This window comes from Rhodococcus olei, from assembly GCF_039540555.1.
Lineage (GTDB): Bacteria > Actinomycetota > Actinomycetes > Mycobacteriales > Mycobacteriaceae > Rhodococcus_G > Rhodococcus_G olei.
Genome location: NZ_BAABFB010000038.1, coordinates 1 through 97,143 on the forward strand (window position 1 = coordinate 1; position 97,143 = coordinate 97,143).

Sequence of the window (97,143 nt, forward strand, 5' to 3'; positions counted from 1 at the left end):
CGGCACAGGTTTTCGCCGAGAGTCTGGCACCATAAACCGACGGTGTTGCGACGACCACTCGAATCCACCATGTACCTGAGTGTCCACCTGTGGAAGTCGAGCGCACTCGACGACCACTCTCCGAGTTCGTCGCCCGAATCGGTGTCGAAGGTGTGGCCGCTGAGGTGGTACCTGCCCCTCCGGTAGGAGATGGTCACGATGCTGGCCTTCGCGTCGCGGCGGGCGGAGACGTACTTGCCGAGGAACCGTGCGCGATCCAGGTCGTAGACCCTTCGGATTGCGGGTACTCGTGCGAGGTATCCCGTCACGGGCAGCAGGAGGATGAAGACCCCGAAATACAGGACGACAACTGTGACAGGGGTGACGACCTCCTTGTTCAGGCTGGGGACGACCCAGAACGCGAACGCGGATGCAGCGGCGGTGAGGACCACCTGGACAAGGCCTCTCCAGGTTGACTCCGAGATCATGACGACGCCTCGATTCGAGCGGCGATTCCGGTACAACCAGATCGTCAACCTCGTGGTCGAATGTTGTCACGGGTAGGCGGGTACCTGTGTCGAAGCACTCGCAGCGCGGCCGGGCGAGTGCACGACCCCTTTCACGGTCGGCGCCTGTAGCGGTCGTCAGAGTGTGTCGGCGAGGACGTCCAGAGTGGTGATCTCCGGCGACGAGGAGAACAGTTCGTCGGCGCGCTCGCCGAGGGCCTTCGCGACAGCGCCACCGAGATGCGCCGCCCGGGCCGCCTCGTCGGGAAAGGCGTCGAAGATGCCGAACGACGACGGTCCGAAACGCACCGCGAACCACGCGGTGGTGCCGGGCTCCGCCTCCACGAGTGGCAACGCCGTGCGCAGGAACTCCTCGACCTCGTCCTCCTTGCCGCCTCTGACTTCGAGCCGGACCAGCAATGCCTTGGTGACCATCGGAACCTCCTCGGTTCAGTCGACCAAGACCAGCATCACACCGTGGGGTGTCGAGCGAAAGGTGCCAGACCGCTCCACCACCTCGACGATCACGCGGTGTCCGACCGCGGTCGCTTTCCGCAGCGTCACTTCCATTCACCGCAGAAGGTCGACGACGTCGTTGTCGGAGAATCCGGTCAACGGGGCGCCGAGCAGGCTTCCGATGGCGGCGTCGAACATCTAGAAGTGGTGTTTCACCTGATCGACTTCGCCATTGTTCGAACAATGGTCGCCCGAAGTGCCCGTGTCAGGGCTTTTGCTCGATCAATCGATCTCGTCCGGCCGATGTCGCGGACGCCCTGGCCGCCCAGCGTGCGCAATCGCTCGCTACGGATGTGGCGTGAAACACCGCCGAACGACAGCGTCCTACACCACGCCCGTGGAGTTGATTCTCGGCCGCCCGGGGTAGTTGAGGGCCGCGAGGAACTGGCGTGGGCGATCGGTCGCCCGGTGCCCTGCGCGGCCCTCGGCGGCTGAGCGGCCTCCGCATCGGCGAGCGCCGGCGGCGAGGTCGCGCCTGCGGGTCGGCGAGTCACGAGCCGCCGAGCAGTCGCAGGATCGCGGCGGAGACGTCCTGCGGGATGCCGGTCGCGACGCGGCGTAGCTGCAGGCCGGCGACCGTTGCGACCAGGGTCGGTGCGACCACGCGCGCGTCGGCCACGCCGAGGGCCTCGAGGATCGTGACGGTCAGGGTGTCGTAGGCGGCGAAGCACTCGTCGGCCGCGTCCTGCAGCGACGGGTCGCGGCCGGCCTGGATGTACAGCTCGAACGGTGCGAGTCGCTCCGCCGACCAGCCGAGGTCGCGGACGACCTGCTCGGTCAGGGAGGCGGCGTCGGCGACACTCAGCCCGGTGTCCCGGTAGCTCTCGGCGAGTTCGGTGAGTCGGGTCGTCTCGTCGCTGACGAACCCGAGCAGTGCCTCGCGCAGCATGTCGGTCTGGCTGGGGAAGTGGTAGGTGATCGACCCCAGCGACACCCCCGCTTGCGCCGCGATCCGCCGGTTCGTCACGGCCGCGATGCCGTCCGTGCCGATCACGTGCAGCACCGCCTGGAGGATCCGCTCGCGTGCCGGTGCCTGGGTCTCTGCCATGTCACCACCATCGCACGGGACGTGCGTCGTCCCATCGCACCTCGCGTTCGAGTTGCGCGGCGAGCGACACCAGCAGTGGTTCGGTCGACTCGTCGCCCATCAACTGCACGCCACGTGGCAGTCCGCTCGCGGTGAACCCGGCCGGCACGTTCACCGCCGGCCAGCCGAGCACGTTCCACGGCCAGGTGTACGGGCATGCGGCGGTGATCACCTTGTCGGTCGCGACGTGCCCGGTGCCGTCGATCGCGTCGACCGGGGGTGGCGGGGTCGCGGTGGTCGGCGCGAGGATCACGTCGAACTCGTTGAAGATCGCCCCGATCCGCCGGCGGATCCGTGGCTCCGCGGCGCGGGCCGCGCGCAGCGGCAGACCGCCGAGCAGGCGTCCGGTGCGGGCGTTGGACAGCGTGCGCGGATCGAGAGCCTCCGGGTTGGGGACCCGACGGCGCCACAGTTCGAGTCCGGCCATCGACCGGGGAAGGAAATTGGCGCCCAACAGGATTCCGTACTCCGGGTCGGCGAGCGTCACGTCGTGTCCGAGCCGGCGCAGGGTGTGCGCGACACCGCCGACGGCGTCGAGCATCTCGGGGTGCAGCGCCGTCGGGGTCGCGGTGAACGGCAGCTTCAGCGACAGCGCGATCCGCAGTGGGCCCGGGGTGCGGTCGACCGCGTCGCGCACCGTGACCGGCCGTGGCGTGTGCAGGTCTCCGTCGTGCGGTCCGGCGACGAGGTCGAACAGGAGCGCCGCGTCGGAGACCGTCCGTGCGAGCGGTCCGATCACCGTGATGCCGTGGAACGCTTCGGGATCCGGCCACGTCGAGATCCGGCCGCGCTGAGGCTTGATGCCGACCAGGTTGGTCCACGAGGCCGGGATGCGGACCGAGCCGGCGCCGTCGGAGCCGAGCGCGGCGGGCACCAGTCCGGCGGCGACCGCGGCGGCGCTGCCGCCGGACGAGCCGCCGGGGGTGCGGCCGCGAGCCCACGGATTGCGGGTGTGGCCGAAGCTGCCGCCGGTCAGCGGCCACTGCCCCAACTCGGGGCTGTTGGTCTTGCCGACGATCACCGCACCCGCTGCCCGCAGGCGGCGCACCACCTCCGAATCGGCGGTCTTGGCGGGGAAGTCGCCGGGGCAGCCGAACGCGGTCGGTTCGCCGGTGACGTCGACGTCGTCCTTGACGGCGATCGGCACACCGAGCAGCGGCAGTCGCTCGCCGGCGGCGATCCGGCGGTCCGCGTCGGCGGCCTCGGCGAGTGCGGCGGCGCGGCGGACGACCCTGAACGCGTTGAGTGTCGGCTGGCTGGCATCGATCAGATCGAGGCTGCGGCCGACCATCGCGACCGAGGTGGTCTCGCCGGCGGCGATCGACCTCGCGCACTCCTCGAGCGACGGCCACGCGCATTCCGACCCCACGTTCTCGAATGCACCGTTCCGGGTTGCGTCGCCTGCCCGCACCGGCTGTTGTCCGGTGTCAACACTCATCGTGAACCGCCCTCCCTGTTCGTTCGAACGAACGAACGGTAGCAGTGGCGGCGCCTCGCCATCGACGTTTCGGCTCGGATGGTTCCCGGAGTGTGCGGGCGGCCCGATCGCGTCCGCGTGGGAGAATCCTCTCGTGAGGTTGTACCGGGATCATGCGGTGGTGCTGCGCCAGCACAAGCTCGGCGAAGCGGACCGCATCGTCACCCTGCTCACCCGTCAGCACGGCCTGGTGCGCGCGGTGGCGAAGGGGGTGCGCCGGACCCGGTCGAAGTTCGGGGCCCGGCTCGAACCGTTCGCGCACGTCGACGTCCAGCTGTATCCGGGGCGCACCCTCGACGTGATCACCCAGGTGCAGACGCTCGACGCGTTCGCCACCGACATCGTCGACGACTACGGCCGCTACACCACTGCGTGCGCGATCCTCGAAACCGCCGAGCGGCTCTCCGGGGAGGAGCGGGCGCCGGCGCCTCGGCTGCACCGGCTCACCGTCGGCGCCCTGCGAGCGGTCAGCGACCAGGTGCGGGAGCCGGAGCTGATCCTCGACGCCTACCTGCTGCGCGCGATGGGGTTCGCCGGCTGGGCTCCGGCCCTCGACGAGTGCGCCCGCTGCGCCGCTCCCGGGCCGCACCGCGCGTTTCACGTCGCCGCCGGGGGAGCGGTGTGCGTGCACTGCCGACCACCCGGCGCTGCCACTCCGTCGCCCGGCGTGCTGGATCTCATGGGCGCCCTCGAACGCGGCGATTGGGCGGGCATCGACGCGGTCGCGCCGGCCGTCCGGTCGCAGGCGTCCGGACTCGTCGCCGCACATCTGCAGTGGCACCTCGAACGCCAGCTGCGGACGCTGCCGCTGATCGAGCGCTCCCGGCCGCATGCCGCCGTCGACTCGGTCGTCGGGCAGGATGAACAGCGTGATCCGACGACGCGCACCGCAAGTCTCGCCTGACCGGGAGATCCGGCCCCCGAACCCGCACCCGTCCGGGGCCCGGCCGCCGATCATCCAGCCGGAACTGATCCCGCGGCACGTCGCGTTGGTCATGGACGGCAACGGACGCTGGGCCCAGGAACGCGGCCTGCCCCGCACCGCCGGACACGAGCGTGGCGAGGCGGTGCTGATGGACACCGTCGAGGGCTGCATCGAGATGGGCGTGAAGTGGCTCTCGGCGTACGCGTTCTCCACCGAGAACTGGAAGCGCAGCCCCGACGAGGTCCGGTTCCTGATGGGCTTCAACCGGGACGTGATCCGGCGGCGCCGCGACGAGATGCACGAGATGGGGGTGCGGGTGCGCTGGGCCGGCCGCCGGCCCCGGCTGTGGGCGTCGGTGGTCAAGGAACTCGAGATCGCCGAGGAGCTCACCAGGAACAACGACGTCCTGACGCTGACGATGTGCGTCAACTACGGCGGACGCGCCGAGATCGCCGACGCCGCACGGGAGATCGCCCGCCGGGTCGCGGCGGGCGAGATCAATCCTGAGAAGGTCACCGAGGCGACCGTCGCGAAGTACCTCGACGAGCCCGACATGCCGGACGTGGACCTGTTCCTCCGGCCGTCCGGCGAGCTGCGGACCTCGAACTTCCTGATCTGGCAGTCCGCGTACGCGGAGATGGTGTTCCAGGAGAAGCTGTTCCCCGACTTCGACCGCCGTGACCTGTGGGCGGCGTGCGTCGAGTACGCCTCCCGTGACCGGAGGTTCGGCGGGGTGAAGGAGCAGTGAGCACGGAAACCGCGCAGGCTCTGCAGGACCGGGCCCGCGACGCGCTCGCGCATTTCGTGACCGTCACCGAAACCGACGACGGCTCGCTGGGATTCGAGTACGCCGGTGCCCTGTGCTCGTTGCGCGCGGTGAACCTGGCCCCGGGCCTGGACGTGCTGTCGCTCACCGCGGTCCTCGCGTGGGACCGGCCCGCCAAACCCGCCCTGCACAAGAAGGTCGCGGAGAAGAACGCCGACCTGCAGTTCGGCTCGATCACGGTGATCACCCGGGGCCGGTTCGCCGACGTGATCCTGCGCTACACGTGCCCGGCGGCCGGACTGGGCGACGAGGCACTCACCACCATGCTGCTGCTTGTCCTGTCGGGCGCCGACCAGGGGCGGCAGGGACTGCTGCCCTGACGCCGGCCGCCGCCGAACTCACGGGGAGGTCGACACGCACCGGAAGCCGATGTGGCTCATCCCGGTGTCGATCATGTGCGGGCGGCGGGCGGCCGGCCGGTAACGCCGGCAGTAGCTGTCGGCGCAGAGGAACGACCCGCCCTTGATGACCTTGCGAGGAATCCGGAACTGCGGCTGCCGGGCGTCGTAGCTGCCCTCGGGTTCCGGGCCGCGCGGGTTCTTCGGTGCACAGCACGAGTGCTCGTCCGCGGCGTGCCGCTCGCCGTACCAGTCCGTCGTCCACTCCCACACGTTGCCGGCCATGTCGTGCAGGCCGTATGCGTTGGGAGGAAACGACCCGACCGCGGTCGTGGTCCCGTATCCGGTGTCCGCGCGCCACGGGAAGTCCCCGTGCCAGTAGTTGGCCAGCCGCCCGCCCGCCGGTTCGGGGTGGTCCCCCCACGTGAACTCGGCATGGTCGAGACCCCCGCGCGCCGCCGCCTCCCACTGCGCCTCGGTCGGAAGGGTTCGGCCGGCCCACCGGGCATACGCCTCGGCGTCCTCGTAGGCGACGTGCACAACGGGATGTCGCTCCCTGCCCGCGACCGAGGACCCGGGCCCATCCGGGTGCCGCCACGACGCGCCGGGGGTCCAGCGCCACCACTGGTTCAGGTGACGCAGATCCACCGGCCCCGGCGTTCCGGTGAACACCATCGAGCCCGGTTGCAGGTTCTCCGCAGGCGCCCCGGGGAAATCGGCCGGGTCGAGTGGGCGTTCGGCCACCGTGACATGGCCGGTGTCGTTCACGAAGTCGGCGTACTGCGCGTTGGTCACCGGAACCGTCTCGATGCCGAACTCGTCGACCTCGACCCGGTGCGCCGGTCCCTCCTCGGCGTAGTGACGGTCGGAGCCCATCGTGTAGGACTGGGCCGGGATGCGCCGGAGGGCGGTGCCGGTGAGCGTGTCCACGTGCGTGTGGTCCCCTCTGCGTCAGGCGGTGTCGGTGGCGAAGATCGTATGCCAGTCGTTCTTCATGCTGACGACGGTCCAGTCGTTCTTGCGTGCCCGGTCGAGAACGTCCTCGGCGCCGGCGACGTAGTCGAACTCCCGGTCGCCGTCGTCGTGGAGGATCAGCAGCCGCAGTGCCGGCGCGCCGGGCAACTCGGAGAACGCCATCATCGGGAGGTCGCCGTTCGAGTTCCCGACCGACAGGATCGGGCGCCGGCCGATCCTGCTCCAGATTCTCACCGGCTTCTCCGGACCGTCGTCGAAGAAATCCAACGCCGCCTTGTACAACAGGTCCGTGTGGCCCGCGTCGTCGCGGTAGGAGAGCCCCAACGCACTGCCGATGATCCGTTCGGGCGGGACCCCGTACAGGTTCCCGGCGACCGGGCGCATGAAGTCCCGGTCGCCGCCGGAGGCGATGTAGTTGGTGAACCCGTGCGACTCCAGGTAGCCGAGCAGTTCGACCATCGGCGCGAACCCGCAGCCGCGGTACGGCCGGCCGATCGTCGGATGGTCGGCGGCGCCGAAGAACTCCGTCACCCGCCGGTCGTAGTCCTCCACCGTGAGCTCGCCGAACGCCTGGGTGATGGCGCCCATCAGCAGCTTCAGATCGGCGTCGTCACCGTGGTAGTGCTTGACCATCGCCGCGCCCAGCCAGTGCAGGTCGTTCTCGTAGGAGGCCTTCCACGGCTGTTGCGACCGCAGCGACGGGTCGCCTTCGGCCATCTCGGCCAGCCGGCGGATCGTGAAGTCCAGCTGGATGGGCATCGGCTTTTCGCACCACAGGGTGCCGTCGTTGTCGAACACCGCGATTCGCGCCGCGGGTTCGACGTGGTCGGGCCCGCTCTCGTCGGTGACCCTGTCGACGAAATCAACGATGGCGGATCTGGTTTCGCCGTCCGTCCACGACGCGAGCGAGCCCGTCATCGTCGTCAGTCCCTGGCCAGGAAGGCGTGCAGCTTGTCCACGGCGTGGTCGATGGTGAAGCTCGCCGGCTCCTGCCGCGGCGGGAACTCCTTGAACGTCTCCAGGAACGCGGTGGCGATCGCCGTTCCGTAGGCGGCGATGTAGTCGTGGTCGATGAACCAGTCCCAGTACGTGTTGGAGGTGACGTCGGCGCGCTCGTACGGGTCGGTACGCAGGTTGAACAGCTTGGGCACCCGCAGCTGCGTGAACGGCTCGGCCCAGATGCCCAGCGTGCCGGTGACCCGCTGCTCCATGAAGACGATCTTCCAGTTCTCGAACCGGATGCCCAGCACGTCGCAGTCGTCGGAGAAGTAGACCATGCCGCGCCGCGGTGACGTGTCCGTCTCCCCGGTGAGGTAGGGGAGCAGGTTGTAGCCGTCGATGTGAACCTGGAAAGTCTTGTCCTCGACGGTGTGTCCCGCCTTCAGCTTCTCGACGATGTCCGCGTCGCCCGCGGCCGCGAGGAACGTGGGCAACCAGTCGTGATGCTGGACGATCTCGTTGGAGACCGAGCCGGCGGGAATCCTGCCCGGCCATCGGATCACCTGGGGGACCCGGAACGCGCCCTCCCAGTTGGTGTCCTTCTCGCTACGGAACGGTGTGGTCGCCCCGTCCGGCCAGGTGTTGGCGTGCGGCCCGTTGTCGGTGCTGTAGATGACGATCGTGTCCTCGGCCAGGCCGAGTTCGTCCAACACGTCGAGCACGGAGCCCACGTTCTTGTCGTGGTCGATCATCGTGTCGTGGTACGGCGACTGCCAGATACCGGACTGCCCCACGCTCTCCGGCTTGGTGTGGGTGCGCAGGTGCATGTGCGTGAAGTTCAGCCACACGAAGAACGGGTTGTCCGCCTCGTGCTGCCGCCGGATGAAATCTATGCACGCGTCCGCGATCTCGTCGTCGATCGTTTCCATCCGCTTCTTGGTCAGCGGACCGGTGTCCTCGATCTTCTGCTTCCCGACCCGGCCGAAGCGGGGGTCCTCGGTGGCGTCGTCCTCCTCGGTGGCCCAGCTGCGCAGGACGCCGCGCGGACGCTGGAGGTTGTACAGCCGCGGGAACTGCGCCTCGTGCGGGTAGTCCGGGAGCTCGGGTTCCTCCTCGGCGTTCAGGTGGTAGAGGTTGCCGAAGAACTCGTCGAATCCGCGCGCGGTCGGCAGGTACTTGTTCAGGTCGCCGAGGTGGTTCTTCCCGAACTGGCCGGTCGCGTAGCCCAGCGGCTTGATCAGCTCCGCGATCGTCGGGTCCTCGGGCGCCAGCCCGATGTCGACGCCCGGAACGCCGACCTTGCTCATCCCGGTCCGGTAGACGCTCTGACCCGAGATGAACGACGCCCTGCCTGCGGTGCAGCTCTGTTCACCGTAGGAGTCGGTGAACTTCATTCCCTCGTCCGCGAGCCGGTCGATGTTCGGAGTCCGGTAGCCCATCAGCCCGTCGCTGTAGCAGCTGAGGTTGGTGATCCCGATGTCGTCTCCCCAGATCACCAGGATGTTCGGCTTCGATTCCGGCATGTGCACTCCTCGTCCGACGTTGGTACCGGCATGAAAGGCTCCGCAGCCGCCAGGGTTCCCGCTCCCGGTCCGCGCCGCCTCACCCGCGGCGGATGAGGCGACGTGAACGCGGTGGCCCCGTCACCCGTTTCCTTCGGTCACGATCCTGTCGGACCGGACCGAACAGTCGTATCGTCGTCCGCAGATCCCACGCCCGATGCGAGGTGGCAGTCATGGGAATCGAACAGGACGCCCTGACCACGACGGTGGACGCCGGGCGGGTGGTGACCGACCTGCGCAGGGTGTTCGCGGAGGGGCGCACCAGACCCGTGCAGTGGCGCATCGCGCAGCTCGAGGGCATCGAGCGGCTCGTCGTCGAGCGGGAGAACGAGATCGTGCGGGCGCTCGCCGAGGATCTCGGGCGCACCGCACTGGAGACGTGGTTGATCGACGTCGCCCCCGCGCGGGCCGAGGCGGCGCACGTGCGGAAGCGGCTGCGCCGGTGGATGCGTCGCAGCCTTCGCCGCCTGCCGGCGAACCAGATGCCCGGGCTCGCGTGGGTTCAGTACGAGCCGCTCGGGGTGGTGCTGATCGTCGGTCCGTGGAACTACCCGGTGACGCTCGTGCTGAAGCCGCTGATCGCCGCCGTCTCGGCCGGCAACTGTGCGGTGATCAAGCCGTCCGAGATCACGCCCGCCACGTCCCGGCTCCTGGCGCGACTTGTTCCGGAGTACCTCGATCCCGAGGCCGTCGTCGTCGTCGAGGGCGACGGGGCGGTCACCCAGAACCTGCTCGTGCAGCGGGTGGATCACTGCTTCTTCACCGGCGGGACCGAGATCGGACGGAAGGTCATGGCCGGCGCCGCGCCCCACCTCACACCGGTGACACTCGAGCTGGGCGGGAAGAGCCCGGTGATCGTCACCGCGGACGCGGACCTCGATGTCACGGCCCGTCGGATCGTGTGGGCGAAACTGCTCAACTCGGGGCAGACGTGCATCGCGCCGGACTATCTGCTGGTCGACCGATCCGTCCGCGACGACCTCGTGACCAAGCTCGTCGACACGGTTGCGGCGTTCCGTGCCGACGCGGGCACTCCCGGCATGAGGATCGTCAATGAGCGCCAATTCGACAGGCTGGCAGAGTATCTCGCACAGACGCGCGCCACCGTCGCACTCGGGGGTGGCGTGGACCGGGGGGATCTGACGATCGAGCCCACCGTGCTGGTGGATCCCGAGATCGACGAGCCGGTGATGACCGAGGAGATCTTCGGCCCGATCCTGCCGGTGCTGGCTGTCGACTCGCTGGACGACGCGGTCGCGTTCGTCACGACACGGCCGAAGCCGCTGGCCGCCTACCTGTTCTCCCGCTCGGCCGACGCCCGCAGACGGGTTCTGGCCGAGGTCAGCGCCGGGAGCGTCGTGGTGAACCAGCTGGTCTACCAGTACATCGCCTCCGGGCTACCGTTCGGCGGGGTCGGTGCCAGCGGGATGGGCCAGTACAACGGGCGGTGGGGGTTCGAGCAACTCAGCCACCGGAAAGCGGTGCTGGTCAAACCCTTCAAGCCCGATCCGCGATTCGCCTACCCGCCGTACACCGACCGCGCCGCCGCGATTCTGCGCAGACTCTTCTAGTCCTTCGTCTCCGTGCTCGGCGTGAGTGCGGCGAGGGCGGCGGTGAGGTCGGACTCGAACCGGTCCCGGTCGACGCCGAGGCTCGACAGCGGGCCGGTGCCGTCCTCGATCTCGAGCAGGGCGAGGAGGAGATGCTCGGTCCCGATGTAGTTGTGGCCCAGCCGAAGTGCGTGCCGGAACGTCAGTTCGAGCGTCTTGCGGGCGGCCGCGTCGTAGGGGATCAGCTCGGGTACCTCGGTGGCCGGGGCGGGCAGCGTCGCGGTGACGGCCCGCCGGATCGCGTCCGTGTCGACACCCTGCCTGCCGAGCAGGACCAGTGCGAGCGACTCGGGTTCGGCGAGCAGGCCCAGCGTCAGGTGCGCGGGGGTGACCTCGGTGGCGCCGGCGGCCTGCGCTTCGTTGTGCGCGGCCGCGACGACGTTGCGGGCACGTGGGGTGAACCGGTTGAAGCCCTGGTTCGGGTCCAGGGCGTCGGCCTTGCCGGGGTCCTTCGGCGTGAACCGTTTCTGGGCCGCCTGCTTGCTGACACCCATGCTGCGGCCGATGTCGGTCCAGGACGCACCGGTGCGGCGGGCCTGGTCGACGAAGTGGCCGATCAGGTGGTCGGCGACGTCGTCGAGGTGGTCGGCGGCGAGCACCGCGTCGGAGAGCTGGTCGAGGGGGTCGGTGTGGACCTTCTTGATCGCGTCGATCAGGTCGTCGAGTCGGATGCGGGGCGAGAACTGTGTGGGTTCGGACATGCGTCAACCCTAGGTTGACGTGAACAGCTCGTCAACCGTCGGTTGACGAAGTGTCACCGTTCGCTACAGGTCCGGCAGGTGCCGAAGATCTCCACCGTATGGCTGACCTCGCTGAATCCGTTGGCCTCGGCGATCGCGTGCGACCACCGCTCGACCTCCGGACCGTCGACCTCGACCGTGAACCCGCACGACCGGCACACCAGATGGTGGTGGTGTCCGGATGAGCAGCGTCGGTACATCGACTCGCCGGTGTCGGTCCGCAGCGTGTCCACGGTGCCTGCGTCGGCGAGGGTCTGCAGCGTCCGGTACACCGTGGTCAGGCCGATCCCCTCACCGCGCTTGCGCAGTTCGTCGTGCAGTTCCTGGGCGGACCGGAACTCGTCGATCTCGTCGAGGAGGGCCGAGATCGCACTGCGTTGCTTGGTCGCGCGCACCCCCACGACCACGGGCGCGCGGCGGGCCGGCTTCTCGGTCACGTCAGGGGTCCTTCCTCGGCGTGGGCGACGGCGTCGACCACGATGTGGGCGAGATGGTCGTCGGCCAGGCGGTAGACCACCTCGCGGCCGGAGCGTTCGCCGCGGACGACGCCCGCGGACTTGAGCACCCTCAGGTGCTGGCTGATCAGGGGCTGCGTCACGCCGAGCGCGTCGACCAGTTCGTGCACGCACCGCTGTGCCTCGCGCAACTGCAGCACGATCGCGATCCGGACCGGGGCGGCCAGCGCGCGGAGCAGGTCGCCCGCGGCGGCGAGCGTCTCGCGGTCGGGCAGGATGGCCGGGGGAGCGGTGGTGGACGTCTCGTGGTCGTGCGCGTGCAGATGGTCGGCATCGGTGATGCTCACTCGCGCTCCTTCGGGTCCTTATTGCAAATCATATCCATTTTGATATGCACGAGTGTGCATGTCAAACGAGGAATTGGGGCCCGCTCGCCGCGCCGGATAGGCTGGTGAGCGCACGTACCCACCCACAGGCATCTATTACCCAGATGGAGAGCTTCCCCCGTGGCACCGAAGTCCAAGGTCGAAACCGTCGCCAACCTCGCCAAGCGTCGAGGACTCGTCTTCCCCTGTGGTGAGATCTACGGCGGCACCCGCTCCGCCTGGGATTACGGGCCGCTCGGTGTCGAGCTCAAGGAGAACATCAAGAAGCAGTGGTGGCGGTCGATGGTCACCAGCCGGGACGACGTCGTCGGCCTCGACTCCTCGGTCATCCTGCCGCGCCAGGTGTGGGTCGCGTCCGGCCACGTCGGCGTCTTCAACGACCCGCTCGTCGAGTGCCTGAACTGCCACAAGCGCCACCGTCAGGACCACCTGCAGGAGGCGTACGCGGAGAAGAAGGGTCTCGACAACCCCGACGACGTCGCGATGGACGTCCTCGTGTGCCCCGACTGCGGCACCGTCGGCCAGTGGACCGAGCCCCGCGACTTCAACATGATGCTCAAGACCTACCTCGGTCCGGTCGAGTCGGAGGAGGGCCTGCACTACCTGCGTCCCGAGACCGCGCAGGGCATCTTCGTCAACTTCGCGAACGTGCTCACCACCTCGCGCAAGAAGCCGCCGTTCGGCATCGGCCAGATCGGCAAGAGCTTCCGCAACGAGATCACGCCGGGCAACTTCATCTTCCGGACCCGCGAGTTCGAGCAGATGGAGATGGAGTTCTTCGTCAAGCCCGGCGAGGACGAGCAGTGGCACCAGTACTGGATCGACACCCGCCTCGCCTGGTACACCGACCTGGGCATCAACCCGGACAACCTGCGGCTCTACGAGCACCCCGAGGCCAAGCTGTCGCACTACTCGAAGCGCACCGTCGACATCGAGTACCGGTTCGAGTTCCAGGGCAGCGAGTGGGGCGAGCTCGAGGGCGTCGCCAACCGCACCGACTACGACCTGCGGGTCCACGAGGAGTCCTCGGGCCAGGACCTGAAGTACTTCGACCAGGCCACCGGTGAGCGCTACACCCCGTACGTGATCGAGCCGGCGGCCGGCCTGACCCGCTCGCTGATGGCGTTCCTCGTCGACGCCTACCAGGAGGACGAGGCGCCGAACGCGAAGGGCGGTGTCGACAAGCGCACCGTGCTGCGACTCGACCGCAGGCTCGCCCCGGTCAAGGCCGCGGTGCTGCCGCTGAGCCGCAACGAGGCCCTGAGCCCGAAGGCGCGGGACCTGGCGGCCACGCTGCGCAAGAACTGGAACGTCGAGTTCGACGACGCCGGCGCGATCGGTCGCCGCTACCGTCGCCAGGACGAGATCGGCACCCCGTTCTGCATCACCGTCGACTTCGACACCCTCGAGGACCACGCCGTCACCGTCCGCGAGCGCGACACGATGGAGCAGGAGCGGGTCTCGCTCGACAAGGTCGAGGGTTACCTCGCACAGCGTCTGATCGGCTCGTAGGCCTCCGGCGCCTGTGAGTGGGTTCCAACCCGGTGCGGGTGGAACCCACTCGCAGGCGTGTCAGCGCTCGACGACGCCCCGCGCGACGAGCTCCATCGTCACCGCGACCGCGCAGGTCTGCGCCAGCAACACGCCGACGAGCACGAGGATCTGCACGGCCCCGGCCTGCACCGCGGAGCCGCTGGCCAGCAACACGCCGACGAACGCGCCGGGCAGCGTCACCAGCCCGACCGTGCGGGTCTGGTCGAGACCCGGCAACAGTGCGTCCGCGGCGCTGTCGTGGACCACCAGCATGCGTGAATCCCGTTCGCTCAGGCCGAGACTCAACGCCGCCTCCACCTCGCCACGACGGTGGCCGATGGCGTCGAGTGCGCGTTTGGCGGCCAGCGACGTCGAGGTCATCGCGTTGCCGAGGACGATGCCGCCGATCGGGATCAACGCGACCCCCTGAAGGGGTACGACGCCGCTGAGGAGCATCGGCGGCAGCACCGCCGCCATGCCCGCCGCGAGCGCGGTCGTCAGCCATGTGCCGGAACGGCCTGCCCGTGCGCGGCGCGCCGCGGTCACCGACGCGGCCGCGAACATCACCGCCAGCACCACCACCGCGGACCACAGGTGCTGCAGGGCCGCCGCCAGCACGAGTGACACGACCGCGAGTTGTGCGGCTCCCCGAGCCGCGGCCGCCGGCACCGACCGAGCCCGGTCGAAGCCCGCGACGCGGTACACCAGCGCCGCCGCGGCCGCCATCACCGCGCACAGCACCGCGAGCGCGAGCCCGGGATGAGCCAGTGCGGTGCTCATAGCGGTGGTCCGGTCGCGGATCGCGGCGCCGCCCTGTCCGAGCCGCCGCGGCGAAGCCGCATCAGAACCGGCCGCCGCATCAGAACCGGCCGCCGCGGCTGATCCGGCCCGCGCTGCTGGGCCCGCCGAACGAGCCGGGCGCCCGGCCCCCACCGCCGTGCCCGCCGCCGCGGTTGCCCCAACCGCCGCTCATGCCGCCGTGGATCATCGAGTCGATCAGGATCCCGCCGAGCACGGCGCCGGTGTTCACCTCCGACCGGGGCCGTCGGCTCTCCTCCCACCGCTGCACGTCCGCCTGGGCCGACTGCAGCGCCCGGCCGCTGAGATCGCCGGCCGCCTTCGCGTGCTGCAGGGCCCGGGACGGGTCGGACTCGGCGACCTGCCGGGCCGCGTCGAGGTGCCGCTGAGCCTCGGACAGCCGGGTCCGGGCCTCCGCGCCCACGGCGCCGCGGCGGGTGGTGACGAAGTCGGCGGCGGCGGTGATCTGGGCCTGTGCGGCGGTGATGTCCTGGGTCAGGCGCTGGGCGGCGCGCTCGGCCTGCGCCTTCGCCTCGTTCGCGGTGGCCAGCACCTCGTCGAGCGCGCCGTCGGCCTTCGTGAGTTCGGTGAACGCACCGAGTGGGTCGCCGGCGCGCGTCGCCTCCGCCTTGGCCAGCGCGGCCTCGGCGGCGGCCTTCGCCGCGGCGAGATCGGCGCCGCCGTGCGCGGCGAGGGCGTCGGCGGCCGCGATGTCCTTGCGTGCGTCGTCGAGTGCGGCCGGCAGCGTGGCCGTGGCGACCCGAATGTTCTCGGCGGCGTGATCGATCGCGTCGAGCAGGTCGCGGACCTGGTCGAGGGCGGCCTCGGCGCCGCGGATCGCCGCGACCGCCGGACCCTGCTGACCGGCGGGCAGTGCGACGGTCTCCCGCCCCGCGGTGACGTTGCGGTCGGCGTACGCCAGCTGCTCGCGGGCCAATGCGATGTTGCCGTCAACGGAAGCGAGTGCGGGAGTGGGGAATTCGCCGTGCAGCGCGGCCAGGGTCGCCTCGGACTGCGGGATCCGCACGGTCGTCTCGACCAGCCGCTGGGTGAGCGTGTCCAGCCGGGCCGGCGCGTCGATCAGCAGATCGCGCATGCCGTCGAACTCGGCGACCCGGTTGTTGAGTTCGTGGTCGGCGCGGCTGCACGTGACGATCAGCTCGACGAGCATGTCCCGCTGCTGTTCCGGGGTCTCCGGGACGTCGTCGTCGAGGCGCTGGCGGATTGTGAACGCGGACGCGAGTGTCGCGCGGGCGGTGTCGTAGGCAGCGGTGAACGGGGCCGTCGCGGCGTCCCCGAACTCGCCGCGCGCCAGGTTCAGTTCCTCCGCGCTGGTGCGGATCGCGTTGTCGGTCTCGACGAGCACCTCCTTGGCGCGGGCGTCGAGGGTCGGGACCGGCAGCGTCGCGATCGCGGCGGCGTCGCTCCAGTCGACGTCGGCGCCGGGCGGTCCGATCGGCCGGTGCACGCGGCGACGCCGCGTGTACAGCACCGCACCGCCGGCGACGACGACCACGATGCCGCCCACGACGAGGTACTTCACCCCCGACCCGGACGTGCTCGGGGACATCGCGTCGGCGAGTCCGCCTGCCGCCGCCACCGCGGCCCCTGCCCAGTCGTCCTGCCGCAGCGCCGGCACGACCGCGTCGCGTTCGACGTCGGCGACCTCCTCGGCGGTGACACCCGGCAGCGCGGCCGGGACGTTGAACGCGTAGGCCCGGTCGCCGGTCGCCACGGCCAGCAGTGCGGACGTCTCGCCGAGCCCACTGAGCTGCACGGTCCGGCTCGCCCAGGCGTCCGCGTCCATCCCGTCGAAGCTGTCGACGTACACCACCCACAGTTGCACGTGGTGGTCGTCGAACAGGCTGTCCAGGGCGGCCTGCACGTCCGCGCGCTGGTTGTCGTCGAGAACCCCCACCGCGTCGGTGATCTGCGTCGGCAGCCGCAGCGGGGCCTCGGCGGCGGCGACCGCGGGCAGCGCGACCAGGGCGAGCAGGGTCAACAGGGTGCCGACCGCCGCGCCGAGCGCGGACAGGGGGCGGGCGACACGACGATGTGCGGCGGGCATGCCGACGAATCTATCGGTCGCCGCCCGGTTCTCGCCGCCCCGCGCGGGTGTGCCGTCCCGTCACCGAGGTCACCGACGTCACCGGCGCCGCGGTGCGCGCGGCCGAGCGCCGCGGCCGGTCGTCGGGACACCAGGCGCGGCGTTCGCCGGTACCGCGCCGCGCGGCTGGCAGACTTGGGGAGTGAGTTACGCAGCGGCACGCCCCCACGACGACGAGCGACTCGGGTTCGCGGGCACCCTGGCCCGGTGGACGCGGCGCACGCTCGTCGGGGCGCTCCTGATCGGGCTGCTGCTCGTCGGCGGTACCGCGGTGCGGGTGTGGCAGGTGGCGCGGATCAACGACACCCGGACCGCCGACGCGATCGTCGTCCTCGGCGCCGCCCAGTACTCGGGAACCCCGTCGTCGGTCTTCGAGGCGCGGCTCGAGCAGGCCGCGAAGCTGTACCAACGGGGCGTCGCCCCGACGGTGGTGACGGTCGGCGGCAAGCAGGTCGGCGACCTGTACACCGAGGCCGCGTCCGGGAAGAACTACCTGATCAAACGCGGGGTGCCCGCGGACCGGATCATCGCGGTCGAGGAGGGCGCGGACACCCTGCGCAGCATCGAGGGTGTCAGCCGCGTGATGGGGGAGAACCGGATGAACTCCGCGGTTCTCGTCAGTGACCCGTGGCATTCGCTGCGCACCCGCACGATGGCCCGCGACGCCGGAATCGACTCGTGGACCGCCCCGACCCGGCAGGGACCGGCGGTGTTCACCCGCGAGTCGCAGCTGCACGGAATCGCCCGGGAGACAGGCGCATTGCTGTGGTACCAGCTCACCCACTTTCCCGCCGACTTCCCGTACACGGCGGGGCAGTGACCGTGACCGCGTACTCCGACCACGACCTCGAACGGCGAGTCGTCGAGGCACCGAAGACGGCCGGCCTGCCCGGCACCTCGTCGGCGCGCAGCGACTTCTCCCGCGACCGGGCCCGCGTGCTGCACTGCGCCGCGCTGCGCCGGCTGGCCGACAAGACGCAGGTGGTCGGCCCCCGGGACGGCGACACCCCCCGCACCCGCCTGACCCATTCGATCGAGGTCGCGCAGATCGGTCGCGGCATCGCCGACGGGCTCGGCTGCGACCCGGACCTGGTCGACCTCGCCGGGCTCGCCCACGACATCGGGCACCCGCCGTACGGGCACAACGGGGAGACCGCGCTCGACGAGGTCGCCGCGGAGTGCGGCGGGTTCGAGGGCAACGCCCAGAACCTGCGTATCCTGACCAGCCTCGAACCGAAGGTCCTCGGCCCGGACGACCGCAGCGTCGGGCTGAACCTGACGCGCGCCGCCCTCGACGCCGCGATCAAGTACCCGTGGACGCGGCCCGCGCCGGGCGCGAAGTTCGGCGCGTACGACGACGACGCCGACATCCTCGCCTGGGTTCGGGACGGCGCCCCCGGGACCGGCCGGTGCCTCGAGGCGCAGGTGATGGACTGGGCCGACGACGTCGCCTACTCGGTGCACGACGTCGAGGACGGGGTGATCGCCGGCCGCATCGACCTGCGCGCGCTCGCGGACCCGGCGGAGTGCCGGGCGCTCGCCGAGTTGGGTGCCGCCGAGTTCCGGGGCCTGGTCGTCGACGAGCTCGTCGAGGCCGCGGGCCGGCTGTCGCGGCTGCCGGTGGTGGTCGCGGTCGGCAGCTACGACGGCACCCTCTCGTCGTCGGTGGCGCTGAAGAACCTGACCAGCGAGCTCGTCGGCCGGTTCGCGACGGCCGCGGTGTCCGCGACGCGCGAGGTCGCAGGCACCGGCCCGTTGTCGCGCTACGCCGCGGACCTCGAGATCCCGCCGGTGGTCGCCGCGGAGGTGGCGTTGCTCAAGACCGTCGCGCTGCGGTACGTGATGTCCGATCCCGGTCACCGGACCCGGCAGGACCGGCAGCGCGACCGGATCCACCGGGTCGCGCAGTGGCTGACACAGACGGCGCCGAGCTGCCTGGACCCGATCCTGCTGCCCGCGTGGGACCGGGCGGCCGACGACGCGGCCCGGACCCGGGTGATCGTCGACCAGATCGCGTCCTACACCGAGAGCCGGCTCGAACGCGTCGACAAGCAGAGTCTCGGCGCGCAGGCCGCCTGGGGGTGAGGCGGCGACGCGTCCACCGGCTCGGGCAGGCCCTAGACTGTCGTCGTGGCCGGCCGAATTTCTGAACGTGACATAGCGGCCATTCGGGAACGCACCCGCATCGAGGACGTCGTCGGGGAGTACGTCGCGTTGCGGAACAGCGGCGGCGACTCCATGAAGGGCCTGTGCCCGTTCCACGACGAGAAGACGCCGTCGTTCCACGCCCGCCCCAACCACGGCACGTTCCACTGCTTCGGCTGCGGCGAGGGCGGGGACGTCTACTCGTTCCTGCAGAAGATCGAACACATCTCGTTCGTCGAGGCCGTCGAGCAGCTCGCCGACCGGATCGGCTACTCCATCTCGTACGAGGGCGGCGGCACGTCCGTCCAACGCGACCGCGGCACCCGAGCCCGCCTCGTCGCGGCGAACGCCGCCGCGCAGGAGTTCTACGCGGCCCGCCTGCGCGAGCCCGACGCCCAGACCGCCCGCGACTACCTCACCGAACGCAACTTCGACGGACAGGCGGCGCTCACGTTCGGCTGCGGCTACGCGCCCGACGGCTGGGACACGCTGACCAAGCACCTGATGACGAAGGGCTTCGAGGCGAAGGAGATCGTCGACGCGGGTCTGGCGACACCCGGCAAGCGGGGTACCCCGATCGACCGGTTCCGGCGACGACTCGTCTGGCCGATCCGCAACCTCGGCGGCGACGTCATCGGGTTCGGTGCGCGCAAGCTGTTCGAGGACGACACCATGCCGGGCAAGTACATCAACACCCCGGAAACCATGCTGTACAAGAAGTCCCAGGTGCTGTTCGGTCTCGACCTCGCGAAGCGGGACATCGCGAAGGGACACCAGGCCGTCGTCGTCGAGGGCTACACCGACGTGATGGCGATGCACCTGGCCGGCGTCAAGACCGCCGTCGCCGCGTGCGGCACCGCGTTCGGCGACGACCACCTGGCGATGCTGCGCCGGCTCCTGATGGACGACAGCTACTTCCGCGGCGAGGTGATCTACACCTTCGACGGCGACGAGGCCGGCCAGGCGGCCGCGATGAAGGCGTTCGAGGGCGACCAGAAGATGGCCGGGCAGACGTACGTCGCGGTCGCGCCCGACGGCATGGACCCGTGCGAGCTGCGGCAGGCGTCCGGGGACGCGGCGGTCCGCGACCTCGTGGCCCGCCGGGTGCCGCTGTTCCGGTTCGTCGTCAAATCGCTGCTGGCGGAACACGACCTGGAGACGGCCGAGGGGCGCGTCGAGGCGCTGCGCCGCACCGTGCCGGTGGTCGCGCGCATCAAGGACACCGCCCTGCGCGAGGACTACGCGCGTCAACTCGCCGGCTGGGTCGGCTGGGACGACATTCCCGCTGTCGTCCGGCGGGTCCGTGACGAGGCTCGCAGGTCGGCGTCCCGGCGCGGGAAACCGCAGTCGACGAGCCGGTTCCGCGAGGACCCCGCACCGGTGTCGAGCGCGCCGGCGGGTCCGCCGCGACCCAATCCGCGCGACCCGACGCTGTGGCCGCAGCGCGACGCGCTCAAGGCCGCGCTGCAGTACCCGGCGGTCGCCGGGTCGGTGTTCGACTCGCTGCCACCGGAGACCTTCACCCATCCCGCGTACGCACTGGTGCGCCAGGCGATGGCCGACGCGGGTGGCACCGCGGCCGGGCTCGGCGGCGCCGAGTGGATGGACGCGGTCGCGAAACTCGCCGACCCGCTGCAGTCGCTCGTCACCGAACTCGCCGTCGAACCGATCCGCGCCGCCGACGTCCCCGACTACATCCCGCGGGTCCTGGCGCGGCTGCAGGAGGTCTGGGTGGGCCAGCAGGTCGCCGACCTCAAGTCGCGGCTGCAGCGGATGTCGCAGGCCGACCGGCCCGACGAGTACATGTCGCTCTTCGGTGACCTCGTCGCGCTCGAGCAGTACCGGCGCAGCCTCCTCGAACAGGCTGTCGGAGACAACGCCGAGGAGTACTGAGCTCGCTACCGGCCGCGTGGGACGTAGATCGTGGTGTCCTCGTCGATCGGCGCGAGCGGCTCGAGCCGCGGCTGGGTGTTGAGGCTGTCGGACAGTCTCTGCCGGCCCACCTCGATCACCTTCTTGGTCGCGGGGCTCCCGACGATCGCCTTGGTGGTGCGGGTGATCTGTTCGTAGCGGGCCCGACCGGCCTTCGTGCCGAGCACGTATCCCGCCGCGACCCCGATCAACAAGCGCATCATGAACTGCTTTCCCTCCTGTCGAACGGCCTGACACAGTGTGCCTGACGGGCCCACGGGCAGGCGATTTGGTACCAGGGTGGGTCTATGGGTTAAAGTCTGTTCCGCAGCCAAGCGAGAGCGGCAGCTGCCGAAGGTCAATCCCCTGTAGCTCAATTGGCAGAGCTTCCGACTGTTAATCGGACGGTTGCTGGTTCGAGTCCAGCCGGGGGAGCCGCAAGCCCCCACCCGGTATATCCGGGTGGGGGTTTTTTCGTTCCTGGCCCGTGAGGATCTCGTCGAGATCGAGACCGAGGGCGTCGCAGACGAGCTCCAGCTCGTCGATACGCCACGGGAAGTCGCCGGCCATACGGCGAGACACGCTGGCCTTGTTCATGTGGATGACGCGCGCCAACTCGGACTGGCTGATCCTCATCTCGCCGAGCTTGCCGCGCAGCCGGCGCGCGATGGCCTCGGTCCGAGACTCACGGTCTGCTGCTGCCTTAAGTGTCGTCATGGCGAATACCTTAACCGCTCAGCGGGCAATTGGAAGGTCAGAGCATCCAATGTTTCTCTATGAGTAACAACGGCTGATCGTCACCGACTGCAAGACCGCGACCACCGCGGACCTGCGCAAGTTCGAGAAGTCCGCGCTCGACTACGGCTACCACCAGCAACACGCCTGGTACGTCGACGGGATCCCCGAGCTCGGCGTCGCCGAGGATCCGGCGTTCCTGTTCGTGTCCAGGAGAAGGAACCGCCGTACCTCGTGTCGGTGTGCCAGCTCGACGAGGACGCGGTCGAGCTCGGCCGGCGCCGCAACCGCGAGGCGATCGACCTCTGTGCGCACTGCCTCGAGATCTACCGGGCATGCCGCGGATCCAGATCACCGACTCGCTGTCGATGGCGTACGAGGAGATCTGCGGAAGCAGCCAGCCGTGCGTGCCTCTGTCACGTTCCTCGCACGGAACATGGCCCAGCTTGGCCTGCATACGTTCCGGCGCCTCGGCGACACGGACCGGCAGCGGCTGATCGACCATGCGCTGCCGCTGCTGATCGGCAAGCCGAATCCGTGGACGACGAGGTACCGGCTCATGGACAGCCTGGTGCACGACCTCGGGATCTACGACCGCGCCCACTGGCAGAAGGTGAAGACGTCCGATGGACTCGGTCTGGTCCGTCTCCCGCCGTCGATGGTCACGCCGAAGGGTGATGACTGGCTGACTCCGTCGGTGTTCGAGGTCAAGGGCAGCAAGGGCACCCGCGAGGTGCCCGCCGAGAGCATGGTCTACTTCCGCGGCTACGCGCCGAACAACGACTTCGGCACCTCGCCCGATCGAATCGCTCCGGCAAATCCTCGCCGAGGAGTGGTATTCGAGCCGCTCGCGTGAGCAGGTGGTGCGCAACGACGCCCGGCTGTCAGGTTACCTACAGCGGGCGCGGGAGGCGGGGCGGTGGGAGGAGCCCACGCGCGAGCGATTCCGGACGCAGTGGCAGGCGCAGTACGCCGGCGATGGGCCCGCGGCAGGTGGTACTCCGATTCTCGAGGACGGGATGACGTTCAATGCCGTCTCGCAGACCTCGGAGCAGCTGCAGTACGTCGCAGCGCGCAAGCTCACCCGCGAGGAGGTCGCGGTGGCGTACTTCATCCCGCCGTCGATGGTCGGCCTGCTCGACAACGCGACGTTCTCGAACATCACCGAGCAGCACAAGATGCTGTACCAGGACACGCTCGGGCCCTGGCTGACGATGATCGCCGACGAGCTCGCGCTGCAACCGATCCCGGACCTACCGGATCCCGATCGGGTGTACGTCGAGTTCAACCTCGCGGAGAAGCTGACCGTCTCGTTCGAAACCCGGTCCGACTCGATGCAGAAGGCTGCCGGCTCCCCGTTCCTCACCATCAACGAGGTCCGGGCTATGGACAACCGGCCGCCGATCGAGGGCGGTGACCTCTTGGTGCGCCCTCTCAACGTCACCCAGAACGGGGACCAGAACCCGACGCCGGCCGCACCCGCGCCGGACCCAGCGGCCGAACCGCCGGCCGACGACGCAGATCCAGCAGAGGCGAGCTGATGCGCACCAAGAACGCACCGGCACCGCTGAAGGCCGGGCCTGATGACGGCCTCGGCGAGCGCGAGTTCACCGCCTACGCCAGCGTGTTCGGGAACAAGGACAGCTACGGCGACGTCGTGATGCCGGGCGCCTTCGCGAAGGACCTCGCGCGATGGTCTGAGAAGGGTTACCCCATCCCGCTCCTGTTCGGGCACAACATGTCTGATCCGGACTACAACATCGGCGAGATCATGTCGGCCGAGGAGGACGAGGGCCTGAAGGTGCATGCGCGCCTCGACCTGCAGGCCCGAAGGCCGCCCAGGTGTACCGCCTCCTCAAGGGCCGGCGCGTCAACCAGACGTCGTTCGCCTACGACGTGATCGACGGCGGGTACGAGAAGCGCCCGAAGGACGGCACCGACGATGCCGAAGCGGAGGAGTTCTACGCACTCCGCGAACTGAAGATCTACGAGGTGTCCGTCGTGCCGATCGGCGCAAACCAGGAGACCGAGATCCTCGCCGTGAAGTCGATCCCCACGCTGGCGGATCGGGTCGTCGAGGACATCAAGGCCGGCCGAGTGCTCTCGGCCAAGAACGAGGACGAGATCCGCACGGCGCATGACGCGCTCGGGCGGGTGCTGTCGGTCCTCGATTCCACAGACGAGGAGAAGGCCAGCGGTAGCGGCCCGTCTCGGAAGGCCGGCACTGATCCTGCCGACTCCGAGGCCAACCGGAAAACGTCCGTCGATCCCTCGGCAGTGCTGGACGCGCTCGCCCTCGAGATCGAGCTGAGCGCGTAAACCAACCATCCGAGAAGGGAACTCATCATCATGATGACCAAGACGAAGCTGGCCGACCTGCAGACTGCTGCACTGAAGGCCACCGACGCCGCTCGCGCGATCGCCGAGAAGGCGGACGGCAGCCCGAGCGAGTGGTCGAGCAGGTGCTCGCCGACTACAACACCGAGACGCAGAAGCAACGCGACCTGCTCGAGCAGATCAAGGTCGGCAAGCGCGACCTCGAGATTCTCAACGAGGCGAATAGCCTGGCCGCAGAGATCGGCACCCCTGCCGTCGACGACCTCGACGCGCAGGGCAACCAGCCGATCCGCGAGCGCGTGAAGTCCCTCGGCCTGCAGTTCGTGGACTCGCAGGCGTTCAACGACGCGATGGCGCCGTTCAAGGGCGGCTACGTCCCCGAGCGGTCCGCGTTCTCGACCGCTCCGGTCGACGTGAAGGGTCTGTTCGTCCGGCGGCACCGACACGAGCGCGGGCGCGTTCGTCGTCAACGAGCAGACCGGCATCGTCGAGTCGCGCGGCCGGAAGGCGCTGACGATCAGGGATCTGGTCTCGGTTCGCCGCACCGGCTCCGACGCGGTCGAGTACGTCGCGCAGACCAGCCACACCAATGCCGCCGCGGTCGTGCCGGAAGCGACCAGCTCGGCGGCCCCGACCGCGCCCCGCTCGGCAGGCGCGCTGGTGCCGAACCCGAACGGTGGCTACAAGCCCGAGGGCTCCTGGGCGCACGAGCGCAAGACCGCGAACGTGAAGACCATCGCCGAGTGGGTGCCCGCCACCAAGCGGGCCCTGGCCGACGTCGCCGCGCTCGAGGGTCTGATCAACGACGAGCTGCGGCTCGACATCGCGGAGGCCGAAGAGGCTCAGATCCTCAACGGCAACGGGCCGGGCGAGAACTTCACCGGCATCAACCAGTGGTCCGGGGTGCAGACCCAGGCGTTCTCGACGGACCTGTTCGAGCCGGTTCCGCAAGGGCATCACCAAGGCCCGCACCGTCGGTCGCGTCAACCCCACCGGGGTCGTGATGAACTCGGTCGACGCCGAGGCTATCGACCTCGCGAAGGACCTGAACGGCACCTACCGCTACGGCGGCCCGCAGGCCATCGGCCAGCGCACCGTCCGGGGCCTGCCGGTCGTCGAGTCCGAGACGCAGGCCGCGGGCGAGGCTCTGCTCGGCGACTTCGCCAAGGCGGTCATCTGGGACCGCGAGCAGACCACGGTGACCGTGACCGACTCTCACGCGGACTTCTTCATCCGCAACATGGTCGTGATCCTCGCCGAGGAGCGGCTCGCGTTCGCGGTCACCCGCCCGACGGCCTTCGTCAAGATCGACGTCGCAGCCTGACCCAACTGACCGAACCGGCAGCCCAGCGCCCCACGCGCTGGGCTGTCGTCGTTCGGGGAGGAGATCACCATGGCACGAAGATCTACGAGGCCGAGATCAACGGCCACCGCACCACGGTCCAGCTCAGCGATGAGGACGCGAAGGCTCGAGGCCGAACAGGGCAGTCTTCGGCCGGGTAGTTGGTCCCCCCAACCTCGACTGAAGCGGGATAGTGGCCGGCCCCCTCGTCGGAGAGTGGCCTCAGAGTGGCCCGGGCCCACGGGAGGGGGCGAGCCGGTGGGCCGCGGTCAACCGTGCCGGGTGACGGGGCCCGCGCGCAGCGGAATCGAGAAGCGGGCTGGGTACCAGTGCACGCGCACGGGCGTCGGCGGTCCCGACGCGCTGGCTGCGCGTCGCCGGTCGTAGTCGGCGCGACGCTGCGGATCGCGGAGCACCGCGTAGGCGGCGAGTACCTGCCGGAGAAGTTCATCAGATTGCGCGCAGGACGCGGCGCTGCGTGTATCGGGGTGCGTGCGGCGCAGCATCCCACGGTATGCACGCAGGATCTCCTCGTGCGTCGCGGTCGGCGCCACCCCCAGCACGCGATAGAGGTTCTGACCGTTGTCCATGAGATGCCCTCGCGGTTTGCGGTGACCCCGGACGGAGCCGACAGCCGGGGTCACCGCGGGGTGGGGCCAAACCCGCCTGGGCTCGGCCCGTGGAGTGTCCCGGCTCGATCGGCGCACGGCCCGCGCTGTGCGTGCCAAATGGTGGCGGTGCGCCCGGGCATCGGAATTGCGCTCGATGGCGTTGGCGCCCTTTGTTTCGGTTCATCGGGCGGGCGGTGCGCGATCGTCCTGGCCGGGAGGTCAGTGGCGCGGAGGCGAGCGCTGTGTAGCTGGCACAGCGCGTGTGTCGACCTGCGAGTTGCGGTGCGGGCACCGCCACACAGCATGACCGCTGATGGGCTTGCGTATGGCCGTCCGCTGTCGCGGGGGAGTGGCCGGCGGGCGCCGCGCGGGTGCCTCCGATGGCCATCGTCCGGGATCACGCAGGGCATCCTCGATCTCGAGGATGATCAGCACCTGTGTGATGTCGAGATCGGGCGGTGTCAGCATCAGGCCGGGCATGGTGTCACCTCCCTCCTGCGGCCGGGCTGGCTACTTCATGGCGAAGGGTCAGGCGTTGAGTGCCTTCTTCTCGTCGGAGCTGGTGATCTCGATCTTGCGCGGCTTGGCCTTCTCCGCGATCGGGATGGTCAGCCGCAGCACACCGGCTTCGTAGCTGGCCTCGATACCGTCCGTGTCGAGGGTTTCGCCGAGGAACAGCTGGCGGCTGAACATGCCGCGCGGCCGTTCGGCCGAGACCATCTCCCGGTTCGGGTCGAGCGCGGGGCGTTCGGCGTGCACGGTGAGCACGTTCTGCTCGACGTCGAGGTCGATCGAGTCGGCCTTCACGCCGGGCAGGTCGAACTCCGCGACGAACTTGTCGCCATCGCGCCACGCGTCCAGCGGCATCACTGCGGGGCGGGCGACCGTTCCGAACACCTGCTGGGCGAGGCGGTCGAAATCGCGGAACGGGTCGGTACGCATCAGCATCATCGTTCACCTCCATGTAGGACATCTGTCGATGCTCTGTCATGCAACCCGAACAACTCTGATAGGGAATCTGTTATTCCCTACATAGATTTATGGTGCCACTACTGCTAGCCTGTTGCAAGAGGCGGAGTCGCGAAATGGAGGTTGCGATGGCAGAGGAGTCCACGCCGCGGTCCCGCCTGGGGGTCTACGGGATCTCGGTGGCCTCGGAGCTGTCGGGCATCGACCCGCAGACGTTGCGACTGTATGAGCGGCGTGGGCTACTCACCCCGGCCCGCACGGGCGGGGGGACCCGCCGCTACAGCGACGACGACCTGGTGCTCCTCCAGCACATCGGCGAGCTGGTCGCCGCGGGTGTCAACATCGCGGGGATCGCGCGGATCCTGCAGCTCGAGGCCGACAACCTCCGCCTCGAGCACGCCAACGCCGGCCTACGGGCAGAACTCGACGAGGCGGCGGTCGGCGCATCAGACTAGGCGGCAGGACAGCCCCATCGAAAGCGGCTGTTTGCCCGCCTACATCATGCGGTCGCGTTCATACGCCCGCGCGTAGCACTCGGTGGCCGGCGTGAATCCGGGCCGAGTGAGCATGTCGATGTCCGCGTGGCCGTCGGCGCCGAAGAGCAGCGTGTCGGTTGTCCAGACCATGTGGACGCCTGACGCTCCGTGGATACGGATGAGGTGCTCGTAGTTCTGCAGTGCCACCCGCGTCTCCTCCGTCATCGTCGGCCTCCTTCCGGCTAGTCCATCCACCCCTTGTCAGAGACAAGTGTGGCAGAAGATCTGCATTCTGAGAAGAAGAAAAATAGCGGCACCGTCTGGAACATTTGGGTTACTTGATGTTAGATTCTGGGGTGCACAGTGGGCTGCGCCCGCGCATGACGGGCGCGCTGGTGAACAGGGAGGTGGGCAGCTGTGCGCCGCGCAAATCAGGAGACCAGGTCCCGGGGGAGGGCCAGCGTGACGACCGCGAACCGCTCGCTCCGGTTGCTGACGATCCGTTCCGGCGGCCGCCGTCCGGCCCTGTGCATAAGCGATCGCCCTGAGGACCGCTCGTCGCCCGTCAGGGAGGTGTGGGTATCGAACGGATGCGCGAACCAGCGTAGGCTCGGCGCATGGTCGGCTCCACGGACCTGTACTGCCCGAAAGGCGATCAGGCCTGCTCACGCAGGATCCTCGCCCGCTGGGAACCCTGCGCGTGCACGCCGGAGCGCGGGCACTGGATACACGTTTGCCGCGAGTGCGGCACCGTCATCTTCCGGCCGCCGTGCAGCGTGCCGCAGCCCCAGGACAGCAGGTGGGCGAAGACCAGCTAATGGGTCCCCGCACCCGCCGTCCGCCCATGCACGTAGTCGATCCGCACTCCGGAACGGGGGCGCCAGTCTGTTTGTGGTGTGGCATCGACGGGTAGTCCGTGGGGGTCGGATCGAATCCGGCGCGCGCGTGCGGTTCAGCTACTTCCCGCACGCCCGCGATAGCCGCCGACACGCCTCCTCCCGACCCAGGCGTGCCGGCGGCTCAGGTCGTGAAGTTGGACGCCCGATCTGTTGCCCTCGGTATCGAGGGGTGATAGACGGTAGATGGGTTTCGACCTTGACGCTGACGGCCCGGACCTCGCTGTCGGTCGATGATTCCCTGACCTACGAAAGCCAAACGGCGGTTGAGCAAACAGCTGCGGTTGACCACCAGGTGGAGGTTCGCCGTGTGCATCCACATCTACTGTCTCGATCGGCCGTTGATCGAATCCTCATCGAGAAGCACTTCCGGTTTGCCCACCGTCGCCGCCGTGCTCGGAGCACTGGACGCTCCCGCGGTGCCCGATTTCCTGAAGGCGATCGACAGGGCGATCAGCCTGGCGGTGCGGACTCTGATTGTTGACCTCTCGCGGGTTGACTTCGTTGGCATTTCGGGCGTGCTGGCGCTCGCAGATGCTCAGGACAGAGCCACCTGCAACGGCTTGGCGATGCTCCTCGTGCCCGACGAGGCGACTGCCGGTCATACGCTGCGGGCGACGGACATGGCCGATCACTTCCACTGCTTCCCGTCCGTGCAGGCCGCCGCCGAAGCTCGGCGTGTCGAACTGGCGGCACACGATCAACTCGAGCAGGTGCGAGTGAGCTCTGCGGCCGGCTAGGCCGGGCAGGACTGCGTCAGATCAGTCCTGGTGCCGCGTCCCGGACGGCTGTCGGTCCACTCATCGATCGTCGACGGGAGCCACCCGTAGTTGCGTCCGATTCGGGCGTCCGGCTCGGGCATGTACCCGCGTCGGACGTGCCCGTCGATGGTCGGGAGTGCGACGCCGAGTCGTTCGGCGACTTCGCCGCGGCTGAGATACTCGATCATCGCGTGTTGCGCCGCAAGTCTCGGGTGCCGTTGTAGACGAGAGTGCCGGTCACGACCGCCCAGATTGGCAGCCAGATGGCCGCGCGGGTGGGCGTGTAGTTGGCGCTGAGCAGTGCGGCGGTGGTCGCGGTGTAGATGCCCGCGGCGACGTACTGCCGGGGAAGTTGCATCGTTGTGTCCTCTCGGTCGTGGTTGCTCAACTCGTGAGAGCAGGGGAAATGTGCGGCGAGGTCATCCACCCTGACGCCGTGCACACCGGGCCGCATCCGTAGCGCGACCGATGGGCGAACGACGTCAGTTCCGCGTGAGGTTTACGACGCAGGTGTCGACGGCCCGCACGCGCTCATCTCCTGCCGAAATCTGAAGCGGCGCCGAGCTCGCCTTCGGCCACTCGGTGGTGCTCCGCGCGCCACCGGTCGCCGAGAACGGCATCATCCCGCTGAGCACCCACACGTCCGACCGGTTCTCGAACTTCCCATCCGGCCGCACGGTCGTCGCACCAAGGAACGTGAGATCTCCGTCCTGGATCATCTGCGCGTTCGTCAGCGTCAGTGACTTGTCCGTGAGACCGTTCGCGACCGCGATGACGTCCTGCTCGCCGGCCGCCGCGCACCGCGGATCCGACAGGTGCGCGGTTGCCGGGGCGGGTGCCTTCGTGCCCTCAGCCGGTGTGGCTGGCGCGGGTGCCGGTGTCGACGTCGCCGGAGCGGCGGTGTCCGACGAATCCGACGAGCAGGCCGCGAGGCCGAGCGCGGCGGCAGCGATGGTCAGTGTCGTGATAGTCCGGATCATTGTCCGGATTCAATCAGGCCTCCGTGACTGTCGGTCGAATGGAGGATGCGGTGTCATGCCGCCGGGCGAGCTCGCACGGCCGCTGCGTTCACGGCCGCGCGCACCTCGGTCCGGGCGACCGCGGTGTACCGCTCCGTCGTCGCGACGCTCGCGTGCCCGAGCGCCTCCTGCACCGCTCGCAGGTTCCCGGTGCCCGCAAAGGCCTTGGTTGCGAACCGATGCCGCAGCTTGTGCATCGACCAGCCCTCGGGCATGAGGTCGCCGATCAGCTTGCCCACGTGTCCGGGGGAGAGGTGCCCTTCAGTCTCGCCCGGGAACAGGTACCCCTCGCGACCGCGGCCGATCGTGTGGCCACCGGGCCCGCGGGCGATCTCGTCGGCGAGGTCGTCGGGGATCGGGACGATCCGTTGCTTGTTCCCCTTCCCCAAGACGACAAGCGCGTATCCGTCCACCTCCTCGACCAGGTCGCGGGTGTGCGCTCGAGCGACCTCGCCACGACGGAGGCCGACCTCGCACGCGAGGCGGGCCATTATCCGTTCACGAGGGCCGGCCGCCATGAGCAGGGCGCGCCAGATCCGGTCTGTCGCCGGTCGCGGCTTCGGGCTCGACTCGGGCACCTTCGGGAGGGCGCGCGCCGGATTCTCGGCGGCGTGCCCGTTCGAGACGGCCCATTCGTATAACTGCATGAGGCTCGTTCGGAGGCCGCGGCGGTGCTCGTTCGACCACTGCTGCCGGCCCGCCATGGCGACCAACTGCGTCCCGGTCACACCCCCCCGGGTGATCGGCTCGTAGTCGGCGGGCGACGCCTCGGACATGACCGCGCCGGGTGCGGATCGTCGTCTTGGGTGCGCCGCCGGCGGTGAGCCACGCGACCCATTCGTCGACGGCGTGCTCCCACGCGGCGGGTAGGCGGTACATCTGTTTGTGGGGCCTTCCTGCAGACCGATCGGTATTCGTCACGAGCGAAGCGTCCTCCCATCGCGGGCATACCTGCGAGTACCTGAAACCTCAGTTCACAGAAGGCTTGTCGGCCAGGGCTCCCTGATCATGCGGCGCGCTCACCGAGATCTGTCACCGCAGGCCAGAGGGCCACGACCTGACAATCGGACGGTTACTGGTTCGAGTCCAGCCGGGGGAGCGCAACGGCCCCCTCACCAGCCCAGTGCAGGTGAGGGGGCCTTTTTCGTTGTTTCGGATCGGGTGAGTTCGGTACGCGCCGCGTTTCCGCGGGGTACGCGACGGTCCTCGACCTGTGTACGCAGGTCGAGCACCGTCGTCGTTCGCGGCGCTGCACGCTACCCGGACGCGAGTCATCTCGTGCCGGGATTTCGTGCAGTCGGGACCAATGGCCCTGTCGGTACCGCGCCGAGGGTGGAACGCTCGCATTGTCGACGACCTCCGAGGGGAACGATGCCGAATTCACGAACTCTGTCGAACACGCACCTGCTGGCGCCGCGTGACGCCGATGACCGGATGGCACGCGCCCAGTTCGTCCTCGCGATGCTGACCGCGGTCGCGGTACTCGCGGCGGCCACACTGCTCGTCCTCGCGCTGGCATAGTCGACGCACCCGCAACGCCGGCGGGTGCCGCCCTCCCCGGCGCCGTGCGGCGGGGCACCGGTAGCATTCGTTCCGCCCGGCAACGGGCGGACGGGGCGGTAGCTCAGTCGGTTAGAGCCGTGGACTCATAATCCATTGGTCGCGGGTTCGAGCCCCGCCCGCCCCACTTCCGAAAGTCCACGTCGGGTCCCGCTCCGAGTTCTCGGATGCGGAACCTGAGTCGTGTCGGCTCACGTGTCGCCCACGCTCGCGCGCACTCGTCGACGCTCGAGGTGGTTCCCGGGGCGGCTCTCCATCACTGGTCACCGCACCGGTCGTGTACCCGGCGCGTCGGGCCACCTCGCACAGCGACGCGTTGGCGTATCCCTCCTCCGCGATGACGGATCTCGTCGCCTCGATCAGCTCCGCGCGCTTCGCAACGACCCCAGATCGCTGCCCCGGGCAGTGCCCAGAAATCTGGGATGGCGGCTCGGTGCCGGATCCCCGACGCTGAGCCGGTGAGGAATTCAGCCGACGTACGTCCGGTCGCGGGGCGCGCACGGGTCCCGATCCGTGGGCCGCGCAGGTTCCCGCGACAGCGGGACCGCTGACTCTGTCGTCGGGACACCCGGCCCGGGCAGTCTGATCGACGCCCACTGCGCCGTCGCCGGCGAGCTCACCCGACATCCCCGCGCCATCCGGCGCTTTTCCCACAGGAGCACCATGAAACACAGTTCGCACCATCGACTCCCGGGCAGAAGGCGTGCGGTGGCGTCGGTCGGGCTCGCCGTCGGTGCGCTCGTGCTGTCGTCCTGCTCGTTCTCCTTCTCGATGGGCGGCGGCGGGGGCGCGGACGGCGGCGTCGGGTTCGACGACCTGCAGTCCGCGACCATCCAGCTCGAGGCGGTCGGCACCTTCGTCTCGCCGCAGGAGGGTGCCTACGAGTCGGCGGGGCGCGGCTCGGGCTTCCTGATCTCCTCGGACGGGTACGCGCTGACGAACAATCACGTGGTCACCGGTGCGGGCACGCTGAAGGTGTGGCGGGGCGGCGACCAGAGCAAGACACTCAACGCCCAGGTCAAGGGATCCTCAGAGTGCCTCGACCTCGCCGTCGTGAAGATCGACGGAAACGACCTGCCCTACATCGGGATCCGCGAGGACGACGTCGCCACCGCGGACGAGGTGTACGCGGCCGGGTACCCGCTCGGCGACCCGACCTTCACGATGACCAAGGGCATCGTGTCGAAGGCCGACACCCCCGCCGACACCCCGTGGGCGTCGCTCGAGCACGTCATCGAGCACGACGCCCGGATCCGTAGCGGCAATTCCGGTGGGCCCCTGGTCGATCCGGACGGTCGTCTCGTCGGCGTCAACTACGCCGGCGACGAGCAGCACGACACCAACTTCGCGATCCATCGTGACGAGGTGCGCAGGATCGTCGACGACCTCCGCAGCGGGAAGAACGTGCTGAGCCTCGGCATCAACGGGGAGGCCGTGACCTCCGACGCGGGTGAGGGACTGGGGATCTGGGTGAACTCGGTCGCCTCCGGCTCGCCCGCCGACAAGGCCGGTGTGGAGGCCGGCGACCTGCTCACCAACATGGAGGGGGTGGCCCTCGGCGCGGACGGGACGCTCGGCGAGTACTGCAACGTGCTCGAAACCCACGGCCAGGACGCCACCCTGTCGGTGGAGGTGTACCGCCCGGCGACCGACACGTATCTGCGTGGCCAGTTCAACGGCACACCGCTGGAGGCGACAACGACGGTGAGCTCCGGACTGGTCGGGGGAGCGGGCGCACCCGCGACGGGCGGCCAGGCCGCCGCCGGGTTCACCACGATCACCGACGATTCGGGTGTGGTCAGCGTCCAGGTACCCGAATCGTGGTCCCAGGTCGACGGGACCCAGTTCGTCGACGACAAGGGCAACGCGTACTTCGGTGTCGAGGCCAGCTCGGATCTCGCGCAGTACAAGAACGGATGGGGTGCCGTCGGCGCGACGGTGCTCGGCTCCGCGGAGGCGGTGTCGAACTCGACACCGGAGGACCTGCTGAACGTCGCCGGCAAGGACCTGCCCGCGGCGGGCTGTGTGTCGAAGGGGCGGATGGACTACAGCGACGCACTGCACACCGGACGCTTCGAGGCGTGGGAGAACTGCGGCCCCGAGAAGGCGAAGTACATCTTCGTCGCGGCGAAGGCGGACAGCGGTCGCTATCTCGCGCTGGTTGCGGTCCAGGCGAACAGTGCGGCCGACGTCGCGGCCGCCGATCGAGTGGTGAACAGCTTCTCGGTCGACCTCTGAACCGACCGGCCTCGTCGGTGCGCGGGCGGCCCGTCGGGGGCACGGGCCGCCCGCGCACCGGTCTCGGCGGCCACCCACCTCGCGCGCGCCGGCACTACGGTCCGGTGAGCAGACCGAGCGCGAGACGGTCAGTTCCGCGTCCGTGCTGGGGGATCCGTGGCCCGGCGATCCCCGACCGCATCAGCCCCCGCCCTCGACCAAACTGATGAACGTCTCCGCCGAACAGGTCGACGAGGTGGTCGGCGCAGCCGCGGTAGAGCTCGTGCACCACCGCGGCGACCGTGTCGTCGCGCACTGCCATCGACCAGATCTCGACGAGGAGCCCGACCAGCAGCGGGTCGCCCTGCTCGGCGAGCAGGGTGGAGACGATCAGACCGGGGTCGGGTCGGGGTCGTCCGCGCCCGTCGCCGCGACGCGATCACTGCCTCCGTCGAGAAGTGCCCCGCGGTCTTCGACGTCACGTGGAAGGTGCGGTAGCCGCCCGGCCGGCGCGTTCAAGCGTCGGTGCCGCAATCCGGGTATCGCAGCAGCGCCCTGGAGACGTCGATGAGCCGGGCGCGAAGATCGGATCGTTCGCGCATCGCCCGCATCCGCACCAGGCTGTTCACGACGATGAACACGGTGTCGACGACGATCTTCGCGACGTCCGGCCCGAGTTCCGGATGGCATTCGCGCAGAAGCCGATTCCAGACCTTCGCGTAGTCGCGCTGCGTACGAAGCGAGTGCTTGCGCTCCTTGTCGGGAAGTTCGTCCCGCTCGCTGGTCAGGATGCCGATCAGGCGGCTGTGCTCGAGCGCGAAATCGATGTGCGATCGCAGCAGCAGGTCCAGTACCTCGGCGGCGGTGCTTCCGTGTTGCAGCGCGGCCGCCATCCCCGAGTGCATCCGCTCGTCCCCCCGCCTCAGCGCCGTGGAGAGGATGTCCTCCTTGGTGGGGAAGTGCTTGTACACACTGGATCCGGTGATGCCGACCGCCGCGCCGATGTCGTCCATGCGTACGGACTGGAAGCCGCGTTCGTCGAACAATCGGGTCGCGTTCGTGATCAGTTGCTCACGCCGGGGAAGCTGCACGTCCACGAACGTGTCGGGGGCTGCCGGTGTTTTGTCCTCGTCCGCCGTCTCGTCCGCCAGCCGGCAGTGCACGACCGTCGACAGCAGCTCGAAGTGAATGCGCTGGAATTCGCCCTTGGGCAACGTGATCCGGTGCAGTCCGAACGAGCCGAGTGCCGCGATCACCGCCCACGTCACCAGGTCGACGTTCGCCTCGGTGAGGTCGGGGCGTTCACGGGCGACCAGGACACCGACGCGCGACGCGATCTCGTTCAACTGCTGCCGGAGCTGTGCGCGCTGTTCGTCCGGAAGGTGCCGAGACTCGCGCTGCCACAGTGTCGGCAGGCCGCGGCGTTCGAGTGCGACGACGCCGGCTGCGCGCAGGTACTCGTCTATGTCCGTCGCCCCCCGGACGGTCGAGTCCATCACCTCTAGACCGTTGCGCACAGCGTGCAGGAGAAGGTCGCCCTTACTCCGGAAGTGCCGGTACAGCGCCCCGGCGGTGATGCCCACCTCCGCCGCCACATCGGCCATCGACACGTTGTGGTAACCGCGATCGCGAAACAGCTGGGAGGCGGCGAGCACGATGGACTGCTTGCGGTCGCGCGGCCTCCGCGCGCGCGGCTTCGCCACCACGGGCTGGGTCACGGAAACACTCCTTGCTCGAGGTTGTCCGCCGAGCCCCCGATGATCCCTTGTCCGGATGATCCCTTGTCCGATCGAAGTGAACCGGTGCCGTCCCGATCGCGTCGGCTGCCAGGCGCGATCGCCATGATATCCGCCGATTCATGTGAACACGGACGTGCGGGTCACCCGGTGTGATCACAGGGTCTGCTCCGAGGCCCTGTCGGTGGCGCGGCAATCCGGCCGCCCGTGGCGGCCGATAGCCTGGCCCCATGGCGATCACCCCCGACACGAAGAACTGGACCTGGGTCGTCGAACGGCCCTGCCCCGACTGTGGATTCGACCCCGCGACCGTCGAGTTCGCGGCCATCCCGGAGTTGACGCGGGCGAATGCGCGGCGCTGGCCCGCGGTGCTGGCCCGCCCTGACGCCGCGCTCCGTCCCGATGAGCGCACGTGGTCGCCGCTCGAGTACGGCGCGCACGTGCGGGACGTGCTGCGGATCTTCCGTGAGCGTCTGCAGTTGATGCTCGACCGGGACGACCCGGTGTTCGCGAACTGGGACCAGGACGCGACCGCGGTCGCCGAGCGGTACGGCGAGCAGGACCCGGCGGTGGTGGCCGACGAACTGACCGCGGCGGCCGAGGCGATCGCCGACGCGTTCGCGGCGGTCCCCGAGGGTGCACTCGGCCGGCGCGGATTGCGGAGCGACGGGTCCGCGTTCACGGTGCGCACCCTGGCGGTGTACTTCCTGCACGACCCCGTCCATCATCTGAACGACGTGCGGGGCTGACGGACGGATGTCCAGTTCGGCCCGCTCCGCGGCGGTCCGCCAAGGGTGTCACGCGCCGATCTGACCATCGGATAACCGATTGTGACCTGCGGAAACACCACTACGTTAGAGGCTGTTACGGAATTCTGTTAGAACGTGTTCCAAATTCGCGCGTTTCGGGCTATCGTGTGCCGTGTGATCACCGTCACCGCGATCACGTGTCGCTGATGTGGACGAAAGGCCGGAACGTAATGAAGACAAAGGGCGCGCTGCTGTGGGGCATCAACGAGCCGTGGTCGGTCGAGGAGATCGAGCTCGGTGACCCGCGCGAGGGTGAGGTCCAGATTCGCATGGAGGCGGCCGGCATGTGCCACTCCGACTACCACCTCGTCACCGGCGCAACCCCGATGCCGTCCTTCCCGGTTCTCGGCGGGCACGAGGGTGCGGGCGTTGTCACCAAGGTCGGTCCGAACGTGAAGCGCCTGAAGGAAGGCGACCACGTCGTCCTGTCGTTCATCCCGGCCTGCGGCACGTGTGATCCGTGTACCCAGGGGCACTCGAACCTCTGTGATCTCGGCATGGGCCTGCTCACCGGTCAGTCCATCTCGGACGGCTCGTACCGCATCCAGGCGCGCGGTCAGAACGTGATCCCGATGTCGCTCCTCGGCACGTTCTCGCCGTACATGACCGTGCACGAGTACTCGGCGGTCAAGATCGACGAGCACATCCCGTTCGAGGTCGCCGCGCTGGTCGGCTGCGGTGTCACCACCGGATGGGGATCGGCCACCAACGTCGCGCAGGTCCGCCCGGGCGACACCGTCGCGATCGTCGGCGTCGGCGGTGTCGGCATGGCGGCCCTGCAGGGTGCGGTCGTCTCCGGTGCCCGCAACGTCATCGCGATCGACCCGGTGGCCTTCAAGCGCGAGCAGGCCCTCAAGTTCGGTGCCACGCACGCCTACGCCAGCCTCGAGGAGGCCATCGTCCCGGTCATGGAGCTGACCTGGGGCAAGATGTGCCACAAGGTCATCCTGACCATGGGCGAGATGGACGGCGCCATGATCGACCCGGCGCTGACCCTGACCGCCAAGACGGGCACCTGCGTCGTCACCTCCATGGGCAAGATGTCCGACATGGACGTGAAGATGAACCTCTTCCTCTTCGCGATGCTGCAGAAGACCCTGAAGGGCAACGTCTTCGGTGGCGCCAACCCGCGTCACGAGATCCCGATGCTGCTCGACCTGTACAAGTCGGGTCAGCTCAACCTGCAGGACATGATCTCCAACACCTACAGCCTCGAGCAGATCAACGAGGGCTACCAGGACATGCTGGACGGGAAGAACCTGCGCGGCGTCATCAGGTACACCGACGCCGACCGCTGACGGCGGAGAATCGGCGAACGCCGGGCCGACCCCGCGGGGCGGCCCGGCGTCGTCGTGTTCCGGGCGGCTCGTAGGCTGGCCGCGTGCGCAGCATCGAGCAGATCGAATCCTGGCCGGTCGACCACGCATCCGTCGCGGTCGTCGGCGCCGACGGCATCCTCGACACCGCCGGTGACGGGCAGCGCGTGTTCGCGCTGGCGTCGGTGACGAAGCTGCTGGTCGCGTACGCGGTGCTGGTCGCCGTCGAGGAGGGCGCGGTCGACCTGGAGCAGCCCGCCGGCCCGCCCGGTGCGACGGTGCGGCACCTGCTCGCACACGCGTCGGGCCTGGCGTTCGGGGACCGGACCGTGCAGGCAGCGCCCGGCGTGAAGCGGATCTACTCGAGCACCGGATTCGAGGTGCTCGCCGAGCTGATCGAGTCCGAGACGGCGATCGCGTTCCCGGACTACCTGAGCCAGGCCGTGTTCGAACCGCTCGCGATGACCGACAGTGCACTGGTCGGGCCCGCCGGGCACGGTGCGCGGTCGAGCGTGGCGGACCTGGCTCGGTTCGCGCAGGAGTTGCTGCGTCCGCGCCTGCTGTCGGAGCCGACCCTGGCCGCCGCGACGACGGTCCAGTACCCGGGGCTGCGCGGGCTGCTCCCCGGCTACGGGGTCCAGCGTCCCAACGACTGGGGTCTCGGGTTCGAGATCCGTGGCACCAAGTCGCCGCACTGGACCGCCGCGTCGAACTCGCCCGCGACCTTCGGGCACTTCGGTCAGTCCGGCACGTTCCTGTGGGTCGACCCGACGCGGTCACTGGCGTGCGTGGCGCTGACGGACCGTGCCTTCGGGGACTGGGCCAAGGACGCCTGGCCGGAGCTGAGCGAGGCGGTGCTCACCCGCTTCGGGTGAACCCCAGTTTTCAACTGGCGCACCACCGTGCACACGGGGCACACTGTTACCGCGACACCGCACGGCTGACGGCAGAGGTCGTTGGGGAAGACGTCCCTCGTCGAAGCTGGAGGTGCCCTGTGCGCGAATTGAATCAGTTCGCGGATGCGACGAACGGTGTGCTGCACGTGCACTCGTCGCCTGCGGCGCTGTGCCCACACATCGAGTGGGCCCTGGCCGCCGCCCTCGACTGCCGCGCCAACCTCAAGTGGACGTCCCAGCCCGCCTCACCGGGACAACTGCGCGCGACCACCGAATGGGTCGGTCCCGTCGGCACCGGCGCCCGGCTCGTCAACGCACTGCGCGCGTGGCCGATGCTGCGTTTCGAGGTGACCGAGGAGGCCAGCGAGGGGGTCGACGGCGAACGCTACTGTCACGCACCGCGGCTGGGGTTGTGGCACGGAGCGATGAGCGCGAACGGCGACGTCGTCCTCGGCGAGATGCGACTGCGTGCACTGATCGCCGAGCACGGCGGCACCGACTCCCTCGCGACCGAGGTCGAGCGGGCCCTCGGGGCCGCCTGGGACGAGGAACTCGAGCCCTACCGCAGCGGCGGGGAGGGTGCCGAGGTGACCTGGCTGCACCGCAACGTCGGCTAGGGCACGGCGTCGGGGAATCATTTCGGTGACCCACGCGTTGAAGTGGGTGGCCGCAAGTTTTTGTGTGTTTGTGTACCACTGCACGCTCGCAAGGAAACCGTGTTGCGGGCGCCGTGCAGTCCTTCAGGTTCCGGAGACATCAGTTTCGTCGTCTGAAGACGTCGCGTCGCGTCTGGAAACCGGCCCCGGGCCACACCGTGTGGTCCGATCAGCCCGAACAGGAGTGACTCATGACTCAGGGAACAGTGAAGTGGTTCAACGCGGAGAAGGGTTTCGGCTTCATCGCTCAGGATGGTGGCGCGGACATCTTCGTGCACTACTCCGAAATCTCGGGCTCCGGATTCCGGAACCTCGAGGAGAACCAGCGCGTGGAGTTCGAGGTGGCACAGGGGGCCAAGGGTCCCCAGGCCACGAGTGTCCGCGCAATCTGAGTTGAACCGCCGGTGATCTGCCGGCATACGAGTTGGGCCCCCGAAGATCGGGGGCCCAACTCGTGTGTACGGCCGCTCAGAGCGGGATGTTCTTGTGCTGTCCGCGGCGGGCCGGGGCCGCCGCGAGTGCGGCGGTGAGCAGGCTGCGGGTCTTCGCGGGCTCGATCAGTTCGTCGACGACGCCGATCGACATCGCGCGGCCGACGCCGCCGGCGATCGCCTCGTGCTCGGCGGCGAGCCGATCGTGCAGCGCCTCGCGCTCCTCCTCGGGGGCGGCCGCGAGGGCCCGCTTGTGCAGGATGCCGACGGCGGCCTTGGCGCCCATCACGGCGACCTCCGCCTCCGGCCAGGCGTACACCGCCGTCGCACCGAGGGCGCGGGAGTTCATCGCGATGTAGGCGCCGCCGTAGATCTTCCGGGTCACCAGCGTGACCCGCGGGACGCTCGCCTCGGCGAACGCGTGCAGCAGCTTCGCGCCGCGTCGGACGACGCCCTCCCATTCCTGGCTGACGCCGGGCAGGTAGCCGGGCACGTCGACGATGACGACCAGCGGAATGCCGAATGCGTTGCACAGTCGCACGAACCGAGCGGCCTTCTCGGCGCTCTCCGAGTTCAGGCAGCCACCGAGGCGCAGCGGGTTGTTCGCGATGACCCCGACCGTGCGCCCGCCGAGCCGGCCGAGGCCGGTGACGATGCTGCGTGCCCAGTTTCCTTGCAGCTCTTCGAGGCTGGATTCGCCGTCGACGTTGTCCAGGAGTTCGTGGACGATCGGGCGGACGTCGTAGGCGCGCTTGGCCGACTCGGGCATCAGGGCCCGCAGGTCGGTGTCGCCGCGTCGGGCTGCCTCCTCGTCGAACTCGCCCTGGTCGGCGATCATCGACACCAGACGGCGGGCCCGGTGCAGGGCGTCGAGTTCGTCGTGGGCGGCGATGTGCGCGACACCCGACTTCTTGGTGTGCGTGGCGGGGCCGCCGAGCGATTCCATGTCGACCTGTTCGCCGGTCACCGAGCGGACCACGTCGGGACCGGTGACGAACACGCGGCCCTCGGGCGCCATGATGACGACGTCGGTCAGCGCAGGGCCGTAGGCGGCGCCGCCGGCCGCGAAGCCCAGGACGACGGAGATCTGGGGGATCAGGCCGGACGCGCGGACCATGGCCTCGAACACGAGACCGACGGCGTGCAGGGCTTCGACGCCCTCCGCAAGCCGGGCCCCGCCCGAGTGCCAGATTCCGACGACGGGTACCTGCTCCTCGATCGCGGCGTCGATCGCCGCGACGATGTGCCTGCAGCCCTCGACTCCCATCGCGCCGCCCATCACGGTCGCGTCGGAGCAGTAGGCGATGGTGCGGACGCCGTCGATCTCGCCGGACGCGGCGAGTACGCCGGACTTGTCGCGGGGATGCAGCGTGGTGGTGGTGCCGGCGTCGAACAGCTTCTCGAGGCGGGCCAGGGGATCGCGGGGGTCGAGCGGGGTGTCGGATCTGGTGATCGGGTCCAGAATGGTCATCGCCGGTCCTCCTTCAAAGCGAGCCGCGAACTGCGGGTGGGTGAGGGGCCCGGGGGCCGGGCCCCTCACCGTCGAACTGAGCCGACCCGTCAGGCGCGGCCGAAGGCGAGCGCAACGTTGTGCCCACCGAATCCGAACGAGTTGTTGAGGGCGAAATCGATCTGGCCGCTGCGGGGTTCACCCTTGACGACGTCCAGGTCGATCTCTGGATCCTGATTCTCGAGGTTGAGCGTGGGCGGGATGATGCCGTCCCGCACACTCAGGACCGTGAGCACTGCTTCGAGCGCACCGACGGCGCCGATCGAGTGCCCGAGTGCGGACTTCGGTGCGTACACCGCGGCGTGGTCGCCGACCGCGGCCTTGATGGCCTTGGCTTCGGCGATGTCACCGATCGGGGTCGCGGTGGCGTGGGCGTTGACGAACGTGATGTCCGACTTCGCCAGCCCTGCGGACTGGATGGCGCGGGTCATCGCCCGAGCCGCACCGGTGCCCTCCGGGTGGGGGGCGACGATGTGGTAGCCGTCCGAGGTGATGCCCGCACCCAGCAGCCGGGCATGGATGGTGGCACCACGAGCCTTGGCGTGCTCCTCGGTCTCGAGGACCATCATCGCGCCGGCCTCGCCGAACACGAATCCGTCGCGGTCCCGGTCGAACGGCCGCGACGCACCCGCCGGGTCGTCGTTGCGCGTGCTCAGGGCTCGCATCATCGCGAAGCTCGCCGTCGCAACGGCGTCGAGCTCACCCTCGACCCCGCCCGCGACGACGATGTCGGCGTCGCCGAGGGCGATCATCCGGTACGCGTGGGCGATGGCCTCCGACCCCGACGAGCAGGCCGAGACCGGGGTGATGACGCCGGCGCGGGCACCGAGTTCGAGCCCGACGGTGGCCGACGGACCGTTCGGCATCACCATCTGCACGGCGAACGGGGACACCTTGCGGTACCCGCCCTCGCGAAGCTTCTGGCTGGCGTCGATGAGCGACTCGCCACCGCCGAGTCCGGTGCCGATCACGACACCGAGGCGGTCCTTGTCGACCTCGGGGCTGCCGGCGTTCTGCCATACCGCCCGGCTCAGCGTGAGCGCGAGTCGTTCGGCGAAGCTCATCCGGCGCACCTCGACGCGGGAGAGTCCCTCGTCCGGGCTGACCTTGAGCTTGCCGCCGATGCGGACCGGGAGGTCGAACTCGTCGACGAACCCGGTCAGCGTGCCGATGCCGCTCTCGCCGGCGAGCAGTGACTTCCACGTGGCATCCACGTCACCAGCGAGTGACGTCGTAGCCGCAAGGCTGGTGACGACGACGTTGGGCAACGTCCGGGGAGAGGTGGAGGACACGTCGGGGCTCACTCGCCGTCGGTGGAGCCGGTCTGGACGCCCTCGGCCTCGAGCTTCTGGATGTACGCGAGCGCGTCACCGACGGTGCGCAGGCTCGCGAGGTCCTCGTCCGGGATCTTCACGCCGTACTTGTCCTCGGTCTGCACCGCGATCTCGACCATGGAGAGCGAGTCGATGTCGAGGTCGTCGACGAAGGACTTCTCGACGGTCACCTCGGACGGCTCGATGCCGGTGACTTCCTCGATGATCTCGGCGAGACCGGTGATGATTTCTTCCTGGCTGTGCGCCACGTCTGTGGCTCCCTTCTTGATTGGTTTTCTTCCTGGGTCCTGCACGACGGTCGTGGAGTGCACCGACCGCTCTGCAAGTCTTGTGTCGTCCCGTCTGGGAAACGATGTGGGGCGTCGCCCGGTTCAGCCGAGCTGGGCGATGCCGTCGAGGTCGGCGGGGGTTTTCAGGGCCAGCGTCGGCGTGCCCTTCATCTCCCGCTTGGCGATCCCGACCAGGGTGCCTGCCGGCGGGAGCTCCACGACCGCGGAGACGCCGGCGTCGCGCAGGTACCGGGTGCACAGATCCCATCGCACCGGCCTGGTGACCTGTGCGGCCAGCTTGGCCAGGGCGTCGGCGCCGGAGGTGACCGGCTGCCCCTCGGCGTTGGACAGCAGGGTCCGCGTCGGGTCCTGCGGCACGATACGGGACGCGGCTTCGGTGACGGCGTCCTGGGCGGGACCCATGAACGCCGTGTGGAACGCGCCGGCGACCGGCAGCGCGCGGACGCGGGCCTTCTCCGGCGGGTTCGCGGCCAGTTCCTCGAGCTTCGACAGCAGTCCGGCGGCGACGATCTGGCCGGCCGCATTGCGGTTGGCGGGCTCGAGATCCAGCTCGGCGAGCCGCGCGAGGACGGCGTCCTCGTCGCCGCCGAGGACCGCGGACATGCCGGTCGGTTCGAGGGCGCAGGCCTTCGCCATCTCCGCGCCGCGCAGCGCGGCGAGGGCGACGGCGTCGTCGGCGGAGATGACGCCCGCGATGGCGGCGGCGGCGAGTTCACCGACCGAGTGGCCGGCGGCGACCAGGTCGGCGGGGACCTCGCCGCGACGCTCGAGTTCCTCGAACGCGAGCAGCGCGGACGCCACGACGAGGGGCTGGGTGACGGCCGTGTCGGTGATCTCCTCCGCGGTGGCGGTGGTACCGAGTCGACCGAGATCCAGGCCCGCAGCCTTGGACCAGATGGCAATGCGGTCTGCGGTGCCCGGCAGCTCCAGCCACGGGCCGAGCATGCCGGGGGTTTGGGACCCCTGACCGGGGGCGAGCAACGCAATCACAGGAATAAGGGAACACCGTCCGTGTCGTCTCGTGGGGTGTTGTTGGCCATGAACCTTGTCCACGTGTTTTGGAGGGTTCCAACAAAACCGCTAGTCGAGAAAGAGCATCGTACTTGAACGGTTGTCCGTTACAGTGAAATCCCTCGAACTGTGGCAGGTGTTACTGAAGTGACCGGAGAGGTCGATTCGTGACGGGTTTGAGTCAGCCTGCCTACTGTTGCTGCGATTCGGAGTACGTACGCGTCCCTCGGGTTCGTCGGGTCCCGCCGGGTGACCTCCGCGATCTTCTTCAGGCGATAGCGGACAGTATTTGGATGGACGAACAGTTGACGCGCGCACGTCTCCACTGCTGCGCCGCAGTCGAGGTAGGCGTCCAGCGTGTCCGACAACGCGGACCCGGCCACCGCGAGCGGCTGCACCACCTGATCGTTCAGTGCGTCCAGGGCCGCCCGGTCCCCGAGCAGAGCCCGCTCGGGCAGCAGCTCGCCGGCGTGCACCGGACGCGGAGCGCCCCGCCACCCGGCGACCGCGTCCATCCCGGCGAGCGCCTCGACCGCGCTGAAGTGCGCCGCGCCCAGCGTTCGGGTGGTCGGACCGATGACCACCGGATCGGGCGAGAACGTCGCGAGCAGATCGCTGAGGAACGGCCGATTCTCCGGCGACGCCTTCACGTCGCCACTGACGATCGCGACCAGCCGTGAACCCTGCACCACCGCGAGTGCCGCCCGGCCGTGGCGATGCGCGACCGTGTGCACGGTCCCGACCACCGACACGCCCTGATCCGGGGGCGGCGTCCCGACCAGCACCGTCGCGGGCGCATTCGCGTCCCAGTTCAACGTCGCCGCCCGCGACAACATGTCCGGACCGCTGTCGCCGCGCACCACCGCGTCGACGACCAGCGCCTCGAGCCGGGTGTCCCACGCACCCCGCGACTCCGCCGCGCTCGCGTACACCGACGCCGCGGTGAACCCGAGCTCGCGCCCGTACCGCAACACCGCCTCGGTCAGCGCGATCAACTGCTGGTCGTTGCGGGCCAGCGCGGGCAGCCACTGCTCGAAGAACTCCATCGCGACCCGCACCATGTCGACCGTCTGCCGCAGCGTCAGCCGTCGGGCCAGGTCCTGAGGGATCACCTGGAACGCCTCCAGGCTGAACCGCATGTCGCTGTCCGCCGGATGCTGCAGCCACTCCAGGAAGTTGATCACCGCGGTCTGCACCAGCAGTTGCACGCTGGCGCGCTGGTCGGCGTCGAGATCGGCGAAGAACGGCAACTGTGTCTGCATCGACGCGACCGCTTCGGTCGACAGCCTGCCCGAGAACTGCTTGACCCGCCGCAGCAGCGCCTCGGGCAACGGATCCCGCTCCTGCCGCCGGCGCGCGAACGCGGACGCCACCGCCGCGGCTCGCGGCGAGGTTCGCAACTCCGGTGGGTGCGACCCCGGATCCTCCCCGCCGCCGACCGGGCCCGCCTTCGCCCCGGCGGGCTCCGCCTCGGTACCGGCGCCCGGAGCCGTCGCCGCGTCCTCCGGCGCCGGGACCGCAGCAGCGTCGTCCGGCGGCACCGCCGCGGTATCACGTGGCGGCACCGCCGCGGTATCACGTGGCGGCACCGCCGCGGTCGACTCCTCCTCGCCCATGACACCGAAACCTACGCCATCGGCCCACGTCGCGGCGTACGCGACCGGCCGCGGACGCAGTGGAACGCCGAACGCCCCGGCACCGTCGACGGTGCCGGGGCGTTCCCCGAGGGACGTGGCCGGTCAGGCGCTGCCGGGGTCCTTCATCGACGTCGGCGCCGCGAGCACGTCGTCGATCCGGTACTGCCGGGCCGCGGCGGCCGGGGTGTTGCGCTCGACCTTGCCGGCCCGCGCCAGCCCGGCCAGCACCGCCACCGCGATCGACTCGGCGTCGACGTTGAAGAATCGCCGCGCCGCGGTGCGGGTGTCGGAGAAGCCGAACCCGTCGGTGCCGAGGGTGGTGTAGTCGCCGGGCACCCACTGCCGGATCTGGTCCGGGACGGCGCGCATCCAGTCCGACGCGGCGACGAACGGGCCCTCCGCGCCGGCCAGCGCGCTCGCCACGTACGGGGTCGGGGCGTGCGCGTCCGGGTTGCGCAGCGCCGTCCGCTCGCACTCGATGCCGTCGCGGCGCAACTCGCCCCACGAGGTCACCGACCACACGTCCGCGGACACGCCCCAGTCGTCGGCGAGCAGCTGCGCGGCGCGCAGGCCCTCGGGCATCGCGACCCCGGAGACCAGGATCTGGGCCCTGGGGCCGGACCCGGTCGCGCGGTGGTACAGGTAGATGCCCTTGAGCAGGCCGTCGACGTCGAGGTTCTCCGGCTCGGCCGGCTGCACGTACGGCTCGTTGTAGATCGTCAGGTAGTAGAAGACGTTCTCGCCGCCGAACCCGGCCTCGACGCTGCCGTCCGGGTTCACGGTGCCGCCGTACATGCGGCGGATGCCGTCGCGGACGATGTGCGCGATCTCGTAGGAGAACGCGGGATCGTAGGTGACGGCGGCCGGGTTGGTCGAGGCGAGCAGCAGCGAGTGGCCGTCCGCGTGCTGGAGGCCCTCACCGGTGAGGGTGGTGCGGCCTGCGGTGGCGCCGAGGACGAATCCGCGGGCCATCTGGTCGGCGGCCGCCCAGAAGCCGTCGCCGGTGCGCTGGAACCCGAACATCGAGTAGAAGATGTACAGCGGGATCATCGGCTCGCCGTGGGTGGCGTAGGAGGTGCCGACCGCGGTGAACGACGCCGTCGAGCCGGCCTCGTTGATGCCCTCGTGCAGGATCTGCCCGACGCTGGACTCCTTGTACGCCAGCATCAGTTCCGCGTCGACCGAGGTGTACAGCTGGCCGTTGCGGTTGTAGATCTTCAGCGACGGGAACCACGAGTCCATGCCGAACGTGCGGGCCTCGTCGGGGATGATCGGCACGATCCGCTTGCCGATCTCCTTGTCGCGCAACAGTTCCTTGATGACGCGCACCAACGCCATCGTGGTCGCGACCTCCTGCTTGCCCGATCCCTTGCGGATCGGGTCGAGGGCGCTGATGTCCGGCACCGGCAGCGGTGCGGAGTCGGTGCGACGCGACGGCAGGAACCCGCCGAGCGCCTTGCGGCGCTGGAGCATGTACTGGATCTCGGGTGCGTCCGGGCCGGGGTGGTAGTACGGCGGCAGGTACGGGTCCTTCTCCAGCTCGGCGTCGGAGATCGGGATCCGCTGGAGGTCGCGGAACCGCTTGAGGTCGTCGAGGGTGAGCTTCTTCATCTGGTGCGTGGCGTTGCGGCCCTCGAAGTGCTTGCCGAGGGTGTAGCCCTTGATCGTGTGCGCCAGGATCACCGTCGGCTGGCCCTTGTGCGCCATCGCCGCCGCGTAGGCGGCGTAGATCTTGCGGTAGTCGTGGCCGCCGCGCTTGAGGTTCCAGATCTCCTGGTCGCTGAGGTTCTTGACCAGTTCCTTGGTGCGGGGGTCGCGGCCGAAGAAGTGCTCACGCACGTAGCCGCCGTCGTTCGCCTTGTAGGTCTGGTAGTCGCCGTCGGGCGTCTCGTTCATCAGGTTGACCAGGGCGCCGTCCTTGTCGGCGTGCAACAGGGCGTCCCACTCGCGGCCCCACACGACCTTGATGACGTTCCAGCCGGCGCCGCGGAAGAACGACTCCAGTTCCTGGATGATCTTGCCGTTGCCGCGCACCGGGCCGTCGAGGCGTTGGAGGTTGCAGTTGACGACGAACGTCAGGTTGTCGAGGCCCTCGGTGGCCGCGACGTGCGCCAGGCCCCGCGATTCCGGTTCGTCCATCTCGCCGTCGCCGAGGAACGCCCACACGTGCTGCTGCGAGGTGTCCTTGATGCCGCGGTCGTGCAGGTAGTGGTTGAACCGGGCCTGGTAGATGGCGTTCATCGGGCCCAGGCCCATTGACACCGTGGGGAATTCCCAGAAGTCGGGGAGCAGGCGCGGGTGCGGGTAGGAGGGCAGTCCGCCCTGCGGGTGGCTGGCCTCCTGGCGGAAGCCGTCCATCTGCTCGGCCGGGATCCGGCCCTCGAGGAACGCGCGGGCGTAGATGCCGGGGGAGGCGTGGCCCTGGACGAAGATGTGGTCGCCGCCGCCCGGGTGGTCCTTGCCGCGGAAGAAGTGGTTGAAGCCGACCTCGTACAGCGCCGCGGACGACGCGTAGGTCGAGATGTGGCCGCCGACGCCGACGCCGGGACGTTGCGCCCGGTGCACCATGATCGCGGCGTTCCACCGGATCCAGGCGCGGTAGCGGCGTTCGGTCTCCTCGTCGCCCGGGAACCACGGCTCGTTCTCGGTGGGGATGGTGTTGACGAAGTCGGTGGACGTCAGAGCGGGAATCGAGACGTGGTTCTCGCCGGCGCGCTCGAGCAGGCGCAGCATCAGGTAGCGCGCGCGGGCGGGACCCGACCGCTCCAGCAGATCGTCGAAGCTCTCGATCCATTCGCCGGTCTCGTCGGGATCGATGTCGGGAAGGTAGGACGCCACACCCTCACGGATGACACGCACACGGCCGTCGGCGCCGGGTGCGGGACCGGTTGTCGGGCGCGATAGCGGGTCCAGGGTCTGCTCGGACAACATTTGCTCCTCATCGCGGTGGACGCTCGGTGTGGCGTCCGTTCATCCACGCCGCCAACTGTGACGGCGACGCGGTCGGTTCATGATGGTGATCCACAACCAATCCTGCCAAACAGGTTCGCCTGTGGTGCGCGCGAGGCGCATTCGTCCACTGTCGAAATATTTGTTGGCCCGTTTCGGCCCGGTCAGCTTGCGCGAGAGGCGTCGACCATGTTCGCTTTCACTACCGATCAACACCGATCGGACGCTGGAGGTTCAGCCACAACGCTCGAGGAGGACACCACCGTGGTCGCCGCGGCCGACGCTCAGAACTACATCCAGAAACTGGGCATCACCCATGACATGGTTGTGCAGGAACTGGGTTGGGACGAGGACACCGACGACGATCTGCGGGGCGCGATCGAAGAGACCATCGGTGGCGAGCTCCTCGACGAGGACTCCGACGAGGTCATCGACGTCGTGCTGCTGTGGTGGCGGGACGGTGACGGCGACCTGGTCGACGCGCTGATGGACGCGATCGGCCCCCTCGCCGACGAGGGTTTCGTCTGGGTGCTCACCCCGAAGACCGGGCAGCCGGGGCACGTCGAACCCAGCGAGATCGCCGAGTCCGCGCCGACCGCGGGGTTGACGCAGACGTCCGCAGCGAATCTGGGATCCTGGTCGGGTAGCCGGCTGGTGCAGCCGAAGGCCCGTCCCGCCAAGCGCTGACCCGCGGCCCGGAACCACGGCACCACCACCGGCTGGGAGGGCGGCCCGCCGCCGTGCTCCACAGACCGTCGAGACCCGAGGAGTTCGTCATGCCGTTGGCCGTGGGCACCGTCGCGCCCGACTTCACGCTCAAGGACCAGAACAACCAGGACGTGTCGCTCTCCGGCTACCGGGGGCGCAAGAACGTCCTGATCGTGTTCTACCCGCTCGCGTTCACCGGGACCTGCCAGGGTGAGCTGTGCCGGGTGCGGGACACCCTCCCGACCTTCGAGAACGACGACACCGCCGTCGTCGCGATCTCGGTCGGGCCGCCGCCCACGCACAAGATCTGGTCCGCCGAACAGGGCTACACCTTCCCGCTGCTGTCCGACTTCTGGCCGCACGGCGAAGTCGCCCAGGCGTACGGGGTGTTCAACGAGAAGGCCGGCTACCCGAACCGCGGCACCTTCGTCGTCGACAAGGACGGCATCATCCGGTTCGCCGAGATGAACGGCCCCGGAGAGGCCCGTGACCAGGGAGCTTGGGAGAAAGCGCTCGCCGCGCTAGATTCCTGAGAGCAATTCGGCGGGCGGAGCTCCGTTCGCCGAGTTCCGGGCGTGTAGCTCAGTGGTAGAGCTCTGGTTTTACACACCAGCGGTCGGGGGTTCGAAACCCTCCGCGCCCACCGCCGCTTCGACAGGCGAGTCGTCAATCTCGCTGTCGGGCAGGGAAGGAGCCCCCACCTCGACGAGGCGGGGGCTCCTTTCGTTCCGCGGAGGTCAGGAGCCGAGCGGGAGGTTGAAGATGAAGTGCTCCGAGCCGAGCACGCCGAGGAGGCCGAAGTCCTCCGAGCCTGCCGAGCCGAACGGGTTCCCCTGCCGGTTCCAGTTGGTGCAGCCGACGGAGTCGAGCCGGTCCCCGGCCTCCATGTCGACGATGCGGTACTCGGCGGCGACACTGATGCCCTCGTAGCTCGGCGCATCGTCGCCGGCCTGGGTGAGGAAGAACTGGCAGTTCATGCTGTCGGTGATGCGCGAGTAGTACGACCCCGGCTCCATGTCGACGCCCGCCACGTAGGCGTGGCCGGTCGTGCCGGGAACACTCGTCGGGAGCGCGGCGGCGACGCCGGCGGTGCCGATGGTGAGGCCGACGGCGGCGATGGTGGCGCCGATGAATACAGCGGTTCTACGCACAGTGGTTCTCCTCGGGTTCACGGAGTGGGCCCGCACACGGTAATGGCTTCACGATGCTCCGGTGAGGAGATCGGCCAGTCGCCCGTGCCGTCCGCGTGCGTGGGCGTCGGTCGAGGTCGCGACCCCCCGGGTCACGGCCACCGCGGTGCCCGGCTACTTGTAGAACCCGTCGCGCAGGTTGATGCCGTGTTCGACCCACACCTTCAGTGCGGCGAGCATTCCGGTCCAGCCCTGGCAGTTGCCGAAGGCGTTCTTCGCGCCCTCTTCGGTGGGCTGCCAGGACGATTCGGTGATCGTGACGAGCGTTCGCGTGTCTCCGTCCACGGGCTCGAATTCGAACGTCGTGGTGGTCTTCCCGGTGTCGCCGGAGGTCGCGGTGCCCGCCCACTCGATGACGATGCGCCACGGCGGTCGAGCCTCGACGACCGTGACCGGGAACGCGCCCGGGAAGTCGTGGAAGTCCCAGGTGACCTCGGTGCCTGCGTCGAGGCGGCCGCGGGCACCGCCGGTGGTGAAGTACCTGGACAGCTGCTCGGGATCGGCGACCGCCTCGTACACCTCGGCGCAGGGGCGGGAGACGTGACCGGAAACGGTGAACGTGAGCTCGGTGAGGGCGGTCTGCTCAGACATGTTGTAATTTTACAACATGAATGCGGGCGGCGACGAGGTCTCGGACGACGACCGGGTCTTCAAGGCGTTGGCGTCGGGGACCCGGCGGCGGATGCTCGACGTCCTCAGGGCGGCGCCCTGCACGACCGGGGAACTGTGTGCGCAGTTCCCCGAACTCGACCGCACGACGGTGCTGCAACACCTTCGGGTGCTCGAGCGGGCCGCCCTGGTCACCGGACGCAAGGTCGGACGCGAACGGACACTCGCACTGGCGCCGCTGCCGATCAAGCGCATCCACGACCGCTGGATCGGCGACTACACCAGGGCTGCCGTCGAGCTGCTGCACCGACTCGACGGCGAGTGACGCCCCGCCCGGCCGGTGCAGCGCTACCCGCGAAAGGTCTTGCGGTACAGGGACGGTGGCACACCCAACCGGGACGCCATGTGCTGGCGCAGTGAGGTGGCGGTACCGAAACCGACGTCCGCGGCGACGGCGTCGACCGGGAGATCGGTGGTCTCGAGGAGCTGGCGTGCCCGGTCGACCCGGCGGGTGATCAGCCACCGCGCCGGAGTCGTACCGACCTCCTCGCCGAACCGGCGGGTGAACGTCCGCACGCTCATGTTCGCGTGCGCCGCCAGCCGCGACAGGGGGAGCGGCTCACCGAGTCGGTCCTGTGCCCAGTCGCGGGTCGCGGCCGTCGACCCGGCGGCACCGGACGGCACCGGCCGTTCGATGTACTGGGCCTGACCGCCGTCCCGCCACGCGGGCACCACGCATCGCTTCGCCACCCGGTTGGCCACCTCCGCGCCGTGGTCTCGGCGCACCAGGTGCAGGCACAGGTCGAGGCCGGACGCCACCCCCGCCGACGTCAGGACGTCGCCCTCGTCGACGAACAGGACGTTCGGATCGACCCGCACCCGGGGGAAGGTGCGCTGGAAATGCTCGGCGTGCATCCAGTGCGTCGTGGCGCGGCGGCCGTCCAGCAGCCCGGCCGCGGCGAGGACGTACGAGCCGATGCAGATCGACACCCACCGCGCGTCCGGTCGGACGCGGGACAACGCCGCGGCGAGGGGCGCAGGCAGGCGTCCCTCGTACGCCTCGTCGAGTGCGTGGGAGGCAGGCAGAACCACCGTGTCCGCGGTCGCGAGCAGGGCGGCGTCGTGGTCGACGGACACGGCGAAATCGGCGTCGGTGCGCACCGGCCTGCCGTCGACGGTGCAGGTCAGCACCTCGTACAGCGGCTCGTCGGCGGGACCGCGGGCACCGCCGAATACACGGGCCGGGATCCCGAGCTCGAGCGGGATCACCCCGTCCAGCGCGAGGACGACGACACGGTGGCGCATGGCTGGATTCTTTCACACATTGTCTTTTCGGCCACTGGTTCGGGGTGTGCGGTCCGGCCAGACTGGTCGCCGTGACTTCCGAACTCGCACCCGAACGCCGTCCCGAGCCGACGACGCGCCGGGTCCACCCGGCGTGGCCGGTCGCCGCGGTCGCGTTCCTCGCGCTCGTGGGTGCGGCCGCGTTCCGGGCGGCCCCGTCGATCCTGATCGATCCGCTCCACGAGGACTTCGGCTGGTCGCGCGCGGCGATCTCGTCGGCGGTGTCGGTGAACCTGGTGTTGTACGGGCTGACGGCGCCGTTCGCGGCGGCGCTGATGGAACGGTTCGGGCTGCGGCGGGTGGTGTCGGCGGCACTGTTGCTGGTGGCCGCCGGCAGCGGGCTCACGGTCCTGATGACCGCGCAGTGGCAGCTCGTCCTGCTGTGGGGTGTCCTCGTCGGCCTCGGCACCGGGTCGATGGCCCTCGCGTTCGTCGCCACCGTCGTCGACCGCTGGTTCGTCGCCCGCCGGGGTCTGGTCACCGGTGTCCTCACCGCCGGTGGCGCCGCCGGACAGCTGGTGTTCCTGCCGGTCCTCGCCGCGATCTCCGAACGGCACTCCTGGCAGACGGTCGCGCTGACCGTGTCGTTCGCGGCGCTGGCCGTCGTCCCGCCGGTGTTGCTGTTCCTGCGCGAGCGGCCCGCCGACCTCGGGACCGTCCCGTACGGCGCCGACCCCGATGCCGTCGCACCGGAACCCGCCGCGTCGGGCAGCGCGGTGGGGCGCGCGCTCACCGTGCTGGCATCCGCCGCCCGCACCCGCGTGTTCTGGCTGCTCGCGGGGACGTTCGCGATCTGTGGTGCCAGCACGAACGGCCTCGTCGGCACCCACTTCGTCCCCGCCGCCCACGACCACGGCATGCCCACCACCGCCGCGGCGAGCCTGCTCGCGGTTATCGGCATCTTCGACGTCGTCGGCACCATCGCGTCCGGCTGGTTCACCGATCGCTACGACTCCCGGAGGCTGCTCGGCGCGTACTACCTGCTGCGCGGCATCTCGCTGATCTTCCTGCCGATCCTGTTCGCCGACACCGTGCACCCGCCGATGATCGCGTTCGTGATCTTCTACGGACTCGACTGGGTCGCGACCGTACCGCCGACGGTGGCCCTGTGCCGTCGGCACTTCGGTGCCGACGCCCCGATCGTGTTCGGCTGGGTGCTCGCCTCGCACCAGATCGGCGCGGGCCTCGTCGCGTTCCTCGCGGGCCTGGTTCGCGACCGGCTCGGCGGCTACGACGCCGCGTTCTACGTCGCCGGTGGACTGTGTGCGGTCGCGGCGGTCATGTCCCTCGCGATCGCCGGTCGCACCCGCGAGCCGGCGACGGCGTGAGGGTCGTCGTCCGCGGAACCCCGACGTGCTGCTCGACGCCGACGCGCCCGGAGGGGTGTCTGTGACGGATTGTCGCGTATTTCCGATATGAAGGACGCGGTGGCCGCGTCAGCTGCCGCCGAATCGAACGGGGAGGAAATCATGGGAAGTCAACTGGTGCGGCGTGCGGGCGCTGCGGTGCTCGCCGCCGCCGGGGTGGGTACCGCGGTGATGGCCGGAGGGGGCGCCGTCGCGAACGCGGACCCCGCACCGCCGACGTCGACCACGATGACGTGTTCGAGCGCGAACCCGCTCTTCTGGGCGCCGTCGTTCACGTGGAACGTCCGTGCCGACTCGGGGGAGTCGCTCCGTCCGGGTGGCACCGAGCTGGAGCCGTCGATCCTGCTGAGCGGCGGAAACGAACTGCCCACCCCGCCGGGCGGACTGATCCCGAGCATCGGGCCGAACTGGTACGGCACCCGGGTCCTGGTCGACTGGCACAACGCGACCACCGGCCAGTCCGGGCGCAGCACAAGCGACGAGGCGGCCTGGCAGCAGAAGCCCGGAATCCCGGTCAACCGGACCTGGGCGGGAACCGGAACGGTGTCGTTCACCGTCACCGTCCAGACCGGTGCGGGATGGTGGTTCGTCAATCCGCAGAACGCCGTCTGCACGGGGACGATCTCCGTCGTGGACCGGTGACGATCCGAGTCGCCGAGGGATGAGACACCCGCCGGGCGTGCGGTCGTGACCGCACGCCCGGCGGGCGTTGTCGTGCCCGGCGACCGGTCGGTCCGGTGTCGCCCGGACGATGGTTGACGGTCGAATCATCCTGTCTCGGCGGTTGATTCGTCAGCGGTGACCCGTGCGGTGCCGGTGCCGATCGTGGGGGACGTCACAGCCGAAGTTCACCGTCGCGTCACCGGCGGCGCGGGGGAACTCTCTACCGTGGAAGGGGACCGAGCAGTCCGGTCGGCACGGATCTCGGTCCGTGGCACATGCGCAGTGTGCCGACGTACGACATGTCCGCCTGCCCACGGAGGTACCCATGGAACTCCTCGCAGCCCTGACCCTGATCGTCGCCCCGCTCGCCGTACTCGCCGTCTACATCACCGTGTGCGCGGTGTTCCTGCACGAACTGCGCAAACGCGAACGCCACCAGGGTCATCGGCCCGGGGATCGCCCGAAACCCGAAACGCCGCTCGCCTCGGTCCGCCCTCAGCCCTGCTCCGGGCCGAGTTCGTGGCGATCGAGAAAGTCCAGCGCCAGGTCCGCGACCTCCCGCCACCGCTCGTCGACGGTGAGGGAGTGCCCGCGGTCGGGCAGCACCGAGAACTCGGTGGCGCCGGTGTTGCGCCGCTGAATGTTGTACTCCGACCGCACGATCGCCTCGGGCACCATGCGGTCCGCACCGCCCGCGACCAGCAGCAGCGGTCCGCGGGCGGTGCGCGTGTCCACCTTCGCGGGACCGCCCGCGACGTTCGCCAGCGCCGCCTGGAACAGCGGTCGCGCCGGCCCGGGAACGGTGTGGGCCTCGAAGATCGCGTCCGACTCCTCCCGGGACACCGCGTTCGCGAACGTACGGTGGTACGTGTCGGGCGTGTGCGACCAGGTCTTCTTCCGCAGTCCGGGCCGGCTCAGGATCGGCGCGACGCTCTGCAACTGCGCGGACGGCACCCGGAAGACGCCCTTGAACTGGGCGGGCGCGATCGCGACCGCGCCGGCCACCAGGCGGTCGCCGAGCAGCTTCTGCACGATCAGCCCACCGAACGAGTGCCCGACCACCAGCGGCCTGCCCGGCAACGCCTCGACGACTCTCCGGTAGTGCTGCGCGATCTCGGCGAGCCCGACACCGGCCAGCTTCTCCGGGTGCTCGCGGGTGGCCGCGACGGTGTCGCCGTCCCCGGGCCACCCGGGCGCGATCGGGATGTACCCGCGGGCCGAGAACAGGTCCAGCCACGGCTGCCAGCTGCTCGTGTGCATCCACAGTCCGTGCACGAAGACGACGGGGCGCGGGTCGGACGACATCGGGTCTCCTCGGGTCGGGCACGGGCAACTCTTCGAGCGTAGAGCGCGCCGACGCCCGGAGCGTCGCTATCGTGGCGCGGTGCGTCTGATCACGATCATCCAGTCGTCCCCGTTCGTGCCGGTGTGGCTGCGGATCCTGCTCCTCCTCGCCGGTGGCGCCCGGGTGTGGGGTGCCGGGATCTACTCCGGATGCCATTTCGGCGGCAAGGACATTCGGATGGGCCTGGGCACCTTCGTCAACCGCGGCGTCCTGTTCGACGGCACGGCGCCGATCACCCTCGGCCGGCAGGTCGCGGTCGGGCACGGCGCGAAGTTCATCACCAGCACCCACGAGATCGGGCCCGCCGACGGGCGGGGAGCTCGCGTGTACCACCGGCCGATCACCGTCGGGGACGGCTGCTGGATCGGGGCCGGCGCGATCGTGCTGCCCGGGGTCACGATCGGGCCCGGCTGCATCGTCGGCGCCGGTGCCGTCGTCACCCGCGACTGCGACCCGAACGGTCTCTACGCCGGCAACCCGGCCCGGCGGGTGCGGGACCTCAGCGTGGAATCTGCGGCAGCGCGTCCTGGCAGCTGATCCCGGCGGCGTAGAGCACGAACGTCTCGGCGTCCCGGGCGTCGAATCCGCGGCCGCGCAACGAGGAGAGCGCGATCCGGTACCGGTTGCGGCGCGGCTGCGCCAGCGTGTCGCAGACCACCGCGGCGTGCTCGACGATCCGCTGATCGGACGCGCCGACGAGGGCAGGCACCTTCGTGCGAACGTCGGCGAGCAGATCCACCTGGGTCTCGCTCAGACCGGGTTCGGGGCCGGTCGGGTGTCCGGCCCAGGCCGCGACCAGCACGATGCCGGTGCCCGTGATCACGGCGAGTAGTTTTCTCACGATTTCCACAGATAGCAGCAGGTCGCCCGCGTGTACATGCTTGAAATCAGGGCACTTCTGTGTATTACGATTTCGTTACGGGGTGTTCACTATCCGGTCGCGAGGCCCTCGTTCGTGGTCCACTGCACGTTTCCCGTGCGCCCGGGAGCCCCGCGGGCGGTGGGCCGACCCCAGGCCGCCGCATCAGGCGCGCACCCACCCACAGTCGGGGGACACGTGCCATTCGACCGGCTCGTCGACGACCGTCAGCGCGTCGTCGCGCAGCCAGAACGTGGCGTTGGGGTCCCATCCGGCGAGGACGGTGGCACCGGCGCCGGACGGGAGCGTGATCGCCACCCCGGGCGTGGTCAGATAGCCGGTGACGGTCAGGTGCACGGCGTCGTGGTCGGCGGCGACCGCCACCCAGTCCGGGATCACCCAGTCTCGGTACTCGCCGGTGGTGTCGTACCAGACTGCGCGCCGCGACGCCGGGACCGCGAGCGGATACGCGGCCACGAGATGCGCCCAGTCCGCAGGCCCGCGGATCTCGTACACGCGCGGGGCGCCGTCGACCCGCACCGGCCGCACCCGGGCGCGGTCGTGGCCCCAGGAGTCCTCCTCGAGCAGCAGCTCCAGGGCACCGAGCCCCGGCCGTGCCCGGGTCGTGCTCACCGTCCCGCTCGGCTCCGGCGTCGACCACCACTCGCCGCCGGCACCCGAGTCGGGATCGGCCGCGAGCGAGTCCCGGAACCGGGCCTCCCAGTCGAGTGCGCGGTCGCGCCACCGGTCCAGGTCGTCGGCCGCGCGGCGGCGCAGCGGCGGCCGGTCCGCCCAGCCGTGATCGGGATGGAACGCCTCCACCGCGCGCTGGTCCCCGAGATCGACCGGCGCGTCCCACCATCCGCTGTGCGGTGACGCGACCACCGCCGCCGCGATCGGGCGCAGCAGCTCGATCACGTCCGGGCGGGCGAACAGCAGGTCCTCCTCGTCCGGCGGCTGCCAGTACCGCGCGAAGTCCACCGCCGCCGCGACCGAGTCGAGCAGTGCGGCCTCCGGCAGCGCGGCGATCTCCCGGGCGTCGACCCGGCCGAGGACGTCGAGCGCGTCGCGGGGGGACCGTGGCCACGCGAGATGGGCGACGGGCGCCTCGACACCACACCGGTGCCCGAGGTTCGCGCAGAAGTACCGCCCGCGGGGCGAGGCCAGCAGCCGGGAGATCGCCTGCACGGTCACTTCTTTCGCTTGCTCGCCTTGTTCTTCTTGCGGCCGCGGGCCCGGCGCGGGCCCGCGGCCGTGGTGGTCGCGGCCGCTGCCGCGGTGGCGGACGCCGGAGCCGGCAACGACCGCTCCGCCTGCCTGCGCAGGCTGTCCATGAGTTCGGGGGAGCGGAGCAGGAACGTCGCCTCCTGCAGCGCCGTGTACCGCTCGAGGGAGATCAACACGGCCTGGTCACGTTTGCCGGTGATCGCGACCGCGATCGTGGCGTCGTTGACCTCGCGGACGAGGGACCCCAACCGCTTGCGCGCGGACTTCACCGTGGTCGCTGACACCGCCGTCGACTCCATTCGCTCCTCAACCAACCGTCTTCGTACTGGCAGAACGCATCCTCGCATCACCGGGCGGGAATCGGGCGCGGACACGGCCGTCGGGTGGCCACCCGGCCCGCACCTCGTGGTTGATAGAACTACCGGTGTGACACGACCCAGGACCTCGGCACGCGCGACCGGCATCGTCCTCGGGTACGTGGCCGACCGGACGTTCGCCGACCCGGCGCGCCGCCATCCCGTCGCCGGCTTCGGTCGCGGTGCCGCCGCACTCGAACGGGTGACCCACCGCGACTCCCGGCTCGCGGGCGCCGCGCACACCGGGCTGCTCGTCGCAGTCGTCGTCGCCGGCACCGCGGTCGCGTCCCGCACGGCCGGCCGGCTCGGCTGGATGGGGGAGACGACGGCCGTCGCGGCCGCGACGTGGACCGCGCTCGGCGGAACATCCCTGACGCGGGTCGCGGCGCGGATGGCCGACCGCCTCACCGCGGACGACCTCGACGGCGCGCGGGCGCTGGTGCCGTCGCTGTGCGGACGGGATCCCGACTCCCTCGACGCGGCCGGAATCGCCCGCGCCACCGTCGAATCCGTCGCCGAGAACACCTCCGACGCGACCGTCGCGCCGCTGGTGTGGGCGGCCGTCGCCGGCGCTCCGGGCGCCCTCGGCTACCGCGCGATCAACACCCTCGACGCGATGATCGGCTACCGGTCCCCGCGCTACCTGCACTTCGGCTGGGCGGCGGCCCGCCTCGACGACCTGGTCAACCTCGTGCCCGCCCGGGTCACCGGGCTGCTCGCGGTCGCGGCCGCCCCGACCGTCGGGGGTGCCCCGTCGGCGGCGGTGCGGGCGTGGCGGCGGGACGCGGCCGCGCACCCGAGCCCGAACGCCGGCGTCGCGGAGGCGTCGATGGCCGGAGCGCTCGGGGTGCGGCTCGGCGGCCGTACCGAGTACCCGCACGGGGTCGAGGAGCGGCCGGTGCTCGGGGACGGACCCGCCCCGCGGGTCACCGACATCGCGCGGGCCGCGCGCCTGTCGTCGGCGGTGCAGGCGGGTGCGGCGGTCGGGTCAGCGGTGCTTGCCGTAGCGATCGGCGAGCTTCGCCTCCGTCGCCGTCATCGCCGCCGGACCGGCGGGCACTGACCGTCCGAACCGGCGGCGCGGCGGGAGGATGTCGTCGTCGGCGACCCCGGGTTCGGCCGGAGCCACGTCCGGGGTCGGAGCCGGGGTGGCCGCCGAGGTGTCCGGGGCGGCGGCAGCGGTGGCCTCCCGGACTTCGCGGTCGCGGCGCCGCTCGCGCAGCTCCGCCCGCACGAAGTAGGCGAGCCCGAGTGGCGCCATGATCCCGAACGCCAGCCACTGCAACCCGTACGACAGGTACGGCCCGGCGTCGAGCTGCGGCAGCGGAATCGGCGTCAGCGCACCCGGCTGCCCCTCGGCGAGCTGGAACCAGCCGTCGACCAGTGGCAGCCCGACCGTCGCACCCACCTGGCCGGCGTCGACGAAGTACACCTGCGTGACGCCGTTCTCGACGATCGGGTCCTTGCCGGCGACCGTGCCCTCCGAGGCCCGGGCGCGGGCGGTGACGGTGACCTCCCCGGCGGGCGACGGCTCGATCGTCGGGGGCAGGGTGCCCTGTACCGGGCGCACGTAGCCGCGGTTGACCAGGACCACCGGACCGCTCGACAGTCGCATCGGGGTCAGCACCTCGTATGCGGGGTCGCCTTCGATCGAACGCAGCCGCACCAGCACCTGCTGGTCGGGCAGGTACGTGCCGGTCGCGGTGACCTGCCGCCACTCGTCGTCGGCCGCGAGCGGACCCGACGCGGGCAGGATCGTCCCGATCGGCACCGGGTCCGCGTTCACGGACTGCTCGATCAGCGTGTTGCGGTGCTCGGTGTTGGTGTTCTTCCCGAGCTGCCACGGCGCGAGCACGGTGAAGCACATGAACGCGAAGGCGGCGACGACGGCGGCCAGCACCAGCCAGCCCGGACGCAGCAGAAACTTCAGCCTTCGCACGACACCACGGTACTGGGCCGGAGCGGGGGCGCCGAAATGTCCGTGCGCGGGATCACAGGTGCTCGCGAACCCAGTCCAGCAGGCCCGGCACCGCCGCCTCGATCTGCTCGCGCACCAGCTCGAAGTCGCGGGTGCCGCCGTAGTACGGGTCCGGCACCGAGTCGCCGTCCGCGTCCGGGTCGAAACTGCGCAGCAGCCGCCGCCGCTCGGTCGGCACCCCGAGGCGCGCGAGGGTGCGGTCGTGACCGGTGTCGAGGGCGACGACGAGGTCGGCGTCCAGGTGGTCGCGGCCGACGTGTGCGGCCCGGTGTCCGATCGGGTAGCCGTGCGCCCGCAGCACCGCGGTCGTGCGGTGGTCGGCCTCGTCGCCGACGTGCCAGTCCCCGGTGCCCGCGCTCGACACCCGGACGTCGCCCTCCAGACCGGCCTCGATCAGGTGCCCGAGCAGGATCTTCTCCGCCATCGGGGAGCGGCAGATGTTGCCGGTGCAGACGAACGTGATGTGCAGCGGCACCCGGTCAGCGCGCATGCAGGATCGCCTCCAGTTCGGCGACCGTCGCGGCCGACCAGGCGGCGTCGGCGGCCTCGGACTCGGCGCCGTACCCCCAGTGCACGAACACCGTCGGGATGCCCCACCGGGCGGCGCCGTGCACGTCGTGGACCCGGTCACCGACCATCACGACACCGGTGGTGCCGCCGGCGACGGGCTCGATCCCGAGCCCGCGCAGCGCGTGCTCGATCACGTCGGCCTTCGCCCGGCGGGTGCCGTCCGCGGACGCGCCCGCGATCGCCTCGAAATGGTCGGCCAGACCGAAGTGCTCGAGAATCCGGATCGCGAACCGCTCCGACTTCGACGTCGCGACCGCCAGCCGGGTGTCCGGCCCGGACAGGGTGGTGAGCAGATCCGCGATCCCGGCGAACACCTCGTTCTCGGCCCACCCGACCCGGTCGTACCGGTCGAAGTAGGCGTCCAGGGCCCGGTCGGCGGTCGCGTCGTCGAGTCCGAGCCCACGCAGTGTGTCGGCCATCGGCGGGCCGAGGATCAGCTGGGCCAGGTCGCCGTCGGGTTCGGGTTCACCGACGGACGCCAGCGCGTGCCGGAATCCGGTGACGATGCCGGGCGCGGAATCGGTGAGGGTGCCGTCGAGGTCGAACAGGGTGATCGCGGGGGAACTCACCCGTCCATCCTGCCTGGCGGTCCGGACCCGCCCGACGCCGCCATAGACTGCCCGTCGTGGACACCCGAGCATCCGACGGCATCGACCTGCGCCACCACGGCGACGTCGACGCCGTGGACGGCCTGCTCGACTTCGCGGTGAACGTCCGCGGCGACGGCCCGCCGGACTGGCTCGCGGCCCGCCTCGCCGCGGCACTGCCGACCCTCGGCCGGTATCCGTCGGCGGCCGCGGAACTCGCCGCGCGGCAGCAGGTCGCGGACCGGCACGGGCGCCACCCCGACGAGGTGCTGCTGCTCTCGGGTGGTGCCGAGGGGTTCGCGATGCTGCCGCGCCTGCGATCACGACTGGCCGCCCTGATCCATCCGTCGTTCACCGAACCCGAGTGGGCCCTGCGTCAGGCCGCCGTGCCCGTGCACCGGGTGGTGCTGCCGCCGCCGTACCGGCTCGACCCCGCCGCGGTCCCCGCGGCCGCGGATCTGGTGGTGCTCGGCAACCCGACCAACCCGACGTCGGTGCTGCATCCCGCCGCGGACGTCCTCGCGATGCGCCGTGAGGGTCGAATCCTGGTGGTGGACGAGGCCTTCGGTGACGCGGTGCCGGGGGAGCCGGAGTCGCTGGCCGGCCGGTCGCTGCCCGACGTGCTGGTGCTGCGGTCCCTGACGAAGACGTTCGCGCTCGCCGGGCTGCGCTGCGGGTACGTCCTCGGCCCCCCGGACCTGCTGGCGCGCCTGCAGGTCGGTCGGGCGCACTGGCCGCTGGGCAGCCTCCAGCTCGAGGCGATCCGGGCGTGCAGCGAACCGGCCGCCGTCGCGTGGGCCGAGCGGGAGGCGGAGACCATCGCGTGCGAACGCGCCGCGATGGTCGAGCTGCTCGCCGCGGCCGGTGTGCCGGTGGTCGGCCCGGCCCGGGCGCCGTTCCTGCTGCTGCGCGTCCCCGACGCCGACCTCGTCCGAAAGAAGCTGCAGGAGAAGGGGATCGCGGTTCGTCGCTGCGACACCTTCCCCGGGCTGGACCCGAACCACGTCCGGGTCGCCGTCCGGGCCGCCGAACCGGCCCGGGTCCTGGTGACCGCCCTGAGAGAGGTGCTGGCATGAGTGTTGCCCTGTCCGAGGTGATCTCGGTCCTCGAGGAGGCGTACCCGCCGGCGCTGGCCGCCGGCTGGGATTCCGTCGGCCTGGTGTGCGGCGACCCCGCCGACCCGGCCGACCGGGTGATGGTCGCCGTCGACGCGACCGCCGCCGTCGTCGACGACGCCCTCGCGTGGGGAGCGCAGCTGCTGCTCGTCCACCACCCGCTGCTGCTGCGCGGCGTCGACACCGTCGGCGCCCACACCCCGAAGGGGGCGCTGCTGCACCGGCTCATCCGCGGCGGCTGCGCCCTCTACACCGCGCACACCAACGCCGACTCCGCCGAGCCGGGTGTGTCCGACGCGCTCGCGCACGCGCTCGGGCTGACCGTGACCGGGCCGCTCGACCCGGCACCGGCCGAGCCCCTGGACAAGTGGGTGGTGACGGTCCCCGAGACCGGCACCGCGGCCGTCCGCGACGCCCTGTTCGCCGCCGGGGCCGGCGAGGTCGGGGCCTACAGCTGTTGCAGCTGGACCGTGTCCGGCACCGGCCAGTTCCTGCCCGGTGCGGGCGCCGACCCGGCGGTCGGGGCGGTGGGACGGATCGAGCAGGTCCGCGAGGACCGCGTCGAGGTCGTCGCCCGCCGGTCGCTGCGGTCGCGGGTGCTGGCCGCGTTGCGCGCCGCCCACCCGTACGAGGAGCCCGCGTTCGACGTCCTCGAGCTCGCCGACACCGGATCCGCCCTCGGCATCGGCCGGGTCGGAACGCTGGACCCGCCGCAGACCCTGCGCGCGTTCACCGAGCGGGTGCGCCGAGCGCTGCCGGAGACCGCGTGGGGTGTCCGGGCCGCAGGCGATCCCGACACGGTGGTGCGGACCGTCGCGGTGTGCGGCGGGTCCGGTGACTCCCTGCTCGGGGCCGCGCGGGCCCGCGGCGTCGATGCCTACGTCACCGCCGACCTGCGGCATCACCCCGCCGACGAGCACCTGCGCGGCGGCGGGCCGGTGCTCGTCGACGTCGCGCACTGGGCCAGCGAGCAGCCGTGGTGCGCGCAGGCCCTCGGCGTGCTCGAGGCCCGGTTCGGGCACGTCGACGGCTGGGCCGGGGCCGTCTCCACCGTCCGCACCGACCCCTGGACGCTGGGCGGCTGACACGCCGCCGGGCGGGGCGGCCGAACCCGTTCGGGGTGGGTGGTTGCGGGCGGTACGGTATGCGGTACCCACACCCTCGAGAACCACCAGCAGGAGCCGCACGCGTGAACGTCGAACCCCGGATCCAGGCCAAGCTGCTCGACCTCGCCGCGGTCGACACCGAGCTGACCCGGATCGCGCACCGCCGGCGCTCCCTTCCCGAGCAGGAGGAGGTGCAGCGCCTCGAATCCGACCGGGTGGGACGCAAGGACGCCGCGGTGGCGGTCCAGATCGTCCTCGACGACCTCGACCGCGACATCGCCAAGCTCGAGGCGGAAATCGACGCGGTCCGCAAGCGCGAGGACCGGGACCGGCAGCTGCTCCAGAGCGGCAGTGTCGGCGCCAAGCAGCTCACCGAGCTCGAGCACGAACTGACCAGCCTCACCCGTCGTCAGGGGGTGCTCGAGGAGGACCTGCTCGAGGTGATGGAGCGGCGCGAGGCCACCCAGGGCGACTACGAGCGGGCCGGCGCCGAGGTCGACCAGATCGACGACGTGCTCGTCGACGCGACCCGCAGGCGCGACGACGCGCTCGCCGACCTCGACACCGCGCAGCAGCGCTGCGAAACGGACCGGGCCGCGCTGGTCGAGCAGTTCCCCGCCGACCTCCTCGCCGTCTACGACCGGCAGCGTGCCGGCGGGGGCGTCGGCGCGGCGCTGCTGCAGGCCCGCCGCTGCGGCGCCTGCCGGATCGAGATCGACCGCGGCGAGATCGCGCGGATCCAGGCCACCGCACCCGATGTCGTGGTCCGGTGCCCCGAATGCAGCGCAATCATGGTGCGCACCAAGGAATCCGGTCTGTGACCGAACCGGCGGGTCGCTCCGCGGGTTCCCCTCGTGTCGTCGTCGAGGCGGACGGGGGATCGCGCGGCAATCCCGGCCCGGCCGGCTACGGCGCCGTCGTCTTCGACGCCGACCGTGACCGGGTGCTCGCCGAGCGGAGCGAGGACATCGGCATCGCGACGAACAACGTCGCCGAATACAACGGGCTGATCGCCGGGCTGACCGCCGCCGCCGACGTCGGGGCCCGCGTCGTCGACGTCCGCATGGACTCCAAGCTCGTCGTCGAGCAGATGTCGGGGCGCTGGAAGGTCAAGCACCCGGACATGATTCCGCTCGCCCGCCGCGCCAGGGAGCTGGCCGAGGGCTTCGACGACGTCAGCTACACCTGGATCCCGCGCGCCCAGAACGCGCACGCCGACCGGCTCGCCAACGAGGCGATGGACGGCGCCGCCGGTGAACCCGCCGACATTCCCGAGGTGGCGCCCGTGCCGGCGGCCGCCGCGGTGGTGGCCGAGAAGACCCCCGACGCGCCCGGCTGGACCGGCGCGATCGGCAAGCCGACCCGGCTGCTGCTGCTGCGGCACGGACAGACCGCGCTGTCGGTCGAGCGTCGCTACTCCGGTCGCGGCAACCCGGATCTGACCGACGTCGGGCGGGCGCAGGCGGCCGCGGCCGCCGCCCGGCTCGGCGCCCGCGGCGGCATCGCGGCCGTGGTGTCGTCACCGCTGGGCCGGGCCCGGCAGACCGCGCAGGCCGCCGCCGACGCACTGGGGCTCGAGGTCGTCGTGCACGAGGGCCTCACCGAGACCGACTTCGGCGCCTGGGAGGGGATGACGTTCCGGGAGGCCGGGGAGCGCGACCCCGACCTGCACCGTCGCTGGCTCGGCGACACCTCCGTGCCGCCGCCCGGTGGCGAGAGCTTCGACGAGGTCCGTCGTCGCGTCGAATCGGTCCGCGCCGACCTCACCCGCGACTTCCCGGGCCGGAACGTGCTGGTGGTCTCGCACGTCACCCCGATCAAGACACTGCTGCAGCTGGCGCTCGAGGTCGGGCCGTCGATCCTGTACCGGCTGCACCTGGACCTCGCGTCGCTGTCGATCGCCGAGTTCTACCCGGACGGCGGCGCCTCGGTCCGCCTGGTCAACGACACCTCGCACCTGTGATTCGGCGCCGCGGCCGGTGAGTGGTTCCGCCCCGCCCGGGGTGAAACCACGCACAGGTGCGGAGGAAATTCCTTAGCTGAGTTAAGATGCTCGGCGTGACCCTGCTGCTGACCTGCCGACGCTACGTCGACAACTGTCTGCAGTCGAGCGCCGTCTGTCTCCGCTGACCTCTCCCCGGTCGACGCACGTCCCGGGACGGCCGCCCGCCGCGGCCGCGGATTCCACTCCGAACGTCAGCCTCCCTCGCGCACCCACGCCGCACGGCGTGGCCCCTCGTGCGCGCCCCCAGAAAGGTCCGTCGAATGTCGGCCCCCTCCCGCGCCCGTACCGGGCGCCGCCTGCCCGCCTGGGCAACCTCCTTCGGCACCCAGATCGTCATCGGCCTCGTCGCCGGCGTCCTGATCGGCCTGATCGCCCGCTCGATGCCCAAGGCGGGCGACGGCAACCCGAACTGGCTGGTCGGCACGATCACCACGATCGGGTCCAGCTACGTCGGGCTGCTCACCGTCGCGGTCATCCCGCTCGTGTTCACCGCGATCGTCAGCTCGATCGCCAACCTCCGGCAGGTCGCGAACGCCGCGCGCCTGGCCGTCCAGACCCTGCTCTGGTTCGCGATCACGGCGCTGATCGCCGTCGTCATCGGCATCGTCGTCGGGCTGATCGTCCAGCCCGGCGCACACACCGGCGTCGCCGCTACCGCCGCCGCCGAACCGAAGTCGTCGGGCTCGTGGTGGGCGTTCCTCACCGGCCTGGTGCCGCAGAACTTCCTCGCGCTCGGCGCCAAGACCACGGTCACGAACGGCGTCGCCAGCACCTCGCTGAGCTTCAACGTGCTGCAGCTGCTCGTGATCGCGATCGCGATCGGTGTCGCCGCGCTGAAGGTGGGGGAGAAGGCGCAGCCGTTCCTGACCTTCAACGCCGCGCTGCTGGCGATCGTGCAGAAGGTGCTGTGGTGGATCATCCGGCTCGCCCCGATCGGGACCGCCGCGCTGATCGCGAAGGCCGTCGCCACCTACGGCTGGGACGCGCTCGGCCAGCTGGGCTGGTTCACCGCCGCCATCTACCTGGGGCTGGCCCTGGTGTTCTTCGTCGTGTACCCGATCATCATTCGCGTGCACGGGCTCTCGGTGCGCCGCTTCTTCTCCGGCGTGTGGCCGGCCACCCAGCTCGGCTTCGTCTCCCGCTCGTCGATCGGCACCCTCCCGCTGACCGAGCGGGTCACCGAACGCAACCTCGGCGTGCCGCGGGAGTACGCGTCGTTCGCGGTGCCGCTCGGTGCGACCACCAAGATGGACGGCTGCGCCGCGATCTACCCGGCGATCGCCGCGATCTTCGTCGCCGAGTTCTACGGACTGGACCTGAGCCTGACCGACTACCTGCTGATCGTCGTGGTCGCCGTGATCGGCTCCGCCGCCACCGCGGGCACCACCGGCGCGACGGTGATGCTCACGCTGACCCTCTCCACGCTCGGCCTGCCGCTCGCCGGTGTCGGTCTGCTGCTCGCGGTCGAGCCGATCGTCGACATGGGCCGGACCGCGGTCAACGTCACCGGTCAGGCGCTGGTCCCGACCATCGTCGCCAAGCGGGAGGGCATCCTCGACGAGACGCTGTACGACGCGGATCGCAACGGGGACCCGTTCGCCGACGAACCGGCCGACGAACCGGAGACCCGGGAGGCCGGGACCGGCGACGCGACGGACACCGAGCGGGTCGCCGTCACCGTCTGACGCCCCTCACCGGGTCACCAGCCACAGCGCGGCGGTGCCGCCGACCAGTGTCGGCGGCACCGTCGCCAGGCCGAGCGCCGTGAACGTGCCCAGCCGCGGGGGAGTGTCCGCGCGGGCCGCGACCCGCCGCCAGAGCATCGTCGCCAGCGAGCCGGTGTAGGTGAGGTTCGGCCCGACGTTCACGCCGATCAGCACCGCGAGCACGAGCGGTGCGGGAGCAGCCGGGCCGAGCGCGGCGAGCAGGAGCAGCGTCGCCGGCAGGTTGTTGACCAGGTTCGCGGCGATGGCGGCGAGGGCGGCGGTGCCCAACAGCGCCGGAAAGCTCGTGGCGGACGGCAGGAGGTCCCCGAGCCGGTCCGCGACCGCGCCGCCGGTCAGCGGCGAGACGACGACACCCAGCGCGAGCACGAACACCACGAAGTAGGGGTCGGCGGCGACCAGGAGGTTGCGAGGCCGGGTCCGGCCGTCGCGCAGGGCCGGGACCGCCAGGGCGAGCGCGCCGGCGACCGCCGCCCAGACCGGTTCCACCCCGACGACTCCGGATCCGGCGAAACCGAGCAGCGTCGCCGCCAGCACGCCGAGGGCCCACCGCGGGGCCGGGACGGACCGCGGGACCCGCGACCCGGCGACCGGTACCGGCGGCGCGGCCAGGTCGCGCGCGAACCACAGTCGCAGTACGGCGAACTCGACCGCCACCACGACCAGCCACGGCAGCGCCATGATCGCGGTGAAGTGGGCGAACCCGAGCCCGGTCGCCGTGAACGCGAGCAGATTGGTCAGGTTCGACACCGGCATCAGCAGGGACGCCGAGTTCGCCAGGTGCGCGGCGGCGTAGCCCGACGGGCGGGTCGAGGTGCCGAGGGCGGTCGCGGTGGCCAGCACCGCCGGGGTCAGCAGCACCACCGTCGCGTCGAGGCTCAGTGCGGCGGTCGTCACGGTGCAGGCGACGAAGCTCAGTGCGAAGAGGCGGCGCGGACGTCCCGCGGAGCCCGACCGCAGGAGGCCGGCGATCCAGCGGAACACCCCGTGCGCATCGGCGAGATGCGCGAGCACGAGGATCGCGGCCAGGAACAGGACCGTCGGTCCGAGGTCGTGCAGGACGTCGACGACCTCGTCGGGGGAGACCGCACCGACCGCGACCAGCAGTGCCGCCGCGGGCGCCGCGACCACCACCTCGGGCAGGCCGTGCGGCCGGACGATCGCCGCCGCGAGCACCAGTCCGACCAGCGCGGCCGCAAGGACGATCACGGGCCGAGTATGTCAGCCCCCGTCACACCAGTTTCCGCAAGGTCCGCAGGTTGCGGTTCGTCGTGGTGGACCGGTACTTCGCCTTTCCGGACAGCTTGCCGAACGGACTCGTCAGCGTCTCACCACGTTCGACGTGCCAGTACAGGACGCCGTCGCCGAGTCGGATCTCCTCGGCGCCGAGTGCGAGACCGATGGCCGCGCCGTACATCTCGTCGAGCACCCGAGGGTCGGAGGAGAGCAGCACGTACGGGTGCCAGCCGTCGCGGTCGGCCTCGAACGGGAAGTCGTCGACGATCCGAGCCAGCGTCGGCTGGTCGACGAGCACGATCCACGCCTCGTACCCGAACCGCTCCCGCAGCGCCGCCTCGATGTCCGACTTGACGGCCGCGGTGTCGGTGCGGTCGGAGTCGAACAGGACGTTGCCCGACGCGAGAACCGTCTTCACGTTCGCGAACCCCGCGCCCGCGATCGTCTCCTTCAGGTCGGCCATCTTGATGGTGATTCCGTTGACGTTCACGCCCCGCAACAGGGCCACGTACCGTGCCATTTCGCCGACTCTAGTGTCCGCCGAGTAGTCTGTACCCCGCGGACGAGTTGGTCGGGCGGCCGCGGCGTGGGGAACCGCGCGCCCCGCGCGCGCAGGCCCGGTGCCGAGGAAAGTCCGGACTCCACAGAGCAGGGCGGTTGCTAACGGCAACCCGGGGTGACCCGCGGGACAGTGCCACAGAAAACAGACCGCCGGCGCGCGAGCGTCGGTGAGGGTGAAACGGTGCGGTAAGAGCGCACCAGCATCCCGGGTGACCGGGATGGCTAGGTAAACCCCGCCCGGAGCAAGGTCGAAGGCCGCACTCGTACGAGTGCGGCTGCGCAGGTGTTCGAGGGCTGCTCGCCCGAGCCTGCGGGTGGACCGCTCGAGGTACCCGGCGACGGTGTGCCCAGATGGATGGTCGCCGCCCGGCGCTTCGCGCCGGGGACAGGATCCGGCTTACAGACCAACTCGTCCGCCCCGAACTCACTGCCCTCGAGGCGACGCGGCTCCTGACACGAGACGGCCCCCGACACGACAATGCCCCCGGTCCGGACGGATCGGGGGCATGTCAGTCGACGCCGGGTCAGACCGGGTTCACGACCAGGAGGGTCGCCCACTGCTTCGCCTTCTCGTCACCGAGGTGGGGAAGCAGTGCGTCGTAGAGAAGGTAGGACATGGGCTCCATGCGGGGTGGTTCTCCGTTCACAGGTCGTCGCGGCGCAGCGATCCAGGACAGATCAAAAGGCCACGGTGCGCCGAAGGGGGAAATCGACGAACCGCGGCCCGCTGCGGCGTAAGAATCTCATGCTTGTCACTTCTGCTCAAGCGGTGTCCCGGAATTGGTTTCACCCGTGACCGGAATTCACACGTTCGACACCCGACGGCGGGCCGCGCGATGGCGCACACTGAAGCCATGAGCGACGACGAACAGTGGTACTACTGCGTGGCGGACGGCTCGGTGCGGCAGGGCAAGGAGTCGCGGGGACTGGACCGGATGGGGCCGTACCCGGACCGGGCGACCGCGCAGCGGGCACTCGAGATCGCGGCCGAACGCAACCGCGCCGCCGACCAGGCGGACCGCGACTGGAACGACTGACGGGTGCCCGGCCGCGTGTCCTAGGCTCGGGTCGTGGACACCCGAATCTCGGCCCGTGGCATCGATTTCGAAGCGGTCCGGGCGGCGTTCTCGCTGTCCGGTGAGTTCCCGCCGGCCGCGCTGGCCGAGGCGGACGCCGCCCTCGACCGATTCGCCGCCGAGCGGGCCGACCGTACCGACCTGCCGCTCGTGACGATCGATCCGCCGACGTCGATGGACCTCGACCAGGCGGTGCACCTGGAGCGGACCGCGACCGGTTTCGTCGTGCACTACGCGATCGCGGACGTCGCGGCGGTCGTGCAGCCGGGCGGTCGCCTCGACGCCGAGACCCGCCGCCGGGGCCAGACCTACTACCTGCCGGACGGGTCGCTGCCGCTGCACCCGCGCGTGCTGTCCGAGGACGCGGCGAGTCTGCTGCCGGGCCGGGTGCGTCCCGCCGCGCTGTGGCGGATCGAGCTCGACGACCGCGCCGAACCGATGACGTTCGGGGTGACCCGGGCGCTGGTGCGCTCGGTGGCGCGTTTCGATTACGGGGGAGTGCAGGCGGATTCGGACGCGGGGAGGCTGCATCCGTCGATCGCCGCCCTGCCCGAGTTCGGTCGGCTGCGGCTGGCCTCCGCGCTGGACCGCGGCGCGATCGAGCTGAAGCTGCCCGAGCAGGAGGTCGTCGCGGACGGCGCCGGGTGGCGGCTCGCGATCGCGCCCCGGACCGAGGTCGACGACTGGAACGCCGAGGTGTCGTTGCTGACCGGGATGTGCGCGGCGCGTCTGATGCTCGGCGCCGGGATCGGGCTGCTGCGTACCCTCCCGCCCGCATCGGGCGAGGCGGTGCAGGCGCTGCGCCGCACCGCGCGGGCGTTGGACGTGCGCTGGCCCGAGGAGACGCCGGTCGGTGCGCTGCTCGCCGGCCTCGAACCGAACACCCCGGACACCCTGGTGATGATGAGCGAGGCGACCACCCTGCTCCGCGGTGCCGACTACGCCGCGTTCGACGGGACGGCACCGGCGTTGACGGTGCACGCCGGGATCGGGGCGCCGTACGCCCACGTGACCGCGCCGCTGCGTCGGCTCTCGGATCGGTTCAGCACCGAGGTCTGCCTCGCGGTGACCGCGGGAAGCGAAGTGCCGCAGTGGGTTCGCGACGTCCTGCCGATGCTGCCGGAGCTGATGCGCGGCTCCGACTCGCTGGCCGCGAAGGTCGACCGGGCGTGCGTGGACCTCACCGAGGCGAGCGTGCTCGCCGAACGCGTGGGCGAGCGGTTCGACGCGATCGTGCTCCGCGGAGCCAACGGCAAGCGGGACGCCGAGGTGTTCGTGGCGGATCCGGCGGTGATCGCGAAGTGTTCCGGCAATCCGCCCGAGGGGAACCGGTTGTCGGTGCGCCTCGCCGAGGCCGACGTCGACGCCCGGTCGGTGCGGTTCGCCTACGACTCGTGAGTCACAGCTCGCGGGCGCGGACGGTGCGGAGGGCGCCGCGGGCCGCGCCGGTCGCGCGCTCCTGCACCGATTCCTCGACGGCGGCGATCACCCCGTAGGTGAAGGTGTCCTCGCCCGCGGCCCGGGCCCGGTCGGCGGCGACGAGCACCTGTCCGCGTGCCACCACCGCGTCCTGGTACTCGCCGAGCACCGTTTGCAGGTCCTCGGCCGCCCGCGCGACCTTCGACGCTCGCGGGCGGGAGGGGGCCAGCGCCTCGCCGGCGTAGCGCAGTGCCTTCGCGCGCTTGCGGAGCGTGTGCAATGCCTCCGGCGGGCCCGGCTCACCGCCTCCGCCGCGCAGCCCCGCGGCCCGCGCGGCGCGCAGTACCCGGCGGTGAGCGCGCCGGGTGCTGCGGGCGACCTTCCGGTCCTTCACGGGTCGCGAGCACAGCGCGTTCAGGGCGGTCACCAGGTCGTGGAACCGCGGGTCCGCGAGGACCATGACCGCGTTCGTGTGGGCGGCCCGGTACTCCTCACGATGCGCGGTGACGAGGCGGTACCGCACCGGGCCGCGGACGAGGTCCGGAGGCTGCGCGTCGAGCTCCTCTGCGAACCGGGCCGCTAGGACCTCCTGGTCGCGTGCGCGGCCCAAAACGGTGCCGAGCCATCGCAGCTCGGACCGAACGGGGGCCGCCTCCGCCTTCGGGAAGATCGACGTGTAGGTGCCGAGGACGCTGCGCAGCCGCCGGGCCGCGACCCGCATCTGGTGCACGGCGTCGGGCTCGTCCGCCCGGACCGCATCGGTCAGCCCCGTCAATCGGTCCCGATATCCGCGGACCGACCGCAGCACCGCCTCGGTGTCCGCCTCGCGGCGTCGCCTGCCCATGTCTCAGGTCTACCCCACGCGGTCGGTGGGCGCATCGTGGGCGGGTGGCGGCCGGAACCGGTCGGTCGCCTCGATCAGGTGATGGGTGATGCCCGGCTCGACGGCCGCGTGCCCGGCGTCGTCGACGAGGTGCAGTTGCGCCGACGGCCACGCCCGGTGCAGCGCCCACGCCGTCGTCGGCGGGCACACCACGTCGTACCGGCCCTGCACGATCACCGCCGGGATGTGCGCGATCGCGTCGATGCCGTCGAGCAGCTGGTTCTCCGCGAGGAACCCGGCGTTGACGAAGTAGTGGTTCTCGATCCGGGCGAACGCCAACGCGAAGCGCTCCTCCGAGTTGCGTTGCACGTGTTCGGATTTCGGCAGAAGTTCACTGGTGGCGCCCTCCCATGCGGACCAGGCGACCGCGGCGGCCGTCGCGACCGCCGGGTCCGGGTGGTGCAGCAGTCGGTGATAGGCCCGCACCAGGTCGCCGCCGCGTTCGGACTCGGGGACCGGGGCCAGGAAGTCCTCCCACCGGTCGGGGTAGATCGCGCTCGCGCCGCCGTTGTAGTACCAGTCGATCTCGCTGCGACGCAGCAGGAAGATCCCGCGCAGCACCAGCTCGGTGACCCGCTCCGGGTGCGCCTGCGCATACGCCAGTGCCAGTGTCGAGCCCCAGGACCCGCCGAACACCTGCCAGCGCTCGACGCCCAGATGCGCGCGCAGTGCCTCGATGTCGGCGACCAGGTGCGCGGTGGTGTTGACCGACAGGTCCGCACCGTCGGCGACATGTGGAGTGGAGCGGCCGCACCCGCGCTGGTCGAACAGCACGATCCGGTAGGCCGCCGGGTCGAAGAACCGCCGGTGGTCCGGCGTCGTACCGCCGCCGGGGCCGCCGTGCAGGAACACCGCCGGCTTGCCGTCCGGGTTTCCGCTCTCCTCCCAGGCGATGTGCTGGCCGTCCCCGACGTCGAGCGTGCCGGTCCGGTACGGCTCGATCGGCGGATACGGCTGCCGCAGCTCCATCAGAACCCGATGAGACCGGATGCGAGATCGGGGATCTCGAGCGCGTACATCGCGCCCTCGCGCACGTCCGGGCACTGCGCGGACGTGATCACGTCGATCCGGGCCTTGTGCGAGACCAGGTCGATCATGTTGATGCCGTTCTGCGCGGCCCAGGTGCCGACGACCGTGTTCAGGCCGCCCTTGCCGATGGTCGGGGTGTAGGTGCGCCAGTTCTGCAGCTGGGCGGCCATGTCCGAGCACAGCTTCTCGGCCTGCGCGGCCGTGACGCCGCCCGTGTCGCCGGGGATCGGGGTCGCCGGGGCGGCGGTACCGGGTGCGGGCGCCACCGCGGAGGTCCCTGCCGGAGCCGGGGCGGGCTGGTTCGAGCACCCCACGGTCACGGCGAGCACGGCGGCGGACCCGGCCGCGGCGAGAACGAAACGGCGGAAGGACATGTGATGACCCCAGTCTGTCGGCGGAGGACGTGCGCCCGTGTCGAGCTGTCAACGGATGCGGACAGCGTACGGTTCCCCGGCCGACGGCCGTGCCCGAGTGGGGGTCGGCCGGGGAGGCGTCGGCTGCCTGCGGTCAGAAGCTGTGTTCGGCCGCCGGGAACGTGCCGGCCCGCACCTCGTCGGCGTAGGCGGCGGCCGCGCCCCGCAGCTCGTCGCCGACCGCGGCGAACCGCTTGACGAACTTCGCGGTCCGGCCGCTGGTGTAGCCGGCCATGTCCTGCCAGACGAGGACCTGGGCGTCGCATTCGACGCCGGCGCCGATGCCGACGGTCGGGATCGTCAGCTTGCGGGTGACCTGACCGGCCAGCTCCGCGGGCACCATCTCCATCACGACCGAGAACGCGCCCGCCTCCTGGACCGCGATCGCGTCGGCGACGAGCTGCTCGGCACCGTCGCCGCGGCCCTGGACGCGGAATCCGCCGAGACCGTTCACGGACTGCGGGGTGAACCCGATGTGTGCCATGACCGGGATGCCGGCGGCGGTGATCGCGGCGATCTGCGGGGCGACCCGTTCGCCGCCCTCGAGTTTCACCGCGTGCGCGAGGCCCTCCTTCATGAACCGGGTGGCGGTCGCGAGGGCCTGCTCCGCGGACGCCTCGTAGCTGCCGAACGGCAGGTCGGCGACGACCAGCGCGTGCGGCGCACCGCGGACCACGCCGCGGACCAGCGGGATGAGCTCGTCGATCGTGATCGGCACGGTGGTGTCGTAGCCGTAGACGACGTTCGCGGCGGAGTCGCCGACCAGCAGGACGGGGATCCCGGCGTCGTCGAAGAGGCGGGCGGTCGAGTAGTCGTAGGCGGTGAGCATCGCCCAGCGCTCGCCCTCGGCCTTCATCGCCTGCAGGTGGTGGGTGCGGATCTTGGTGCGCTTCGCGGGTGCCGCCGGGGCGCCGCCGTATACGGGGGCGTTCTCGGATGCCGAGCTGGTGGACGGCGCAGAGCTGTTGGACATCAGGGTCCCTTTCGTGCCTCGAGGCCCAGTGCGGGTCCCCGGGTTGTGGGTGATGACACGCACAGTCTGCCACCGCGCGACGAGGACGCCGCCGTGCGATTGGTCACACCGCAAGCCGGGGCCCGGGTGCACGACGCGGCGCCGTCCGCCGCGCTCCGGCGGGGTGGGGATCAGTGGTTGTGGGTCGCCTGCTGATAGCACGCGACGTCGTATTGGGACTTCTCGCTGTAGTGCTGGCCGCCCGTTCCGCCGTTCGGGCTGTTGATGCCGGGTTCGTCGAACGGCGACCCCGGGCTGCCGGACGCGTGGCCGGGCGTGTGTGGCTCCAGGGCCTGGCAGGACTGGCTCGGCGGTCCGGTGCCGGACGGGTTGCGGGTCGCGCTCGCGGGGCCGGCGATGCCGAGTGCCGCGATCGCGATGCAGACGGAGGCGAGGACGCGACGCATGGTTCGCTCCTGATGTCGGGGGGGCCGGATCCGGCCCCCGTTGGAATGGGACGCTGTGAACACGCAGTGGCCGAGCCGATGGTTCGGCCCTCGGCGTGTCGGGGTGCTCGGCGACCGGCGGGCCGTCAGGCGACCCGTGGCACCATCGGTTCATGCCCGTCACCCGACGTCTTCTCGCCCTGGCCACGGGTGTGCTCACCGCGGCCCTGATCGCCGGCTGCGGTGGGGCCGTCGACGGCGCACCCACCACGAGCCCGGCGTCGCCCGCCGGCGCGGGTGCCGTCCCGGCCGGGCTCGAACGGTTCTACACCCAGCCCGTGCAGTGGGGGCCCTGCGCGGACTTCGCGACCGCCGGGCCGCTGCCGAGCAGGCTCGAATGCGCCCGGATCACCGTCCCGGTGAACTACGACGACCCGACCGGCGACACCGCGCAGATCGCGATCTCGCGCAGCGCCGCGACCGGTGACCGGATCGGGTCGCTGCTCGTCAACCCCGGCGGCCCGGGTGCGTCGGGCCTCTCGCTCGCGACCACCGGAGACGGCACCGCGCTCGCCGAACGGTTCGACGTGATCGGATTCGACCCGCGCGGGGTCGGGGCGTCCACCCCGCGGATCCGGTGCCTGACCGACGCCGAGTTCGACGCGGACCGGGCCGACCCGAAGGTCGACATGAGCCCGGCCGGGATCGCCCACGCCGAGCAGGTCGACAAGGAGTACGCGGCCAGGTGCGCGGAACGGACCGGCGCCGAGTTCCTCGCCCACGTCGGCACCCGCGAGGTGGTCCGCGACATGGACGTCATCCGGTCCGCGCTGGGCGACGAGAAGCTCACGTTCCTGGGCTTCTCGTACGGCACCCGGCTCGGCTCGACCTACGCCGAGACGTTCCCCGGCAACGTGCGGGCGATGGTGCTCGACGGCGCCGTGGACCCGGCCCAGGATCCGGTGCAGGCGACGGTGCTGCAGGCGGCCGGATTCCAGCAGGCCTTCGACGACTTCGCCGCCGACTGCGCGACGAAGGCGTCGTGTCCGCTCGGATCCGATCCCTCGCGGGCGGTGGCGCGGTTCCGCGCCCTCGTCGATCCGCTCGTCGACCACCCGGCGGAGACGACGGATCCCCGCGGCCTGAGCTACCCGGACGCGGTCACCGGGGTGCAGCAGGCCCTGTACTCGCCGCAGCTGTGGGGCGCGCTGCGCAGCGGGCTCACCGCGCTGGCGGACGGCCGGGGTGACTCGCTGCTGATGCTCGCGGACCAGTACCAGGGTCGGGGCGAGGACGGCCGGTACGACAACGTGAACGACGCGTTCAACGCGGTGCGGTGCGTCGACGACCCGCCGGTGACCGACCGGGCCGTCGCGGGGGCGGGGGACCTCGCCTACCGGAAGGCGGCGCCGTTCCTCGACGACGGTCGCGGCACCGGTGCGGCACCGCTGGACGCGTGCGCGTTCTGGCCGGTGCCGCCGACCGACGGCCCGCACCGGCTCGACGTCGGCGGCCTGCCCGCGGTCGTGGTGATCTCGACGACGCAGGATCCGGCGACGCCGTATCAGGCGGGGGTCGACCTGGCCAAGCAGCTCGGCGCGGCGCTGATCACCTACCGCGGCACCCAGCACACCGTCGCCCTGAACGGGGTGGCGTGCGTGGACGACCCGGTGGTGGCGTACCTGACCGATCTGGCGGCACCGCTGCCCGACCTCACGTGTTCGTAACCGATCGCGTGATGTAACACAGATTTAACGCGCTGTGCCTACTCTCGCGTGCATGGATCGCCAAATGGAATTCGTGCTCCGCACCCTCGAAGAGCGCGACATTCGTTTCGTCCGGCTGTGGTTCACCGACGTGCTCGGCTACCTCAAGTCCGTGGCGATCGCGCCGGCCGAGCTTGAGGGCGCCTTCGCCGAGGGCATCGGGTTCGACGGCTCGGCGATCGAGGGCTTCGCGCGCGTCTCGGAGGCCGACACCGTCGCCAAGCCGGACCCGTCGACGTTCCAGGTGCTGCCGTGGGAGCACAAGGACGGCCGCCAGCACTCCGCGCGCATGTTCTGCGACATCGCGCTCCCGGACGGGACGCCGTCGTGGGCCGACCCGCGGCACGTGCTGCGCCGCCAGCTCAGCAAGGCCGGCGACCTGGGGTTCAGCTGCTACGTGCACCCCGAGATCGAGTTCTTCCTGCTCGAGAACGGGCCGATGGACGGGACCCCGCCGGTGCCGGCCGACTCGGGCGGCTACTTCGACCAGGCCGTCCACGACTCGGCGCCGAACTTCCGCCGGCACGCGATCGACGCGCTCGAGCAGATGGGCATCTCCGTCGAGTTCAGCCACCACGAGACCGCGCCCGGCCAGCAGGAGATCGATCTGCGGTACGCGGACGCGCTGTCGATGGCCGACAACGTGATGACGTTCCGGTACGTCGTCAAGGAGGTCGCGCGCACCGAGGGCGTGCGGGCCACCTTCATGCCGAAGCCGTTCTCCGAGCACGCCGGTTCGGCGATGCACACGCACATGAGCCTGTTCGAGGGCGAGAACAACGCCTTCCACAACCCCGACGACCCGATGCAGCTGTCGGAGACCGGCAAGGCGTTCATCGCCGGAATCCTCGAGCACGCCAACGAGATCAGCGCGGTCACCAACCAGTGGGTCAACTCGTACAAGCGCCTGATCCACGGCGGCGAGGCCCCGACCGCGGCGTCGTGGGGTCCGTCGAACCGCTCCGCGCTCGTGCGGGTGCCGATGTACACCCCGAACAAGGCGTCGTCGCGTCGCGTCGAGATCCGCAGCCCCGACTCCGCGTGCAACCCGTACCTGACGTTCGCGGTGCTGCTCGCCGCCGGTCTGCGCGGCATCGAGAAGGGGTACGAGCTGCCGCCGGAGGCCGAGGACAACGTGTGGTCGCTGACCGCGGCCGAGCGTCGGGCGATGGGGTACCGGGAGCTTCCGCGCAGCCTCGGCGACGCGCTGGAGGAGATGGAGCGCTCGGAACTCGTCGCGGAAGCCCTCGGCGAGCACGTCTTCGACTTCTTCCTGCGCAACAAGCGGCGCGAGTGGGAGCAGTACCGCGGTCACGTCACGCCGTTCGAGCTCCAGAGCTACCTCGGACTCTGACGCGCCGATGGTCAAGCCTCCCACCGCCCGGTCCACGATCCCCGGCGTCGGACGTCTCGGCCTGGTCGAACCGACCGCACCCGCCGAACTGGAGACGCTGGGCTGGGTCAACACGGACAGCGTCGAACTGCTGTGGTCGCTCTCGCGGGCGGCCAACGCGGACCTGGCGCTGCGCACCCTGGTGCGGGTACGCGACGGGCTCGGGGCCGACGGCTGGGCCGAACTCGACGCCGCGCTGCGCACCGACACCGGGCTGCGGGGCCGGCTGTTCGGTGTGATCGGAGCGTCCGCTGCCCTCGGTGACCACCTCGCCGCGGACCCGCGGCAGTGGCGGTTGCTGGCCGGTGACGTCCTGCTGCCGACCGGCAAGGAACTGGCCGACGAGCTGCTCGCCGCCGTCGCGGCCGTCCCGGACGCGTCGGCCACCGGAACCAACCTGGTGTACCGCGCGGCGATCACCGGCCCGGACGCCGTGCTGGCGCTGCGCAAGACGTACCGGAACCAGCTGATGGTGCTGGCGGCGCTGGACCTCGCGGCGATCGTCGAGAACGAACCGGTGCTGCCCTACCAGACCGTCGGGCACCAGCTGTCGGACATGGCCGACGCGGCGCTGACCGCGGCGCTCGCGGTCGCGGTCGCCACGATTCACCCGGACGGCCCGTGCCGGTCCCGCCTCGCGGTGATCGCGATGGGCAAATGCGGTGCGCGGGAACTGAACTACGTCAGCGACGTGGACGTGGTGTTCGTCGCCGAGCCGGCCGACTCGGCGACCAGCAGGCTCGCGGGCGAACTGATGCGGATCGGCACCTCCGCCTTCTTCGAGGTGGACGCGGCGCTGCGACCCGAGGGCAAGCGCGGGGAGCTGGTGCGCACCCTCGACTCGCACGTCGCCTACTACAAGCGCTGGGCGAAGACCTGGGAGTTCCAGGCCCTGCTCAAGGCGCGTCCGGCCACCGGCGACCTCGAACTCGGGCAGAAGTACGTCGACGCGCTGAACCCGATGGTGTGGACGGCGGCCGAGCGTGAGGACTTCGTGCCCGAGGTGCAGGCGATGCGCCGCCGGGTCGAGCAGAACGTGCCCGCGGAACTGCGCGAGCGGGAGATCAAACTCGGTCGCGGCAGCCTGCGCGACGTCGAATTCGCGGTCCAGCTCCTGCAATTGGTGCACGGCCGGGCCGACGAGTCGCTGCGGGTGCAGAGCACGGTCGACGCGCTGACCGCCCTCGCCGCCGGGGGGTACGTGGGCCGCGACGACGCCGCGAACCTGACCGCGTCGTACGAGTTCCTGCGGCTGATCGAACACCGGCTGCAACTGCAGAAGCTCAAGCGCACCCACACCCTGCCCCCACCCGAGGACGAGGAGTCGCTGCGCTGGCTGGCGCGCGCCGCGCACATGCGGCCCGACGGCCGCACCGATTCGCTCGGCGTGCTGAACGCGGAGATCCGGCGCAACGCGCACCGCGTCCGGCGGCTGCACGCCAAGCTGTTCTACCGGCCGCTGCTCGAATCCGTTGCGCGCCTGGACAAGGAGGCGCTGCGGCTCAGCCCGGACGCCGCGGTCCGTCAGTTGGCCGCGCTCGGGTACACCGCGCCGGAGAACGCGCTCGGCCACCTCAAGGCACTCACCTCGGGTGCATCCCGCAAGGGTCGGATCCAGGCGCTGCTGCTGCCGACGCTGCTCGAATGGCTCAGCGACACACCGGATCCCGACGCCGGCCTGCTCGCGTACCGGCGCCTGTCGGAGGCGATGGTCGACGCCGACTGGTACCTGCGGGTGCTCCGCGACGAGGGCGCGGTGGCGCAGCGACTGATGATCGTGCTCGGTTCGTCCGCGTACATCCCGGACCTGCTGATCAAGGCGCCCGACGTGCTGCGGCTGTTCGCGGACGGCCCGAACGGTGCGCGTCTGCTCGACGTCGAGCCGCAGGACGTGGCCCGGGGGATCCTGGCGTCCTCGTCCCGCTACGACGACCCGGGGCGCGCGGTCGCCGCGGCGCGGTCGCTGCGCCGGCACGAGCTGGCGCGGGTCGCGTCCGCGGACGTGCTCGGTCTGCTCGACGTGCCGCAGGTGTGCCGGGCGTTGTCGTCGGTGTGGGCCGCGGTGCTCGGTGCCGCGCTGGACGCGGTGATCCGGTCGAGCGAGGCCGAGCTCGGCGAGCCGGCGCCGGCCGCGCTCGCGGTGATCGGCATGGGCCGGCTCGGTGGCGGCGAACTCGGCTACGGCTCGGACGCCGACGTGCTGTTCGTGTGCGAACCCCGCCCCGGAGCCGACGAGACGCGGGCGGTCAAGTGGGCCAACACGATCGCCGACCGGGTGCGCACGCTGCTCGGCGCTCCGAGCACCGACCCGCCGCTCGAGGTCGACACCGGCCTGCGCCCCGAGGGACGCAACGGGCCGGTGGTGCGGACGTTGACGTCGTACCAGGCGTACTACCGGCAGTGGGCGCAGACCTGGGAGATCCAGGCGCTGCTGCGGGCTCACGCGGTGACCGGGGACGCCGACCTCGGCCTGCGGTTCCTGCACATGATCGACGAGTTCCGCTACCCCGAGGGTGGTGTCTCGGAGTCCGCGGTCCGCGAGATCCGGCGCATCAAGGCGCGGGTGGACTCCGAGCGGCTGCCGCGCGGTGCCGACCCGGCCACGCACACCAAGCTCGGCCGTGGCGGGCTCGCCGACATCGAGTGGACGGTCCAACTGGTCCAGCTGCGGCACGCCCACGAGGTTCCGTCGCTGCACAACACGTCCACCCTCGAGAGCCTCGACGCGATCGGGGCCGCGGAACTGCTCAGCGAGACCGACGTCGAGTTGCTCCGCGAGTCGTGGCTGACCGCGACGAAGGCGCGCAACGCGCTGGTGCTGGTGCGCGGCAAGCCGACCGACCAGCTGCCCGGTCCGGGCCGGGTGCTGTCCGCGGTGGCGCAGGTCGCGGGCTGGCCGGGCGGTGACGCCAGCGAGTTCCTCGACCACTACCTCCGGGTGACGCGTCGCGCCAAGTCGGTGGTCGAGCGCGTGTTCGGGGCCTGACGAGCCCAGACCGGTGGCCCGTACCCGGGTGGGTGCGGGCCACCCGTTTTCCACGACCACGTGGGCGGCGTGGCGACGCCCGCCGCGGAGACGACGGCCCCGGGTGGCCTGCGTCGACAGTGCCGTGGCGGCAACCCGAGTCTCGTCGACCCGAGGCGAAGGAGATTCGTGTCCTGTACAGCTGGATTCGTATCATGTACAGCACGATTCAATCACACCTACATAACGAAAACAGGTATCCATCCGGGTAGTTCTCCTCCTGTTACGCCGTGCTGTGACCGGAACTCTGTGACGTGTCCCACCAGATCGACGCACACGTCGTCGACGGACGAAGTTCGGAGGACTCGGTTAGATGGGCAAGCACAGCGCGAAGCGGAACAACCGACTGCGGCGATCGGTCCGCGGCACCATTCTTGCGGCCGCGATCGCCGGGGGAGTGATGACGGTGCCCGCCGTCCACGCGTCCGCCGCCCCGATCACGATCCCGGGGGTCGGCACCGTCGACGTCCCCGGGCTGCCTGCCGTTCCGGCACCGCCCGTGCCGCAGGCGGGTCCCGGCTTCGCGACACCGGCACCGCTGGCGACCCACGGCCAGCGGGCGCTCGATGCGGCGCTGACGAAGCTCGGTTCACCGTACGTGTGGGGCGCCTCCGGTCCGAACGCCTTCGACTGCTCGGGTCTGGTGCAGTGGGCGTACCGGCAGGCCGGTGTCAGCGTGCCGCGCACCACGTACGACCAGGTCAAGGGCGGTATCGCGGTCGGGCGCGGCGACCTGCAGCCCGGCGACGTGGTGCTGTTCTACGGTGCCGAGCACGTCGGCCTGTACGCCGGGAACGGCATGGTCGTCCACGCTCCGACCGAGGGGCAGCCGGTCAAGCGCGCGCCGCTGGACTCGATGCCGTTCTACGCCGCCCGCCGCTACTGAGAGCCGGGCGCCGATCGCGGGCCGGTCAGCGGCCCGCGAACAGGCGGATCCGCTGTTCGCGGCTGCGTTCGAGGTGGTGGCGCATCGCCTCCCGGGCGGCGCGTTCGTCGCGGGCCCGCAGGGCGTCCAGGATCTGGGCGTGTTCGGCGTTGAGCAGGTCCGTCTCGCCGTACGTCGACGGCGGCCCGCTGTCGTGGATCCGCAGCTGCGTCGTCAACCGCACCAGCAGCCCCGCGATCGTCGCGTTGTGCGCGGCCTGCCACAGCGCCTCGTGGAACCGGAAGTTGCCCGCGCGGACCGCGTCGTCGTCACCGGCCTCGCAGCAGCCGCCGTGCAGCCGTTCGAGCCGGGCCATGTCGAGGTCGGTGTGCCGCAGCGCGGCGGCCCCGGCCGCCTCCGACTCGAGTGCGACCCGGGCCGCGTAGATCTCGATCACGTCCTCCGCGGTGCCCTCGCGAACCCGGAAGCCGCGCGCCGCGCGCTCGAGAAGCCCGTCGTGGGTCAGCCAGTTCAGGGCCTCGCGGATCGGCGTGCGGGACGCGCCGTACGTCTCGCTCAACTGGGTCTCGTGCAGCGGCGTACCCGGTGGGTACGTGCCGTCGAGGATGTCCGCGCGCAGCCGCTGGTACTGCTTCGACGTCTGGTCGGAGCGGCCGGCCGCGCCGGTCGCCATCAGCGAGCCCAGATCGTCGTCCTCGCGCGTCATCGTGTCCCTCCGTCGGTTCTTCTCGCGGTCGCCGACCGCGCCGCCCGATTATGCCAGGGGGACCGGTTCGAATACGCACGTATACGGGTGCGGGCACCGGTTGCCGCCGCACCCGCCCGGCCGGCCCGAGCCCCCTCAGTCCGGGATCGTGACGAAACCCTTGCCGGCCAACCACTCCCGGGCCACGTCCGCGGGCTCACGGCCGTCGACGTCGACCTGGCGGTTCAGTTCGCCGATCTCCTCGTCGGTCAGGGCCGCGGAGATCGGAGCCAGCACCTCGGCGATCTCCGGATGCTCCCGCGCGAAGTCCTCTCGCAGGATGAGCGCGGGGTTGTACTTCGGGAAGAACGACCGGTCGTCCTCGAGCAGGACGAGGTCGAGGGCGGTGATGCGGCCGTCGGTCGTGAACACCTCCCCGAACGCGCACTGGGTGCCGTCCGCGGTCGCCTGGTAGATGATCCCGGTCTGCAACAGTCGCTTGTCCGCGCGCGCCGGGTCGAACCCGTAGGCGGCGGCCATGCCGGGATAGCCGTCCTGCCGCACGTTGAACTCGGTCTCCACACAGGTCGTCGCGGCCGCCGGATCGCGTTCCACCAGCGCCGCGTAGTCGGACAGCGTGCGCACCCCGGTCGACTCCGCGGTGGCCCGGTTGGTGGCGAGCGCGTAGGTGTTGTTCATCGGCGCCGGATCCGTCCACACCATCCCGTTGCGGGCGAGATCCTCGTCCCGGACCGCCTCGAACTGGGCGGTGGAGTCGGGGATCGGGTGCTCGTGCCCCAGGTAGTTGATCCAGCCGGTGCCGGTGTACTCGTAGGTGGCGTCGATCTGGCCGGCGATCTGGGCGTCGCGGGTGCTGTTCGACCCCTGGATGTTCGTCAGGTCCCGCACGTCGGCGCCGGCGGCGGACAGCGCGAACTCGATGATGTAGCCGAGGATGATCTGCTCGGTGAAGTCCTTGGAGCCCACCGTGACCGGGACCCCGTCGAGACCCTCGACCGGGGTGATGCTGCCGGGCCCGACCTCGAGCGGCACGGCGCCGCCGGACTCCAGACCGCAGGCCGCGGCCGCCACCACCGCGGCCGCGGCCGTCGCGGACGCCAGGACCGCACGCACGGATCTCATGTCACCGCAACCCCTTCGGACCGAGGTACGTCTCGGCGAGGGCGCCGAGCCAGTCCACGAACAGCGCCAGCGCGACCGCGAGCACCGCGCCGACCACGAGGGTCACGTTGTCGCGCAGCTTGTATCCGGTGTCGATCAGGATGCCGAGGCCGCCGGCGCTGACCAGGAAGCACAACGTCGCGGTCCCGACCGCGAGCACCAGGGACGTGCGCAGGCCGGCCAGGATGTAGGGCACCGCCATCGGGAACTCCACCCTCCGCAGCACCGTCAGCGCCGACATGCCCTGGCCGCGTCCGGCGTCGATCAGGGCCGGATCCACCTCCTGGTAGCCGAGGATCGTGTTGCGCAGCACCGGAAGCAGCGAGTAGAACGCGATCGGCAGCACCCCGATCCAGAACCCGGTCGTGCGGGTCGCGAGGTAGAACAGCACCAGCAGGCCGATCGCGGGCGCCGCTGCGCCGATGTTCGCGATGCCGACGAAGAACGGCGCCAACCGATTCCATCCCGGCCGCGTCAGCAGGGTGCCCAGCGGCACCGACAGCGCGAGCACGATCACGACCACCGCGACGGTGATGAGGATGTGCTCCCACGTCAGGTTCGCGATGTTCGCGACACTGATGCTGGCCTGCTGGGTGGCGGTCAGGTCCCGGTTGAACGCCCAGATCAGCACGCCGGCGACGAGCATCAGCACGAGCACCGGCTGAACCAGCAGCCGGCCTCGCTCGGACCGCCGCTCGGCGACCGCACTCACGGCGCCGCCTCCTCCGGTTGCGGCCGACCGTGCCTGCCGGTGGGCTCGGCCCAGTGCGCCGCCTCCTCGTCGTGGTCGTGAGCGTGCTCCTCGCGCAGTTCGCGCAGCGCGGCGACCAGGATGTCGATCGTGATCAGGCCGGTGTACTCGCCGCGCCGGCCGGTGACGACCGTCGATGCGCTGGATTCGGCGAGCAGCGCCTCCAGCGCGTCCTGCAGGGTGGACTGCACGGACACGAGCTCGCCGACCGGGTCGCCGACACCGTGCAGCGAGTCGGCGTGGGCGAGGTGCGCCGGCGAGACCCACCGCAGCGGCCGGTTCCGGTGGTCGAGGACCAGTCCCCACCGGCGCCGGCGCGTCAGCAGCGCGTCGCGGAACTCCTGGACGGACCCGTTCTCGTGCGTCGTCGGGCAGTGCAGCAGCCGCACGTCGCGCACCCGGGTCAGCGTCAACTGTTTGAGGGAGGCGTCACCGCCGACGAATCCGGCGACGGTGTCGTCCGCGGGGTTCGCCAGGATCGCCTCCGGGGTGTCGTACTGCAGGATGCGGGACTGGTTGCCCAGCACCGCGATCCGGTCCCCGAGCTTGACCGCCTCGTTGAAGTCGTGGGTGACGAACACGATCGTCTTGCCGAGCTCCGACTGCAGGCGCAGCAACTCGTCCTGCAGCAGGCCGCGGGTGATCGGGTCGACCGCGCCGAACGGTTCGTCCATCAGCAGGACCGGAGGATCGGCGGCCAGGGCCCGCGCCACCCCGACCCGCTGCTGCTGCCCGCCGGACAACTGCCGGGGGTAGCGGTCACGGTAGGTGTCCGGGTCGAGTCCGACCAGGTCGAGCATGTCGTCGACGCGGGCGGCGACGCGTTTGCGGTCCCACCCGACCAGGCCCGGCACCGTGGCCACGTTCTTCCCGACCGTCAGGTGCGGGAACAGTCCGGACTGCTGGATCGCGTAACCGATGCCGCGGCGCAGCCGGTCGGGGTCGATGGACAGCGCGTCCTTGCCTGCGATGGTGATCGTCCCCGACGTCGGCTCGATCAGCCGGTTGATCATCCGCATCGTCGTCGTCTTGCCGCAGCCGGACGGACCGACGAACACGACCGTCTCCCCGGCGGGAATCGTCATCGACACGCCCGCGACGGCCGGCGTCGGTGAGTTCGGGTACTGCTTGACGACGTCGTCGAGGACGATCTCGACGCCGTGGACGTGGGGGCCGTCGGCCATCACCGGATTCCCTTCGACGTGGTCAGGCGGCCGATCACGACGTACAGGCCGTCGAGAATCAGCGCGAGGACGACGATCAGCACGGTGCCGGTCAGCGCCTGCGGGACGGCGGTCGGGCTGCCGACCCGGGAGAGTCCGGAGAAGATCAGGTTGCCGAGCCCCGGCCCCTTCGCGTACGCGGCTATCGCGAGGATGCCCATCAGCATCTGGGTGCTGACCCGCATGCCGGTCAGGATCGACGGCCAGGCCAACGGCAGCTCGATCCGGCCCAGCACCCGCAGCCGGTTCATCCCGACGCCACGGGCGGCGTCACCGACCGCCGGGTCCACCGACGCGAGGCCGATGATCGTGTTGCGGATGATCGGCAGCAGCGCGTACAGCACCAGGGCCGTCACGGTCGGGCGCACGCCCAGTCCCAGGATCGGGATGAGCAGACCCAACAGCGCGAACGAGGGCACGGTGAGGATGGTGCTGGCCAGACCGGTCGCGACGGCCGACCCGAACGGGCTGCGGTGGACGGCGATGCCGATCCCGACCGCGATCACGGTCGCCAGGATCACGGACTGCACCACGGCGCTGACGTGCAGGAACGAGTCGGTGATCAGTTGCTGTCGGCGTTCGGAGACGAAGGTCCACCAGGTCTGCAGATCCACGCCGCCGACACCTCCCCTCGCACTGTGCACCTCGGTCGCGGTGAGGGCCCACAGTGCGACCCGGGCCCCGACGCCGGTGCCCACCTGCCACCACCATGCTCCGGGACTCGTGCGCGTGCAAACGATCCGTATTGTTCGGCGTGTCCGAATCCGGGCCGGCCGGTCCGCGTCACCGGCGCGCCGGGGTCGTCACAGCGTGGTGGCGACCTTCCATGCCGTGTGCATCGCGCCCTCGATGTAGTCGACCCGTCCGGCGTCGCCGACGACGCGCACGTCGACACCCGCGCGGGTCAGTTCGTCGGCGAGCGGCGCCGCCGCCGAGACACCCGACGCGACCACGACCATGTTCGCCGGTGCGGACAGGGTCGTGCCGTCGACGGTGAACTCGACGGTCTTGCGGGTGATCCGTTGCACCGTCGCCTGCCGGTGCACGGTCACGCCCACCTCGCGGGCGTGCTTGACCGCGGTCCAGCGGCGCGGCATCGCCATCGGCACGCCGAGCTGGCGGCCCTCGGCGAGCAGCGTCACCCGGCTTCCCCGCTCGGCCAGGAACTCCGCCAGCTCGAGGCCGACGAGCGATCCGCCGACGACGACGACGTTCCTGCTCATCGGCAGGAACCTGAGGAACCGCCGGCTCAGCTCACGGATCTTCTCGGGGCTCCGGGTGACACCGGCGAGCGCACCCAGCCTGCCCATGGCTCGCAGGAACAGCGACTGGTCCGAGACGTCGCCGGCGCCGGTCATGAGTGCGCGGAGGGAATCCCCGGTGTGCACGTGCGGCAGGTCACCACCCGGCACGCGCGGACGTTCCCGCACCGCGCCGGTGGCCACCACCACGGCGTCGGGCGCCAGGGCCCGGATCGTCGCGGCCGTCGCCTCGGTCTCGAGCCGGACCTCGATCCCGAGTCGCTCGACCTCGGCGGTGAGCCACGTCAGGAGTCGTTCGTTGTCGGGGGTGGTCAAGGTGGAGAACCAGAGCGTGCCGCCGAGCCGGTCGGTCTTGTCCAGCACGGTCACGCGGTGCCCGCGCTCGGTCGCGACGCGGGCGGTCTCCAGTCCGCCCGGCCCGGCTCCGACGACGACGACGTGCTTGCGGGTCGCGGTGCGCGGGAACGGGAGCAGCGTCTCGTTGCCCAGGGCCGGGTTGACCGCGCACAGCGGCGTGTCGTCCCAGAAGTTCTCCTGCACACAGACGTAGCAGTTGATGCAGGGCCGGACCTGCTCGGTCCGCCCGGCCTTCAGCTTGTTCACCAGCTGCGGGTCGGCGAGGAGCTGGCGGCCCATCGCGACGAAGTCCGTGCGGCCTTCGGCGATCATCGTCTCGCCGACCTCGGGCAGCATGCGGCCGACGGTGATGACCGGAATCGACACCGCACGCTTCACCACCGACGCGTTGTCGGTGTAGTAGCCGACCGTGTCGGGCAGCGGGCCGTCGGTGAAGTTCGCGAACGCGTTCAGTGCGGTGCCGGTGACGTGGATTGCGTCCGCGCCGGCCTTCTCGAACAACGCGGCGGCGGCGGCAGCCTCGTCCGGGGTCAGGCCGTCGGACTCGCCGTACTCCTGGCCGGCCAGGCGCACGATGATCGCGAGACCGTCGCCGACCTCGTCCTTGACCGCGCGGATCACCTCGCACCCGAGCCGGGCCCGGTTCTCCAGCGACCCGCCGTACTCGTCGGTGCGCTGGTTCGAGTAGCGGCTCAGGAACCCACCGAGGATGTAGTTGTGGGCGCAGTGGATCTCGACCGCGTCACCACCGGCCGCCAGCACCCGGCCCGCGGCCTCGGCGAACATCCGCACCAGCCAGTCCAGGTCCTCCTGGGTGGCCTCGTGGTGGGTGGCCCGCTTGCCCTCCTGGATGGCGGCCATCTTGCCGAGTTCCTCGGGGGTGCAGTCGGCCATCGCGCTCATGTCACCGGGCGGCTTCGGAATGGACGGCACCAGCTGCGGGCGGCCGTCGAGGGTGTCGATGCGGGCCACCTTGCCGTGGTGCACCATCTGCACGCACAGCTTGCTGCCTGCGTCGTGGACCGCGTCGGCGAGCGCCTTCAGGCCGGGGATGAAGCGGTCCTCGGACAGGCCCGGCTCCTTGCGGCTGGTGCACCCCGCCGGGTACGCGACCGCGCAGCAGCCGGTGATGATCATCCCGGTGCCACCGGCGGCGCGGGCGGCGAAGTGGGTGATGTCGCCCTGCTCGATCTCACCGTCCTCGCACAGGTTCATGTCCATCGCGGGCAGGACCACCCGGTTGTCGAGGGTGATGGGCCCGATGGTGCCGGGGGAGAGCAGGTGCGGGAACGTCTGGCTGCGGATCGTCACGACCAGAAGCTAGGGGCCGGTGGCGCCGTCGTGGCCCGGCTTCCCGCTCAACGAGACTCGGGCGACGGTCCGAGGTCAGGGCAGCAGGAGATAGAAGACGCCCAACCCGACGACGACCGCTGCCGCCGCCGCGAGCATGGCCGGCCAGATCGGCGGGTTGGGCCCGGGTCGCGGCGGCCGCGTCTCACCGTGCCGCACGCTACGACGAGGCGTCGAGGGTTGCCGGGTGAGCCGTCGAACGTGTGGGCCCCCGGTCTTCGTCGTCGAGTGCCGTGTACTCGATCATCTGCAGCGCACCCTCGGTGCCCATGCCGGTGGTCACCGTGCGAGCGAGTCTCTGCACTGCTCGCAGCTGGATCTCGAGTACGGCGTCGACCGCGGACAGCGCGATCACCGCGGGGCCGCCGATCCACAGCGGAATCTTCATCGATGCTCCTCGACGTGTTGTCCCCGACACGGTGTGGAGTCCTTGGTGCACAGGGCGGCCCGCCGCGCCCAGGGAGGGCCGGACCGGCGGGCCTGCGCCGTTGTGCGGAGGGGCGACAACGACGTGACGAACACGTTAACCACGATTCGACATGACTTGCGAGTACGAGACCGAGAGGTCCGCGTCGCGCGGTGATCGGGCCGTGATGCAGACGAGTCGGCCCGCCCGGCGATCGGTTCAGCGATCGCCGGGCGGGCCGACTCGAAATCCACTGCGGACGGAACCGGGCGCCCCGAACTGATGTTCCAGGTCAGGGCCCCGATTCCGGTGCCGACTCCTTACACGTCGTAGTAGAGCTGGAACTCGTAGGGGTGCGGCCGCAGGTTCACCGGCGCGATCTCCTGCTCACGCTTGAGCGAGATCCAGGTCTCGATCAGGTCGGTGGTGAACACGCCACCCTCGGTGAGGTAGTCGTGATCCTGCTCGAGCCGGTCGATGACGGCGGACAGGCTGGTGGGGGCCTGCGGGATGTTGCGGGCCTCCTCCGGCGGGAGCTCGTAGAGGTCCTTGTCGACCGGCGCCATCGGCTCGATCTTGTTCTTGATGCCGTCGAGGCCGGCCATCATCTGCGCGGCGAAGTTCAGGTACGGGTTGCCCGAGGAGTCCGGCGCGCGGAACTCGAGGCGCTTGGCCTTCGGGTTGTTGCCGGTGATCGGGATGCGCACGGCCGCGGAGCGGTTGCGCTGGCTGTAGACCAGGTTGATCGGGGCCTCGTAGCCCGGCACCAGGCGGTGGTACGAGTTGACCGTCGGGTTGGTGAACGCCAGCAGCGACGGCGCGTGGTGCAGGATGCCGCCGATGTACCAGCGGGCGAGGTCGGACAGGCCCGCGTAGCCGGCCTCGTCGTGGAACAGCGGCTGGCCGTCCTTCCACAGCGACTGGTGCACGTGCATGCCGGAGCCGTTGTCGCCGAAGAGGGGCTTCGGCATGAAGGTGGCCGACTTGCCGTGCTGCCACGCGGTGTTCTTGACGATGTACTTGAACAGCTGCAGGTCGTCGGCCGCGGCGAGCAGGGTGTTGAACTTGTAGTTGATCTCCTGCTGGCCGCCGGTGCCGACCTCGTGGTGGCCGCGCTCGAGCTCGAAGCCCGCTTCCTGCAGCTTGGTGGAGATGTCGTCGCGCAGGTCGACGTAGTGGTCGTACGGGGCGACGGGGAAGTAGCCGCCCTTCGCGCGCACCTTGTAACCGAGGTTCGGGGAGCCGTCGGCGTTGCGCTCGTTGCCGGTGTTCCAGGAGCCGGAGACCGCGTCGAGCTTGTAGAACGCGCCGTTCATGTTCGACTCGTAGGAGACGTTGTCGAAGATGTAGAACTCGGCCTCGGCACCGAAGAACGCGGTGTCGGCGATGCCGGTCGACTTCAGGTACTCCTCGGCCTTGCGCGCGACGTTGCGGGGGTCGCGGCTGTAGGACTCGCGGGTGAACGGGTCGTGGACGAAGAAGTTGATGTTCAGCGTCTTGGCGGAACGGAACGGGTCGATCTGCGCGGTGGTGACGTCCGGGAGGAGCATCATGTCCGACTCGTGGATGGACTGGAACCCACGGACCGAGGAGCCGTCGAACGCGAGGCCGTCTTCGAAGACGTCCTTGTTGAACGCGGACGCCGGGATCGAGAAGTGCTGCTGGACGCCCGGCAGGTCGCTGAACCGGATGTCCACGTACTCGACTTGTTCGTCCGCGATGTACTTGATGACCTCGTCGGCCGTGGTGAACGCCACGCTTGTGCTCCTTCAGTAGGGTCCCAGCCAGTGGTGATGCGGCGGGCTTCGTCGGTAGGCGACGGTAAGGACCTGGTGTTGCCCGACCGTCAAGTCCATGTTTCGCCAGTGTTACACGTGGCGAAGTGGGGTGCAGGTCACACCGTGCCCACGCGGGCCGTGAGGTGCCGGGCATCGCCTGGTCGAGGCCCCGTCCCGGCTGCGCCTATCCTGGACACATGGCGCGCTTGACAGGATCCTGGCTCTCCGGCCCCACGGCCGCACTCCCGATCGACGACGACGGTACCCCGAAGTACCGCGGTCAGCGGATCGGGCTGCCGGAGACCGGTCCCGGCTCGCTGGTAGGATCCGGCCGCCGGCTGGCGGCGCTGATGATCGACTGGCTGATGGCCGGAGGCGTCTCGGTCCTGATCCTCGGCGGCGACGCCCTCGACAGCCGGCTCTCCAGCGTCGTGTTGATGGTGTGGTTCGCGGTCGGTGTCGTGACGGTGACGCTGTTCTCCTTCACCCCCGGCCAGTTCTGCGTCGGCCTCCAGGTGGCACGCATCGACAAGCCGGTCCCGGTCGGGATCGTGCGCGCCCTGTCCCGGCAGGTGCTTCTCGTGTTCATGGTGCCGCCGCTGATCACCGACACCGACGGTCGCGGCATGCACGACCGCGCCACCGGTACCGCGCTCGTCCGCTCCCGCTAGGGCGGGTCGGCTCGTCGCGGCGACGACGACGGGCGCCTCGGGGCGCCGCGATTCCGAATCTGGAGTCGGGGGCACGTGCCGGGTCCCGCGCCGGCCGGTCGGCGCGCCCCGAACACCGACGACGAAGGAGCCCTCGCCCGGTACGAGCGGGCGAGGGCTCCTTCATCGGTGTCGGGGGAGGTCAGCGCCGGCGAATCGTGCGCTGGACGCCCTTCATCTTCGCGCCGCCGGGAATCGGGCCCTTCGGCATCGCCGGGCCGCCGCGAGTGCCGAGCGCCGCCAGTCGCGCCTCGATCGTGTCCATCCGCTTGGTGTCGATGTTGCGCGGCAGCTTCGTCAGGTACTTCTGCAGCTGGGCGAGCGGCACCTGACCGTCCTCGTTGCCGACGACGATGTCGTAGATCGGCGTGTCGCCGACGAGTCGCGCGGTCTTCTTCTTCTCCTGCGCGAGAAGCGATTTCACGCGCTGCGGTGAACCCTCCGCGACCAGGATGACGCCGGGTCGGCCGATCACGCGGTGCACGGCGTCGAGCTGGGTGGTGCCCGCGATCGAGTTGGTCACCCGCCAGCCGCCCTGCAGGTTGTCCAGCGCCCACGCGGCCGCGCCGGCCTGACCGTCCGCCTTGCCGTAGACCGTCCTCTGCACCCGGCGTCCGAAGATGACGAACGCGGCCAGGACACCGAGCAGGATGCCGACCGGCAGCAGGAACCACTGGATTCCGAAGATCAGGCCGACCAGGAAGAACACGACGGCGAGACCGACGACCGAACCGATCATCAGCGGCAGCAGCAGCTTGTCTTCCTTGCGCTGCAGCTGGAACGCCTGCCACAGCTGGGTGCGGCGCTCCTTCGATGCCGTCCTGCGCGCCGCTTTCGCAGCGGCTTTCGCTTCCTTGGTTGACTTGTCCGATTTTCCGGACTTACTGCCGTTCGCCATACCTCACAGGATACGACCCGGCCCCACCGTCGACCGCACCCGACCAGGGTGGGGTGCGGTAGACGGTCGAGAGTCAGTCGCGGGCGAGGCGCGCGATCAGCGAGCCGGCCTCCTGAGCGGCACCGCCCTCCTCCGCGAGGTGGGCCTGACCGGACGGCAGCGGCCGCCCGTGGTGGGCCATCGCCTGGGCGTACAGGCGTCCCGCGCGGTACGACGAGCGGACCAACGGGCCCGCCATGACCCCGGCGAAGCCGAGTTCGGTGGCGAAGTCGGAGTGCTCGACGAACTCCTCCGGCTTGACCCACCGCTCGACCGGATGGTGCCGCGGGGAGGGGCGCAGGTACTGGGTGATCGTGATGATGTCGCAGCCCGCGTCGTGCAGGTCGACCATCGCGGCCCGGACCTCGTCGGGGGTCTCGCCCATGCCGAGGATCAGGTTCGACTTCGTGACCAGACCGAAGTCGCGTGCGGCGGTGATGACCTCGAGCGACCGCTCGTACCGGAACGCCGGCCGGATCCGCTTGAAGATGCGGGGGACCGTCTCGAGGTTGTGGGCGAGGACCTCGGGGCGCGCGTCGAACACCTCGGCGAGCAGGTCCGGCTTCGCGTGGAAGTCGGGGATCAGGTTCTCCACGCCGGTGTTCGGGTTCAGGGCGTGGATCTGGCGGACGGTCTCGGCGTACAGCCAGGCACCCTCGTCGGGCAGGTCGTCGCGGGCGACGCCGGTGATCGTGGAGTACCGCAGGCCCATCGCGCGGACGGATTCGGCGACCCGGCGGGGCTCGTCACGGTCGAGGTCGGCGGGTTTGCCTGTGTCGATCTGGCAGAAGTCGCAGCGCCGGGTGCACTGGTCGCCGCCGATCAGGAACGTCGCCTCCCGGTCCTCCCAGCATTCGTAGATGTTGGGGCAACCCGCTTCCTCGCACACCGTGTGCAGGCCCTCGGTGCGGACCAGCGATTTGAGCTCGGTGTACTCCGGGCCCATCTTCGCGCGGGTCTTGATCCAGTTCGGCTTCCGCTCGATCGGGGTCTCGGCATTGCGGACCTCGATGCGAAGGAGCTTGCGCCCTTGTGGGGCGGCAGGTGATTTGTCGGGTGCCACAGTCACGCGCCCGATGCTACGCCCGTCGCCTCCACGGCCCGCGCTCAGCCGAAGCGGTGCGTGGTGAACGCCGGCGCCGCGTCGCTCGCGGAGGCGCCGAACGTGACGCGCTCGATGTCGTGCCCGGAGACGGGCAGCGCACCGTCGAACACCGCGGTGACCGCGGCGACCACCGCCGGGATCACGTCGGCGACGGTGACCCGCCTGCCCAGTTCCCCCGACAGCGACGCGACACCCGCGTCGGCGATGCCGCACGGGATGATGTCGTCGAAACGGTCCAGGGCCGCATCGCAATTGAGCGCGAACCCGTGCATCGCCACCCCGCGCTGCACCCGGACCCCGATCGCGGCGATCTTGCGCTCGGGCAGCCACACCCCGTCGCGCATGCCGGCAGGCAGCCACACCCCGGACCTGCCCTCGACGCGACCGCAGTCGAGCCCGAGGTCCGTGCCGACCGCGATCAGCGCCTCCTCGATGCGCCGGACGTAGTTGACGACGTCGACGGGTTCGGCGAGCTTGACGATCGGGTAGCCGACCAGCTGCCCGGGGCCGTGCCAGGTGATCTTGCCGCCTCGGTCGACGTCGATGACCGGGGTGCCGTCGGTGGGGCGGTCCTCCGGCTGGGTGCGCCGTCCCGCCGTGTACACCGAGGGATGCTCGAGCAGCAGCAGGGTGTCCCGGCCGCGGTCCTCGGCACGCTCGGCGGCGAGGGTTCGCTGCAGATCCCACGCCTGCAGGTAGTCGACGAGGCCGAGTTCGCGAATCTCGAGCGGCTCGGAGCTGATGCGGACAGAGGCGGTGGGGCTGCTCATTCCCGACACGTTACGCCCGCCGCGGCCGGCCGCCCCGGGCGGCGGGTCAGCCCGCGACGGCCGCGGCGAGTGCCTCGCCGATCGTGGTGTGGCGGAACGTGAATCCGGCGGCCTCGAGCGCCGCAGGCAGCGCCCGCTGGCCGTGCAGGACCGCCTCGTCCGCGAACTCCCCGACGAGCGCGCGCAGTGCGAATCCCGGAACCACCCACGGTGTCGGACGGTGCAGGGCGTGGCCGAGCGCGGTCGCGAGGGCGGCGTTGGTGACCGGCGACGGGCCGGTGGCGTTCACCGGCCCGGACAGCGAGCCGGACGTCAACGCGAAGCCGATCGCGCGCAACTCGTCCTCGAGGGAGATCCACGACAGGTACTGCCGCCCGCTGCCGAGCCGGCCGCCGAGCCCGAGCGTGAACAGCGGACGGAGCCGGCCGAGCAGGCCGCCGCGCGGCGCGATCACCGTGCCGCTGCGCAGCAGCACGGTCCGGACCCCGGCGGCGCGGGCCGGTTCGGTCGCGCCCTCCCAGTCCCGGCACAGATCGGCGAGGAATCCCGTTCCGGCGGGCGCGGATTCGTCGACCGCGCGGTCACCGGTGTTGCCGTAGAAGCCGACGGCGCTCGCGTTCACCAGGACGGGCACCGCCTGGTCCGCGACCGCGCGGGCGAGGACGTCGGTGGGCCCGATCCGGCTGTCGCGCAACAGCTGTTTGTAGGCGCCCGACCACCGCTGGTCACCGACGCCTGCGCCGCACAGGTTGACCACGGCGTCCACGTCGGCGAGGGCCCGGGAGTCGAGTCGACCCTCCTCGGGTGACCAGCGGAACTCGTCCCGGCCGGCGACCGGCCGGCGCACCAGCCTGCGCACGTCGTGTCCGTCCGCGCGCAACGCGGCCACCAGGGCAGTGCCGATCAGGCCGGACGACCCCGCCACCGTCACTCGCATCGTTGGTTCGCCTCCTCGGGACACGAACGGGGGCACCACCGCAGCGATGGTGCCCCCGACGCGTCGTTCTCGTACCGAACGCGGTGCCTACAGGCCGAGATCGGCCTCGAAGGCCGCATCCTCGAGCCGCTGCTTGATCGTCGTCAGGAACCGACCGGCGTCGGCGCCGTCGACCAGGCGGTGGTCGTAGGTGAGCGGCAGGTAGCACATCGACCGCACACCGATCGACTCGTTGCCGTTGTGGTCGGTGACGACCATCGGGCGCTTGACGATCGCGCCGGTGCCGAGCATCGCGGCCTGCGGCGGCACCAGGATCGGGGTGTCGAACAGGGCACCCTGGCTGCCGATGTTGGTGATCGTGAACGTGCCCCCGGCCAGCTCGTCCGGCTTGAGCCCGCCGGAGCGGGCGCGGGCGGCGATGTCGGCGATCGCGCGGGCCAGACCGGCCAGCGACAGGTCACCGGCGTTGTGGATCACCGGGGAGAGCAGGCCCTGCTCGGTGTCCACGGCGATGCCGAGGTGCACGGCCGCGTGGTAGGTGATCTCCTTGGCGTTCTCGTCGTAGCTGGCGTTGACGTTCGGGTGCGCGCCGAGCGCCTCGACGACGGCCTTGGCGAAGAACGGCAGGAACGTCAGGTTCACGCCCTCGCGCTCGGCGAAGCCGGCCTTGGCCTGGGCCCGCAGGGCCGCGACCTTGGTGACGTCGACCTCGAAGGTCTGGGTCAGCTGCGCGGTGGTCTGCAGCGACTCCCGGGTCTTCGTCGCCGTGATCTGGCGGATCCGGTTTGCCTTCTGGGTGGTGCCGCGCAGGTGCGCGAGCTCCGGACGGACGCCGGCCGGAGCCGCGGCCGGGGCGGCCGCAGCGGCAGGCGCGGCCGGTGCGGCCGCGGGAGCCTTCTTGGCCTCGGCGGCCGCGAGGACGTCCTGCTTGCGGATGCGGCCGCCGACACCGGTGCCGGTCACGGTGGACAGGTCGACGCCGTTCTCGGTGGCGAGCTTGCGCACCAGCGGCGTCACGTACGGCGTCGCGTCCGCGCTCGGGGCGGGTGCCGCGGCGGCGGGGGCCGGGGCGGCGGGAGCAGGCGCGGGCGCGGGCGCGGGAGCCGGGGCAGCAGCGGCGGGAGCCGGAGCAGCAGCGGCGGGAGCCGGAGCAGCAGCGGCCGGAGCCGGGGCCGCGGGAGCCGGCGCGGGGGCGGCCGGCGCCGGAGCGGCCGGGGCGGCGGGAGCGCCGGAACCGATGACCGCGAGCTGCGCGCCGACGGCGATCGTGTCGTCCTCCTGCGCACTGATCTCGAGCAGCACACCGGCGACAGGAGACGGGATCTCCGTGTCGACCTTGTCGGTGGAGACCTCCAGCAGCGGCTCGTCGACCGCGACCTCGTCGCCGACGGACTTGAGCCAGCGGGTGACGGTGCCCTCGGTCACGGACTCGCCCAGTTCGGGCATCGTGACGGGGGTCCCGGATGCGGGGGCGGCCGGCGCGGGTGCAGCGGCGGCGGGCGCGGCGGCGGCGGGCTCGGGCGCGGCGGCAGCGGCGAC

Annotated in this window: 102 protein-coding genes, 3 tRNA genes, 1 other RNA gene and 2 pseudogenes; 47 read left to right on the forward strand and 61 right to left on the reverse strand. The window is 70.6% G+C overall.

All coding sequences use genetic code 11. The features are described 5' to 3' along the window. On the reverse strand, positions 1–467 hold a 467-nt coding region (locus tag ABD951_RS11775; RefSeq protein WP_345344925.1), incomplete at its 3' end, for a hypothetical protein. A 156-nt stretch (positions 468–623) separates the two neighbouring features. Continuing rightward, positions 624–920 (reverse strand): putative quinol monooxygenase, encoded by a 297-nt coding sequence (locus ABD951_RS11780; RefSeq protein ID WP_345344928.1) that lies wholly within the window; start codon positions 918–920, stop codon positions 624–626. A gap of 96 nt (positions 921–1,016) precedes the next feature. Here ABD951_RS11780 and ABD951_RS11785 point away from each other — a divergent pair, with 96 nt between their 5' ends. Next, complete coding sequence (locus tag ABD951_RS11785) at positions 1,017–1,436, forward strand: hypothetical protein (protein ID WP_345344929.1); 420 nt, start codon at positions 1,017–1,019, stop codon at positions 1,434–1,436. 55 nt (positions 1,437–1,491) lie between these two features. On the opposite strand, the gene ABD951_RS11790 is transcribed toward ABD951_RS11785, so the two are convergent. Both ABD951_RS11790 and ABD951_RS11795 read right to left on the reverse strand, forming a co-directional pair. Further along, positions 1,492–2,049, reverse strand: coding sequence for a TetR/AcrR family transcriptional regulator (locus ABD951_RS11790; protein WP_345344931.1), 558 nt, complete (start codon positions 2,047–2,049; stop codon positions 1,492–1,494). Between the two features lies 1 nt (position 2,050). Continuing rightward, a complete protein-coding gene (locus ABD951_RS11795; protein ID WP_345344933.1) occupies positions 2,051–3,526 on the reverse strand; it encodes an amidase in 1,476 nt (491 codons plus the stop codon). 133 nt (positions 3,527–3,659) lie between these two features. Here ABD951_RS11795 and recO point away from each other — a divergent pair, with 133 nt between their 5' ends. The 3 genes from recO to ABD951_RS11810 are packed head-to-tail and all read left to right on the forward strand — an operon-like array spanning position 3,660 to position 5,636. After that, positions 3,660–4,469, forward strand: coding sequence for a DNA repair protein RecO (recO, locus tag ABD951_RS11800; RefSeq protein WP_345344935.1), 810 nt, complete (start codon positions 3,660–3,662; stop codon positions 4,467–4,469). After that, positions 4,426–5,238: an isoprenyl transferase gene (locus ABD951_RS11805; protein ID WP_345344937.1), complete on the forward strand. Its 813-nt coding sequence runs from the start codon at positions 4,426–4,428 to the stop codon at positions 5,236–5,238. The genes recO and ABD951_RS11805 overlap by 44 nt, the downstream gene beginning before the upstream one ends. After that, positions 5,235–5,636 (forward strand): YbjN domain-containing protein, encoded by a 402-nt coding sequence (locus tag ABD951_RS11810; protein WP_345344939.1) that lies wholly within the window; start codon positions 5,235–5,237, stop codon positions 5,634–5,636. The genes ABD951_RS11805 and ABD951_RS11810 overlap by 4 nt, the downstream gene beginning before the upstream one ends. Positions 5,637–5,654: 18 nt before the next feature. Here ABD951_RS11810 and ABD951_RS11815 read toward each other — a convergent pair whose 3' ends face one another. The 3 genes from ABD951_RS11815 to ABD951_RS11825 are packed head-to-tail and all read right to left on the reverse strand — an operon-like array spanning position 5,655 to position 9,091. Further along, entirely contained in the window at positions 5,655–6,584 is a 930-nt protein-coding gene (locus ABD951_RS11815; RefSeq protein ID WP_425569830.1) for a formylglycine-generating enzyme family protein, read from the reverse strand. A 21-nt stretch (positions 6,585–6,605) separates the two neighbouring features. Then, positions 6,606–7,547 carry an HAD family hydrolase gene (locus tag ABD951_RS11820; RefSeq protein WP_345344941.1) on the reverse strand — a complete coding sequence of 314 codons (942 nt, stop codon included), beginning with the start codon at positions 7,545–7,547 and terminating at the stop codon, positions 6,606–6,608. Between the two features lie 5 nt (positions 7,548–7,552). Next, positions 7,553–9,091: an arylsulfatase gene (locus ABD951_RS11825; protein ID WP_345344943.1), complete on the reverse strand. Its 1,539-nt coding sequence runs from the start codon at positions 9,089–9,091 to the stop codon at positions 7,553–7,555. Between the two features lie 212 nt (positions 9,092–9,303). Between ABD951_RS11825 and ABD951_RS11830 the strand changes: the two genes are divergently transcribed. Then, positions 9,304–10,701: an aldehyde dehydrogenase family protein gene (locus ABD951_RS11830; RefSeq protein WP_345344945.1), complete on the forward strand. Its 1,398-nt coding sequence runs from the start codon at positions 9,304–9,306 to the stop codon at positions 10,699–10,701. On the opposite strand, the gene ABD951_RS11835 is transcribed toward ABD951_RS11830, so the two are convergent. The 3 genes from ABD951_RS11835 to ABD951_RS11845 are packed head-to-tail and all read right to left on the reverse strand — an operon-like array spanning position 10,698 to position 12,282. Beyond that, the gene (locus tag ABD951_RS11835) at positions 10,698–11,441 is read right to left on the reverse strand and encodes a Clp protease N-terminal domain-containing protein (protein WP_345344947.1); all 744 of its coding nucleotides are present in this window, start codon (positions 11,439–11,441) and stop codon (positions 10,698–10,700) included. The genes ABD951_RS11830 and ABD951_RS11835 overlap by 4 nt on opposite strands. 53 nt (positions 11,442–11,494) lie before the next feature. After that, entirely contained in the window at positions 11,495–11,917 is a 423-nt protein-coding gene (locus ABD951_RS11840; RefSeq protein WP_345344949.1) for a Fur family transcriptional regulator, read from the reverse strand. Then, positions 11,914–12,282 carry an ArsR/SmtB family transcription factor gene (locus ABD951_RS11845; RefSeq protein ID WP_425569831.1) on the reverse strand — a complete coding sequence of 123 codons (369 nt, stop codon included), beginning with the start codon at positions 12,280–12,282 and terminating at the stop codon, positions 11,914–11,916. The genes ABD951_RS11840 and ABD951_RS11845 overlap by 4 nt, the downstream gene beginning before the upstream one ends. Positions 12,283–12,441: 159 nt before the next feature. Here ABD951_RS11845 and ABD951_RS11850 point away from each other — a divergent pair, with 159 nt between their 5' ends. Next, a complete protein-coding gene (locus tag ABD951_RS11850; protein ID WP_345344951.1) occupies positions 12,442–13,833 on the forward strand; it encodes a glycine--tRNA ligase in 1,392 nt (463 codons plus the stop codon). Positions 13,834–13,893: 60 nt separating this feature from the next. Here the strand turns inward: ABD951_RS11850 and ABD951_RS11855 are convergent, their stop codons facing one another. Both ABD951_RS11855 and ABD951_RS11860 read right to left on the reverse strand, forming a co-directional pair. Further along, the gene (locus ABD951_RS11855) at positions 13,894–14,634 is read right to left on the reverse strand and encodes an ABC transporter permease (protein WP_345344953.1); all 741 of its coding nucleotides are present in this window, start codon (positions 14,632–14,634) and stop codon (positions 13,894–13,896) included. Between the two features lie 79 nt (positions 14,635–14,713). Beyond that, the gene (locus ABD951_RS11860; protein ID WP_345344955.1) at positions 14,714–16,720 is read right to left on the reverse strand and encodes a TPM domain-containing protein; all 2,007 of its coding nucleotides are present in this window, start codon (positions 16,718–16,720) and stop codon (positions 14,714–14,716) included. Positions 16,721–16,901: 181 nt separating this feature from the next. Between ABD951_RS11860 and ABD951_RS11865 the strand changes: the two genes are divergently transcribed. The 3 genes from ABD951_RS11865 to dnaG are packed head-to-tail and all read left to right on the forward strand — an operon-like array spanning position 16,902 to position 20,797. Next, positions 16,902–17,579, forward strand: a complete 678-nt coding sequence (locus ABD951_RS11865) for a YdcF family protein (protein WP_345344957.1) — start codon at positions 16,902–16,904, stop codon at positions 17,577–17,579. After that, positions 17,576–18,844, forward strand: coding sequence for a deoxyguanosinetriphosphate triphosphohydrolase (locus ABD951_RS11870; protein WP_345344959.1), 1,269 nt, complete (start codon positions 17,576–17,578; stop codon positions 18,842–18,844). The genes ABD951_RS11865 and ABD951_RS11870 overlap by 4 nt, the downstream gene beginning before the upstream one ends. A gap of 45 nt (positions 18,845–18,889) precedes the next feature. Next, positions 18,890–20,797, forward strand: a complete 1,908-nt coding sequence (gene dnaG, locus ABD951_RS11875; protein ID WP_345344961.1) for a DNA primase — start codon at positions 18,890–18,892, stop codon at positions 20,795–20,797. A 5-nt stretch (positions 20,798–20,802) separates the two neighbouring features. On the opposite strand, the gene ABD951_RS11880 is transcribed toward dnaG, so the two are convergent. Then, positions 20,803–21,039 (reverse strand): hypothetical protein, encoded by a 237-nt coding sequence (locus ABD951_RS11880; protein ID WP_345344963.1) that lies wholly within the window; start codon positions 21,037–21,039, stop codon positions 20,803–20,805. A 138-nt stretch (positions 21,040–21,177) separates the two neighbouring features. On the opposite strand from ABD951_RS11880, the gene ABD951_RS11885 reads away from it, so the two are divergent. Beyond that, a tRNA-Asn gene (locus ABD951_RS11885) sits at positions 21,178–21,250 on the forward strand. Here ABD951_RS11885 and ABD951_RS28660 read toward each other — a convergent pair. Continuing rightward, positions 21,212–21,532 (reverse strand): helix-turn-helix domain-containing protein, encoded by a 321-nt coding sequence (locus ABD951_RS28660; protein ID WP_425569833.1) that lies wholly within the window; start codon positions 21,530–21,532, stop codon positions 21,212–21,214. The genes ABD951_RS11885 and ABD951_RS28660 overlap by 39 nt on opposite strands. A gap of 421 nt (positions 21,533–21,953) precedes the next feature. Between ABD951_RS28660 and ABD951_RS11890 the strand changes: the two genes are divergently transcribed. From ABD951_RS11890 to ABD951_RS11915, 6 genes and pseudogenes are all read left to right on the forward strand, one after another. Next, positions 21,954–22,406, forward strand: a complete 453-nt coding sequence (locus tag ABD951_RS11890) for a phage portal protein (RefSeq protein WP_345344965.1) — start codon at positions 21,954–21,956, stop codon at positions 22,404–22,406. Next, on the forward strand, positions 22,369–23,091 hold the full coding sequence (locus tag ABD951_RS11895; RefSeq protein ID WP_345345119.1) for a phage portal protein: 723 nt from the start codon (positions 22,369–22,371) through the stop codon (positions 23,089–23,091). The genes ABD951_RS11890 and ABD951_RS11895 overlap by 38 nt, the downstream gene beginning before the upstream one ends. After that, complete coding sequence (locus ABD951_RS11900) at positions 23,091–23,450, forward strand: HK97 family phage prohead protease (protein WP_345344967.1); 360 nt, start codon at positions 23,091–23,093, stop codon at positions 23,448–23,450. The genes ABD951_RS11895 and ABD951_RS11900 overlap by 1 nt, the downstream gene beginning before the upstream one ends. Beyond that, a complete protein-coding gene (locus tag ABD951_RS11905) occupies positions 23,393–23,869 on the forward strand; it encodes an HK97 family phage prohead protease (protein ID WP_345344969.1) in 477 nt (158 codons plus the stop codon). The genes ABD951_RS11900 and ABD951_RS11905 overlap by 58 nt, the downstream gene beginning before the upstream one ends. 543 nt (positions 23,870–24,412) lie before the next feature. Continuing rightward, positions 24,413–24,757 (forward strand): annotated as a pseudogene (locus ABD951_RS11910) (phage major capsid protein); the annotation flags it as partial. A 133-nt stretch (positions 24,758–24,890) separates the two neighbouring features. Next, positions 24,891–25,211, forward strand: a complete 321-nt coding sequence (locus ABD951_RS11915) for a phage major capsid protein (protein ID WP_345344971.1) — start codon at positions 24,891–24,893, stop codon at positions 25,209–25,211. Positions 25,212–25,498: 287 nt separating this feature from the next. On the opposite strand, the gene ABD951_RS11920 is transcribed toward ABD951_RS11915, so the two are convergent. Further along, positions 25,499–25,819, reverse strand: coding sequence for a J domain-containing protein (locus ABD951_RS11920; protein WP_345344973.1), 321 nt, complete (start codon positions 25,817–25,819; stop codon positions 25,499–25,501). A gap of 549 nt (positions 25,820–26,368) precedes the next feature. Then, positions 26,369–26,788 carry an Hsp20/alpha crystallin family protein gene (locus ABD951_RS11925; protein ID WP_345345121.1) on the reverse strand — a complete coding sequence of 140 codons (420 nt, stop codon included), beginning with the start codon at positions 26,786–26,788 and terminating at the stop codon, positions 26,369–26,371. A gap of 149 nt (positions 26,789–26,937) precedes the next feature. On the opposite strand from ABD951_RS11925, the gene ABD951_RS11930 reads away from it, so the two are divergent. Further along, the gene (locus ABD951_RS11930; protein WP_345344975.1) at positions 26,938–27,264 is read left to right on the forward strand and encodes a MerR family transcriptional regulator; all 327 of its coding nucleotides are present in this window, start codon (positions 26,938–26,940) and stop codon (positions 27,262–27,264) included. Positions 27,265–27,303: 39 nt separating this feature from the next. Here the strand turns inward: ABD951_RS11930 and ABD951_RS11935 are convergent, their stop codons facing one another. Then, on the reverse strand, positions 27,304–27,510 hold the full coding sequence (locus ABD951_RS11935; RefSeq protein WP_345344977.1) for a hypothetical protein: 207 nt from the start codon (positions 27,508–27,510) through the stop codon (positions 27,304–27,306). A 979-nt stretch (positions 27,511–28,489) separates the two neighbouring features. Here ABD951_RS11935 and ABD951_RS11940 point away from each other — a divergent pair. Continuing rightward, a complete protein-coding gene (locus ABD951_RS11940; RefSeq protein WP_345344979.1) occupies positions 28,490–28,921 on the forward strand; it encodes an STAS domain-containing protein in 432 nt (143 codons plus the stop codon). A 205-nt stretch (positions 28,922–29,126) separates the two neighbouring features. On the opposite strand, the gene ABD951_RS11945 is transcribed toward ABD951_RS11940, so the two are convergent. The 3 genes from ABD951_RS11945 to ABD951_RS11955 all read right to left on the reverse strand — a co-directional run bounded on the left by ABD951_RS11945 (position 29,127) and on the right by ABD951_RS11955 (position 30,608). Next, positions 29,127–29,300: a hypothetical protein gene (locus ABD951_RS11945; RefSeq protein WP_345344981.1), complete on the reverse strand. Its 174-nt coding sequence runs from the start codon at positions 29,298–29,300 to the stop codon at positions 29,127–29,129. Between the two features lie 124 nt (positions 29,301–29,424). Next, the gene (locus ABD951_RS11950) at positions 29,425–29,922 is read right to left on the reverse strand and encodes a hypothetical protein (protein WP_345344983.1); all 498 of its coding nucleotides are present in this window, start codon (positions 29,920–29,922) and stop codon (positions 29,425–29,427) included. 53 nt (positions 29,923–29,975) lie between these two features. Continuing rightward, the gene (locus ABD951_RS11955) at positions 29,976–30,608 is read right to left on the reverse strand and encodes a tyrosine-type recombinase/integrase (RefSeq protein WP_345344985.1); all 633 of its coding nucleotides are present in this window, start codon (positions 30,606–30,608) and stop codon (positions 29,976–29,978) included. A gap of 724 nt (positions 30,609–31,332) precedes the next feature. Between ABD951_RS11955 and ABD951_RS11960 the strand changes: the two genes are divergently transcribed. Then, positions 31,333–31,482, forward strand: coding sequence for a hypothetical protein (locus ABD951_RS11960; RefSeq protein ID WP_345344987.1), 150 nt, complete (start codon positions 31,333–31,335; stop codon positions 31,480–31,482). A 92-nt stretch (positions 31,483–31,574) separates the two neighbouring features. Continuing rightward, positions 31,575–31,648 (forward strand) — tRNA-Ile (locus tag ABD951_RS11965). A gap of 149 nt (positions 31,649–31,797) precedes the next feature. Here ABD951_RS11965 and ABD951_RS11970 read toward each other — a convergent pair. Next, positions 31,798–32,205 (reverse strand): annotated as a pseudogene (locus ABD951_RS11970) (TetR/AcrR family transcriptional regulator); the annotation flags it as partial. On the opposite strand from ABD951_RS11970, the gene ABD951_RS11975 reads away from it, so the two are divergent. Next, complete coding sequence (locus ABD951_RS11975) at positions 32,185–33,759, forward strand: S1C family serine protease (protein ID WP_345344989.1); 1,575 nt, start codon at positions 32,185–32,187, stop codon at positions 33,757–33,759. The pseudogene ABD951_RS11970 and the gene ABD951_RS11975 sit on opposite strands and share 21 nt — an antisense overlap. A 94-nt stretch (positions 33,760–33,853) precedes the next feature. On the opposite strand, the gene ABD951_RS11980 is transcribed toward ABD951_RS11975, so the two are convergent. Together ABD951_RS11980 and ABD951_RS11985 are read right to left on the reverse strand one after the other, a co-directional pair. Further along, positions 33,854–34,060, reverse strand: a complete 207-nt coding sequence (locus tag ABD951_RS11980; protein ID WP_345344991.1) for a hypothetical protein — start codon at positions 34,058–34,060, stop codon at positions 33,854–33,856. 193 nt (positions 34,061–34,253) lie between these two features. Next, entirely contained in the window at positions 34,254–35,456 is a 1,203-nt protein-coding gene (locus tag ABD951_RS11985; protein ID WP_345344993.1) for a TetR/AcrR family transcriptional regulator, read from the reverse strand. A 248-nt stretch (positions 35,457–35,704) separates the two neighbouring features. On the opposite strand from ABD951_RS11985, the gene ABD951_RS11990 reads away from it, so the two are divergent. The 5 genes from ABD951_RS11990 to ABD951_RS12010 all read left to right on the forward strand — a co-directional run bounded on the left by ABD951_RS11990 (position 35,705) and on the right by ABD951_RS12010 (position 39,543). After that, complete coding sequence (locus ABD951_RS11990) at positions 35,705–36,223, forward strand: DinB family protein (RefSeq protein WP_345344995.1); 519 nt, start codon at positions 35,705–35,707, stop codon at positions 36,221–36,223. Between the two features lie 230 nt (positions 36,224–36,453). Continuing rightward, on the forward strand, positions 36,454–37,581 hold the full coding sequence (locus tag ABD951_RS11995; RefSeq protein WP_345344997.1) for an NDMA-dependent alcohol dehydrogenase: 1,128 nt from the start codon (positions 36,454–36,456) through the stop codon (positions 37,579–37,581). An 83-nt stretch (positions 37,582–37,664) separates the two neighbouring features. Further along, on the forward strand, positions 37,665–38,474 hold the full coding sequence (locus tag ABD951_RS12000; protein WP_345344999.1) for a serine hydrolase domain-containing protein: 810 nt from the start codon (positions 37,665–37,667) through the stop codon (positions 38,472–38,474). 119 nt (positions 38,475–38,593) lie between these two features. Further along, positions 38,594–39,112, forward strand: coding sequence for a DUF3145 domain-containing protein (locus ABD951_RS12005; protein ID WP_345345001.1), 519 nt, complete (start codon positions 38,594–38,596; stop codon positions 39,110–39,112). A gap of 230 nt (positions 39,113–39,342) precedes the next feature. Then, positions 39,343–39,543: a cold-shock protein gene (locus ABD951_RS12010; protein WP_345345003.1), complete on the forward strand. Its 201-nt coding sequence runs from the start codon at positions 39,343–39,345 to the stop codon at positions 39,541–39,543. Positions 39,544–39,619: 76 nt separating this feature from the next. Here ABD951_RS12010 and ABD951_RS12015 read toward each other — a convergent pair whose 3' ends face one another. From ABD951_RS12015 to aceE, 6 genes are all read right to left on the reverse strand, one after another. Further along, positions 39,620–41,053, reverse strand: a complete 1,434-nt coding sequence (locus ABD951_RS12015; protein ID WP_345345005.1) for an acyl-CoA carboxylase subunit beta — start codon at positions 41,051–41,053, stop codon at positions 39,620–39,622. 89 nt (positions 41,054–41,142) lie between these two features. Then, complete coding sequence (locus tag ABD951_RS12020) at positions 41,143–42,384, reverse strand: KasA/KasB family beta-ketoacyl-ACP synthase (protein ID WP_345345007.1); 1,242 nt, start codon at positions 42,382–42,384, stop codon at positions 41,143–41,145. A gap of 8 nt (positions 42,385–42,392) precedes the next feature. Then, a complete protein-coding gene (acpM, locus tag ABD951_RS12025) occupies positions 42,393–42,674 on the reverse strand; it encodes a meromycolate extension acyl carrier protein AcpM (protein ID WP_345345009.1) in 282 nt (93 codons plus the stop codon). Between the two features lie 123 nt (positions 42,675–42,797). After that, positions 42,798–43,706 (reverse strand): ACP S-malonyltransferase, encoded by a 909-nt coding sequence (locus ABD951_RS12030; protein WP_345345011.1) that lies wholly within the window; start codon positions 43,704–43,706, stop codon positions 42,798–42,800. 128 nt (positions 43,707–43,834) lie between these two features. Then, positions 43,835–45,343, reverse strand: coding sequence for a PucR family transcriptional regulator (locus ABD951_RS12035; protein WP_345345013.1), 1,509 nt, complete (start codon positions 45,341–45,343; stop codon positions 43,835–43,837). A gap of 123 nt (positions 45,344–45,466) precedes the next feature. Beyond that, the gene (gene aceE / locus ABD951_RS12040) at positions 45,467–48,295 is read right to left on the reverse strand and encodes a pyruvate dehydrogenase (acetyl-transferring), homodimeric type (RefSeq protein ID WP_345345015.1); all 2,829 of its coding nucleotides are present in this window, start codon (positions 48,293–48,295) and stop codon (positions 45,467–45,469) included. Between the two features lie 282 nt (positions 48,296–48,577). Here aceE and ABD951_RS12045 point away from each other — a divergent pair, with 282 nt between their 5' ends. From ABD951_RS12045 to ABD951_RS12055, 3 genes are all read left to right on the forward strand, one after another. Then, positions 48,578–49,000 carry a DUF3052 domain-containing protein gene (locus ABD951_RS12045; RefSeq protein ID WP_345345017.1) on the forward strand — a complete coding sequence of 141 codons (423 nt, stop codon included), beginning with the start codon at positions 48,578–48,580 and terminating at the stop codon, positions 48,998–49,000. Positions 49,001–49,089: 89 nt separating this feature from the next. Then, positions 49,090–49,554 carry a peroxiredoxin gene (locus ABD951_RS12050; protein ID WP_345345019.1) on the forward strand — a complete coding sequence of 155 codons (465 nt, stop codon included), beginning with the start codon at positions 49,090–49,092 and terminating at the stop codon, positions 49,552–49,554. 38 nt (positions 49,555–49,592) lie between these two features. Then, positions 49,593–49,664 (forward strand) — tRNA-Val (locus tag ABD951_RS12055). 94 nt (positions 49,665–49,758) lie between these two features. Here the strand turns inward: ABD951_RS12055 and ABD951_RS12060 are convergent. Together ABD951_RS12060 and ABD951_RS12065 are read right to left on the reverse strand one after the other, a co-directional pair. After that, entirely contained in the window at positions 49,759–50,172 is a 414-nt protein-coding gene (locus ABD951_RS12060; protein ID WP_345345021.1) for a hypothetical protein, read from the reverse strand. Between the two features lie 153 nt (positions 50,173–50,325). Continuing rightward, positions 50,326–50,802, reverse strand: coding sequence for an SRPBCC domain-containing protein (locus tag ABD951_RS12065; protein WP_345345023.1), 477 nt, complete (start codon positions 50,800–50,802; stop codon positions 50,326–50,328). A gap of 16 nt (positions 50,803–50,818) precedes the next feature. Here ABD951_RS12065 and ABD951_RS12070 point away from each other — a divergent pair, with 16 nt between their 5' ends. Next, entirely contained in the window at positions 50,819–51,145 is a 327-nt protein-coding gene (locus ABD951_RS12070; RefSeq protein WP_345345025.1) for an ArsR/SmtB family transcription factor, read from the forward strand. Between the two features lie 23 nt (positions 51,146–51,168). On the opposite strand, the gene ABD951_RS12075 is transcribed toward ABD951_RS12070, so the two are convergent. After that, positions 51,169–52,125 (reverse strand): GlxA family transcriptional regulator, encoded by a 957-nt coding sequence (locus ABD951_RS12075; protein ID WP_345345027.1) that lies wholly within the window; start codon positions 52,123–52,125, stop codon positions 51,169–51,171. A gap of 71 nt (positions 52,126–52,196) precedes the next feature. On the opposite strand from ABD951_RS12075, the gene ABD951_RS12080 reads away from it, so the two are divergent. Both ABD951_RS12080 and ABD951_RS12085 read left to right on the forward strand, forming a co-directional pair. Then, positions 52,197–53,492, forward strand: coding sequence for an MFS transporter (locus tag ABD951_RS12080; protein ID WP_345345029.1), 1,296 nt, complete (start codon positions 52,197–52,199; stop codon positions 53,490–53,492). Positions 53,493–53,633: 141 nt separating this feature from the next. After that, positions 53,634–54,173 carry a hypothetical protein gene (locus ABD951_RS12085; RefSeq protein ID WP_345345031.1) on the forward strand — a complete coding sequence of 180 codons (540 nt, stop codon included), beginning with the start codon at positions 53,634–53,636 and terminating at the stop codon, positions 54,171–54,173. A 241-nt stretch (positions 54,174–54,414) separates the two neighbouring features. On the opposite strand, the gene ABD951_RS12090 is transcribed toward ABD951_RS12085, so the two are convergent. Then, positions 54,415–54,639, reverse strand: coding sequence for a hypothetical protein (locus ABD951_RS12090; RefSeq protein ID WP_345345033.1), 225 nt, complete (start codon positions 54,637–54,639; stop codon positions 54,415–54,417). 50 nt (positions 54,640–54,689) lie between these two features. Continuing rightward, positions 54,690–55,499 carry an alpha/beta hydrolase gene (locus ABD951_RS12095; protein WP_345345035.1) on the reverse strand — a complete coding sequence of 270 codons (810 nt, stop codon included), beginning with the start codon at positions 55,497–55,499 and terminating at the stop codon, positions 54,690–54,692. A gap of 79 nt (positions 55,500–55,578) precedes the next feature. On the opposite strand from ABD951_RS12095, the gene ABD951_RS12100 reads away from it, so the two are divergent. After that, the gene (locus ABD951_RS12100) at positions 55,579–56,076 is read left to right on the forward strand and encodes an acyltransferase (RefSeq protein WP_345345037.1); all 498 of its coding nucleotides are present in this window, start codon (positions 55,579–55,581) and stop codon (positions 56,074–56,076) included. Here ABD951_RS12100 and ABD951_RS12105 read toward each other — a convergent pair. The 3 genes from ABD951_RS12105 to ABD951_RS12115 form a co-directional block, all read right to left on the reverse strand. Beyond that, positions 56,039–56,380: a hypothetical protein gene (locus ABD951_RS12105; protein WP_345345039.1), complete on the reverse strand. Its 342-nt coding sequence runs from the start codon at positions 56,378–56,380 to the stop codon at positions 56,039–56,041. The two genes, ABD951_RS12100 and ABD951_RS12105, sit on opposite strands and share 38 nt — an antisense overlap. 183 nt (positions 56,381–56,563) lie before the next feature. Next, positions 56,564–57,586 (reverse strand): hypothetical protein, encoded by a 1,023-nt coding sequence (locus ABD951_RS12110; RefSeq protein ID WP_345345041.1) that lies wholly within the window; start codon positions 57,584–57,586, stop codon positions 56,564–56,566. Between the two features lie 2 nt (positions 57,587–57,588). Beyond that, complete coding sequence (locus ABD951_RS12115; protein WP_345345043.1) at positions 57,589–57,909, reverse strand: type II toxin-antitoxin system Phd/YefM family antitoxin; 321 nt, start codon at positions 57,907–57,909, stop codon at positions 57,589–57,591. A gap of 142 nt (positions 57,910–58,051) precedes the next feature. Between ABD951_RS12115 and ABD951_RS12120 the strand changes: the two genes are divergently transcribed. After that, positions 58,052–59,044 (forward strand): cobalamin biosynthesis protein, encoded by a 993-nt coding sequence (locus ABD951_RS12120; protein WP_345345045.1) that lies wholly within the window; start codon positions 58,052–58,054, stop codon positions 59,042–59,044. Here ABD951_RS12120 and ABD951_RS12125 read toward each other — a convergent pair. From ABD951_RS12125 to ABD951_RS12135, 3 genes are read right to left on the reverse strand one after another with little or no spacing between them, the layout of a single operon-like run. Next, positions 58,970–59,920 (reverse strand): SURF1 family cytochrome oxidase biogenesis protein, encoded by a 951-nt coding sequence (locus ABD951_RS12125; RefSeq protein WP_345345046.1) that lies wholly within the window; start codon positions 59,918–59,920, stop codon positions 58,970–58,972. The two genes, ABD951_RS12120 and ABD951_RS12125, sit on opposite strands and share 75 nt — an antisense overlap. Before the next feature lie 52 nt (positions 59,921–59,972). Next, positions 59,973–60,449 (reverse strand): low molecular weight protein-tyrosine-phosphatase, encoded by a 477-nt coding sequence (locus ABD951_RS12130; RefSeq protein WP_345345047.1) that lies wholly within the window; start codon positions 60,447–60,449, stop codon positions 59,973–59,975. Continuing rightward, positions 60,439–61,098 (reverse strand): HAD-IA family hydrolase, encoded by a 660-nt coding sequence (locus tag ABD951_RS12135; protein ID WP_345345050.1) that lies wholly within the window; start codon positions 61,096–61,098, stop codon positions 60,439–60,441. Before ABD951_RS12135 ends, ABD951_RS12130 begins: the two co-directional genes overlap by 11 nt. 56 nt (positions 61,099–61,154) lie before the next feature. On the opposite strand from ABD951_RS12135, the gene cobC reads away from it, so the two are divergent. From cobC to ABD951_RS12160, 5 genes are all read left to right on the forward strand, one after another. Further along, a complete protein-coding gene (gene cobC / locus ABD951_RS12140; RefSeq protein WP_345345052.1) occupies positions 61,155–62,192 on the forward strand; it encodes an Rv2231c family histidinol phosphate aminotransferase CobC in 1,038 nt (345 codons plus the stop codon). Then, positions 62,189–63,316 (forward strand): Nif3-like dinuclear metal center hexameric protein, encoded by a 1,128-nt coding sequence (locus ABD951_RS12145; protein WP_345345054.1) that lies wholly within the window; start codon positions 62,189–62,191, stop codon positions 63,314–63,316. The genes cobC and ABD951_RS12145 overlap by 4 nt, the downstream gene beginning before the upstream one ends. A 104-nt stretch (positions 63,317–63,420) precedes the next feature. Next, positions 63,421–64,158, forward strand: coding sequence for a zinc ribbon domain-containing protein (locus ABD951_RS12150; protein ID WP_345345056.1), 738 nt, complete (start codon positions 63,421–63,423; stop codon positions 64,156–64,158). Then, complete coding sequence (locus tag ABD951_RS12155; protein WP_345345058.1) at positions 64,155–65,300, forward strand: bifunctional RNase H/acid phosphatase; 1,146 nt, start codon at positions 64,155–64,157, stop codon at positions 65,298–65,300. The genes ABD951_RS12150 and ABD951_RS12155 overlap by 4 nt, the downstream gene beginning before the upstream one ends. A 302-nt stretch (positions 65,301–65,602) precedes the next feature. Beyond that, positions 65,603–67,027, forward strand: coding sequence for a dicarboxylate/amino acid:cation symporter (locus ABD951_RS12160; RefSeq protein WP_345345060.1), 1,425 nt, complete (start codon positions 65,603–65,605; stop codon positions 67,025–67,027). A 6-nt stretch (positions 67,028–67,033) separates the two neighbouring features. Here ABD951_RS12160 and ABD951_RS12165 read toward each other — a convergent pair whose 3' ends face one another. Both ABD951_RS12165 and ABD951_RS12170 read right to left on the reverse strand, forming a co-directional pair. Further along, a complete protein-coding gene (locus ABD951_RS12165) occupies positions 67,034–68,275 on the reverse strand; it encodes an SLC13 family permease (RefSeq protein ID WP_345345062.1) in 1,242 nt (413 codons plus the stop codon). A 22-nt stretch (positions 68,276–68,297) separates the two neighbouring features. After that, positions 68,298–68,822, reverse strand: coding sequence for a DUF1697 domain-containing protein (locus tag ABD951_RS12170; RefSeq protein ID WP_345345064.1), 525 nt, complete (start codon positions 68,820–68,822; stop codon positions 68,298–68,300). 43 nt (positions 68,823–68,865) lie between these two features. Here ABD951_RS12170 and rnpB point away from each other — a divergent pair. The 3 genes from rnpB to ABD951_RS12185 all read left to right on the forward strand — a co-directional run bounded on the left by rnpB (position 68,866) and on the right by ABD951_RS12185 (position 71,337). Next, positions 68,866–69,279: RNase P RNA component class A (gene rnpB / locus ABD951_RS12175), an RNA gene on the forward strand. A 438-nt stretch (positions 69,280–69,717) separates the two neighbouring features. Then, positions 69,718–69,900: a hypothetical protein gene (locus ABD951_RS12180; protein ID WP_345345066.1), complete on the forward strand. Its 183-nt coding sequence runs from the start codon at positions 69,718–69,720 to the stop codon at positions 69,898–69,900. Between the two features lie 33 nt (positions 69,901–69,933). Continuing rightward, positions 69,934–71,337 (forward strand): RNB domain-containing ribonuclease, encoded by a 1,404-nt coding sequence (locus ABD951_RS12185; RefSeq protein WP_345345068.1) that lies wholly within the window; start codon positions 69,934–69,936, stop codon positions 71,335–71,337. Position 71,338: 1 nt separating this feature from the next. Here ABD951_RS12185 and ABD951_RS12190 read toward each other — a convergent pair whose 3' ends face one another. From ABD951_RS12190 to ABD951_RS12210, 5 genes are all read right to left on the reverse strand, one after another. Continuing rightward, complete coding sequence (locus tag ABD951_RS12190) at positions 71,339–72,202, reverse strand: CHAD domain-containing protein (RefSeq protein ID WP_345345070.1); 864 nt, start codon at positions 72,200–72,202, stop codon at positions 71,339–71,341. A 9-nt stretch (positions 72,203–72,211) separates the two neighbouring features. Further along, positions 72,212–73,210 carry a prolyl aminopeptidase gene (pip, locus tag ABD951_RS12195; RefSeq protein ID WP_425569832.1) on the reverse strand — a complete coding sequence of 333 codons (999 nt, stop codon included), beginning with the start codon at positions 73,208–73,210 and terminating at the stop codon, positions 72,212–72,214. Continuing rightward, on the reverse strand, positions 73,210–73,644 hold the full coding sequence (locus ABD951_RS12200; protein ID WP_345345072.1) for a hypothetical protein: 435 nt from the start codon (positions 73,642–73,644) through the stop codon (positions 73,210–73,212). The genes pip and ABD951_RS12200 overlap by 1 nt, the downstream gene beginning before the upstream one ends. A 133-nt stretch (positions 73,645–73,777) precedes the next feature. Continuing rightward, on the reverse strand, positions 73,778–74,656 hold the full coding sequence (panB, locus tag ABD951_RS12205; protein WP_345345074.1) for a 3-methyl-2-oxobutanoate hydroxymethyltransferase: 879 nt from the start codon (positions 74,654–74,656) through the stop codon (positions 73,778–73,780). A gap of 170 nt (positions 74,657–74,826) precedes the next feature. After that, positions 74,827–75,102 carry a hypothetical protein gene (locus ABD951_RS12210; protein ID WP_345345076.1) on the reverse strand — a complete coding sequence of 92 codons (276 nt, stop codon included), beginning with the start codon at positions 75,100–75,102 and terminating at the stop codon, positions 74,827–74,829. 152 nt (positions 75,103–75,254) lie between these two features. Here ABD951_RS12210 and ABD951_RS12215 point away from each other — a divergent pair, with 152 nt between their 5' ends. From ABD951_RS12215 to ABD951_RS12230, 4 genes are all read left to right on the forward strand, one after another. Then, complete coding sequence (locus ABD951_RS12215; RefSeq protein ID WP_345345078.1) at positions 75,255–76,808, forward strand: alpha/beta hydrolase; 1,554 nt, start codon at positions 75,255–75,257, stop codon at positions 76,806–76,808. 52 nt (positions 76,809–76,860) lie between these two features. After that, on the forward strand, positions 76,861–78,201 hold the full coding sequence (glnA, locus tag ABD951_RS12220) for a type I glutamate--ammonia ligase (RefSeq protein WP_345345080.1): 1,341 nt from the start codon (positions 76,861–76,863) through the stop codon (positions 78,199–78,201). A 7-nt stretch (positions 78,202–78,208) separates the two neighbouring features. Further along, complete coding sequence (locus tag ABD951_RS12225) at positions 78,209–81,226, forward strand: bifunctional [glutamine synthetase] adenylyltransferase/[glutamine synthetase]-adenylyl-L-tyrosine phosphorylase (protein ID WP_345345082.1); 3,018 nt, start codon at positions 78,209–78,211, stop codon at positions 81,224–81,226. Positions 81,227–81,578: 352 nt separating this feature from the next. Then, a complete protein-coding gene (locus tag ABD951_RS12230) occupies positions 81,579–82,151 on the forward strand; it encodes a C40 family peptidase (RefSeq protein WP_345345084.1) in 573 nt (190 codons plus the stop codon). A gap of 25 nt (positions 82,152–82,176) precedes the next feature. Here ABD951_RS12230 and ABD951_RS12235 read toward each other — a convergent pair whose 3' ends face one another. The 9 genes from ABD951_RS12235 to glnA (ABD951_RS12275) all read right to left on the reverse strand — a co-directional run bounded on the left by ABD951_RS12235 (position 82,177) and on the right by glnA (ABD951_RS12275) (position 91,124). Beyond that, positions 82,177–82,857 carry a GntR family transcriptional regulator gene (locus ABD951_RS12235; RefSeq protein ID WP_345345086.1) on the reverse strand — a complete coding sequence of 227 codons (681 nt, stop codon included), beginning with the start codon at positions 82,855–82,857 and terminating at the stop codon, positions 82,177–82,179. A gap of 135 nt (positions 82,858–82,992) precedes the next feature. Next, the gene (locus tag ABD951_RS12240) at positions 82,993–83,979 is read right to left on the reverse strand and encodes a glycine betaine ABC transporter substrate-binding protein (protein WP_345345088.1); all 987 of its coding nucleotides are present in this window, start codon (positions 83,977–83,979) and stop codon (positions 82,993–82,995) included. Between the two features lies 1 nt (position 83,980). Continuing rightward, on the reverse strand, positions 83,981–84,730 hold the full coding sequence (locus tag ABD951_RS12245) for an ABC transporter permease (RefSeq protein WP_345345090.1): 750 nt from the start codon (positions 84,728–84,730) through the stop codon (positions 83,981–83,983). Continuing rightward, entirely contained in the window at positions 84,727–85,953 is a 1,227-nt protein-coding gene (locus ABD951_RS12250) for an ABC transporter ATP-binding protein (RefSeq protein ID WP_345345093.1), read from the reverse strand. The genes ABD951_RS12245 and ABD951_RS12250 overlap by 4 nt, the downstream gene beginning before the upstream one ends. Further along, entirely contained in the window at positions 85,953–86,606 is a 654-nt protein-coding gene (locus ABD951_RS12255) for an ABC transporter permease (RefSeq protein ID WP_345345125.1), read from the reverse strand. Before ABD951_RS12255 ends, ABD951_RS12250 begins: the two co-directional genes overlap by 1 nt. Before the next feature lie 189 nt (positions 86,607–86,795). Next, positions 86,796–88,922 carry an oxidoreductase gene (locus ABD951_RS12260; RefSeq protein WP_345345095.1) on the reverse strand — a complete coding sequence of 709 codons (2,127 nt, stop codon included), beginning with the start codon at positions 88,920–88,922 and terminating at the stop codon, positions 86,796–86,798. Between the two features lie 75 nt (positions 88,923–88,997). Then, positions 88,998–89,120 carry a hypothetical protein gene (locus ABD951_RS12265; protein WP_345345097.1) on the reverse strand — a complete coding sequence of 41 codons (123 nt, stop codon included), beginning with the start codon at positions 89,118–89,120 and terminating at the stop codon, positions 88,998–89,000. 1 nt (position 89,121) lies between these two features. Further along, positions 89,122–89,349, reverse strand: a complete 228-nt coding sequence (locus ABD951_RS12270) for a hypothetical protein (protein ID WP_345345099.1) — start codon at positions 89,347–89,349, stop codon at positions 89,122–89,124. A 338-nt stretch (positions 89,350–89,687) separates the two neighbouring features. Continuing rightward, on the reverse strand, positions 89,688–91,124 hold the full coding sequence (gene glnA, locus ABD951_RS12275; protein WP_345345101.1) for a type I glutamate--ammonia ligase: 1,437 nt from the start codon (positions 91,122–91,124) through the stop codon (positions 89,688–89,690). A 218-nt stretch (positions 91,125–91,342) separates the two neighbouring features. On the opposite strand from glnA (ABD951_RS12275), the gene ABD951_RS12280 reads away from it, so the two are divergent. Further along, entirely contained in the window at positions 91,343–91,816 is a 474-nt protein-coding gene (locus ABD951_RS12280) for an RDD family protein (protein ID WP_345345103.1), read from the forward strand. Between the two features lie 181 nt (positions 91,817–91,997). Here ABD951_RS12280 and ABD951_RS12285 read toward each other — a convergent pair whose 3' ends face one another. The 5 genes from ABD951_RS12285 to sucB form a co-directional block, all read right to left on the reverse strand. Further along, positions 91,998–92,753, reverse strand: coding sequence for a DUF4191 domain-containing protein (locus ABD951_RS12285; protein ID WP_345345105.1), 756 nt, complete (start codon positions 92,751–92,753; stop codon positions 91,998–92,000). Positions 92,754–92,826: 73 nt separating this feature from the next. Continuing rightward, positions 92,827–93,855 (reverse strand): lipoyl synthase, encoded by a 1,029-nt coding sequence (gene lipA, locus ABD951_RS12290; protein WP_425569834.1) that lies wholly within the window; start codon positions 93,853–93,855, stop codon positions 92,827–92,829. Between the two features lie 44 nt (positions 93,856–93,899). Further along, complete coding sequence (gene lipB / locus ABD951_RS12295) at positions 93,900–94,667, reverse strand: lipoyl(octanoyl) transferase LipB (RefSeq protein WP_345345109.1); 768 nt, start codon at positions 94,665–94,667, stop codon at positions 93,900–93,902. A 46-nt stretch (positions 94,668–94,713) separates the two neighbouring features. Next, a complete protein-coding gene (locus tag ABD951_RS12300; RefSeq protein ID WP_345345111.1) occupies positions 94,714–95,604 on the reverse strand; it encodes a TIGR01777 family oxidoreductase in 891 nt (296 codons plus the stop codon). 87 nt (positions 95,605–95,691) lie between these two features. Continuing rightward, positions 95,692–97,143, reverse strand: a 1,452-nt coding sequence (gene sucB / locus ABD951_RS12305) for a 2-oxoglutarate dehydrogenase, E2 component, dihydrolipoamide succinyltransferase (RefSeq protein WP_345345113.1), incomplete at its 5' end; no start/stop codon positions are given.

Coding starts and splice junctions, on each gene's coding strand:
- ABD951_RS11780 (WP_345344928.1), bottom strand. CDS start 920: ATGGTCACCAAGGCATTGCTGGTCCGGCTCGAAGTCAGAGGCGGCAAG.
- ABD951_RS11790 (WP_345344931.1), bottom strand. CDS start 2,049: ATGGCAGAGACCCAGGCACCGGCACGCGAGCGGATCCTCCAGGCGGTG.
- ABD951_RS11795 (WP_345344933.1), bottom strand. CDS start 3,526: ATGAGTGTTGACACCGGACAACAGCCGGTGCGGGCAGGCGACGCAACC.
- ABD951_RS11805 (WP_345344937.1), top strand. CDS start 4,426: ATGAACAGCGTGATCCGACGACGCGCACCGCAAGTCTCGCCTGACCGG.
- ABD951_RS11820 (WP_345344941.1), bottom strand. CDS start 7,547: ATGACGGGCTCGCTCGCGTCGTGGACGGACGGCGAAACCAGATCCGCC.
- ABD951_RS11825 (WP_345344943.1), bottom strand. CDS start 9,091: ATGCCGGAATCGAAGCCGAACATCCTGGTGATCTGGGGAGACGACATC.
- ABD951_RS11830 (WP_345344945.1), top strand. CDS start 9,304: ATGGGAATCGAACAGGACGCCCTGACCACGACGGTGGACGCCGGGCGG.
- ABD951_RS11835 (WP_345344947.1), bottom strand. CDS start 11,441: ATGTCCGAACCCACACAGTTCTCGCCCCGCATCCGACTCGACGACCTG.
- ABD951_RS11855 (WP_345344953.1), bottom strand. CDS start 14,634: ATGAGCACCGCACTGGCTCATCCCGGGCTCGCGCTCGCGGTGCTGTGC.
- ABD951_RS11860 (WP_345344955.1), bottom strand. CDS start 16,720: ATGCCCGCCGCACATCGTCGTGTCGCCCGCCCCCTGTCCGCGCTCGGC.
- ABD951_RS11880 (WP_345344963.1), bottom strand. CDS start 21,039: ATGATGCGCTTGTTGATCGGGGTCGCGGCGGGATACGTGCTCGGCACG.
- ABD951_RS28660 (WP_425569833.1), bottom strand. CDS start 21,532: ATGACGACACTTAAGGCAGCAGCAGACCGTGAGTCTCGGACCGAGGCC.
- ABD951_RS11900 (WP_345344967.1), top strand. CDS start 23,091: ATGCGCACCAAGAACGCACCGGCACCGCTGAAGGCCGGGCCTGATGAC.
- ABD951_RS11915 (WP_345344971.1), top strand. CDS start 24,891: ATGAACTCGGTCGACGCCGAGGCTATCGACCTCGCGAAGGACCTGAAC.
- ABD951_RS11920 (WP_345344973.1), bottom strand. CDS start 25,819: ATGGACAACGGTCAGAACCTCTATCGCGTGCTGGGGGTGGCGCCGACC.
- ABD951_RS11925 (WP_345345121.1), bottom strand. CDS start 26,788: ATGCTGATGCGTACCGACCCGTTCCGCGATTTCGACCGCCTCGCCCAG.
- ABD951_RS11930 (WP_345344975.1), top strand. CDS start 26,938: ATGGCAGAGGAGTCCACGCCGCGGTCCCGCCTGGGGGTCTACGGGATC.
- ABD951_RS11935 (WP_345344977.1), bottom strand. CDS start 27,510: ATGACGGAGGAGACGCGGGTGGCACTGCAGAACTACGAGCACCTCATC.
- ABD951_RS11945 (WP_345344981.1), bottom strand. CDS start 29,300: ATGCAACTTCCCCGGCAGTACGTCGCCGCGGGCATCTACACCGCGACC.
- ABD951_RS11950 (WP_345344983.1), bottom strand. CDS start 29,922: ATGATCCGGACTATCACGACACTGACCATCGCTGCCGCCGCGCTCGGC.
- ABD951_RS11955 (WP_345344985.1), bottom strand. CDS start 30,608: ATGCAGTTATACGAATGGGCCGTCTCGAACGGGCACGCCGCCGAGAAT.
- ABD951_RS11960 (WP_345344987.1), top strand. CDS start 31,333: ATGCCGAATTCACGAACTCTGTCGAACACGCACCTGCTGGCGCCGCGT.
- ABD951_RS11975 (WP_345344989.1), top strand. CDS start 32,185: ATGAAACACAGTTCGCACCATCGACTCCCGGGCAGAAGGCGTGCGGTG.
- ABD951_RS11980 (WP_345344991.1), bottom strand. CDS start 34,060: ATGGCAGTGCGCGACGACACGGTCGCCGCGGTGGTGCACGAGCTCTAC.
- ABD951_RS11990 (WP_345344995.1), top strand. CDS start 35,705: ATGGCGATCACCCCCGACACGAAGAACTGGACCTGGGTCGTCGAACGG.
- ABD951_RS11995 (WP_345344997.1), top strand. CDS start 36,454: ATGAAGACAAAGGGCGCGCTGCTGTGGGGCATCAACGAGCCGTGGTCG.
- ABD951_RS12010 (WP_345345003.1), top strand. CDS start 39,343: ATGACTCAGGGAACAGTGAAGTGGTTCAACGCGGAGAAGGGTTTCGGC.
- ABD951_RS12015 (WP_345345005.1), bottom strand. CDS start 41,053: ATGACCATTCTGGACCCGATCACCAGATCCGACACCCCGCTCGACCCC.
- ABD951_RS12035 (WP_345345013.1), bottom strand. CDS start 45,343: ATGGGCGAGGAGGAGTCGACCGCGGCGGTGCCGCCACGTGATACCGCG.
- aceE (WP_345345015.1), bottom strand. CDS start 48,295: ATGTTGTCCGAGCAGACCCTGGACCCGCTATCGCGCCCGACAACCGGT.
- ABD951_RS12050 (WP_345345019.1), top strand. CDS start 49,090: ATGCCGTTGGCCGTGGGCACCGTCGCGCCCGACTTCACGCTCAAGGAC.
- ABD951_RS12065 (WP_345345023.1), bottom strand. CDS start 50,802: ATGTCTGAGCAGACCGCCCTCACCGAGCTCACGTTCACCGTTTCCGGT.
- ABD951_RS12070 (WP_345345025.1), top strand. CDS start 50,819: ATGAATGCGGGCGGCGACGAGGTCTCGGACGACGACCGGGTCTTCAAG.
- ABD951_RS12075 (WP_345345027.1), bottom strand. CDS start 52,125: ATGCGCCACCGTGTCGTCGTCCTCGCGCTGGACGGGGTGATCCCGCTC.
- ABD951_RS12085 (WP_345345031.1), top strand. CDS start 53,634: ATGGGAAGTCAACTGGTGCGGCGTGCGGGCGCTGCGGTGCTCGCCGCC.
- ABD951_RS12090 (WP_345345033.1), bottom strand. CDS start 54,639: ATGACCCTGGTGGCGTTCGCGTTTGCGCAGTTCGTGCAGGAACACCGC.
- ABD951_RS12095 (WP_345345035.1), bottom strand. CDS start 55,499: ATGTCGTCCGACCCGCGCCCCGTCGTCTTCGTGCACGGACTGTGGATG.
- ABD951_RS12130 (WP_345345047.1), bottom strand. CDS start 60,449: ATGCGCGCTGACCGGGTGCCGCTGCACATCACGTTCGTCTGCACCGGC.
- ABD951_RS12145 (WP_345345054.1), top strand. CDS start 62,189: ATGAGTGTTGCCCTGTCCGAGGTGATCTCGGTCCTCGAGGAGGCGTAC.
- ABD951_RS12160 (WP_345345060.1), top strand. CDS start 65,603: ATGTCGGCCCCCTCCCGCGCCCGTACCGGGCGCCGCCTGCCCGCCTGG.
- ABD951_RS12170 (WP_345345064.1), bottom strand. CDS start 68,822: ATGGCACGGTACGTGGCCCTGTTGCGGGGCGTGAACGTCAACGGAATC.
- ABD951_RS12180 (WP_345345066.1), top strand. CDS start 69,718: ATGAGCGACGACGAACAGTGGTACTACTGCGTGGCGGACGGCTCGGTG.
- ABD951_RS12190 (WP_345345070.1), bottom strand. CDS start 72,202: ATGGGCAGGCGACGCCGCGAGGCGGACACCGAGGCGGTGCTGCGGTCG.
- pip (WP_425569832.1), bottom strand. CDS start 73,210: ATGGAGCTGCGGCAGCCGTATCCGCCGATCGAGCCGTACCGGACCGGC.
- ABD951_RS12200 (WP_345345072.1), bottom strand. CDS start 73,644: ATGTCCTTCCGCCGTTTCGTTCTCGCCGCGGCCGGGTCCGCCGCCGTG.
- panB (WP_345345074.1), bottom strand. CDS start 74,656: ATGTCCAACAGCTCTGCGCCGTCCACCAGCTCGGCATCCGAGAACGCC.
- ABD951_RS12210 (WP_345345076.1), bottom strand. CDS start 75,102: ATGCGTCGCGTCCTCGCCTCCGTCTGCATCGCGATCGCGGCACTCGGC.
- ABD951_RS12215 (WP_345345078.1), top strand. CDS start 75,255: ATGCCCGTCACCCGACGTCTTCTCGCCCTGGCCACGGGTGTGCTCACC.
- glnA (WP_345345080.1), top strand. CDS start 76,861: ATGGATCGCCAAATGGAATTCGTGCTCCGCACCCTCGAAGAGCGCGAC.
- ABD951_RS12225 (WP_345345082.1), top strand. CDS start 78,209: ATGGTCAAGCCTCCCACCGCCCGGTCCACGATCCCCGGCGTCGGACGT.
- ABD951_RS12230 (WP_345345084.1), top strand. CDS start 81,579: ATGGGCAAGCACAGCGCGAAGCGGAACAACCGACTGCGGCGATCGGTC.
- ABD951_RS12235 (WP_345345086.1), bottom strand. CDS start 82,857: ATGACGCGCGAGGACGACGATCTGGGCTCGCTGATGGCGACCGGCGCG.
- ABD951_RS12240 (WP_345345088.1), bottom strand. CDS start 83,979: ATGAGATCCGTGCGTGCGGTCCTGGCGTCCGCGACGGCCGCGGCCGCG.
- ABD951_RS12250 (WP_345345093.1), bottom strand. CDS start 85,953: ATGGCCGACGGCCCCCACGTCCACGGCGTCGAGATCGTCCTCGACGAC.
- ABD951_RS12270 (WP_345345099.1), bottom strand. CDS start 89,349: ATGAAGATTCCGCTGTGGATCGGCGGCCCCGCGGTGATCGCGCTGTCC.
- ABD951_RS12280 (WP_345345103.1), top strand. CDS start 91,343: ATGGCGCGCTTGACAGGATCCTGGCTCTCCGGCCCCACGGCCGCACTC.
- ABD951_RS12285 (WP_345345105.1), bottom strand. CDS start 92,753: ATGGCGAACGGCAGTAAGTCCGGAAAATCGGACAAGTCAACCAAGGAA.
- lipB (WP_345345109.1), bottom strand. CDS start 94,667: ATGAGCAGCCCCACCGCCTCTGTCCGCATCAGCTCCGAGCCGCTCGAG.
- ABD951_RS12300 (WP_345345111.1), bottom strand. CDS start 95,604: ATGCGAGTGACGGTGGCGGGGTCGTCCGGCCTGATCGGCACTGCCCTG.